At 66.8% G+C, this 112,809-nt stretch carries 110 protein-coding genes, 1 tRNA gene, 2 pseudogenes and 1 riboswitch (2 of these 114 only partly in view); of the genes and pseudogenes, 49 read left to right on the top strand and 64 right to left on the bottom strand.

Annotated elements, in window-relative coordinates; translation table 11 throughout:
* Positions 1–47, bottom strand: partial view of a type II 3-dehydroquinate dehydratase gene (locus tag ACP696_RS02130; protein WP_426011445.1) — the start only. It extends 397 nt beyond the left edge of the window; 47 of the gene's 444 nt are visible here — the first part of the coding sequence; it begins with the start codon at positions 45–47; its stop codon lies beyond the left edge, outside the window.
* Positions 48–127: 80 nt separating this feature from the next.
* On the opposite strand from ACP696_RS02130, the gene thiS reads away from it, so the two are divergent.
* Positions 128–328: a sulfur carrier protein ThiS gene (thiS, locus tag ACP696_RS02125; protein WP_426011446.1), complete on the top strand. Its 201-nt coding sequence runs from the start codon at positions 128–130 to the stop codon at positions 326–328.
* A 57-nt stretch (positions 329–385) separates the two neighbouring features.
* Positions 386–1,198: a thiazole synthase gene (locus tag ACP696_RS02120; RefSeq protein ID WP_426011447.1), complete on the top strand. Its 813-nt coding sequence runs from the start codon at positions 386–388 to the stop codon at positions 1,196–1,198.
* A gap of 99 nt (positions 1,199–1,297) precedes the next feature.
* Here ACP696_RS02120 and ACP696_RS02115 read toward each other — a convergent pair whose 3' ends face one another.
* From ACP696_RS02115 to ACP696_RS02100, 4 genes are all read right to left on the bottom strand, one after another.
* Positions 1,298–1,645, bottom strand: a complete 348-nt coding sequence (locus tag ACP696_RS02115; protein WP_426011448.1) for a hypothetical protein — start codon at positions 1,643–1,645, stop codon at positions 1,298–1,300.
* A gap of 828 nt (positions 1,646–2,473) precedes the next feature.
* A complete protein-coding gene (locus ACP696_RS02110) occupies positions 2,474–2,977 on the bottom strand; it encodes a hypothetical protein (RefSeq protein WP_426011449.1) in 504 nt (167 codons plus the stop codon).
* 81 nt (positions 2,978–3,058) lie between these two features.
* Complete coding sequence (locus ACP696_RS02105; RefSeq protein WP_426011450.1) at positions 3,059–3,703, bottom strand: DsbA family oxidoreductase; 645 nt, start codon at positions 3,701–3,703, stop codon at positions 3,059–3,061.
* A gap of 66 nt (positions 3,704–3,769) precedes the next feature.
* Complete coding sequence (locus ACP696_RS02100; RefSeq protein ID WP_426011451.1) at positions 3,770–5,095, bottom strand: diguanylate cyclase domain-containing protein; 1,326 nt, start codon at positions 5,093–5,095, stop codon at positions 3,770–3,772.
* A 208-nt stretch (positions 5,096–5,303) separates the two neighbouring features.
* Between ACP696_RS02100 and ACP696_RS02095 the strand changes: the two genes are divergently transcribed.
* Together ACP696_RS02095 and ACP696_RS02090 are read left to right on the top strand one after the other, a co-directional pair.
* The gene (locus ACP696_RS02095; protein ID WP_426011452.1) at positions 5,304–6,431 is read left to right on the top strand and encodes a CaiB/BaiF CoA transferase family protein; all 1,128 of its coding nucleotides are present in this window, start codon (positions 5,304–5,306) and stop codon (positions 6,429–6,431) included.
* Positions 6,432–6,663: 232 nt separating this feature from the next.
* Positions 6,664–7,614, top strand: coding sequence for a YihY/virulence factor BrkB family protein (locus ACP696_RS02090; RefSeq protein ID WP_426011453.1), 951 nt, complete (start codon positions 6,664–6,666; stop codon positions 7,612–7,614).
* Here ACP696_RS02090 and ACP696_RS02085 read toward each other — a convergent pair.
* From ACP696_RS02085 to ACP696_RS02070, 4 genes are all read right to left on the bottom strand, one after another.
* Positions 7,586–7,819 (bottom strand): sulfurtransferase TusA family protein, encoded by a 234-nt coding sequence (locus ACP696_RS02085; protein WP_426011454.1) that lies wholly within the window; start codon positions 7,817–7,819, stop codon positions 7,586–7,588. The two genes, ACP696_RS02090 and ACP696_RS02085, sit on opposite strands and share 29 nt — an antisense overlap.
* Entirely contained in the window at positions 7,812–8,549 is a 738-nt protein-coding gene (locus tag ACP696_RS02080) for a pseudouridine synthase (RefSeq protein WP_426011455.1), read from the bottom strand. The genes ACP696_RS02085 and ACP696_RS02080 overlap by 8 nt, the downstream gene beginning before the upstream one ends.
* The gene (locus tag ACP696_RS02075) at positions 8,546–9,463 is read right to left on the bottom strand and encodes a class I SAM-dependent methyltransferase (protein WP_426011456.1); all 918 of its coding nucleotides are present in this window, start codon (positions 9,461–9,463) and stop codon (positions 8,546–8,548) included. Before ACP696_RS02075 ends, ACP696_RS02080 begins: the two co-directional genes overlap by 4 nt.
* A 20-nt stretch (positions 9,464–9,483) precedes the next feature.
* Positions 9,484–9,573 (bottom strand) — tRNA-Ser (locus ACP696_RS02070).
* A 136-nt stretch (positions 9,574–9,709) separates the two neighbouring features.
* On the opposite strand from ACP696_RS02070, the gene ACP696_RS02065 reads away from it, so the two are divergent.
* Genes ACP696_RS02065 through ACP696_RS02045 form a run of 5 tightly spaced genes read left to right on the top strand, consistent with a single transcriptional unit; the run spans position 9,710 to position 13,983 of the window.
* Positions 9,710–10,720, top strand: a complete 1,011-nt coding sequence (locus ACP696_RS02065) for a septal ring lytic transglycosylase RlpA family protein (protein ID WP_426011457.1) — start codon at positions 9,710–9,712, stop codon at positions 10,718–10,720.
* 42 nt (positions 10,721–10,762) lie between these two features.
* The gene (gene tmk, locus ACP696_RS02060) at positions 10,763–11,389 is read left to right on the top strand and encodes a dTMP kinase (protein ID WP_426011458.1); all 627 of its coding nucleotides are present in this window, start codon (positions 10,763–10,765) and stop codon (positions 11,387–11,389) included.
* Positions 11,390–11,391: 2 nt separating this feature from the next.
* Complete coding sequence (locus ACP696_RS02055) at positions 11,392–12,396, top strand: DNA polymerase III subunit delta' (RefSeq protein ID WP_426011459.1); 1,005 nt, start codon at positions 11,392–11,394, stop codon at positions 12,394–12,396.
* Between the two features lie 4 nt (positions 12,397–12,400).
* Positions 12,401–13,180: a TatD family hydrolase gene (locus ACP696_RS02050; protein WP_426011460.1), complete on the top strand. Its 780-nt coding sequence runs from the start codon at positions 12,401–12,403 to the stop codon at positions 13,178–13,180.
* Positions 13,177–13,983 (top strand): MBL fold metallo-hydrolase, encoded by an 807-nt coding sequence (locus ACP696_RS02045; RefSeq protein WP_426011461.1) that lies wholly within the window; start codon positions 13,177–13,179, stop codon positions 13,981–13,983. Before ACP696_RS02050 ends, ACP696_RS02045 begins: the two co-directional genes overlap by 4 nt.
* A gap of 18 nt (positions 13,984–14,001) precedes the next feature.
* Here ACP696_RS02045 and ACP696_RS02040 read toward each other — a convergent pair whose 3' ends face one another.
* Positions 14,002–14,199: a hypothetical protein gene (locus ACP696_RS02040; protein WP_426011462.1), complete on the bottom strand. Its 198-nt coding sequence runs from the start codon at positions 14,197–14,199 to the stop codon at positions 14,002–14,004.
* Between the two features lie 25 nt (positions 14,200–14,224).
* On the opposite strand from ACP696_RS02040, the gene ACP696_RS02035 reads away from it, so the two are divergent.
* A complete protein-coding gene (locus ACP696_RS02035) occupies positions 14,225–14,653 on the top strand; it encodes a hypothetical protein (protein ID WP_426011463.1) in 429 nt (142 codons plus the stop codon).
* Positions 14,654–14,708: 55 nt separating this feature from the next.
* Here ACP696_RS02035 and ACP696_RS02030 read toward each other — a convergent pair whose 3' ends face one another.
* From ACP696_RS02030 to ACP696_RS01925, 22 genes and pseudogenes are all read right to left on the bottom strand, one after another.
* Positions 14,709–14,957 carry a hypothetical protein gene (locus tag ACP696_RS02030; RefSeq protein ID WP_426011464.1) on the bottom strand — a complete coding sequence of 83 codons (249 nt, stop codon included), beginning with the start codon at positions 14,955–14,957 and terminating at the stop codon, positions 14,709–14,711.
* Between the two features lie 568 nt (positions 14,958–15,525).
* Positions 15,526–16,194 carry a response regulator gene (locus ACP696_RS02025; protein ID WP_426011465.1) on the bottom strand — a complete coding sequence of 223 codons (669 nt, stop codon included), beginning with the start codon at positions 16,192–16,194 and terminating at the stop codon, positions 15,526–15,528.
* A gap of 329 nt (positions 16,195–16,523) precedes the next feature.
* On the bottom strand, positions 16,524–17,675 hold the full coding sequence (locus ACP696_RS02020) for a DSD1 family PLP-dependent enzyme (RefSeq protein WP_426011466.1): 1,152 nt from the start codon (positions 17,673–17,675) through the stop codon (positions 16,524–16,526).
* A gap of 13 nt (positions 17,676–17,688) precedes the next feature.
* On the bottom strand, positions 17,689–17,811 hold the full coding sequence (locus tag ACP696_RS02015) for a D-arabinono-1,4-lactone oxidase (protein ID WP_426011828.1): 123 nt from the start codon (positions 17,809–17,811) through the stop codon (positions 17,689–17,691).
* Positions 17,812–18,321: 510 nt separating this feature from the next.
* Positions 18,322–18,939, bottom strand: coding sequence for a hypothetical protein (locus tag ACP696_RS02010; RefSeq protein ID WP_426011469.1), 618 nt, complete (start codon positions 18,937–18,939; stop codon positions 18,322–18,324).
* A 308-nt stretch (positions 18,940–19,247) separates the two neighbouring features.
* Entirely contained in the window at positions 19,248–19,499 is a 252-nt protein-coding gene (locus tag ACP696_RS02005; RefSeq protein ID WP_426011470.1) for a hypothetical protein, read from the bottom strand.
* A 336-nt stretch (positions 19,500–19,835) separates the two neighbouring features.
* A pseudogene (locus ACP696_RS02000) lies at positions 19,836–19,925 on the bottom strand (winged helix-turn-helix domain-containing protein); the annotation flags it as partial.
* Positions 19,926–20,031: 106 nt separating this feature from the next.
* Entirely contained in the window at positions 20,032–21,300 is a 1,269-nt protein-coding gene (locus tag ACP696_RS01995) for a class I SAM-dependent methyltransferase (protein ID WP_426011471.1), read from the bottom strand.
* On the bottom strand, positions 21,297–22,418 hold the full coding sequence (locus tag ACP696_RS01990; RefSeq protein ID WP_426011472.1) for a glycosyltransferase family 4 protein: 1,122 nt from the start codon (positions 22,416–22,418) through the stop codon (positions 21,297–21,299). Before ACP696_RS01990 ends, ACP696_RS01995 begins: the two co-directional genes overlap by 4 nt.
* Positions 22,418–23,650: a hypothetical protein gene (locus tag ACP696_RS01985; protein ID WP_426011473.1), complete on the bottom strand. Its 1,233-nt coding sequence runs from the start codon at positions 23,648–23,650 to the stop codon at positions 22,418–22,420. Before ACP696_RS01985 ends, ACP696_RS01990 begins: the two co-directional genes overlap by 1 nt.
* Before the next feature lie 62 nt (positions 23,651–23,712).
* Positions 23,713–23,994: a hypothetical protein gene (locus ACP696_RS01980; RefSeq protein ID WP_426011474.1), complete on the bottom strand. Its 282-nt coding sequence runs from the start codon at positions 23,992–23,994 to the stop codon at positions 23,713–23,715.
* A 74-nt stretch (positions 23,995–24,068) separates the two neighbouring features.
* Positions 24,069–24,743 carry an ABC transporter ATP-binding protein gene (locus tag ACP696_RS01975; protein WP_426043419.1) on the bottom strand — a complete coding sequence of 225 codons (675 nt, stop codon included), beginning with the start codon at positions 24,741–24,743 and terminating at the stop codon, positions 24,069–24,071.
* Positions 24,740–26,062, bottom strand: coding sequence for a TolC family protein (locus ACP696_RS01970; RefSeq protein ID WP_426011475.1), 1,323 nt, complete (start codon positions 26,060–26,062; stop codon positions 24,740–24,742). The genes ACP696_RS01975 and ACP696_RS01970 overlap by 4 nt, the downstream gene beginning before the upstream one ends.
* The gene (locus ACP696_RS01965) at positions 26,059–26,964 is read right to left on the bottom strand and encodes an HlyD family secretion protein (RefSeq protein WP_426011476.1); all 906 of its coding nucleotides are present in this window, start codon (positions 26,962–26,964) and stop codon (positions 26,059–26,061) included. The genes ACP696_RS01970 and ACP696_RS01965 overlap by 4 nt, the downstream gene beginning before the upstream one ends.
* 8 nt (positions 26,965–26,972) lie before the next feature.
* Entirely contained in the window at positions 26,973–28,103 is a 1,131-nt protein-coding gene (locus ACP696_RS01960) for an ABC transporter permease (protein WP_426011477.1), read from the bottom strand.
* Entirely contained in the window at positions 28,100–28,525 is a 426-nt protein-coding gene (locus ACP696_RS01955) for a hypothetical protein (protein WP_426011478.1), read from the bottom strand. Before ACP696_RS01955 ends, ACP696_RS01960 begins: the two co-directional genes overlap by 4 nt.
* Positions 28,522–29,634 (bottom strand): GNAT family N-acetyltransferase, encoded by a 1,113-nt coding sequence (locus tag ACP696_RS01950; RefSeq protein WP_426011479.1) that lies wholly within the window; start codon positions 29,632–29,634, stop codon positions 28,522–28,524. Before ACP696_RS01950 ends, ACP696_RS01955 begins: the two co-directional genes overlap by 4 nt.
* Positions 29,627–30,463, bottom strand: coding sequence for an alpha/beta hydrolase (locus tag ACP696_RS01945; RefSeq protein WP_426011480.1), 837 nt, complete (start codon positions 30,461–30,463; stop codon positions 29,627–29,629). Before ACP696_RS01945 ends, ACP696_RS01950 begins: the two co-directional genes overlap by 8 nt.
* On the bottom strand, positions 30,460–30,828 hold the full coding sequence (locus tag ACP696_RS01940) for a permease (protein WP_426011481.1): 369 nt from the start codon (positions 30,826–30,828) through the stop codon (positions 30,460–30,462). The genes ACP696_RS01945 and ACP696_RS01940 overlap by 4 nt, the downstream gene beginning before the upstream one ends.
* Entirely contained in the window at positions 30,825–31,733 is a 909-nt protein-coding gene (locus tag ACP696_RS01935) for a hypothetical protein (protein WP_426011482.1), read from the bottom strand. The genes ACP696_RS01940 and ACP696_RS01935 overlap by 4 nt, the downstream gene beginning before the upstream one ends.
* A 7-nt stretch (positions 31,734–31,740) precedes the next feature.
* Positions 31,741–33,138, bottom strand: coding sequence for an aspartate aminotransferase family protein (locus ACP696_RS01930; RefSeq protein ID WP_426011483.1), 1,398 nt, complete (start codon positions 33,136–33,138; stop codon positions 31,741–31,743).
* 14 nt (positions 33,139–33,152) lie between these two features.
* Positions 33,153–33,830 carry an MtnX-like HAD-IB family phosphatase gene (locus tag ACP696_RS01925; protein WP_426011484.1) on the bottom strand — a complete coding sequence of 226 codons (678 nt, stop codon included), beginning with the start codon at positions 33,828–33,830 and terminating at the stop codon, positions 33,153–33,155.
* A 256-nt stretch (positions 33,831–34,086) separates the two neighbouring features.
* Here ACP696_RS01925 and ACP696_RS01920 point away from each other — a divergent pair, with 256 nt between their 5' ends.
* The 5 genes and pseudogenes from ACP696_RS01920 to ACP696_RS01900 all read left to right on the top strand — a co-directional run bounded on the left by ACP696_RS01920 (position 34,087) and on the right by ACP696_RS01900 (position 39,063).
* Positions 34,087–34,611 (top strand): RNA polymerase sigma factor, encoded by a 525-nt coding sequence (locus ACP696_RS01920; protein ID WP_426011485.1) that lies wholly within the window; start codon positions 34,087–34,089, stop codon positions 34,609–34,611.
* A 112-nt stretch (positions 34,612–34,723) separates the two neighbouring features.
* Complete coding sequence (locus tag ACP696_RS01915; RefSeq protein WP_426011486.1) at positions 34,724–35,719, top strand: FecR family protein; 996 nt, start codon at positions 34,724–34,726, stop codon at positions 35,717–35,719.
* A gap of 2 nt (positions 35,720–35,721) precedes the next feature.
* Positions 35,722–38,142, top strand: coding sequence for a TonB-dependent receptor (locus tag ACP696_RS01910; protein ID WP_426043418.1), 2,421 nt, complete (start codon positions 35,722–35,724; stop codon positions 38,140–38,142).
* A 105-nt stretch (positions 38,143–38,247) separates the two neighbouring features.
* Positions 38,248–38,367: pseudogene (locus ACP696_RS01905) on the top strand (IS5/IS1182 family transposase); the annotation flags it as partial.
* Between the two features lie 309 nt (positions 38,368–38,676).
* A complete protein-coding gene (locus tag ACP696_RS01900; protein WP_426043417.1) occupies positions 38,677–39,063 on the top strand; it encodes a hypothetical protein in 387 nt (128 codons plus the stop codon).
* Between the two features lie 135 nt (positions 39,064–39,198).
* On the opposite strand, the gene ACP696_RS01895 is transcribed toward ACP696_RS01900, so the two are convergent.
* The 3 genes from ACP696_RS01895 to ACP696_RS01885 form a co-directional block, all read right to left on the bottom strand.
* Complete coding sequence (locus tag ACP696_RS01895; protein ID WP_426043416.1) at positions 39,199–40,761, bottom strand: alpha-N-arabinofuranosidase; 1,563 nt, start codon at positions 40,759–40,761, stop codon at positions 39,199–39,201.
* 74 nt (positions 40,762–40,835) lie between these two features.
* A complete protein-coding gene (locus tag ACP696_RS01890; RefSeq protein ID WP_426043415.1) occupies positions 40,836–42,638 on the bottom strand; it encodes an IlvD/Edd family dehydratase in 1,803 nt (600 codons plus the stop codon).
* 271 nt (positions 42,639–42,909) lie between these two features.
* On the bottom strand, positions 42,910–43,638 hold the full coding sequence (locus ACP696_RS01885) for a FadR/GntR family transcriptional regulator (RefSeq protein WP_426029685.1): 729 nt from the start codon (positions 43,636–43,638) through the stop codon (positions 42,910–42,912).
* 343 nt (positions 43,639–43,981) lie between these two features.
* Here ACP696_RS01885 and araD1 point away from each other — a divergent pair, with 343 nt between their 5' ends.
* The 3 genes from araD1 to ACP696_RS01870 all read left to right on the top strand — a co-directional run bounded on the left by araD1 (position 43,982) and on the right by ACP696_RS01870 (position 48,074).
* Positions 43,982–44,974: an AraD1 family protein gene (gene araD1, locus ACP696_RS01880; RefSeq protein ID WP_426011491.1), complete on the top strand. Its 993-nt coding sequence runs from the start codon at positions 43,982–43,984 to the stop codon at positions 44,972–44,974.
* 260 nt (positions 44,975–45,234) lie between these two features.
* Positions 45,235–46,761 carry an aldehyde dehydrogenase (NADP(+)) gene (locus ACP696_RS01875; RefSeq protein ID WP_426011492.1) on the top strand — a complete coding sequence of 509 codons (1,527 nt, stop codon included), beginning with the start codon at positions 45,235–45,237 and terminating at the stop codon, positions 46,759–46,761.
* Between the two features lie 164 nt (positions 46,762–46,925).
* Positions 46,926–48,074, top strand: a complete 1,149-nt coding sequence (locus ACP696_RS01870) for an aldose epimerase family protein (RefSeq protein ID WP_426011493.1) — start codon at positions 46,926–46,928, stop codon at positions 48,072–48,074.
* A gap of 352 nt (positions 48,075–48,426) precedes the next feature.
* Here ACP696_RS01870 and ACP696_RS01865 read toward each other — a convergent pair whose 3' ends face one another.
* From ACP696_RS01865 to ACP696_RS01845, 5 genes are all read right to left on the bottom strand, one after another.
* Positions 48,427–49,221, bottom strand: coding sequence for a polysaccharide deacetylase family protein (locus ACP696_RS01865; protein WP_426011494.1), 795 nt, complete (start codon positions 49,219–49,221; stop codon positions 48,427–48,429).
* A gap of 9 nt (positions 49,222–49,230) precedes the next feature.
* Positions 49,231–50,076: a glycosyltransferase family 2 protein gene (locus ACP696_RS01860; protein WP_426011495.1), complete on the bottom strand. Its 846-nt coding sequence runs from the start codon at positions 50,074–50,076 to the stop codon at positions 49,231–49,233.
* 143 nt (positions 50,077–50,219) lie between these two features.
* Positions 50,220–52,571 carry a TonB-dependent receptor gene (locus ACP696_RS01855; protein ID WP_426011496.1) on the bottom strand — a complete coding sequence of 784 codons (2,352 nt, stop codon included), beginning with the start codon at positions 52,569–52,571 and terminating at the stop codon, positions 50,220–50,222.
* A gap of 187 nt (positions 52,572–52,758) precedes the next feature.
* Positions 52,759–53,727 (bottom strand): FecR family protein, encoded by a 969-nt coding sequence (locus ACP696_RS01850; protein ID WP_426011497.1) that lies wholly within the window; start codon positions 53,725–53,727, stop codon positions 52,759–52,761.
* A gap of 94 nt (positions 53,728–53,821) precedes the next feature.
* Positions 53,822–54,340, bottom strand: coding sequence for an RNA polymerase sigma factor (locus ACP696_RS01845; protein WP_426011498.1), 519 nt, complete (start codon positions 54,338–54,340; stop codon positions 53,822–53,824).
* Between the two features lie 178 nt (positions 54,341–54,518).
* Here ACP696_RS01845 and ACP696_RS01840 point away from each other — a divergent pair, with 178 nt between their 5' ends.
* On the top strand, positions 54,519–54,986 hold the full coding sequence (locus ACP696_RS01840; RefSeq protein WP_426011499.1) for a hypothetical protein: 468 nt from the start codon (positions 54,519–54,521) through the stop codon (positions 54,984–54,986).
* Positions 54,987–55,037: 51 nt separating this feature from the next.
* On the opposite strand, the gene ACP696_RS01835 is transcribed toward ACP696_RS01840, so the two are convergent.
* On the bottom strand, positions 55,038–55,826 hold the full coding sequence (locus ACP696_RS01835) for a TOBE domain-containing protein (protein ID WP_426011500.1): 789 nt from the start codon (positions 55,824–55,826) through the stop codon (positions 55,038–55,040).
* An 88-nt stretch (positions 55,827–55,914) separates the two neighbouring features.
* Here ACP696_RS01835 and modA point away from each other — a divergent pair, with 88 nt between their 5' ends.
* Both modA and modB read left to right on the top strand, forming a co-directional pair.
* Entirely contained in the window at positions 55,915–56,673 is a 759-nt protein-coding gene (gene modA, locus ACP696_RS01830; RefSeq protein WP_426011501.1) for a molybdate ABC transporter substrate-binding protein, read from the top strand.
* 2 nt (positions 56,674–56,675) lie between these two features.
* Positions 56,676–57,347 carry a molybdate ABC transporter permease subunit gene (gene modB / locus ACP696_RS01825; protein ID WP_426043414.1) on the top strand — a complete coding sequence of 224 codons (672 nt, stop codon included), beginning with the start codon at positions 56,676–56,678 and terminating at the stop codon, positions 57,345–57,347.
* 190 nt (positions 57,348–57,537) lie between these two features.
* On the opposite strand, the gene ACP696_RS01820 is transcribed toward modB, so the two are convergent.
* Both ACP696_RS01820 and cobU read right to left on the bottom strand, forming a co-directional pair.
* Positions 57,538–58,437 carry a TauD/TfdA dioxygenase family protein gene (locus ACP696_RS01820; RefSeq protein ID WP_426011503.1) on the bottom strand — a complete coding sequence of 300 codons (900 nt, stop codon included), beginning with the start codon at positions 58,435–58,437 and terminating at the stop codon, positions 57,538–57,540.
* 92 nt (positions 58,438–58,529) lie between these two features.
* Positions 58,530–59,045 (bottom strand): bifunctional adenosylcobinamide kinase/adenosylcobinamide-phosphate guanylyltransferase, encoded by a 516-nt coding sequence (cobU, locus tag ACP696_RS01815; protein ID WP_426011504.1) that lies wholly within the window; start codon positions 59,043–59,045, stop codon positions 58,530–58,532.
* 36 nt (positions 59,046–59,081) lie between these two features.
* Positions 59,082–59,281, top strand: a riboswitch (cobalamin riboswitch).
* 108 nt (positions 59,282–59,389) lie between these two features.
* On the opposite strand from cobU, the gene ACP696_RS01810 reads away from it, so the two are divergent.
* From ACP696_RS01810 to ACP696_RS01755, 12 genes are all read left to right on the top strand, one after another.
* Positions 59,390–61,342 (top strand): TonB-dependent receptor plug domain-containing protein, encoded by a 1,953-nt coding sequence (locus ACP696_RS01810; protein ID WP_426011505.1) that lies wholly within the window; start codon positions 59,390–59,392, stop codon positions 61,340–61,342.
* A gap of 2 nt (positions 61,343–61,344) precedes the next feature.
* Positions 61,345–62,331 (top strand): threonine-phosphate decarboxylase CobD, encoded by a 987-nt coding sequence (cobD, locus tag ACP696_RS01805; RefSeq protein WP_426011506.1) that lies wholly within the window; start codon positions 61,345–61,347, stop codon positions 62,329–62,331.
* Positions 62,328–62,933 (top strand): cob(I)yrinic acid a,c-diamide adenosyltransferase, encoded by a 606-nt coding sequence (gene cobO / locus ACP696_RS01800; protein WP_426011507.1) that lies wholly within the window; start codon positions 62,328–62,330, stop codon positions 62,931–62,933. The genes cobD and cobO overlap by 4 nt, the downstream gene beginning before the upstream one ends.
* On the top strand, positions 62,930–63,775 hold the full coding sequence (locus tag ACP696_RS01795) for an ABC transporter substrate-binding protein (RefSeq protein WP_426011508.1): 846 nt from the start codon (positions 62,930–62,932) through the stop codon (positions 63,773–63,775). The genes cobO and ACP696_RS01795 overlap by 4 nt, the downstream gene beginning before the upstream one ends.
* Positions 63,772–64,755 carry a FecCD family ABC transporter permease gene (locus ACP696_RS01790; protein WP_426011509.1) on the top strand — a complete coding sequence of 328 codons (984 nt, stop codon included), beginning with the start codon at positions 63,772–63,774 and terminating at the stop codon, positions 64,753–64,755. Before ACP696_RS01795 ends, ACP696_RS01790 begins: the two co-directional genes overlap by 4 nt.
* A gap of 5 nt (positions 64,756–64,760) precedes the next feature.
* Positions 64,761–65,546, top strand: coding sequence for an ABC transporter ATP-binding protein (locus ACP696_RS01785; protein ID WP_426043413.1), 786 nt, complete (start codon positions 64,761–64,763; stop codon positions 65,544–65,546).
* On the top strand, positions 65,539–66,495 hold the full coding sequence (gene cbiB, locus ACP696_RS01780; protein ID WP_426043412.1) for an adenosylcobinamide-phosphate synthase CbiB: 957 nt from the start codon (positions 65,539–65,541) through the stop codon (positions 66,493–66,495). The genes ACP696_RS01785 and cbiB overlap by 8 nt, the downstream gene beginning before the upstream one ends.
* 28 nt (positions 66,496–66,523) lie before the next feature.
* The gene (gene cobT / locus ACP696_RS01775; protein ID WP_426043411.1) at positions 66,524–67,558 is read left to right on the top strand and encodes a nicotinate-nucleotide--dimethylbenzimidazole phosphoribosyltransferase; all 1,035 of its coding nucleotides are present in this window, start codon (positions 66,524–66,526) and stop codon (positions 67,556–67,558) included.
* Positions 67,558–68,316: an adenosylcobinamide-GDP ribazoletransferase gene (cobS, locus tag ACP696_RS01770; protein WP_426043410.1), complete on the top strand. Its 759-nt coding sequence runs from the start codon at positions 67,558–67,560 to the stop codon at positions 68,314–68,316. Before cobT ends, cobS begins: the two co-directional genes overlap by 1 nt.
* Positions 68,313–68,825, top strand: a complete 513-nt coding sequence (locus ACP696_RS01765; protein ID WP_426043409.1) for a tyrosine phosphatase family protein — start codon at positions 68,313–68,315, stop codon at positions 68,823–68,825. Before cobS ends, ACP696_RS01765 begins: the two co-directional genes overlap by 4 nt.
* 79 nt (positions 68,826–68,904) lie before the next feature.
* On the top strand, positions 68,905–69,615 hold the full coding sequence (locus ACP696_RS01760; protein ID WP_426043408.1) for a DNA glycosylase AlkZ-like family protein: 711 nt from the start codon (positions 68,905–68,907) through the stop codon (positions 69,613–69,615).
* 109 nt (positions 69,616–69,724) lie between these two features.
* The gene (locus tag ACP696_RS01755; protein ID WP_426029521.1) at positions 69,725–71,824 is read left to right on the top strand and encodes a DEAD/DEAH box helicase; all 2,100 of its coding nucleotides are present in this window, start codon (positions 69,725–69,727) and stop codon (positions 71,822–71,824) included.
* 999 nt (positions 71,825–72,823) lie between these two features.
* On the opposite strand, the gene ACP696_RS01750 is transcribed toward ACP696_RS01755, so the two are convergent.
* Positions 72,824–74,281: a coniferyl aldehyde dehydrogenase gene (locus ACP696_RS01750; protein ID WP_426043407.1), complete on the bottom strand. Its 1,458-nt coding sequence runs from the start codon at positions 74,279–74,281 to the stop codon at positions 72,824–72,826.
* A gap of 177 nt (positions 74,282–74,458) precedes the next feature.
* Between ACP696_RS01750 and ACP696_RS01745 the strand changes: the two genes are divergently transcribed.
* Positions 74,459–75,520 (top strand): diguanylate cyclase domain-containing protein, encoded by a 1,062-nt coding sequence (locus ACP696_RS01745; RefSeq protein ID WP_426043406.1) that lies wholly within the window; start codon positions 74,459–74,461, stop codon positions 75,518–75,520.
* A gap of 71 nt (positions 75,521–75,591) precedes the next feature.
* Complete coding sequence (locus tag ACP696_RS01740) at positions 75,592–76,395, top strand: enoyl-CoA hydratase/isomerase (protein WP_426031488.1); 804 nt, start codon at positions 75,592–75,594, stop codon at positions 76,393–76,395.
* 5 nt (positions 76,396–76,400) lie between these two features.
* On the opposite strand, the gene ACP696_RS01735 is transcribed toward ACP696_RS01740, so the two are convergent.
* Complete coding sequence (locus tag ACP696_RS01735; protein WP_426043405.1) at positions 76,401–76,796, bottom strand: DUF6165 family protein; 396 nt, start codon at positions 76,794–76,796, stop codon at positions 76,401–76,403.
* Entirely contained in the window at positions 76,796–77,773 is a 978-nt protein-coding gene (locus ACP696_RS01730) for a glycosyltransferase family 9 protein (RefSeq protein ID WP_426043404.1), read from the bottom strand. The genes ACP696_RS01735 and ACP696_RS01730 overlap by 1 nt, the downstream gene beginning before the upstream one ends.
* Before the next feature lie 96 nt (positions 77,774–77,869).
* On the opposite strand from ACP696_RS01730, the gene ACP696_RS01725 reads away from it, so the two are divergent.
* The 3 genes from ACP696_RS01725 to ACP696_RS01715 are packed head-to-tail and all read left to right on the top strand — an operon-like array spanning position 77,870 to position 79,566.
* Positions 77,870–78,430 carry a TetR/AcrR family transcriptional regulator gene (locus tag ACP696_RS01725; protein ID WP_426011522.1) on the top strand — a complete coding sequence of 187 codons (561 nt, stop codon included), beginning with the start codon at positions 77,870–77,872 and terminating at the stop codon, positions 78,428–78,430.
* A 12-nt stretch (positions 78,431–78,442) separates the two neighbouring features.
* Entirely contained in the window at positions 78,443–79,219 is a 777-nt protein-coding gene (locus ACP696_RS01720) for a lysophospholipid acyltransferase family protein (RefSeq protein ID WP_426043403.1), read from the top strand.
* On the top strand, positions 79,216–79,566 hold the full coding sequence (locus ACP696_RS01715) for a hypothetical protein (protein WP_426043402.1): 351 nt from the start codon (positions 79,216–79,218) through the stop codon (positions 79,564–79,566). Before ACP696_RS01720 ends, ACP696_RS01715 begins: the two co-directional genes overlap by 4 nt.
* Before the next feature lie 12 nt (positions 79,567–79,578).
* Here the strand turns inward: ACP696_RS01715 and ACP696_RS01710 are convergent, their stop codons facing one another.
* From ACP696_RS01710 to ACP696_RS01665, 10 genes are all read right to left on the bottom strand, one after another.
* Positions 79,579–79,779 (bottom strand): hypothetical protein, encoded by a 201-nt coding sequence (locus ACP696_RS01710; RefSeq protein WP_426043401.1) that lies wholly within the window; start codon positions 79,777–79,779, stop codon positions 79,579–79,581.
* On the bottom strand, positions 79,779–80,186 hold the full coding sequence (locus ACP696_RS01705; RefSeq protein WP_426043400.1) for a HesB/IscA family protein: 408 nt from the start codon (positions 80,184–80,186) through the stop codon (positions 79,779–79,781). The genes ACP696_RS01710 and ACP696_RS01705 overlap by 1 nt, the downstream gene beginning before the upstream one ends.
* Before the next feature lie 15 nt (positions 80,187–80,201).
* On the bottom strand, positions 80,202–80,546 hold the full coding sequence (locus ACP696_RS01700) for an SUF system Fe-S cluster assembly protein (RefSeq protein ID WP_426043399.1): 345 nt from the start codon (positions 80,544–80,546) through the stop codon (positions 80,202–80,204).
* Between the two features lie 5 nt (positions 80,547–80,551).
* Positions 80,552–81,766, bottom strand: a complete 1,215-nt coding sequence (locus tag ACP696_RS01695) for an aminotransferase class V-fold PLP-dependent enzyme (protein WP_426043398.1) — start codon at positions 81,764–81,766, stop codon at positions 80,552–80,554.
* A 43-nt stretch (positions 81,767–81,809) separates the two neighbouring features.
* Entirely contained in the window at positions 81,810–82,838 is a 1,029-nt protein-coding gene (sufD, locus tag ACP696_RS01690; RefSeq protein ID WP_426043397.1) for a Fe-S cluster assembly protein SufD, read from the bottom strand.
* A 148-nt stretch (positions 82,839–82,986) separates the two neighbouring features.
* A complete protein-coding gene (sufC, locus tag ACP696_RS01685; protein WP_426011529.1) occupies positions 82,987–83,733 on the bottom strand; it encodes a Fe-S cluster assembly ATPase SufC in 747 nt (248 codons plus the stop codon).
* Positions 83,733–84,053, bottom strand: a complete 321-nt coding sequence (locus ACP696_RS01680; RefSeq protein WP_426011530.1) for a hypothetical protein — start codon at positions 84,051–84,053, stop codon at positions 83,733–83,735. Before ACP696_RS01680 ends, sufC begins: the two co-directional genes overlap by 1 nt.
* Positions 84,050–85,519: a Fe-S cluster assembly protein SufB gene (sufB, locus tag ACP696_RS01675; RefSeq protein WP_426011531.1), complete on the bottom strand. Its 1,470-nt coding sequence runs from the start codon at positions 85,517–85,519 to the stop codon at positions 84,050–84,052. The genes ACP696_RS01680 and sufB overlap by 4 nt, the downstream gene beginning before the upstream one ends.
* Positions 85,519–86,652, bottom strand: coding sequence for a cysteine desulfurase family protein (locus tag ACP696_RS01670; protein WP_426011532.1), 1,134 nt, complete (start codon positions 86,650–86,652; stop codon positions 85,519–85,521). The genes sufB and ACP696_RS01670 overlap by 1 nt, the downstream gene beginning before the upstream one ends.
* On the bottom strand, positions 86,649–87,149 hold the full coding sequence (locus ACP696_RS01665) for an Rrf2 family transcriptional regulator (RefSeq protein WP_426011533.1): 501 nt from the start codon (positions 87,147–87,149) through the stop codon (positions 86,649–86,651). Before ACP696_RS01665 ends, ACP696_RS01670 begins: the two co-directional genes overlap by 4 nt.
* Positions 87,150–87,350: 201 nt before the next feature.
* On the opposite strand from ACP696_RS01665, the gene ACP696_RS01660 reads away from it, so the two are divergent.
* Positions 87,351–88,004, top strand: a complete 654-nt coding sequence (locus tag ACP696_RS01660) for an alpha/beta hydrolase (protein WP_426011534.1) — start codon at positions 87,351–87,353, stop codon at positions 88,002–88,004.
* A 326-nt stretch (positions 88,005–88,330) separates the two neighbouring features.
* Positions 88,331–89,611 (top strand): NAD(P)/FAD-dependent oxidoreductase, encoded by a 1,281-nt coding sequence (locus tag ACP696_RS01655; protein WP_426011535.1) that lies wholly within the window; start codon positions 88,331–88,333, stop codon positions 89,609–89,611.
* Between the two features lie 298 nt (positions 89,612–89,909).
* Here ACP696_RS01655 and ACP696_RS01650 read toward each other — a convergent pair whose 3' ends face one another.
* Complete coding sequence (locus ACP696_RS01650) at positions 89,910–91,028, bottom strand: anhydro-N-acetylmuramic acid kinase (protein ID WP_426031511.1); 1,119 nt, start codon at positions 91,026–91,028, stop codon at positions 89,910–89,912.
* Between the two features lie 192 nt (positions 91,029–91,220).
* On the opposite strand from ACP696_RS01650, the gene tyrS reads away from it, so the two are divergent.
* From tyrS to ACP696_RS01630, 4 genes are all read left to right on the top strand, one after another.
* A complete protein-coding gene (tyrS, locus tag ACP696_RS01645) occupies positions 91,221–92,549 on the top strand; it encodes a tyrosine--tRNA ligase (RefSeq protein WP_426031513.1) in 1,329 nt (442 codons plus the stop codon).
* 54 nt (positions 92,550–92,603) lie between these two features.
* On the top strand, positions 92,604–93,065 hold the full coding sequence (locus ACP696_RS01640) for a peroxiredoxin (protein ID WP_426011538.1): 462 nt from the start codon (positions 92,604–92,606) through the stop codon (positions 93,063–93,065).
* A gap of 204 nt (positions 93,066–93,269) precedes the next feature.
* Positions 93,270–94,424 (top strand): peptidoglycan DD-metalloendopeptidase family protein, encoded by a 1,155-nt coding sequence (locus tag ACP696_RS01635; RefSeq protein ID WP_426031515.1) that lies wholly within the window; start codon positions 93,270–93,272, stop codon positions 94,422–94,424.
* The gene (locus ACP696_RS01630; protein ID WP_426011540.1) at positions 94,405–94,896 is read left to right on the top strand and encodes a bactofilin family protein; all 492 of its coding nucleotides are present in this window, start codon (positions 94,405–94,407) and stop codon (positions 94,894–94,896) included. Before ACP696_RS01635 ends, ACP696_RS01630 begins: the two co-directional genes overlap by 20 nt.
* Positions 94,897–95,000: 104 nt before the next feature.
* Here ACP696_RS01630 and ACP696_RS01625 read toward each other — a convergent pair whose 3' ends face one another.
* From ACP696_RS01625 to ACP696_RS01610, 4 genes are all read right to left on the bottom strand, one after another.
* Positions 95,001–95,321, bottom strand: coding sequence for a VOC family protein (locus ACP696_RS01625; protein WP_426043396.1), 321 nt, complete (start codon positions 95,319–95,321; stop codon positions 95,001–95,003).
* 73 nt (positions 95,322–95,394) lie between these two features.
* Positions 95,395–96,508 (bottom strand): peptide chain release factor 2 gene (prfB, locus tag ACP696_RS01620; RefSeq protein ID WP_426043395.1). Its coding sequence is split into 2 segments (ribosomal slippage): positions 95,395–96,438 and positions 96,440–96,508, totalling 1,113 coding nucleotides; the frame shifts between segments, so codons are not numbered across the junction.
* A 75-nt stretch (positions 96,509–96,583) separates the two neighbouring features.
* Positions 96,584–98,953, bottom strand: coding sequence for a penicillin-binding protein 1A (locus ACP696_RS01615; RefSeq protein ID WP_426043394.1), 2,370 nt, complete (start codon positions 98,951–98,953; stop codon positions 96,584–96,586).
* 182 nt (positions 98,954–99,135) lie between these two features.
* Positions 99,136–100,335, bottom strand: coding sequence for an N-acetylmuramoyl-L-alanine amidase family protein (locus ACP696_RS01610; protein ID WP_426011544.1), 1,200 nt, complete (start codon positions 100,333–100,335; stop codon positions 99,136–99,138).
* Between the two features lie 417 nt (positions 100,336–100,752).
* Between ACP696_RS01610 and ACP696_RS01605 the strand changes: the two genes are divergently transcribed.
* The 4 genes from ACP696_RS01605 to ACP696_RS01590 all read left to right on the top strand — a co-directional run bounded on the left by ACP696_RS01605 (position 100,753) and on the right by ACP696_RS01590 (position 105,955).
* A complete protein-coding gene (locus ACP696_RS01605) occupies positions 100,753–100,971 on the top strand; it encodes a hypothetical protein (RefSeq protein WP_426011545.1) in 219 nt (72 codons plus the stop codon).
* Positions 100,895–103,618 (top strand): Rne/Rng family ribonuclease, encoded by a 2,724-nt coding sequence (locus ACP696_RS01600; RefSeq protein ID WP_426043393.1) that lies wholly within the window; start codon positions 100,895–100,897, stop codon positions 103,616–103,618. Before ACP696_RS01605 ends, ACP696_RS01600 begins: the two co-directional genes overlap by 77 nt.
* A gap of 147 nt (positions 103,619–103,765) precedes the next feature.
* Positions 103,766–105,196, top strand: a complete 1,431-nt coding sequence (locus ACP696_RS01595) for a M48 family metalloprotease (RefSeq protein ID WP_426043392.1) — start codon at positions 103,766–103,768, stop codon at positions 105,194–105,196.
* A gap of 24 nt (positions 105,197–105,220) precedes the next feature.
* Positions 105,221–105,955, top strand: a complete 735-nt coding sequence (locus ACP696_RS01590; RefSeq protein ID WP_426031523.1) for a DsbA family protein — start codon at positions 105,221–105,223, stop codon at positions 105,953–105,955.
* Positions 105,956–106,601: 646 nt separating this feature from the next.
* Here ACP696_RS01590 and mfd read toward each other — a convergent pair.
* The 3 genes from mfd to ACP696_RS01575 form a co-directional block, all read right to left on the bottom strand.
* Positions 106,602–110,069, bottom strand: coding sequence for a transcription-repair coupling factor (gene mfd, locus ACP696_RS01585; RefSeq protein ID WP_426043391.1), 3,468 nt, complete (start codon positions 110,067–110,069; stop codon positions 106,602–106,604).
* A 164-nt stretch (positions 110,070–110,233) separates the two neighbouring features.
* Entirely contained in the window at positions 110,234–110,527 is a 294-nt protein-coding gene (locus tag ACP696_RS01580; protein ID WP_426011550.1) for a succinate dehydrogenase assembly factor 2, read from the bottom strand.
* A gap of 45 nt (positions 110,528–110,572) precedes the next feature.
* A complete protein-coding gene (locus tag ACP696_RS01575; protein ID WP_426011551.1) occupies positions 110,573–111,244 on the bottom strand; it encodes a hypothetical protein in 672 nt (223 codons plus the stop codon).
* Between the two features lie 122 nt (positions 111,245–111,366).
* Here ACP696_RS01575 and ACP696_RS01570 point away from each other — a divergent pair, with 122 nt between their 5' ends.
* Positions 111,367–112,809, top strand: partial view of a cobyric acid synthase gene (locus ACP696_RS01570; protein ID WP_426043390.1) — the 5' portion only. It continues 18 nt past the right edge of the window; only the first 1,443 of its 1,461 coding nucleotides appear in the window; its start codon is at positions 111,367–111,369; its stop codon lies off the right edge, out of view.

Genomic DNA, 112,809 nt, shown 5'->3' with positions numbered 1-112,809 from the left:
AACAGGTTGAGGTTGGGTCCGCTCAGCACATGGATCGGTTTTAGCATTCGGCTCCCGCCGTCGATTCCGGGAGGTCTTGTATAGCCGGTTCCGCCAGGTCACAAGCAGGGCTCGCTTCGGAGGTGATATGCGGCTGCTGTTGAATGGTGAGGACCGGGCGTTCGAGGGCGTCTCGACGCTCGCGGATCTGGTGTCGGTCCTGGGCCTGGACGCCCGCAAGGTGGCTGTCGAGCGTAATCTCGAGATCGCCCCGCGCTCGACCTATGCCGCCACGGCGCTGACGGACGGCGACCGGATCGAGATCGTGACGTTCATAGGGGGTGGGTAGACGGCAGGGGCGTCCTGCGCGTTTGAAACCCGAGCCCCACAGGCGTAAACCCACCCCATGAACGCGCACGTCCCCCCCGAATCCGCCGCCGCCGTCGCTGACGCCGATACCTGGACCGTCGCCGGCCGCACCTTCACCTCGCGGCTGATCGTCGGCACCGGCAAGTACAAGGACTACGCCACCAACGCCGCCGCGGCCAAGGCTGCGGGCGCCGAGATCGTGACGGTGGCCGTGCGCCGGGTGAACTTGACCGACCCCACCCAGCCGCTGCTGGTCGACTACGTCAAGCCGACCGAATTCACGTTCCTGCCGAATACAGCGGGCTGCTTTACCGGCGAGGACGCCGTGCGCACCCTGCGCCTAGCCCGCGAGGCCGGCGGCTGGGACCTGGTCAAGCTGGAGGTGCTGTCCGACCCCAAGACCTTGTATCCGGACATGGAAGAGACCCTGCGCTCGCTGAAGCTGCTGGTCTCCGAGGGCTTCCAGGTGATGGTCTATTGCTCGGACGACCCCGTTTATTGCCGCAAGCTGGAAGAGGCGGGCGCGGTCGCGATCATGCCTCTGGGCGCGCCGATCGGCTCGGGTCTGGGCATTCAGAACCGGGTCAACCTGCGGATCATCATCGAGAACGCTGGGGTGCCGGTGTTGGTCGACGCCGGGGTCGGCACGGCGTCGGATGCGGCCATCGGCATGGAGCTGGGCTGCGACGCCATCCTGATGAACACCGCCATCGCCGAGGCCAAGGATCCGATCCGCATGGCGCGGGCCATGAAGCACGCGGTGATCGCCGGTCGCGAGGCCTATCTGGCCGGCCGGATGCAGAAGCGGCTCTATGCCGATCCCAGCTCGCCGCTGGCGGGGCTGATCTAGAGCATTTTTCGAGCGAAGTGGTTCCGGTTCGCGTGAAGAAAAATGCGTCAAAACAAAGGTTAGAGCTCACGGCCTGACGCAGTCAGGTCGGGAAATGCTCTATGCCTTCACGTCGAGGAACGAGCCCTGCTTCATCTCGGGGTCGTTCTCAATCTGCGCCTTGATCTGGGCCTTCAACTGATCCTCAATCTTCTGGCGAGCCTTGGGGTCCATCGCCTTCAGCTGTTCCTCGGTGAGGCCCATCTTGCCCAGCATGGCCGTGCGCATCTTCTGGGCGGGTGTCAGCCTGGCGTAGTCGAGGAAGTCGTCCTTGGCGGTCTTCGCGGGCGCGGCGGCCATGCCGAGGGCCGAGGTCGCGTCGGCCGGCTTGGCCACTGTGACCTTGTTGATCTTCGCCAAGGTGGCGCTGGCCAGCGAGGCCAGAATGCTGGGACCGGAAATGAGCATGGGAACTCCCGCCTTGAACTCAGGCGGGGCGCGCGCTGCAAGCGCCGTGCGCGTGGACGGGGCCAGGCTTTTCAGGGGCTTAGCGTCGAGGGGCGACACTGGCGGCAAGGATCGCCTAGCAGAGTGTTCCCGGTGAGCAGAAAAGGGTCAAGCTTGGCGAATGCCGCCTTCTCCTAACGGAAAAGCGTGTCGACGCGGGCGGGTACGAAACAGAATCCATCAAAATCAACGCTCTAAACTTTCTCGATCTTTTTGACACCCACCCCCTTCTGGCGCCCGCATACTCTGCTCACCCCATCGCACGGGGAGGGACGTCGGCCGGCGACCTGACGGGCGGTGAGGCGTGGTCGAGCGGGAAGGCTTGGCCGCCGTGTCTTCTTCGGGAGACGCCCCAAGGTCGGTTCGGAGCAGGTTCGCCCCCGCGGCGACAAAACTTCGGCGCCCGGGTCGGCGGCCGTTGCCAACAGGTACGGGCTGAAATCGCCTGTACGGTCCGGAGGGTCAGCCAACCCTCCGCCCGCCGAGGGCCCACTTCGGAAGCGGGTTAAGACCCCGCGCGCCGATGGCTCTCGTCTGAAGGCCGCGCGAAGCGCTCGTCTTCGTCGAAACGGTATCAAATCTGCAAAACCTCCGGGCGGAGCCCGGGCGCTTCGCACCCTCCCCAAGCTCTTCCGCGGCGATCCGCGTGAAGTCCTCCCCCCGTGGGGGAGGTGTCGGCGCAGCCGACGGTGGGGGGCGTGATTGGATGCCGGCCAGACCTGCGATCGAAGACCCTAAACCTCCCCCACCGGTCGCTCCGCGACCACATCCCCCACGGGGGGAGAAGTTTCAGGCCCCCGCCCGCGCCGCCTTGGCCGCCCGGGCCTGTTTGAGCAGTCCCCACGCCCGCAGCGCCATCTCAACCCGCGACACCGCGAACAGGCCCACGCCCAGCACGATGAAGCCGTCATTGAGCAACACCAGATTGACATGCCAGGCCGAGGCCTCGCCCTGCAGCACGGCCCGCAACCCGAAGCGCACGACGAACAGGCCCAGCAGGAACAGGATGGCGGCGGGCGAGGGCTTGGTGTTGAGCAAATGGGTCTCGGGATCGATGGCGATCGGAATCAGCTTGCCGCGCCACCAGCCGATCGCCGCCCCGACCAAGAAGATCCCCGCCAGCCACAGCCAGTCGAGACCTTGTGGCGGAAACTGGGTGAGGGTGGCGGCCATGCCGACCAGCATGACGGCGGGCAGCACCCACATCCATTCCAGCTTCAGCCGGCGCTCGCGGTTCATGCTTCGAAAGCGCAGCGCGAAGACGACGGCCACGACGGCGATGGTCACCACCATCTGGGTGTTGGACTGGTTGATGAGACGCCCCGATATACCGGCCGCGAACGCCGCAGCTCCCCTGGCTCACACCTGTCCGCGTCAGGCCGCCGCTTCAAGCGCCCTGTCGATGGCCTGGGCGATGTTTTCGCGACTTTCGGCGCCGACGACCGCGAGGCGACCACCGAAGATCGCGAACGGCACACCGGTGATCCCACCTTGCACGGCCATGGCGTGTTCGCGAGCCACGGTGTCCTTGTCGGCGCCCTGGGCCAGCAATTGCAGGATCACCACCGGATCCATGCCAGCGGCCTCGCCGATATCCGCCAGAACCTGGGGATCGCCGATGTCGCGACCGTCGGTAAAATAGGCGGCGAACAGGCCCTCGACCACGTCGTCCTGCTTGCCCGCCCCGTGCGCCCAACGGATCAACCGATGGGCGGCGCTGGTGTTGGGCGACAGGGCGATGTCGGCGAAATTGAAGACGATGCCTTCCTCGGCTCCCGCCTCCGTCAGGGCGGCGTGCACGGCCTTCAGCTTGACCGGATCCTTGAACTTGCCGGCCATATAGTCCTTACGATCAACGCCTTGTTCCGGAAGCGTCGGGTCCAACTGGTAGGGGCGCCAGACGATCAGTGGCTCGACGTCGGGCCGCAGGGCCACGGCCGACTTTACCCGTCGCCAGCCCAGATAGCACCAGGGGCAGACAACGTCGGCGACAAGGTCGATCAGCAGGGGCTGGCCCATGGCGCGGCCTTTCGAATAACTGGCGTCGCAGGCCACGTAAGACTGCGGCCGGTCTTGGGCAAGCCTTCAGGCGCTGTCGCGTTGCAGGGCTCTAGCGGCGGCGCGTTCCAAGGCGTGGACGGCGCTTTCGCCGCTCTCGATCTGGGCCACGCCGATGTCGAACTCGCAGACGAACGGCGCGCGATCGTCGCCGGCGTCGAAGGCGGTGCAGCCGATCACCGCAGCGATCCGTTCGGCCGCCGCGCGTCCCGCCGCCTGGTTGGTGGCGGGCAGGGCCAGGGCGAAGACCTCCGGCGCCAGGCGGGCGGCGGTGTCCTCCACGCGGACCAACCGCCCAACCATCGAGCCGATCTGCGGGATGGCGCGGTCCAGCCAGCCGTTCTTGCGGGCCCAGACGGTGTCGGGCTTGTCGGCGACCCGCAGCACGCAGATCGACAGCGGTCGGACCCGTTCGCGCGCCGCCCCGGCCAGCCGCACCAGGTGGGCGGCGAACAGGTCGCGGGTGAACAGACCCGTGGCCGCGTCCATCAGGCCCGAGCTACGGGCCTTTTCCAGCGCGCCTCGGATCGACTCGCCACGCCGATAGTTGCGGGCCAACTCGATGACGCGCCGGGCGGTCTCGATTTCGGGGGTCTCGGGAGAAGCGACGTCGGACACGCCGCGATGGAAGGCCTCCGAGGTGGTCACATAGCTCTCGGCCTTCAAATAGAGCAGGGCCGGGATGTGGAACAGCCGGGTGTTGCGCCGCATGCCGGCCGCGATCGACAGGGCTTCCTGCTGGTTGTCTCCGGCCCACAGCACGACGGCGTCGAAGGCCCGCTCGTGAAGATAGTCGAAGGCGGTGTAGGCCGTGAAAGCGCCGACCACGTCGGCCCCACTACGGGTCAGGGCGTTGGACAGGGCCAGGAACTGCGGCGCGGGCTCGCCGATCGCCAGGATCCGGAAGGGCTCGGCATGGGGTTCCGGCAGGTCCAGGCGGCGGCCGCGGTCGCCGAAGGTGGCCAGGCGAAGCTCGAACTCCTCCTCGGCGATGGCGGTGCGGACCAGGGATTCCAGGCGCAGCACGGCCTGGGCCGGGTGCAGCGGCGGCGACAGGGTCAGGTCGAAGGCCTGGTGGTGGGCGTCGGTCCCGGGCTCGCCGATGGCGATGACCGGCAGGCGACGCGGGGCCACGGCGGCCTTCAGGCGACGCGACAGCGAATGGGCGTCAGGGCCGGCGCTCTCGAGATCGACGATCACGGCTTCGATGTTCAGGTCGCCGAGCGCGGCGAGGGCGGCATAGGGGCCACGGGCGGTGATGGTCCGCCAGCCGAGCTTGTCGAGCCCTTCCGACAGCGGCCCAGCCCGGGAATCGTCACGCGCAACGATCAGAATTCGGGCGTTCACCGTCAACTCAAGCCTCCGCCCCGGATACCGGTATCGCTCGACGACGCAGCGCCGTCGAGATTCGACGCCGCAACATAGCAGAGGCGGACGGCGCTCATAGGTACGCATCGCCGCAGGGGCCAAGCGAGATGGGGATCAAAACGGGACTTGCATGACGAAGGGTCAGGATCGTTCAAATGCCAGAGGAAGCCGCGAGATTCGGCAGGAGGAAGACATGGCCCAAGGACCGCTATCTGGCTTGAAGGTGCTAGAATTCGCAGGGATCGGTCCGGGACCGTTCTGCGGGATGCTGCTGTCGGACCTCGGCGCCGACGTGGTGCGCATCGACCGCAAGGGCTCGGGGCGCAGTTCGCCCGCCGACGTCACGGCCCGGGGACGCCGCTCCGTGGCCCTGGACCTGAAGTCGCCGGCCGCGGTCGAGACCTGCCTGAAGCTGATGGAAAGCGCCGACGGGATCATCGAGGGCTTCCGGCCCGGCGTGATGGAGCGGCTGGGCCTGGGGCCTGACGTCGCCTTGGCTCGCAATTCAAAGCTCGTCTATGGCCGGATGACCGGTTGGGGCCAGACCGGGCCCTACGCCAAGGCCGCCGGCCACGACATGAACTATATCGCCATCACCGGCGCCCTGGCGGCGATCGGCACGACGGACAAGCCGGTGCCGCCCCTGAACCTGGTCGGCGATTTCGGCGGCGGGGCGCTCTACCTGGCGTTTGGCCTGTTGGCCGGGGTGATCCATGCCCGCTCGACGGGTCAGGGCCAGGTGATCGACTGCGCGATGAGCGACGGCGCGGCCTCGCTGATGGCCATGTTCTACGGTTTCAAGGCCGGCGGGATGTGGGGCGAAGGGCGGCGGTCCAACCTGCTCGATGGCGGAGCGCACTTCTACGACACCTATCAATGCAGTGACGGCAAATGGATCTCGATCGGCTCGATCGAACCGCAGTTCTATCTGCTGCTGCTTGAAAAGACCGGCATTACCGACCCTCAGTTCCAGCACCAGATGAGCCGCGAGGAGTGGCCAGAGCTTCACGACAAGCTGGCCGCCGTCATCGCCACCAAGACCCGCGACGACTGGTGCGCCCTGATGGACGGAACCGACGTTTGCTTCGCTCCGGTATTGACCATGGACGAGGCTCCCTCCCACGCCCACAACGCCGCCCGCCAGACCTTCGTCGAGGTGGCCGGCGTCATCCAGCCCGCGCCGGCCCCGCGTTTTTCGGCCACACCCGGCGTCATCCAGGGTCCGCCGCCCAAGATCGGCGCCGACAACGACCAGGCGCTAAGCGACTGGGGCTTCTCCGCCGAGGCGATCGGGGCGCTGCGGGAGCAGGGGGCGCTCTAGGCGAGACCTGACAGTCAGGCGCCATTCCCGTTCAGCCGCCATTCAGCCGCCGAGCCCTAGAACACACCTGCAACCGGCCGTCGCGCCACCCGTCCCTCGATGCGGCGATCGGTTCAGGTTCGTCCTGCGGAGCCCCGTCGCTTTCCCTGAAGCGGCGGGGCTTTGTGCTCCAGAACTCCGGTATCTCAGGCTTGACTTGCTTCAGCGGGATGACGCGGGCAGTTTCCGCCGAATGAAGCCACCCGCAGACCGCCTTCGCTTTCGGGATCTCGACCTCGATCCGATCCACTGGGTGCGAGAAATCCTGCGCGTCATGGGATTGGCCCTGCAGCGGCTGTGGGGCCGCGATGTCATGCTCTATGTCGGCGGGGTTTCGTTCTTCGTCCTGCTGGCGGTGTTCCCCGGCCTGGCGATCCTGATCGGCCTCTACACCTTGCTGTTGACTCCCGAACAGGCCGCCGCCCAGGCCGACAAACTGTCCTATCTGATGCCGTCCGGCGCGCGACCGATCTTTCAGAGCGAACTGGGTCGGCTGGCCCATGCGCCGGAGCAGGCGATCTCGGCCCAGAGCGCCGTGGTGCTGGTCATCGGCCTGTATGCCGCCCACCGGGGCTTCAAGGCCTTGCTGGCCGGCCTGTCCTTTATCCACGACGAGGAGAACCAACGCGGCTTCCTGGGCTTCAACTTCATGGCCCTCGTCGTGCTGGTCTGCGCGTTCGCTCTGCTGTTCGTGATGTCGGGCGTCTTCCTGACCTTCCGCCTGCTGTCCAGCACCCTGGACCTTCGGCCGCTGGAAGGCGCCTCCTGGATCCAGAGCGAATGGACCTGGGCCAGCCTGGGCCTGATGGTCGGCATGACCCTGGTCTATCGCTACGCCATGTCGCGCGTCCCTGTCGGATGGCGCGCGTCGATCGCCGGGGGCGCGGCGGCGGCGGTGCTTTGCGTCTTCATGTCCTGGGCCAGCGCATTCTATGTCGAGCAGGTGGCCCATCTGGGCGCGACCTACGGCTCAATCTCGGCGGTGATCATTTTCCTGATCTGGCTGTCCTGGAGCGTCAATGCGGTGTTCTTTGGCGGGGCCCTGGCCACCGAGATGGAGATCGCCCTGGAAGAACGGCCAAGGGCCTTGCTCGAAGGCCCCAAGGCCGTGCTGCTTAAAGCGCCTTCGCCACCAGAAAGCTGATCGCCCCGTTCGGCGCGTCGACAACCTCAACGACTGTGGCCCCGGCGCTGGCGGCGAAGTGGGGCACGTCGATGCGCGCCAGCGGATCGTCGGAGATCAGGCGCACCTGAGCTCCAGGCGCGGCCTCTTCCAAAGCGCGGCGCAGGCGTAGGGTCGGCACCGGACAGCGGTGGCCCCGGGCGTCGACCAGGCGGGCCTCAGCCATCGAACACCGCCTCAGCCTGGGCCTGGGACAGGATGCGATACCCGCCTGGCGCCAGGTCAGTCGGCAGGGAAAGACCGCCGATTCGCTCGCGATGCAAACCCGTCACGTGATTGCCGACGGCGGCGAACATCCGGCGCACCTGGTGATAGCGGCCCTCGGTGATCGTCAGCCGCGCCCCGCGCTCGCCCAGCACTTCAAGCTCGGCCGCGAGCAACGGTTTTTCTTCGCCTTCCAGCATCAGGGTTCCGCTGGCGAAGGCCGCGACCTCGGTTCCGGTCAGGGGCCGATCCAGGGTGGCGTGATAGACCTTGGGCACGTGGCGCTTAGGTGAAATCACCCGATGCAGGAAGTCGCCGTCATCGGTGATCAGCAGCAGGCCGGAGGTATCCTTGTCCAGCCGCCCGACGCTCGACAGGGCCGGGTCGCGAATCTGCCAGCGCTTGGGCAGCAGGTCATAGATCCGCTCGCCGTCCTCGCGGTGCGAACAGACCAGGCCCAATGGCTTGTGCATCAGCAAGATCAGCGGCGCGGGGGGATCGACCGGGACGCCGCGAATCTTCATTTGGCTTGGCAGATCAGCAGTGACGGCGATCTTTTGACCGGCGTCCTTGATCGGAACGCCGTCGAGCGTGACCTTGCCGCCCGAGACCAGGGCCTGGACGTCGCGCCGGCTGCCGTAGCCAAGATTGGCCAGCAGACGATCCAGGCGCGCCATCAAGGCTTTTGTCACTTGCGGGCCTCGTAGACCTTGAAGCCGCCGGCGTCGGCCACCGGGCGAACGGTCTTGAAGTGCTCGTTCAACACCGCCTCATAGGGCAGGTGGCGATTGGCGACGATCCACAGCACGCCGCCCTTGCGCAACATGGCCGCCGACGCGGTGATGAAGGCTTGGCCCAGGCCCTTGTCCTCGCCGACTGCGTCGTGGAAGGGCGGGTTGGTGACCACGAAGTCCAGGCCGGTCAACAGTTCCGCGCCGCGGCGGGCGTCGGCCCAAAGCACTTCGACCCGCAGGTCGGCGACATTGCGCTTGGTGGCCTCGACTGCCCGGCGGTCAAGGTCGACCAGGCTCAGCTTGGTGACCTTGGGCGAGGTCAGGATGGCGTGCGCCAGCACGCCGACGCCGCAGCCCAGATCGACGCCGACGCCGCTCATCGGCGGCAGGGACTTCAGCAGCAGGGCCGAGCCGGGGTCCAGCCGATCCCAGCTGAACACGCCCGGCTGGGTCCAGAGGCCGTCGCCGTCCAGACGACGCGGCGCGCCCTCGGCGATCGCGGCGTCGATCCCTGTCAGGCTCGTGGGCTTCAGGGTCACGCAGATGCGCTGGTGGCGCTTGGCGCTTTCGCCGATCGAGCACCCGAACGCCGCCAGTTCCTTGTTCATCCGCAGGCCACCACGATCCTTCGGGGCCAGGGCGGTCAAGCGCCCCTCGACCTTCAGCACGCGCAGGGCCTGGGCCAGAACATAGCGCCGCTCGGCCACGCCGGGAGGGGCCTGGATAACGATCTCGTCCAGCGCGCCTTCGGCCAGGTCGGCCAGGTCGGTCGAGTCCGTCACCAGGGGCGAGACCTGAACCGCACCGCCGGGCACGTCGACTAGATCAAGAAGTGGAGAGCCATAGACGGCGACGCGAGGAATATCGGACATGAAACGGATCTCGGGAGATGTGGCGGGCAGGGTGGGATTCGAACCCACGGTGGACTTTCACCCACGGCGGTTTTCAAGACCGCTGCCTTAAACCACTCGGCCACCTGCCCGGAGCATGGGCCTATATCAGCGGTCGCGCGCCGGCTCTAGTCGATTTCCAGTCTGTTTGGTCGCACCCTGGATTAACCAGACCTCAAACCTCCTGCACGATCTTGTCACCTGAGATTGTATGGTTGGAGCGGTTTGTTGGACCTGCTGCGCGAAAGTCGAGGCGGAACGCGCGTGCTGCGCGGACTGGCCGTGGCCGCCCTGGGCTCGGCCGGGCTGGTGGCCTGCGCCACACCGCAACCGCGTCTGGCGATCCACCAGGCTCCGTCGGCGAGACCCTATTCCGGTCCACCGGCGCCCGGTTCGACCACCGGTTTGCGTGGCACCGAAAAGCCGTATCAGATCAAGGGCGTCTGGTACTATCCCAAGGCCGATCCGCGCTATGACGAGCAGGGGATCGGTTCCTGGTACGGTGAGCAGTTTCATAATCGCCGCACCGCCAATGGCGAGATTTTCGACATGGACATGCCGTCGGCGGCGCACAAGACGCTGCCGCTACCGAGCGTCGTCGAGGTCACCAATCTGGACAATGGCCGCAAGATGAAGCTGCGGGTTAATGACCGCGGGCCGTTCGTCGACGGCAGGATCATCGACCTGTCCAAAGCCGCCGCCGAACAGTTGGGTTATGGCCGAGCCGGCGTCGCTCACGTCCGGGTTCGGTACATAGGGCCAGCGGGCAAGACGCCTTTCGATGAGCGTCGAATCATCGCCGCCGCGCCGCCACAGTCTGAATCGCGTTACGCGCCGCCCACCAAGGCCCGGGTCTATGCTGGCGGTCTGCCACCAGCTCAGCCAGCCTACGGCGCGACGCCCCCGCCGAAGGCCCCCGATCGGGACTATGCCGCGTCTCTTCCCATGGTCGACGCGCCCCCTGCGCCATCCGCGTCGCCCGCGCCATCCGCGCCGATCGCGACGATCGCGACGAGCTATCGCATCCAGGCCGGCTCCTTCGCCAATCTCGACAACGCCGAGCGCGCCGCCGCGCAGCTGAGCGGAGCGGGGCGGGCCTCGATCGAGCCCGTAGAGCGCAGCCAAGGCGTCCTGTACCGCGTGGTTGTCACGGCCGGATCCGACGAGGGCGAGGCCTTCGGCATGCGCGATCGGGTCGCCGCCTTGGGCTTTTCAGACGCGACGGTTCTTCGACCTTAAAGGGGTCTGGACAAGAGGCGCGATCCGGCCGAATTGAAGCCGGTGACCAACGGTGTTTTCATCAGTTTCGAAGGCGGCGAGGGGGCTGGAAAGTCCACCCAGATCCGTCGTCTGGCCGAGCGCCTGAAGGCGGACGGCGCCGACGTGGTGCTGACCCGTGAGCCGGGCGGCAGCCCCGGGGCCGAGCAGATTCGCGACCTGATCCTGAACGGCGAGGTCGATCGCTGGTCGCCGATCACCGAGACCCTGCTGATGTACGCTTCGCGTCGTGATCATCTGGAACGGGTGATACGCCCCGCTTTGCAACGCGGAGCGATCGTGCTGTGCGATCGCTTCGCCGACAGCACCCAGGCCTATCAAGGCGCGGGGGGCGACGCGCCGCTCTCGCTGATCAAGGCGCTGGAGGACCATGTCCTGGGCGGCACGCTTCCCGACCTGACCCTGATCTTCGACCTGCCCGCCCAGGCGGGGCTGGAGCGCGCCATGGCGCGAGGCGGCGAGGCGAGGTTCGAGTCCAAGGGCATTGAATTCCATGAACGCCTGGGCGCGGCCTTCCTCGAGATCGCCCGGCGCGAACCGGAGCGCTGCGTGGTCATCGAGGCGGCCGGCGATATCGACGCGGTGTGGACCGATGTCTGGAACGCCGTTTCCACGCGATTGGGTCTCTGAACGTGGACGCGCCGCCGCATCCTCGCGACGTCTTTCGCATCGACGGCGTGGAGAGCGCCGAACTGGCCTTCCTCGACGCCCTGGATCGCGGCAGGCTCCACCATGCCTGGCTGCTGACGGGGCCGGAGGGCGTCGGCAAGGCGACCCTGGCCTATCGCATGGCCCGCCGTCTGTTGGGCGCCAGGCCCGATCCCGCCTTCGGGCCGCTGGGCGCCTCGCCCACCGACGTGGTCAGCCGCCAGGTCGCCGCCCGCTCTCACCCCGACCTGATGGTGCTGGAGCGCGAGACCGACGACGGCAAGGCCCGCAAGTCGATCCCCGTGGACGAGGCGCGCCAATTGCCGGCCTTCTTCGCTAATTCGCCGGCTGTTTCGCCCTACCGGGTGGCGATCATCGACGCGGCCGACGACCTGAACGTCAACGCCGCTAACGCTGTTCTGAAAACGCTCGAGGAACCGCCGGCCAAGGCCGTGATCCTGCTGGTCAGTCATTCGCCGGGTCGGCTGCTGCCCACCATCCGCTCGCGTTGCCGCCGCCTGGTGGTGCCCGCCCCCGACATGGCAAAAGCGGCCGCCATGGTCGAGGAACGGGCGGGGGTCTCGTCACATGACGCCGATCGCCTGGCCCGCATGGCCAAGGGCGCGCCGGGACGAGCCCTGCAGCTGGCCGCTGCGGGAGCCCTGGCCGCCGACGACGCGGCCGGTGAGATCCTGCGCAAGCTGCCGGACCTGGACGAGGGCGCGTTGCTGGCCCTGGCCGACACTTTCAAGGGAGCCGAGGGCGCGGGCCGCTTCGAGTTGCTGTTCGATCGGCTGGGCGACCAGATCCACGCCATGGCCACCGGCATGGCCGGCGAGGGCGTGCCTGCGGGCCTGGACCGCTGGGTGGCCGCTTGGGAGAAGATCATGCGCGCTCCGGGGGAGGCCGAGGCCATCAACCTCGACCGCGCCGACGTCTTTTGGACCGCGATCATGGACTTGCGCGCCGCCGCCCGAGCGGCGAACTAGCGCCATGCTGATCGACAGTCATGTAAACCTGCACGCCAAACAATACGACGAAGACCGCGACGCGGTGATCGATCGCGCTCGCCTCGCCGGCATCCAACTGATGGTGACGATCTGCGACAAGATCCCGTCCTTCGAAGCCGTTCACGCCATCGCCATGGCCCAGGACGACATCTGGTGCACGGTCGGGGCTCATCCGCACGAGGCCAAGGATCATATCGACCTGACGACCGAGCGCCTGGTCGAACTGGCGGGGCGGCCCAAGGTGATCGGCATCGGCGAGACCGGCCTCGACTTCCACTATGATTTCAGCCCGCGCGACGTGCAGGCCCTGGTGTTTCGCGCCCATGTGGCGGCGGCGCGCCAGACCGGCCTGCCGCTGGTGGTTCACACCCGCGAAGCCGACGAACTCATGGGCGACATCCTTGAGGAGGAACACGCTCGCGGACCGTTCAAGATCCTGATGCATTGCTATACCAGCGGGGCGGACCTCGCGAAACGGATGGCGGCCTTGGGAGCGTGGTTCTCGGTTTCGGGTATCGCCACCTTCAAGCAGGCCCAAGACGTGCGGGACATCGTCGCCGACATGCCGGAAGGCAAGATCATTCTTGAGACCGACTGTCCCTACCTGGCGCCCGTGCCGATGCGTGGTCGGCGCAATGAGCCCGCTTACCTGCCTCATGTCCTCGACAAGCTGGCCGAAATCCGTGGCTGGAGCCGGGCGGAAGCCGAGCAACGCACCGAGGACGCCTTCTTCGCATTGTTTGACCGGATTCCTCGCCCGTGACCGCAAGGCTGGAGTTCACGATCCTGGGCTCCGGCTCGTCCGGCGGCGTGCCGCGCGCGGACGGCAACTGGGGTGATTGCGATCCGGCCGAGCCTAAGAACCTGCGGACGCGTTGTTCGATGCTGGTCCGCCGGCCAGGCGGGCAGGGCGCGACCGAGGACACCACCGTGGTGGTCGATACCGCGCCGGATTTCCGGTTGCAGGCGGTGAGGGCGGGGGTCAAGCGGGTGGACGCTTGCCTGTTCACCCATGACCACGCCGACCAGGCCCATGGCATTGACGACCTGCGGCCCTTCTTCCTCAACCAGCGACGGCGAGTGCCGACGCATATGGACGAGGCCACCTCGATCAGCCTGCACAAACGCTTCGACTACATCTTCGAAAGTCGCGGAGGTTATCCCGCCATCTGCGAGGCGAGACCCGTGCCGTCTTTCGGTGAGGCCTGGTCCATTGAAGGTCCGAGCGGGGCGATCCCGGTGACGACCTTCGATGTCGATCATGGCGAGATACGGGCCGTTGGCTACCGGTTTGGCGGCGTGGCCTATACGCCCGACGTGCTCGACATCCCCGACGAAAGCTGGTGGGCGCTGGCGGATCTGGACGTCTGGATCGTCGACGCCCTACGCTGGACTCCGCATCCTACTCACGCCCACGTGGCCAAGGCGCTGGACTGGATCGCACGCGCCAAGCCGCGTCGCGCCATCCTGACCAATCTTCACATCGATCTGGATTTCAACGCCCTGGCGGCGAAACTTCCGCCTGGCGTTGAGCCGGCCTATGACGGGTTGCGGTTCGAGGTCTGAGAGCCGTCGGGTCCTGGATCAGTCCGAGCTCTTGTCACCCGCCGCGAGCGCTTGAATACCGGCCGGCGTGATCACCCATCCGGCCCCGGTCCGCTCGGCCAGGCCCAACTCGGTCAAGGCGCGCGCGTCGGCGATATTGATCCAGTCGACATGCTCCCCCGCCTTTTTGCGAGAAAGGTTCGCCAAGGCGGTGAATTGGCCTGAAGACAGCGTCATTCTACTCCCCGCCTGACAGTTGACCATGAGCGGCGACGACGCGGCGGCCGCTGACGCGTTCAAGCGCCTGATGCATTCGCAGGATCTGGCCGCCAAGGCTGGTGACGTCATCTTGGAGTTGGGCGTTGCGGCGTTTGAGGTCGTCGTTTTCTCGGCGGACGATCTGCGCGTCATCGTCGGTCATAGGTCAGCGCCGCTTGTGTCGATCATGGGGGTGTGTCGAATCACCGCGCGAAGCAGCATCGCCCGCCGCGGTGTCAGGTCCGCAGCTTTCAGCTCCAGCCGAGCGCCCTCGACGATCTGGCCCTTGTGGCGATTGCCCAGGAAGAACGCCTCCGCCCGGATTTCCCGCGCGGACACCTTCTGCCTTCCGATGGACTCCAGCAACGCGCTCCAGGGCGTCATCCGCAGACCACATGCTCTGTCGCTCGCGGCCGTGGAAGGTCGGACATGACGTCCTTTCAGGCCAGCGATCCCGCGAAACGCGGGGCGAACACTGACGTCACCTTCTATAACGCGATCCTACCCCAATAGCTTCCGACGGTTTCACCGGGTAGGCGCCGCGCCTCCTGAAGCCGCCCGCAGCCGGCCAGGAAATTCGTCGGGCTCGCCAGGTAGCGCACCGCCAGCGCCTTGACCGTGTCGTCCAACGTCCGGTCGCCATAGGCCGCAGCAACGGCCGTGAACAGCGGCAGGGCTTCGGGCGCGGCCTCTTCAGGTTTCAACTCGGGATAGGGAAAGCTGGCCTCGCGGCCCACTTGGGGCGCCCAGGAAACTGAACGCCGCGCGCGGGCCACAGCCGTCCTCGGTTTGATAGCGCCACAGATCAAGGTCCACGCAGCGGCCGAACTGCGCCGTGCCAACCAGCGCCTCCAGCGCGAAGCGAAGCCGGCCAACGGCGCGCCATAAGCAGGTTGCGGCCGTGAAAACGCAGGCCATTCCTCTGGCCTGAGCCCGGTCGACGATCGCAGGGATTTTATCGCGCCGGACCTAGGGTTTAACCCCATGGCGGCCAGTCTTGGTCAACGGCAATCTGGAATGGCTCGCGGTCGAGGCGTCACCCCCGATAGCCCTTGACGGCCGTGGTTTGCTCATCCCCCAAGAGCCGAGCCACGGTGGCGGGTCGAGAGCCGATCGGCGTGTCCCGACGCATGCCCGGTCGGCTCTCTCTACCGCTAATCATCGGTCACGCTGAAGATAAGGTGCTCGGACCCCATGGCCGGGCCCGGCTCGCTGTGCGCCGTTGCATCCAGGCATCTCGATGAAGCGAGGTTGGCCTTCGATGCATCGGGGGGGGGGGGGGGGGGGCCGCGGCGCAGCCAGTCGCTAGGCCTCGATCAGCCTGTTGCGAATGGCGTAGCGCACGATGTCGGCGAGCGAATGCGCGCCCAATTTGCGCATGATGTTTCCGCGGTGGCTCTCGACCGTCTTGACGCTGATGTCCAGCATCGAGGCGATAACCTTGTTGCTGCGGGATTCCGCGAGCAGCTGAACGATCAGCAGCTCGCGCGTCGTCAGCGCCTCCGAGCCCTCAATGACCCCGCCAAGGCCGTGTCCTCTAGGGGACGGATAGCTGCGCAGAACAGCGGCGGTTATGCCGGGACAGAAGTAGGGCTTGTGGTTCAACAGGGACGCCACGGCGGCGATGATGTTTTCCGTCGACGCCGACTTCAGTACGAACCCTCGCGCGCCGGCGCTCAGCACTTCGCGAACCAGTTGCTCGCTGTCATGCATCGTGAAGATGAGCAATTCGGTGTGGGTCTTCAGCTTCCGAACGTCTCGCGCAACGATGACGCCGCTCAGATCCGGCATGCTGATGTCCAGGATCATGACGTCGGGCGTTAGTTCCTTGGCCATCCGCACCGCGTCTCGGCCATTTGAGGCCTCACCGCAGATCGTCCACCCTGGCTGGGACTCGAGCGCCTCGCGCAAACCCGCCCTGACGATGGAATGATCGTCGGCCAGCAAGATTGTGGGCGAACTTGTCGATAGCATCGAAAACTCTCGGTGGAATAGTGAAGACGCGCGTTAATTCTCTACTTCCGTTTGAAATAGATGGTGAATTCGCCGCGCAAGGTTGCAACAAGCTGCAGCATTGAGATTAGGAATCGCTTGGGGGCACATATTGGTAGGTGCAAAAGGCGTTCGATCTGGCGGGTCTCGCGGGAGACCCTTCTGTTCACCGGCGGCTTGCTGCTGCTGATCGGCTCGTTTCAAGATCTTGTCGAGTGTCCTGGCGCCGAACGCAGCACTCGCGCCACCGCCCGCGCCGCTGGCCGAACGACCGGTCGGCATCGTGATTTCCCCCTTGCAGCGGCGACCGCCTATCGCGAGCGCCCCCGGGCCGAGACGGGCCACAAGGCCACAAGGGTGTCGCCATCCACCACATGATAGGTGTCGTAGAGGTTTACGGTGGGATCGCAGTGCGGCGCGCCCAGGATCACCCGGTCGCCCAAGGCGGGCGCCGCTTGGCCTGAGGGTGGCAGGATGGCCCCGTGCTCGTCGCCCATGAAAAAATAGCGCGAGCCTTCCGGCGCGCCGCCCAGCACTTTTGGCGGTTCGGCGTCGGTCGACATGGCCTTGAAGCCCGCATCGACAGTGGCCATGCCGGGGTTGTTGGCGCTGACCACTCGGGCGTCGATCAGCAGCGACGCCTCGTAGGGACTGGCGTCCGCGCCGTCGCCGGCGATGTCGCAGATCAGGTACTGGCCGTCCATGAACACGTAGGAGCCGACCTGGAACTCGGTGAAGATTCCAAGCTCGGCGTCGATGCGGTGTGAACCCGTACCCGAGCCGGATACGATGGGCGGCGGGCCTCCAGCTGCGGTCAAGGCTTCGATCACCGAGCGGATATAGTCGCCGCGGCCCTCCAGGTTGGCCTTGCGGTCGGCGAAACTCTCGATGTGCTGCTGCATGCCGCAATAGCATTGCAGCCCAGCATAGATCAGTCCGGGCTGGCCGCCGATGGCCTCCAACAGCGCGACCGCGGCCTCGGGCGAGGCGACGCCGGTGCGGTGGATGCCCGGATCCAGATCGATCATGACCTTCAGCGGCTTCCCGGCCGCGGCGGCGGCCAGGCCGAGCGCCGCGATATTGGCAGGGTGATCGGTAACGACCATCAGGTCGGTCGTCACGGCGTTGAGGGCGATCAGGCGCGCGATGGCCGGGGTTGAAACCACGGGCGAGGTGATCAGCAGGCCGTTCGTCACCCCGCCTTCGGCAAGGGCCTCGGCCTCGCCGATCTTGGCGCAGCACAGGCCCACGGCGCCGGCCGCAAGTTGCAGCTTGGCGATGTCGACGCTCTTGTGGGTCTTGGCGTGGGGACGCAGCTTCAGACCCTTGCCAGCGGCAAACTCGGCCATGCGGGCGATATTGCGTTCCAAGGCAGGCTTGTCGATCACCAGCACCGGCGTGTTGAGATCACGACGCGAGCCTTGGGCGCCGATCAGGTGGGCGTGCAGGTCGTGGTCGGTCATGGCGCGGTTCCGATCAGAGGCCGAAAAGTTCGGTCAGGTGTGTATTGGCGAACTTGCCGGTCGGGTCCCAGGTCTTGCGCGCGGCCAGGAAATCGGCGGCGCGCGGATAAAGCCTGTGGACGTCGGCGGCGGTCAGCGTGTGTCGCTTGGCCCAGTGTGGTCAGCCCGCGCCGTCGCGCAGACCCGACTCCATCTCGGCGAAGGCTGGCCGCCAGGGCAGCTTGGCGTATTGATGGAACGAGATCGAGGCGCAGGTCCAGCGTTGAACGGGCTTATCCAGATGTCGTCACCAGCCGCGAGGCGAAACTCGAACGGAAAGCTGATCGGCAATCTGCGCTTGCGGATGTGATCGATGGACGGCATCCACCACGACCTGCGAAGAAACCCAAGGGCGCTCGAGGGCGTAAGGGGAGGGTCGGCATGCCCCGTGGGCATAGTCAGGAATATATTCCTAACACCCTAGCGCGCCCGGGATTGTCCGCCTTGCCGACCAGTGAAGATAGGACAATATTCCTAACGATCCACTTTGCACACCTAGAATATAGTCTTATGGTCGGCACCGACAGTCTGGCGCTAGAAGAGATTAAAATTACTCCCGAGATGATCGAGGCGGGGGCTGACGTCGTATGGCGGGCTTTCGGCGACATCATGTCTTTCGGGAATGAGACTGGCGGAGCGACGGCAGTCGTGGTCTTTCTGGCCATGTTGCCTCTATCACCGTTAGAGCGGTGACCATGGCGTCAGCGTAGCGCGCCAGCGCTTGCGCGGTCTCTGCATACCAAGTGAACTCCTTGTGCAGGTTCTTTTGGCTTAGCTTTGAGGCGCGTGGGTTTCCTAAGAAATAGGCCGGACCTACCTCAATCGCCTGCGAAAGATTGCCGTCCCTATCCTCAAAAATACCCATCCCCAATTCGCATGGGGCATGCAGGGCGTCGTTGCGCCGTTCCGCAAGCGTTCCCGATACATAGTCGGTCAGCCATTTGATTTCGGCCTTGGCCTTAGGTCGTATCTCCCAAACGTCCTCTTTGTTGGCGCGCAGTGCAGCTAGCAGCATTCCGCGCTGCCCTCGGTCGCTTTGCACGGAGTACCAGACGGCCATTCCCACTTGATTGTTGATGGCGGCGGCTATGCTGAACAGGACGCCCAAGCGCTCATGCAGCAGATTCCAGTAGTAAGCGACCTCGCCTACGACGCTAGTGTGCCTAGCGAAGGCGCGCTCTATGGCCTCCTGGGCGCTCATCTTTTCGCCCGCGTCCGCACTCATGCTAGCCTCCTGACATGAAAGACGATCAGCACCTAGAAGACGAAACCGCGCGCCGCCGTGACAGGTGGTCAAGCGTATGCTCGACACCCCGCCACAGCCTAAGGTGAGTCCCAAGAAGCGGAAGCCTTCCGCCGACGCTTCCGCGCCTGCCGCAAAGCCTGAAACCTAAACGTAGGCTTCGTCAGCTTGTCGGTACGTCAGGCGCTTGCCGATCGTACCTTTGGTCGCAGCGTCCGTCCGTTCCCCATCGTTGAAGCCCAGCAGGGCGCCGGTGTTGTGGCGGAACCCAAACTCAGTGACGTAAAGGTTCAGGTGCTTCTCAGAGCAGCGCTGATACACGCGACCGCGACGTGAAAGACCTTGGCTCGACGCTGGCTGAGCATCCGCTTCAGGGCGTCGGTGCTGGGATGAGCCGCGTGCCAGCCCTGGACGATCCAGGCTCGGGGCCGCAGCGCTCGCACGACATCCGCCCCCGAGGCGTCGTACATGCCGTGATGCCCCGCGACGGCGACCTCGACCGGGCCCGCGACTTGGGCGGCGGGGGTCTCGGCGTCGCGCAAAGGCGGGGCGCCGTCGAAGGTGGCGAAAGCGTGAGAATCATTGTTTGTCTACGCGCCTAAGTAATATTATCAGCAATAATGTTATGACTCCTAGCCACCGAATTTGAGGTTTCCAAGATCCTTGCAAACCGCCGGCTTTCACGACGTTCCCGCTTGCGAATGTCCCAACGCACTGACGTGACTCCATAATCCATGAGAATCTCAGTCTCAGATTTTGGAGTCAGAACCCGGACCAATTGGAGTCAGTTGCGGAGTTTGGAGTCAGCCACCCCCGCGCCCCCAAAGGCTTTCGCATTCTCAGGGTTTGGAGTCTTTTGACACGCTCTCACTAACGGAATGAAAATCCCAGACGCTCTCCAGCAGCATGGTGCGGGTCACCAGCCGGCTGGCGTGGCGCATCAGATATTCCAGCAGCTGAAATTCCCGCTTCAGATAGGCGGCGGCTTCCTTGTCGTCCTCGACCAGCAACAGCTTCATGCGATCAACCTGCCTCTATTCGTGCGGAGAGGAAGGGCAAATCGCCCAGGAGGCGTCACCAATCGCCTAGCCGCTCGCCCCAGAAGACCGCGGCTTCGCGCGCTCGCAGCGTGGCCTCCGCGTCGTTCAAATAGTCACGAGTCATCGGAACGGCGTCTTGCCGGCGGGCGAGCTGCACCTGGAACACCACGACCTGTTCGTAGCGAAAGGCTGTCTCCGACATCGCCAGATAGTACTCCCACATCCGACAGAAGCGCTCGTCGAACATCGCCACCGCCTCGTCGCGGCGGGCCATGAAGGCCTGCCGCCAAGCCCGCAAAGTCTCGGCGTAGTGCAGCCGCAGCACCTCGATGTCGGTAACCACCAGGCCCGACCGCTCGACCGCCTTGAGGATATCCGACAGCGACGGCAGATGGCCGCCCGGGAAGATGTAGCGGGTGATCCATGGATTGGTGACGCTGGGCTCGTCCGAGCAACCGATGGTGTGCAGCAGCATCACGCCGTCATCGGTCAGGCGCTCGCGGCAGGTTCGGAAGAAGGTCTCGTAGTTTCCCAGGCCGACATGCTCGAACATCCCGACCGAGACGATGCGGTCGAACCGGCCCTCGACCGCGCGGTAGTCGGTCAGGGCGAAGCGGGCCCGGTCCGCCAGCCCTGACGCCCGGGCCCGAGCTTCGGCACGCGCGATCTGTTCCTCGGACAGGGTGACGCCCAACACCTCCGCCACACGCGCGACGCCGGACAGATAGAGCGCCAGGCCGCCCCAGCCGCACCCGATGTCCAGCACCCGATGGTCCGGTTTCAGCAGCAGCTTGGCGGCGATATGGCGCTTCTTGGCTCGCTGGGCGTCGGCCAGGCTCTGGCCCGGATGCTCGAAATAGGCGCAGGAATATTGCCAGTCCGGATCCAGGAACAGGGCGTAGAACGCGTCGCCCAGGTCGTAGTGATGAGCGACATTGCGGCGCGATCGACGCGGATCATTGCGCTGGCGCCAGAGCTGGGTCGCGATGCGAAGGCGGTCTAACGCCCGGACGATCGGCGATGGGTTTGGCGGGCCGTCATTGTCGAGGATCAGGCTGAGGAAGTCGTAGATCGAGCCGCGCTCCATCACCAGCCGACCATCGGTGAACAGCTCGCCGGTCCGCATGTCGGGGTCTAGCAGCAGGGTCCAGACAGCGGGGTTGTCGATCAGGCGGGCGATGATCGGCTCGCCTGCGCCATCGCCGAACACCAGGCGCTCGCCGGAAGGTGCGATCAGCGTCAGGGCGCCGCGCGGGACCAGCGGCGTCAGCGCCTTGCCCAGCGCCCAGGCCGCCAGGCTCACGAGGCCAGGCTCGTGAGCGCCGTGACAGCCCGATCCCGCCTGACCGGAAGGCGGGCGAAGATCTCAGCGCCCGTTGCCGCAAAGCGCGCCTGGCCAAACCGGTCCAGCACTCGTGAGCGCGCGACCTCGCCCATCGTCGCCAGCTTGTCCGGCGCAAGCAGCAACCGCTTCAAACCCTTGGCCAAGTCCTCGCTATCGCAGGGCGCGACGACCCGTCCCGTCAGCCCGTCCACGACGCTGTAGGGCATCTCGCCCACGGCGGTGACCAAGGCCGGCAGGCCGGCTTGCATCGCCTCGTGCACCGCGATGCACAGGCCCTCGCGCCGCGAGGGTTGCAGATAAAGATGCAGTCCGCTCAGGAACTCGCGCGGCGTGTCGCAAAAGCCGGTTAGGAACACATTGTCCAGGCCCGCCTGGTCAATCATGGCCTGCAGCCGTTCTCGCTGCGCGCCCTCCCCGGCGATGCGAACCTCGAACGGTGTCGGCGAGCGAAAGCCGGTCGCGCGCAGGTGCGCCAGGGCCTTGATCAGCACGTCGTAGCCCTTGGCGGGGTGCAAACGGCCGAGCGCGCCCAACTGGAGCGTCTCGCCTGGCCGCCAGGGCGTCGCCTGTGGCGCGCTCGCATCGGCGGCGAACAGCGGCCAGGTCGCGAGGCGATCGGCCTTCACATTCAATCGCGAGGCGGTCAGGGTCGTGACGCTCTGAGAGTCTCCGATCCACAATCCCGAAAGTCCCTGGGTCGCGCGCAGCAGCAGCCGATTAGCGGGCTTCAGGAAGGCGTTATGCTGCCAGCTGACGACGGGCACGCGGCGGCGCAGCCCGACGATCTGACCCAGCAAGGTGGCGCGGGTCAGCGAGGTCCAGATCAGGTCTGGCTGTTCCTCGGCGACGATGCGGTCGAGCCAAGCCAGGGCGTCGACCTGATCGCGCTCGCCGCCCTGCCTGACATGGACCTTGAGCCCCTGGCGGGTCATCGGCGGCAGAGCCCGGCCGTCACGTTGCGTCAGGGCGAGAATCTCAACGTCCGCGCCCTGGTCGGCCAAAACCTTGGCCACGGCCGGAACCGGGAGGGCCGCTCCGCCGCCCTCAAGGGAGTTGATCACGTAGAAGATGCGCATCAGAACGCCCCTGTTCCGATGCGCGCCGGCTCGTGTTCAACAACCGCCGATCCGATCGGCAGATCGAGCCAGGCCTGCCCCGCGAACCGCGCAACGGCGCGCGCCGCGCGCTCGGACGAGGGTTCGTCGGTCAGGTCGAAACTCTCGTCGAACAGGGCCTCCTGGACCGGCCGCCAGACGGTCTCATGCTCCTGACGGGACTGGGTTATGGCTGCGCCCAGATCGGCGACATCCTCGATCACCGGACCCGCGCGCCAATGACCGAAGTTGGGGTCGCCGGTCCAGGCGAAACGGTGGCTGTTGAGGAAGACGCACGGCCGGGGCTTGAGCAGGAACTCGTAGACCTGGCTGCTGGCGTCGCCGAGATAGAGATCGGCGCGCTGTGTGTAGGCCATGGTCGTCGAGGCCCGGCTGCCCAGGTCGATATGGATGTTGGGTGCGCGCAGGTAGCGCTCCTCGATCCGGCCGGCGCGGTCGAGCCGCAGCTTGTCGATCGTCGCCACGAACGGTCGCTCGAACAGCATGACGTGGGGCGCGAAGACCAGGTTGTGGTCATCGTGCTCGACGAACCAGTCCAGCACCTGGCGACCGGCCTCGTACCAGGACGACAGGTGTGGTGAGACGTGAGGGTTGTACAGCGCAACGGGCCGGCCGTCGTCGAGCAGCGGATGGGTCGACGCCTTCGCGGGCAGCAGGTCGAACTTGGGGTAGCCGACGATCGAGATCCTGGTCGGATCGACGCCGGTCTCATGGACCAACCGGTCGCGGATCTTGCGGCCGGAGACCAGCACATGGTCGAACCCGGCGCTGGCCTTGTCGAAACCGATGGCGCGATCGCCGGCCCCATGGCGGGTGTGAACGATCTTCAGGTCGCGAAGGCCATAGCGGGTCTTGAGGATCAGCGAGGTCTTCTCGGCGACCACCAGCACGTCGAGCGACCGAAAAAAGTCGAGGTTGTCGCTGTAGACCAGCAGTTTGGTCGCTGGCAGCACCGCCTCGGTCGTGGCGGCCAGCAGCCTGGACGTACGCCGGGTCAGGCCCAGCTCGACCAGGTCCACGCCGTGGCCGATCAGGCCCCCGCCCAACCGGATCACTTCGGCGGTTAGGCGGCGATTGGTGGTGGCCACCACGATGTCCAGGTCAGTGCCGCCGCGCGCCAAGGCCAAGGCGATCGGCAGGCTGTGGGCGACCTGATGGACCTGATCGTGGTTGAAGAGGAATCCAATGCGCATAATCCAACGACGCCAGGCCCAGGAAAACCCCTCACCGATTTTTCAACCGCAGCACGGGCTGGTCAGGCCGCTCGGCGTGGCAAGCTTGAGGGAGGCGAGACGCGGGCCTTGAGACGGTCCATCAGCGCGCCGAGCGTTGCGCAGTCGGCGCCGACGAGGTCGTCGATCTCGACATGGAAATGGTCCTCGATCTCGACCAGCACCGCCATATAGGCCTCCAGCGGCAGGCCCAGGTCGCAGATCCGGGTCGGGCGCTGCAGACCGTAGCGGCCAGTCTTGCTGGAGATCAGGTTGGCGATGTCGTCGTCTGTCAGGAAGGCGTGGGCGAAAAGGGCGTCGGTCATGGCGCGATACTCCCGTGGAGGTCTGGCCCAATGACGCCGCACGCCCTACCGCCCCTCACCGATTTACGCGTCGCTCACGCCAGCATCCTGCCGTCTTCCATGCACAGGACCTGATCGGCCAGGTCAGCGAGCCGAGAGTCGTGGGTCACGCACACCACCGTGGCGCCGCTGGCGTGCGCCTCGGCGCGGAGGAGAGCGGCGATCTGCCGTCCGTTCTCGGAGTCCAGGGCCGAAGTCGGCTCGTCGGCGAAGATCAAGGCGGGGCGCTTGGCCAAGGCGCGGGCGATGGCGACACGCTGCTTTTCGCCACCCGACATCTCGCCGGGTCGATTGGACATCCGCCGCTCCAGACCGACCGCCGCCAGGGCCTGGGCGGCCCGTGACCTCGCCTCCCGCGCCGGTACGCCCAGTCGCCGCAGCACAATCTCGACCTGTTCGCTGGCGGTCAGGGCGGGCAGCAGATGGAAGCCCTGAAAGATGAAACCGGAATGGGCCAACCGAAAGCGGTCGCGCTGGTCGCCGCTCATCGGCGTCAAGGCGCTGCCCAGGGCCTCGACCGATCCCGCATCGGGGCTCAGCAGTCCGGAAAGAATCGCCAGCAGGGTCGACTTCCCCGATCCCGATGGGCCGGTGATCATCACCATCTCGCCGGACCTCAGGCTCAGACTGACGGGGTGCAAGGCATCAACACGCTGGACACCTTGGCCGTAGTGTTTCCGCACCGCTCCGGCGCGCAGCGACACCGTCATGTCGCTTGGCCGCCCAAGGTCAACAGCAGATCGACATAGGCCCGGGCCCGGGCGGCCTGGGCGTTGGTCAGCGCCACGTCCGCGTCCACGGCGCGCGCCTCCAGCGTGGCCAGGGCGACCCCGTCCATGTCGCCGTCCTGATGCCGCGTCTGGCCCGCTCCGAACCCCGCGACCGCCTGGGTCCAGGCCTTCCTCGCCAGATGCTCGGCTGCGCTGGCGTCCTGCAGCGTGGCCAGATCCAATCGCGATTGGCCCCAGGCCTCGCCGACCGCCTTGCGATAGGCCAGTTCGGCCAACGCCGCTTCAGCCGCGGCGCCGCGCTTGCGAGCCTTGGCCGCGCCGCCGTCCAGCAACTCGTGAGACAGCCCACCGGCGACCGCCCAAGCCAAGGCTCGGACGTCCAGCAGATAGAGCAGGTCGGGATCGCCCGACCCGATCCCGGCAGTCAGCATGAAGCGGGGTCGCGACGCGGCGACGGCTTCGGCCCGACGCGCGTCGGCGGCTTGAAGTCGGGCGAACGCGGCCTGGATGTCAGGACGCGCCAGCACGGCCTCGGACGAGATCGTGTGAACTGACGGGGTGACCGGGATTTCGTCGCCCGCATAGGCCGGCTCGTCGATGGGAGCCTCTTGCCCGAGCAACAGCCCCAGTCGCAGACAATTGGCCTCGACGATGTGACCGGCGACTTGAACCTCGGCGCGCGCCTGGGCCTGAGCCGAGCGCGCGGTCGTCAGGTCTCCGTCCGTGGCTGAACCCTCCAACGTCCGGTGGCGGATCAGATCCGCAGTCCGTTGGACCAGGGTCGCCTTGAGCTCGGCGGCGATCCGGTGCTCCTGGTCGGCGCGCAGGGTCACATAGGACCTGGCCACTTCCGCCAGCACCAGCCGGCGCGCGGCTGCGGCGTCCTGCAGGGCGGCGGTCTCATCGGATCTGGCCGCATCCAGACCCCGCTTGAGCCGGTGGAAGAGGTCGACCTCGTAGCTGCCTAGCACCGGGGCGCCGACCCCGGAGGTGCTCGACGAGAAATCGGCGCCGCCGATCGCGGCCTCGGCGCCGATCGTCAGGTGCGGCCGACGCCCGGCCTGGGCCAGGTCGACATCGGCGCGGGCCTTCTCCAGCCGCGCCAGGGCCATGCGAATATCCAACGAGCCCAGTTCGGTGCGGATCAGCAGATCCGCCAGAACGGGATCGGCGAGATCTGGAGACCAGGGCCGCTCCAATTGTGCAGAGGCCACAGGCGCATCCATCCCACCCCTTGCCGCCGCGAACGCCATCGCGGGTGTTGCGACCAAGGCGGCGGCCAGAATATGCCCGATCATTGTCCTATCCTCGCCAGCACGCGCTGGCCCAGTCGCAAGGTGTTTGGCTCTTCGATGGACAGGATCAGGCGCAGCACCCGACCGTCGGCGCGTCCGCCCGGCTGGTCGTCCAGGGCCGCAGCCTCGAACGCTGGCGAAATCCTCACGACCCGCGCCTTGAAGACACGCCCGCCGCCGCTCGCATCGGTGACCCAGGCGCTGGCCCCGGGGCTGATCCGTCCGACGAAGGCTTCGTCGAGCTCGGCGCGGATGATCCGGGGGCCGTCTGGGGCCAGAACGAACAGCGGCGTACCGGAGGCGGCGACCGCAGCCGCGCCCACCGCTGCTGTTCGGCGCAGAACCAGGCCCGACATGGGCGCGCGGACGGTGCGGACGGTCCGTTCCAGCTCGGCCAGGCGCTGGCGGGTTCGCGCCACGTCCACGGCGCGGGCCGCCTCCTCGCTCTGGGCCAAGGTCAACGTCGCCGCCTGCCTGGCCTGCTTGGCCTCGTGCTCTGAAACGGCGTCCGCCGAGGCCAGGCGCGCAAGGCGCGCGGCTTCGGCCTGGGCGGCGGACGACCTGGCCTGGGCGCCGCGCCAAGCGGCTTCTCCCTGCGCGGTCTCCGCCGCGGCTTGGGCCGCCAGCAGGACGCTGCGGTCGGTGTCGAGCTGGGCCAGCACCGCCCCGCGATCGACGTGCGCGCCCTCCTCGACATTGACCTTGGCGATCAGGCCGTCACGCGGCGCGGCGATTGGGATCAAGCCCCCTTCGATGGCGACCACGCCGCGGGCCACGGCCGCAGCCGCTGGACGGTTTTGGGCGTGAGCGGCGTCAGGTCCCCGCTGGCAAGCGGTTAGCAACGCGCCTGTCGCCAGCAGGATCGGTAAAAGGACGCGGCCGGACGGCGCGTGGCGAAGGACCATGAAAAACCTCATAGAAGCAACGCGGCGGGATCGGCCCGCGCGACACGGCGCAGCGCCCAGAGACCGGAACCGAAGGCGACCAGCGCCACCAGACCGATCGCGCCCGCGACCATCGGCGCGGTCATCACCAGGGGCGTAGATGACGCAGTCGCCACCGCCGCCAGGATCGCGGCCAGGACGCCGGCCAGAAGCACGCCGGCCGCCGCGATCCAGGCGGTCTGGGCCAGGACGATGACGCGCAGGGCGCCGATGGTGAACCCCAGGGCCCGCAAGGCCGCGTAGTCCTTGAGAGAGGCGGCCACGGCGGCCGCCAAGGTCTGGCTGGTGACGATCACCGCCACCAGAATGGCCACGGCGCTGCCGAACACGAAGGCTACGCCGGCTCCTGACTCGCTCAGCCAGTAGCGGACGCTTCGATCGGCGAAGGCCTGGCGGGTCATCGGCTCGAAGCCCCGCTGGCGTCCCACCTCGCGCAGATCGGCGACAGCCGCGGCGGCCTGGGTAGGATCGTTGAGCCGGGCGGTGAAATAGGCCGCGCCCTCCCCGTCACCAAGGGCGGTATCCAGCCGATGGGCCGTGGCGGCCGAGGCGATGACATTGACACCGCCCAAGGCGCGCAGCCCCTCGGTGACCCCGACGATCCGCACCCGCCGGCCGTTGATCTCGGCGAGACCCCCGACGCTCGTCTCCAGCTTGCCCAGGTCGGCGCGATCCACCAGCACCGCGTCCGGCTCGGCCAGCGCGGCGCGCAGGTCGGTCGACAGGACGTCGGACAGCACCATCGCGCCAGGCATAGGGTCCAGGCCGACAATGTAGACATTGACCATGCCGTGCCGGCCGGTGCGCCATTCGCCCGTGCCCCAATAGAAGGGCTCGACCTGGGCGATGCGCGGGTCGGCGCGGAGGAAGAGCTCGGTGGCCCCGCCGATCGGCCGGCCCAGATCGATGCTCTGCACGCCCGGAAATCCAACCCACAGGTCAGCCGAGGACTTGGTCACGTAGACGCTGGCCAGAGAGAACACGCCCAGGATCAATCCGGCCTGCAGCAGCACCAGAAGGCCGGAAAAGCCCACCGCCACGGCCGCCGGCGCGAAACGACGCCACTCGAACAACAGGGTCTTGAGCGCGATGGAGGTCATGCGTCGGCTTCCGACGCGGCCAACTCGACCGTCTTGGCGCCGCGGCCGATCAGCAGGACGCCGAGCAGGATCGCCAGGCTGCCGACCACCTGCAGCCCGCTGATGGGCTCATGAAAGACCACCGCGCTGGCGGCGATGATCAGCACATAGCTGACAGCCGACAACGGGAACGCCGCGCTGAGCGGCATCTCCGCCAACACCGTCATCCAGGCCGCGAAGGCGGCGATCTCCAGCGCCACCAACAGCCGAACGCTGGGCATGCGCGCGGCGGCGGCCAACCACGCCAGATCGAACCGCGCGTGCGCCAGTTGGTTGGCCGAGGTCTTGGCGGTGATCTGGTAGGCCAGACTGATGATCGGCAGGATGGCGAACAGGATGGCCGGCGCGAAACGGCGGCGCGGCTTGTGGATCGCGATGTTCATGCGGCCAAGCCTTCGAGCGCGTCGCCCATGAGCAGCGGCGCCAGCAGGCGTAGCGCGCCGTTGACCAGCCCATTGCGATGCTTGAAATACATGGCCACGGGGGTCAGCCGACTGCCCAGTCGCAGCTTGTCGCCCAGATTGGCCTGGCCGCTTTGGTAGCGCTTCAAGCCAAGCTCGAGGCAGCGCTCCAGATTGAAGAACCAGCTGAGAAAATAGAGGTTGTGGGCGCGGCCGCGTGCGGCCTCCATGCAGAAGAACTTGTCGAGCAGGACCTCGCCGTCTTCGAGCAGCAGGTTGAAGGCCAACAGGTCATCCTCGACATAGTAGAGGGCGAACACCGCCCGGCCGGGCATGCGCTCGGCCACGGCCTTGAAGAAGCCCGGCGTCAGGGTCTCCAGCTGCGCGTCGGCCCGGGCAAGGGTCTGGCGATAGAGCGCCATGGCCCGAGGCAGGTCCGCGCCCAGCTCCACGCGCAGTTCGATCCGCACCTTGCCGCGCGACCTCAGCTTGCGGCGCATGTCGCGACGAGCGCCGCTGGACAGCCGCGCCAGATAGGTTTCGAGATCGGCGAAATCGATGGCGAGATCGGCGATCGCCTGCCCGGGCACGGCGCTGTAGCCTGCCCCGGCCATGGCGCTTGACCACAGGTCGGCCTGCGCAGGATCGGCGTCCTTGACGCCCATCAACGAACACCCGGCCCGCGCCGCGTCCTGCTCGAAGGCGAAGATCAGGGCCTCGAGGACGGCGAGACGATCGGCTTCAGATAGTCCTGCCGCGAAACCGACGGTCGCGGTCTCCGCGCAAGGTGATCCCAGGCAGGCCAGCCTTGGCGTCATTACGCCCGGCGCGAGCCGACGGATCTGTTCGGCCACCTTGCGACCGCCCCCTTCGAAGGTGGTCTCGAGCCGATAGTCGGTGATGAAGGCCGGCGCTGCGCCGACCAGACGTCCGTCGCGCTGAACCAGGACATAGCGCCAGCCAAACCCCTCCAGCGCCGCGCTCTCGACCGCCCGCAGATAGTCGAAGCCTTCCAGCGCGCCGCCGAACAGGGCGTCCCAGCTGGCGCGCGGTAGGTCGTCCAGGCTAGTGAGGACACGGGTCTCAAACATGCGATCGCCGTCCCAACACCGGGTCGCCCTGGGGCTCGACGGCGCCGAAGAAGCTGGCGGTCATGGCCGCGACCACGTCGCGCTCCTGGTCGACGTGGATCATGTGGTAGCTGTCTTCCAGCAGATGCAGCCGCGTGGGCCCGCCCAAGGCGCTCTGCAGCCGGTAGGCGTTGCGCGGATGGCTCATGTCGTCGTCGCGCGCGTGCAGGATCAGGGTCGGGGTCGTGATCGCCTTGCCCATCCGCTCCAGATGCCGGCCCAGGCGATACATCTGGAACAGCGCCCCGAGCGGCAGGCGGTCGATCGCGCCCTCGATCAGGCTGTCCGGCGCGCGTTGGGCCAGGCTGCGCAAGCGTTCGTCCTTCAGACCGAAGGGATGGGTCTCAGCCCAGGCCAACCGGCGCACGCCAGGGAGGTTGGCGGCCAGTTGGATCACTGGCGCGGCGACGGCGAAGCGCGGCATGTTCCAGCCGTCATATTCGAAGGTCATCGAATAGACCGCTGCGGCGCGGATCGCGGGGCGCTCGGCGGCCAGCATCAGGCCCAGGGCTCCGCCGACGCAGATACCGGCCACGTGCACCGTATCGACCTCTGCGGCGAAAGCGTCATAAGAGCGGCACAGGCCGTCCAGCCAGTCGCGCCATGTGGTCTTGAGCAGGGTGGCCTCGTCGACGCCGTGTCCGACCAGCAAGGGCGCGGCGACCTCGAAACCACGACGCGCCAAGCGCTTGGCCAGGGGTTTCATCTCGGCCGGCGCGCCGGTCAGGCCGTGGACCAGCAGGACGCCATGGCCGGACTTGCCCGCCAGTCTGAGCGGTTGAACGGTCATAGCCCCGACAGCCCCACGAAGGTGACGCCGACGGCGACCAGGGCGGCGCCCGCGATCTGCATCGGGGCCAGGCGCTCCTTGAGGATCAGGGTCCCGGCCAGGGGCACGCCGGCATAGGTCAGGGTCATGATCGGGAAGGCCAGACCCAGCGGCGTGTGCTCCAGCACCAGCAGCCAGGCGATCATCTCGACGAACCAGAAGACGATCCCCAGCCACAGCACCGGCTGCAGGGCCAGGGCGGCGAGGTAGGCCGGCTTGCCCTCGGCGCCGTCGGACGCGGCCTTGAAGCTGAGTTCGCGGCCGATCTCGGTGACGATACAAAAGGCGAGCAGGCCCGCGCTGGCGGCGGTCAGGGTCGAGCTCACGACGCGAGCTCCGAAAACAACGACAGCAGCCGCAGGTTCGCCGCCTCGTTGGTCCGCGCCAGGTCCCCCGGAACGCGCCCGCGCGGCTGGTCGAGGAAGGCCTCGCCGCGTTTGAGCAGGTTCGACAGCAGGTCCGGGCCATAGCGCGGCGCGGACCAGTCTCCGACCACGTCGGCCCCGATCACGCGCGCCCGGCCCGCCACCGCGCGGATCAGACGCTCCAAGCCATCCAGGCTCAACTCGCCTTGATCCCAGTTGGTGACGGCGTCATCGGCGCGCAGCACGTCCTTGTCGATGGTGATGTAGACGGCCTGGGTCGTGATCCTGGACACCAGCAGTTCGAGGAAACCGCCCTCGCCCATCGCCGCCATGGATGGCCAGCCCTGGTCGCCGATCCGCAGGACCGGGCCGCCATCCGGGGCGCGCCAGGGGTAGAGCTCGACCCGACCTTCGGCGACCAGATCAAGATCCGCGCGCTTGGTTTCGGGACGGTCGATGTCGCCACTGCAGACGCCCACGGTGACCACCTTGGTCACGCCCGGCAGCCGCGCCGCGCGTCCGACCCAAGACCCGCAGTGAAGGCCGTTCTCGAACCGCACCCAGTCGGGGTGGTTGTCGAAGTGAACGACGGTCACGGGCCCGGCCTGCGCCCTCTCAATGGCCCGCTCGATCAGCAGCGGCGTGACGTGATGGAAGTCCCCCGAGCCGGCGAACACCATCTCGGGTCCTGGCCCGATCGGTTGCTCGCGCAGGCGATCGGCGAGCGCCGCCAAGGCCCGGGGGCGGCTCCACAGGCGTAGAGCCGGCCCCAAATCACGCGCTTCAATCGCCCGCCCGCCCGCCTGGCCAAGCAAGGCGGGTTGCTCGCCCAAGGCGCCATCCAGGTTCAGGAATACGGGACGCATGCGTTGATCAGTCGACGCAGCGACGCAGGATTGCGTCGAGCAGCTTCAGGCCCAGGTCGATTTCGCCCTTGCTGATCTCCAGCGACGGGGCCAGCGTGATGACGTTCTTGTGGTAGCCGCCGACGTCGAGGATCAAGCCGTAGCGCTTGCCGTCGACCTCGATGTCGCCCTTCATCCCTTCGGCTTCCATGCGGTTAAGCAGGGCCTTGTTGGGGGTGAAGCCGTCGGCCTCGCAGATCTCAGCGCGCAAGGCCAGGCCCAGGCCGTCCACGTCGCCGATCTGCGGCCAGCGCTTTTGCAGGTCCTTCAGGCCCTCCAGGAAGTAGGCGCCCTTCTCCAGGACCTTGGCGCCGTAATCGACCTCCGAGGTCATCCGAAGGACTTCCAGCGCCACGGCCGTGCCCATTGGGTTGGAGTTGAACGTCGAATGGGTCGAGCCCGGAGGGAAGATTTCTGGATTGATCAGCTCTTCGCGAGCCCAGACGCCCGACAGCGGGTTGAGGCCGTTGGTCAAGGCCTTGCCGAACACCAGCACGTCGGGCTGCACGCCGAAGTGCTCGATCGACCACAGCTTGCCGGTCCTCCACATGCCCATCTGGATCTCATCGACCACCAGCAGGATGCCGTGCTGATCGAGAACCTTCTTCAGCTCGATGAAGAAGTTGGGCGGCGGGATCACATAGCCGCCGGCGCCCTGGATCGGCTCGATATAGAAGGCGGCGAATTCGGCCTGGCCGGTCTTGGTGTCGAGCACGCCGTTATATTCAGTCTCGAACAGGCGGGCGAACTTGGCCACGCAGGCCTCGCCGTACTCTTCCTTGCTCATGCCCTTGGGGCCACGGAAGTGATACGGAAATTCGATGAACTGGGCGCGGTCGCTGAAGTGACCGAAGCGCCGGCGATAGCGGTAGGACGAGGTGATCGCCGAGGCGCCCAGGGTGCGGCCGTGATAGCCGCCCTCGAAGGCGAACATCAACTGTTTGCCATTGCTGGCGTTGCGCACCAGCTTGAGCGAGTCCTCGACCGCCTGGGCGCCGCCGACATTGAAGTGGACCCGGCCCTTGCGGCCGAACTTCTTCTCGGCGTCCTGGGCGATCATCGCCGCCAGCTCGACCTTCTCGCGATGCAGGTACTGGCTGGCGACCTGCGGCAGGGTGTCGAGCTGACGGTGGGCGACGGCGTTCAAGCGCGGGTTGCGGTAGCCGAAATTGACGGCCGAGTACCACATCTGCAGATCAAGAAACTGGCGCCCCTGAGCGTCGTACATGAACGAGCCTTCGCATCCGTCGAAGAACTTCGGTTCCGGCAGATAGTGCACGGTGTCGCCGTAGGAGCAGTACTGGGCCTCAAGTTCGCGCAAGGCGGCTTCGTCTAGGACTTCGGGGGTCTGTTCAGCATCGTACATGGGATAAACTCCGGTCAGATGGCGGCGCGGCGCGCCAAGCGGCCGTGGGCGGCCGCGAGCGTCGTCGTGATGGTGTGGAAGTCGGAGAATTCGTGGTGCGGCATGGCCCGCGAGCGGGCGTAGGCGGCCAGCTTGTCGCGCGCGAACAGCAGGTCGGCGCGGCTTGAGACGCAGAAGTCGGAGCGCCCGTCGCCGATGAAGACCATCAGGTCCCCAGGATCGCTGGCCCGCTCGTCGGACTTGTCCGCGACCTGGCACTTACAGACGCCCGAGCCGGCGGCGCAGCCGGCGCGCGACCAAGGCTGCTCCAGCCGTCTACCCATCTCGGCGCTGCCGACCAGATGATTGGCGATCACCGGCAGATGACCCAGGCGGTGGCGGCCCAGGATGCGAGAAATGAAACGATCGACGCCGTCACTGACCACGGTCAGCGAAAGGGCGTTGGCCTGGCACCAGGCGACGAACTCCGAAAAGCCGTCGGCCAGTTCCACGGTGTCGAGCAGGGCGTCCAGCGCCGCATCGTCGCCACCGATCAGCGCGACCTGGCCTCGCATGCACTCGGCGGCGGTGATCTCGCCCCGGGTCCAGCGCTCTTCGAGCTCTTCCCAGGCCGGCTCGGCCAGACGGGTCAGGACAAGGTCGGTCGTGTCGACCTTGGCGATGGTCCCGTCGAAATCGCAAAATATCCGCATCGCACCGACTTGGCTCCAGACGCCCCCGCGCCGTTCGAGCCAATGACGCCGTGTGTACTGAGCCCCCTCATCGAATTTTCACCGGCGGCGGGGCAGCCGTTCCGAGCCTTGCCTTGAAGTCGCCGCCGCGCGATGTCTCTTGGCCCCGCCAACTCCCTCCAACCGGACCGATCGTCTTTGTGATGAACACCGACGCGTCCGTTTCGTTTTCCAGCGCCGCCTTGGCGCGGCGCCTGGCGCGGATGCGCGGCTGACCATGGAGGACCTGCAGGACCTTTCGCCGCTCGCGGCCGTCTATCTGGAGCGGCGCGAAGACACGCGGCGGTTCTTCCAGGCGCGCCTGGGCGGTCAAGCCGATGTCGAGGATCTGGTTCAGGAGCTGTATCTGAAGGTTCAGGCGGTCGCGGACGAGTTGATCGACAACCCGCCCGCCTATCTTTACCGCTTGGCCTCCAACCTGATGCTGGACCGACTGCGCCGCGCCAAGCGGGCCGGCGCGCGCGAAACCGAATGGCGGCGCGCCAACCACACCACGGTCGGCGCTCTGGATGTGGCTGAAGAGCCCGACGCCGAGAGCGCCGTCATCGCCCGCCAGCGTCTGGAGAAAATCTCCGAGGCGATGAAAACCCTGTCGCCCGTGACCCAGCAGGTGTTCCGCCTGCACAAGTTCGAGGGCCTGACACATGTCGAGACCGCGACGCGAATGGGCATTTCTCGAAGTTCGGTCGAGAAGCATGTCAGCCTGGCTCTGAGCCATCTGGTCAGCAGGGTCGGCCGATGACCGTGTCTTTTTGGCATCACCTCCTGAAGAACCGAGGAGGGACTTTTCCGGTCATGGCGTCATTGTGGCAAGCGCCCTCCCCAGCCCGGCGCCAAGGAAGCACGACCCGTCGATGACACAGTCCGTCACCACCGATTCCATCCAACAGGCGGCGAGCGACTGGTTCGCGCGCCTGCAGGGTGACGCCGGTCTGGAAGACTGGACCGCGTTCCAAGCCTGGCTCGAAGCCGACCCTGCCCACGCTGCGGCCTATGACGAGGTCGAGGCGCTGTGGATCGAAATGGAAGACTTGCCTGCCGGCGAGATCCCCGCCGCCGTTGCGCCCGAGGTCGTGGCCGGAAACGTCCTGCCGTTCACCCCCCGCCCCAAGCCGCCGGCGCGGCGCTGGGTCTGGGCCGGCCTGGCCACGGCCGCGGCGGCCGCCGCCGCCGTGGTATTGGCCGTGCTGCCGCAACTGAGCCGCTCGACCTTCACCGATTATGCGACCCAGCGCGGCGAGACCCGGGAGGTCGCCCTGGCCGACGGCACGCGCCTGACCCTGGGCGGTGCCACGACCTTGCGGGTAAGGCTGACGCACGCCGAGCGTGACGTGACCCTGGTCGACGGCGAGGCCAGCTTCGATGTCGCCCACCTGGAAAACCGACCCTTCGTGGTCGCGGTGGCTGGCCGGGAGATTCGTGTCCTAGGCACCGAATTCAACATCCTCAGCCATGATAACCGCCTGGCCGTCACCGTGCGGCGGGGTTTGGTCTCGGTATCGGGCGGGCAGCAGGGCGCTGTGCGCCTGGCCAAGGGCCAGCAATTGGTCCAATCGCCCGGCCAAGCCACCTCACTGATTCGCACCACGGATCCGAATGCAGCCTTCGCCTGGAAATCGGGCAATCTCGTCTATCGTGACGCCTCCTTGGCAGAGGTGGTCGCCGACCTGAACCGCTACGTCGCCACGCCGATACGGGTTGATCCGAACGCCGCTTCGGTCAAAGTCTCCTGTGTGCTGTTGGTTGACGAGGAAGCGGCGATGATCCGGCGTTTGGAATTGTTCGCACCGATCGTCAGCCAGCGCAGCGGCGGCGAGATCGTCCTCAAGGCCAAGGCGACCCGACGCTGACCATGCGACGCAAGTCGTTGATCCGCCGCCACGGAGCTTGGCCCTTCGTGTTGATGGCCGGCCTGGGCGCCGGGGCGGCGCACGCCGCGCCCGCCGAGAGGCCATCCGCTCCCGTGCGCCTGCAGATTCCAGCCAAACCCGTCCGTGCTTCCCTGATCGACTTCGCGCTGCAGGCGGACCTGTCCCTGGGCGGCGACCTGGAAGCCTGCGTCGGCGCCGCGCCGGCCCTCTACGGCCGGATGTCTTCTCAGACGGCGCTAGAACGGATCCTCGAACACAGCGGCTGCAACTATGTCATGCCCGACCCGCGCACGGTGGTGATCCGCAAAACCGCGCCGCCCCGGGCCCGCCCCGCTTCCGTCGTCGCTCCAACCACGAGCCTAGGCTGGGGCGAGGTCGTCGTCATGGCCCAACGCTACCCTAACCTGCCCGGCCGCACGCCGTACGCCATTTCCGTCGTATCGGGATCTACGATCGCTCGCGAGACCCTCACCAGCCTGGCCGATCTCACCGGGCAGGTCGCTGGCATGACCGTGACCAACCTGGGCCCCGGGCGCGACAAGATCCTGCTGCGCGGCCTCTCGGACGGCGCCTTCACAGGCCAGGCCCAGTCGATGGTGGCGCTCTATCTGGATGACGTGCCGATCACCTACAGCGCGCCGGACCCGGACCTGCGCCTGGCCGACATCGAGCGAGTCGAGGTCATGCGCGGCCCCCAGGGCACGCTCTATGGCGGTGGATCGTTGGGCGGGGTCCTGCGCATCGCCACGCGTAAGCCCGACCTCGACCGCTATCAAGCCAACGTCCTGGCGGGCCTGGCCTATATCTGGAACGGCGGGGTGGGCGACGAACTGGAGGCGACGGCTAACATTCCCCTCATCCCCGGTCGGGTTGCCCTGCGCGCGGTCGCTTATCGCGACAGCCAGACCGGTTACATCGCCAACCCGACCCTCGGCCTCAAGCACGTCAATGGCTCCAAGCGCGAGGGCGTGCGGGCTACCCTGCGGGCGGCGCTCTCGCCGCATTGGACGGCCACGCTGGGTCTGACCACCCAGTCGATCAACAACAGCGACACTCAATACGGCCTGCGTCGTCTGGGGCCGCGTCTGCGCGACAACGCCGTGCGCGAGCCGCACGACAACGATTTCGACGACGTCTCCCTGACCCTGGCGGGAAACGGCGGCTGGGGGCGGTTGACCGGATCGGTGTCGCGCCTGTCGCACCATTTCGACAGCCGTTATGACGCCACTTCGGTAGCGACACTATACGGGCTCCGCGGCGGCCCGGCGGCGTTCGACGAGGAAAAAGCCATTGACCTGACGGTTGGGGAGGTCACTTACGCCACGCCGAGCGAGCATCGGATTCATGGCCTGGTCGGCGCTTTCGGCTCGACCGGGGCGATCCACCTGCACAGCCTGCTACACGGGCTCACGGCGTCGGGTCTGACCGGCTACGACGAGCAGCGACGCGACAAGATCAACGAGACAGCGCTCTATGGCGAGGTCACGTTCGACGCCACCAAGCGTCTATCGGCGACCGCCGGCCTTCGCTGGTTCGACTTCCGGTTCGACACCGACTCCCGGATCCTCCAGACGACCGGCCAGCGCGTATTCAGTGGCTCGGACAACGCCACAGGCCTCTCACCCAAGATCCTGCTGAGCTACGCAGCACGGCCTGGTTTGCTGTTCTACGCCCAAACCGCCGAGGGCTACCGACCCGGCGGGTTCAATACCGCTGGCCGGATCAACCAGGCCTTCGACGTCGCCGGAGCGCCAGCGCGTCGATACCAGGCCGACGAGCTTTGGAACTATGAGCTCGGCGTCAAGCTGCGGGGCTGGGACGATCGCCTCCAGGCGCGGGTCGCCTTATTCTACGCGACTTGGGAAGCGGTGCAGAGTGACCAGTACCTGGCCGACGGCACGGCCTTCACGGCCAATATCGGCAACGGAGCCAACCGGGGTGTCGAGGCGGAGGCCGCCCTGCGCCTGAACGACCAGATCGACCTGCGCGCCGCCGCCCTGCTGAACGATCCGCAGATCACCCGCCAGAACCTCGACTTCAGTTCACGCCACGACGCCAGCCTTCCTGGCGTGGCTCGGACCTCGGCCAGCATCGCCGCCGACTATCATCGCCCCCTGCCCCATGAGCTGACCCTGCGCCTGCAAGGCCAAGCGACCTATGTCGGAGCTTCTTATGTGACCTTCGACGCCGACAACATGCATGAGATGGGCGAATATCTGGGCCTTCGCGGCGTCGCCAGCCTGGAGGCCGGGGCCTGGACCCTCGCCGCGACGGTGGACAATCCGTTGGGCGCGCACGCCAACAGCTTCTCGTTCGGCAACCCGTTCCTGATCACCCGCGACCAGATCATCACCCCGCCTCGGCCGAGGACCATCGCCCTGCGAATGTCCGCACACTTCTAGACCAGCCGATAGACCAGCCGAGGCTAGGGCCTGTGTTCAGTTACGGGATTCCCAAATATGAGGCTGAGTGGTTCATAGGAGGTCGGCTTCGAGGAAGGCTGGCTGATACGTCGCTATGGACTGCGGGACGACCAATGGGAGCGGATCAAGGAGAGTCTTCCGGGCCGTGAAGGTCATGTTGGCGGGACGGCGAAGGACAGCCGGCTGACGGTCGTGTGCGCATTATAGATTTGGAGACAGCCGGGTCGTCCGCCCACGACGTTTGCGAGATCGGCTGGCAGGACGTGGCGCTCGGAGGCGACGGGCGGCGGGTCGTCAACGATGAGCGCGGCGCGGTCTTCCTCGATCCTGGCCGCCCCATCTCGTCGGCGACCACGGCGGTTCATCACATCGTCGATGCGGACGTCGCCGGCGCGAAGTCCTGGAAGGACGCCGCACCACCCATCCTGAAGCCGGCGGGCGGCGTTCGAGCAACGGTATTGCACGCCGCGACTGGCGGACGGCGCGCGTTGGATCTGCACCTGGAAATGCGCCTTGCGCCTCTGGCCCGACCTGCCGGAATTTTCGAACCAGATGCTCCGCTACGAGCGGATGCCCGACGGCTTGAACCCCCAACTTAGCCTGCCCGCTCATCGCGCCATGCCCGACGCCTATGTCACCGCCCCTCACCTGCGAGACATGCTGAACATCATCTCGGCCGAGCAATTGCTGGCCTGGAACGACAAGCCGGGCCTGTTGCCGCGCATCCCAGAGGGGGCCAATCGCGGCAATCCCTGGTCGCGCCTGGGCGCCGATGCGCTCATCGGTTTCACAAAGGATCGTGACGTCGACATCCGATTCAGCGCGAAAATCGAGCTACCCCGCAGAGGCGAGCTTTCCGATCTTGCCTCGCCGGTCTCCGTGCAACAGAGCCTGCTCTGAGACGTCATTGGCGCCCTCGGCGGAATGAGCGCGACGCTTCCGAACCTCGATCCGAGACATTCAAGTCTCTGGGCGAGACCAGCCGGCGCCGCCTCCAGCACGGGGATGGCGGCGCCGGGCAGTCGTCGCCAGACCCTAGGTCAGGTCCAGCACGACCACGGCCTTTGCCGGCAGGGTGACGGTCAGCGTGGCGCCCTTGATCTGCGCGTCGTTGAAGGCGGCGGGCTTGACGACGTTTGGCGCGTCGAACGTGTTGTGAGCGCTCATGGTCGAGGCGGTCAGCACCCTGCCCTTCGCGCTCTTGCCGGCCACACCCGCGAGCTTGATCTTCACGGTGGCCGGCGTGTTCGGATTCAGGTTCACCAACGCCACGTGCACCACGCCAGCCGTATCGCGTCCCGCCGAGGCGCTGACGGAAGGCACGCTGTCCTTGCCCATCACATAGGCGGGGCCGTCAACCTCGAGCGGCAGCGACGTCGCGCCCTGGAACGGCTTGTACAGATCGTAGACCCAGTAGGTCGGGGTCAGGACCATCCTGTCCTTGTCGGTCAGGATCATCGCCTGCAGTACATTGACCATCTGGGCGATGGCGGTCAGCCGCACCCGGTCGGCGTGCTTGTGGAAGATGTTCAGGGTCGCGGCGGCCGCCACGGCGTCGCGCATGGTGTTCTGCTGATAGAGGAAACCCGGATTGGTGCCGGGCTCGACATCATGCCAGATCCCCCACTCGTCGACGGCCAGGCCGACGCGCTTCTGCGGGTCGTACTTGTCCATGATCGCGCTGTGTTTGGTGATCATCTCGTCCATGCGCAGCGCCTGCACCATGGTGTCGGCCCAGACCTGCTCGTCGAACTTCGTGGCCGAACCCTTGATCGACCACCGGCCGCTGGGGATGGTGTAATAGTGGACGCTGATCTGGTCCATGTTCTTGGCCGCGCCGGCCATCATGGTCTCGGTCCAGCTATAGTCGTCGCTATTGGCGCCGCCGGCGATCTTCTGGGTCTTGGTTCCCTGAGGCACACGGATGAATTCGGCGAAGTTGCGATAGAGGTCGGTATAGTGGGCCGCAGTCATCTGGCCGCCACAGCCCCAGTTCTCATTGCCAACGCCGAAATAGTCGAGCTTCCACGGCTGCTCGCGGCCGTTGGCGCGGCGCAGGTTGGCGATCGTCGATTTGGTGGGCGAGACCATGTATTCGACCCACTCGGCCATCTCCTGGGGCGAGCCGGTGCCGACGTTGCCGGCGACATAGGTCTTGGCGCCAATGAGTTCGGCGAATTCCATGAATTCGTTCGTGCCGAAGGCGTTGGTCTCTTCGACCCCGCCCCAGCTCACATTGACCTTGGTCGGGCGCTTGTCGCGCGGGCCCACCCCCTCGCGCCAGTGATAGTCGTCGGCGAAGCAACCGCCGGGCCAGCGCACCAGCGGCACCTTGATGGCTTTCAGCGCCGCGACGACGTCGTTGCGGTAGCCCTTGGTGTTGGGGATCTTGCTGTCCTCCCCAACCCAGACACCCTCGTAGATGCCCCGGCCCAGATGCTCGGCGAACTGGCCGTACACCTCGGGCTGGATGACCGCGCCGGGCTGGTCGGCGTGCAAGGTCGCGGTGACGGCGGTCTGGGCGCTCGCGACGCCGGTGGCCAGGATCGCGATGGCGGCGCCCGCGACGAGCGCGTGCTTCAGCGTGGTCAGCTTCACGTAGTTCCCTCCAGGTTTCCCCGCCGGTTGACCGGCTCGTTGGCGTTCGCGACCGGGGCGAGGCCCCCGTCGCCTTAGTGGTTGTCGCGCGGCAGGCCCTTGGTTTGGGCGATGCGCTGGTACTTGACCGCAGGCTCCAGCACCGCACCGGTTTCCATCTGGCCGACGATGGCCCGTTGGATCTCCTGCCAGGGCGTCTGGCTTTCGGGATAGGCGAAGCCCCCTGCCCGATTGAGCGCCGCGCGACGCGCGACGATCTCTTCCGGCGTCACCAGCACATCGACCCTCGACTTGCGCAGGTCGACTCGCACCCGGTCGCCGGACTTCAGCAAGGCCAGGCCTCCGCCAGCGGCGGCTTCGGGTGAGGCGTTGAGGATCGACGGCGAGCCCGAAGTGCCCGACTGACGCCCGTCGCCGATGCAGGGCAACTGATGGATGCCGCGCTTGATCAAGTAATCAGGGGCTCGCATGTTCACGACCTCGGCCGCGCCGGGATAGCCGATCGGTCCGGCGCCGCGCATGAACAGCACACTACGCTCGGTGATGCCCACCGATGGATCGTCGATCCGCCGGTGATAGTCCTCCGGCCCGTCGAACACGATCGCGTCGCCTTCGAAGGCGTCTGGATCGTCGGGGTCGGAAAGGTAGCGATCGCGGAATTCGGCGGTGATGACGCTGGTCTTCATGATCGCCGAATTGAACAGATTGCCGCGCATGACAACGAAGCCGGCCCGCTGGACCAGCGGCTTGTCGAAGGGCCGTATGACCGCCTCGTCTTCGATGATGGCGTCCCGGCAGGCGTCGCCCAGGCTTTGACCCGAGACCGTCAAGGCGTCCTCGCGGATCAGGCCTTGGCTCATCAGCTGATTGACCACGGCCGGCACGCCGCCGGCCCGGTAGTAGTCCTCCCCGAGATATTCGCCAGCCGGCTGCAGATTGACCAGCAGCGGCACCTCTTCACCATAGGTCTGCCAATCGTCGACGCTCAGCTCCACACCGATGTGGCGGGCCAGGGCGTTGAGATGGATCGGGGCGTTGGTCGAGCCGCCGATCGCTGAGTTGACAACCACGGCGTTGAGGAAGGCGTCGCGGGTTAGTATGTCGGACGGCTTGATGTCCTGGCTGACCAGATCGACGATCCGAAGGCCCGTCTCGTAGGCGTTCTGTTGCCTGTCGCGGTAGGGCGCGGGAATGGCCGCCGAACCGGTCAGCGACATGCCCAGCACCTCGGTCAGCGAATTCATGGTCGTGGCCGTGCCCATGGTGTTGCAGTAGCCTGTCGAGGGGGCCGAACTGGCGACCAGCTTGATGAAACCGGCGCGGTCGATCTCGCCGGCCGCCAGCAGCTCGCGGGCCTTCCAGACGATGGTGCCCGAGCCGGTGCGTTCGCCCTTGTACCAACCGTTCAGCATGGGGCCGACCGACAGGGCGATGGCGGGAATATTGACCGTGGCGGCGGCCATCAGACAGGCTGGGGTGGTCTTGTCGCAGCCGATCGTCAGTACGACGCCGTCGATCGGATAGCCGTAGAGCGTCTCGACCAAGCCCAAATAGGCCAGATTGCGGTCCAGGCCGGCGGTCGGTCGCTTGCCGGTTTCCTGGATGGGGTGGACCGGGAATTCCAGGGCGATGCCGCCTGCCGTGCGGATGCCCTCGCGGACACGCTCGGCCAAGACCAGATGGTGACGGTTGCAGGGCGAGAGGTCGCTGCCGGTCTGGGCGATGCCGATGATCGGCTTGCCCGACTGCAGCTCGTCCAGAGACAGGCCGAAATTCAGGTAGCGCTCAAGATAGAGCGCCGTCATGTCCGCGTTGTCCGGGTTGTCGAACCAGGCGCGCGAACGAAGGGCGCGGGGCGGAACAGCGTTAGAGCTCATGACGATCCTTGGCACGGCGACACCGGAAGGGTCCGTCGCGACGTACTGACTATTGATCCGCCACGTCAGCGGGTCAGCGACATCCGACCGTCTCATTCCAATTCATTTGTCTGACTATACCGAGCACTCCCATGCGTCAACGCGGAGCCACGCCGCTGACAACGGTCATGAGCCGCTTTCACAAAGGGAAGGCAGCGCTACCTATTTTCGGACGATGGGCAATCCACGGCAATTTACGCGGAAATCCGCCTGCGTAGCGCAGCTTGCGCGTCTACCTCTTCGGATCGATCGCCGCGCGGGTATCCTGCAGCGCCAGACTGACCAAACGCTCCATGGCTTCACGAGCCTGGTCGGGGCGAGCCGCGGCGATGGCGTCGAACACCATCCAGTGCTCGGGCATCGGATCGCGCGGCAGCTCGCGCTTGCGCTGCTTGAAGATCGTCGTCCAGCGGACGGCCGCTCCGATGCTGCTGCTCAGCGTGAACAGCGGCGCATTGCAGGTCGCTTCCAGCACGGTGTCATGGAAATCGCGGTCGGCGGCCTGGCCAGCCTCGGTGGCCAGGGTCTCGTGCTGCATCTGGATCAGGGCCTGGCGCATCCGCTCCAATTGCCGCGCGTCGCGGCGCTCCGCGGCCAGGGCGGCGGCCGCCGGCTCGACGATCATCCGCAATTCATAGAGGCCCTTGAGGAACTCCTCGCTTGGCTCCGACACGAAGAGCCAGGCCAAGACCTCCGGGTCCAGCAAGCTCCATCGGGCGCGGGGGGTGACCCGGGTGCCAGTCTTCGGCCGGCTCTCGACCAGGCCCTTGGCGGCCAGGATGCGGATAGCCTCACGGTAGGCGCTGCGGGAGACCTGCAGCTGTTCGCTGGAATCGATCTCATTGTTGAGAATGTCGCCCGGCGCATATTGCCCCGAGACGATGGCCACGCCGAGTGTGCGGGCGATCGAGCCGTGGATGCGCCCCCGATGCGGCTCGCGCCCCGGATCGCCGTCGCCCATCGTGTCTTTCGTCTTTCGCACGTGCCCTCTGCTCCGCCTCGGCCCCTCGGGCGGACGGCTATCGTCCATCGCTTCCGGCCATCTCGCGGCGACACTAGGAAGACAATTTGTCTGACGACAAGAAAATTTCAGCGTCGACCACGGCCCGGCCGCGATCCGGCCAGACTCGCGAGTAACACAATGATTACGACAGGCGACAGGTGGTGGTGTTTTACCAGGGTCGAAATTCTAAGCGTTTTTCTTTCCTGTTTTTGCGGCCTCCGCTACGGAAGCTAGTTTGACAGCTCATCTAAATTGCTATTTGTCAGACTTAATGGCGGACGGCGCGTGAGGCGGATAGAGCATGGTGTTTCGGTTCGTGCAGTTGAAGGAACCGGACCGGCGAACCCTCGCCGCGGTCAACGACGCCGGCCTGGCCCGCCGCGTGGAAGTGGCCGATACGCTTTATGATCTGGCTCAGATGGCGCTTGGTGTCGGCGCCACCCTAGTCGAGGCGGCGCAGTCGAGCCCGCTGGGCGAAGAGATCGACATCCCCTCGGCGCTCGCCGATGGCCGGGTCCTGGCTCCCATCGACCATGTTGACCCCGCCCACCTCATCCTGACCGGCACGGGCCTGACCCATCTGGGTTCGGCCGAAGGGCGTGACAAGATGCACAAGGCCGCCCAGGCCGGAGAACAGCTCACCGACTCCATGCGCATGTTCCTGATGGGCGTCGAGGGCGGAAAGCCCGCCCCAGGCGCCGTCGGGGCGCAGCCGGAATGGTTCTACAAGGGCGATGGCTCGCACGTGGTCGGGCCGGGCAGTCCCCTCACCTCGCCCGCCTTCGCCCAGGACGGCGGCGAGGAGCCCGAGATCGCGGGCGTCTATCTGATCGGATCGGACGGTTCGCCCCACCGCCTGGGCTTTTGCCTGGCCAACGAGTTTTCCGACCATATCGTCGAGCGTGGGAACTATCTGTGGCTGGCTCACTCCAAGCTGCGCCAAGCTGCCCTGGGTCCCGAGCTGCTGACCGGCGAACTGCCCGCCGACGTCCGCGGCGCCAGCCGCATCCTGCGCGGCAATGAGATCGTCTGGGAAAAGCCTTTCCTGTCGGGCGAGGTCAACATGTCCCACACCATCGCCAACCTCGAACATCACCATTTCAAGTACGACCTGTTTCGTCGCCCAGGCGATATTCACATCCACTTCTTCGGCGCCGCCACCCTGTCGTTCTCCGAGGGGTTCCAGACCAAGCTGGACGACATTTTCGAGATCAGCGCCGCGCCCTTCCTCTACCCCGCCCGAAACAGCCTGGCCCAGGCGCAGCCACGTCAGGTGACGGTGCGCAGTCTGTGACGGTCTGAAAGCTCGGCATCGCGATTGAAACGTGCAGGGCCAGTTGAAACTGTCACACGGCGCCGCCAAATTGTGGACCGATGTGACCCCGATCCTTGAGGCGCCTGGCGCCGAGCCTCCCGGTCGCTACAACGCCTTCGCCAATCTGATCGCCAACCGTCAAAAGCGACGTGGATATCAGCCCGTTGCGCCACGTCCGCCGCCCCCCTGTTGGGGCGAAGGGCGTTGCGCCAGCCCTTGTGGAACAAGCGAGTATCCAAATGTCAGACGCCGCGCTGCGAGCTCTCAATCCCGCCACCAACGAGGCCTTCGGGCCAAGCTTCGTCGAGCCGGACGCGGCGGCGATCGCCGCAGCCTGCGCCGCCGCAGCGGCCGCCTTTGACGTCTATCGCGAGACCGACCTGGAAACCCGCGCGGCGTTTCTGGAGGCGATCGCCAGCGAGATCGAGGCGATCGGCGACCCACTGATCGAGACCGCCATGGCCGAGACCGGCCTGCCGCAGGCCCGGCTGACTGGAGAGCGCGGTCGCACGACCGGTCAGCTCCGGCTGTTCGCGCAGGTGGTGCGGCGCGGCGACTGGATCGGCGCGCGCATCGACCCGGCCCAGCCCGACCGCCAGCCCATGCCGCGCTCGGACCTGCGCCAGCGTTTCATTCCGCTGGGTCCCGTGGTGGTGTTCGGCGCCAGCAACTTCCCACTGGCCTTCTCGACGGCGGGTGGTGACACCGCCTCGGCCCTGGCTGCGGGCTGCCCGGTGATCGTCAAGGGCCACCCCGCCCACCCCAATACCGGCGCCCTGGTCGGCGGGGCGATCGCGCGCGCTGTTGCGTCGGACGGACTGCCGAGCGGCGTCTTCGCTCTGCTGACGGGGCAGTCGCACGCGCTGGGCGGCGCCCTGGTGCGCGATCCGCGCGTAAAGGCTGTGGGCTTCACCGGCTCAAGGGCTGGCGGCGTGGCCCTGGTCAAGATCGCCGCCGAGCGACCCGAACCCATTCCGGTCTTCGCCGAGATGAGCAGCGTCAATCCCGTGGTCCTGTGTCCGAGCGCCCTGGCGGCGCGAGCCGAGGCCCTGGGGGCGGCGTTCATCGGCTCCCTCACCTTGGGCGCGGGCCAGTTCTGCACCAATCCCGGCCTGATCTTCGCGCTCGCGGGCCCCGACCTGGAGCGCTTCACGGCTTCCGCCAGCGCGGCGCTCAACGCCGCCGCGCCGCATCTCATGCTGACCCCCGGGATTTTCGGCGCCTATGAGCAGGGTGTCGATCGCCTCGCCGGCCGCGACGGCGTCCGCCTACTGGGGCGTGGTTGCGTCGGGGACGGCGTCAACCAGGCGGTCGGCGCGCTGTTCGAGGTCGACGCCAAGACCTTCCTGAGCGACGCGGTGCTAGGCCACGAAGTCTTTGGCTCTTCCTCGCTGATCGTCCGTGTTCGGGACCTTGAGCAGCTTCAGATGCTGCTCGAAAGCCTGGAAGGCCAGTTGACGGCCACTCTGCACATGGACGCCGCCGACTCCGATCTGGTGCGGAGCCTGCTGCCGATCCTGGAGCGCAAGGCCGGGCGAATCCTGGCCAATGGCTGGCCGACCGGCGTGGAGGTGTCGCACGCCATGGTCCATGGCGGCCCCTTCCCGGCCACCTCCGACCCGCGCGGAACGTCGGTCGGCACCCGAGCGCTCGAACGCTTCCTGCGGCCCGTTTGCTATCAGGACATTCCGGGTAATCTGCTGCCGGCCGCTCTGCAGGACGGCAATCCGCTGGGCGTCGCGCGCGCGACCGACGGCGTTTTTTAGAACAGCTCTGAAGATCAGGTCGCCGATGCGCGGCGACCTGGTTGCATCGGTCCATGGTCGACTGCCGACAAGCCGGATTGCGTCTGAATTATTTGTCTGAGTATATGACCTGAAGCGACCGTTCCGTCGGTTAGAGTCGCGCAGTCCGCTCTGGAGAGGAATTCATGAAAGCTCGGCGTCGCGCCTTCTATGGCGCCATCCTGCTGACCGCCGCTGTCTTGCCGACGACCGGTCTGGCGGGGGACTACGCCCGCAGGTCGTTCGGCCAGACACCGTCTGGCGAGGCCGTCGAAGCCATCACCTTGAGCAATGGTCACGGCGTAAGCGCCACGGTGATCACCTATGGCGCGACGCTGCAGGCCTTGATCGCTCCGGACCGGAGCGGAAAGTCCGCCGACATCGCGCTGGGCTTCGCCGACGCCGGCGCCTATGTCCGTAACGCCAGCTATTTTGGCGCCTCGGTCGGGCGCTTCGCCAATCGCCTTGGCAAGGGGCAGTTCAGCCTGGACGGCAAGACCTATCAGTTGGCCCTGAACAACAACGGCGTCGCGGCCCTGCACGGTGGGACCAAGGGGTTCGACAAGGTCGTGTGGAAGGTCCAAGAGGTCAAACGCGGCCCGGTGACCTCCGTGACCTTCAGCCATGTCAGTCCGGACGGCGACGAGGGCTATCCCGGAACCCTGACCGCCACGGCGACCTATGCGCTGAACGAGAACAACGAGCTGACGATCACCTATGCCGCGACGACCGACAAGCCGACCATCGTCAATCTAACCAATCACGCCCTGTTCAACCTCGCCGGTGAGGGCGCGGCCGAGGGGGCGATGGGCAATGTCCTGACCCTGACCGCCGATGCTTATACCCCCGTCGACGCGGAGCTCATTCCGACCGGCGTAATCACCCCCGTGGCGACGACGGCGTTCGACTTTCGCGCTCCAACGGCCGTCGGTGATCGGATCCGCGACGCTGGCGACCCCCAACTGGTCATCGGCCGAGGCTACGACCACAATTACGTCCTGACGGGAACCTCCGGCGCGGCGCCGCGCCTGGCCGCCCGCCTGTCCGATCCCAAGAGCGGCCGGGGGCTGGAAATCCTGACGGATCAGCCCGGCATTCAGTTCTACTCGGGGAACTTCATCGACGGCACGACGGTCGGCAAGAGCAGGCGGATCTATCGTCAAGGCGACGGTATCGCGCTGGAGCCGCAACGCTTTCCAGACGCCCCCAACAAGCCGAGCTTCGCTTCGGCGCGTCTGGATCCGGGCCAGACCTATCGGAACACAATGATTTTCAGGCTGACGATCGACAAATAGGTCCAGCCGCTTCATCCGCATCGACGGCGGCGGGGGCTATTCGACGGAATCCGGGCCGCCGCGGCATTTCCTTGGAATCGCCGGGAAAAGACATTTCGTCTGTCGGGGTTCTGGCGAGACCCGCCCAGGGAAATCCCCCGATATACCGCCGTGAGCGGCGGGGTCATTCTGCCAGCTCTTCAAACCATATTGGCTGGGAGGCAAGACGCCGTGAGCATTCTTCGAGGTTGCTCAACGGTGATCGTCAACGGCTTGAGCTACTCGCAGGTGCGGTAGCACCTGGTACGCGCCCTAATATTCGCGGACGACGGTCCAATATATCGTGGTCAATCCATCACGGTGACGCGGAGGCCTAGCCGACTTTCAGCGACGGCGTTGTCGCGGAGGCGAGCGCGCCCATGCCGACGGGGCCGCCGGCCAATGAACGGCGGCTGACCGGCTTGACCACGGGCAGCAGGGCCTCAAGGAAGTGCCATGCCGCTTCGTCATGGTCGAGATGATGGGTCAACAGGCCCACGGGCTCGTCCCATAGCGTCTTGAGGCGGCGTTCGGCGAGATGACGACGGGTTCTCAGAAGAAAGCGAACCGCGCCCCGAAAGCGGGCGCGAGGTTTCCAGCGCATGATATCCAAATGGGTGTCCAGGCGCGCCGTCGGTTCGTGCTCGTCGCGCATCTCGCCGTAGCAGGACAGCGTCAACCCCCGCAAGCGGAGCGCGGTCTTCAGGGTCGGATGGGCGTTGTTCCATGGCGGCACGAACAGGCTGGCCCTGACACCCGCGCGACGGAACACCTCGATCGCTTCGCCGAGCTCCTGGATGACGTCGGTCAGCAGGTCGAGTTCGTTGACCTCGCCCGAAGGCTGGCCAGGCGGAGCCCTGTTCTCGTGGCGGAACCCGTGGATGGCGAGTTCGACGCACGGCGTCTCGCGACAGGTCTTCGACAGGGCCGGTATGTCGCCGTCCGGCACTGCGGCCAAGGTGATGGGTGCATCGAAGCGGCGCGACAGGGCGAGTAGCCGGTCAAGGGCCGGGCCTGGCTGGCGGGCATCGTCATCCCGCCACCAGACCAACGGTCCATGGCCGCCAGCTTTCCAGCGGGCGAGCTCGGGACCGAGGATGACCGCGATCAGAAGACGATTTGGCAACATGGCGAAAGCCTAGGCCGAATGACCCAGTCTGGCGTCCTCGCTAGCGAGGCTTACCAGGGTTGAATGGCCCAATCGCACCGTGGTGAGGTCCCGGGCGTTCAAGAAGCGGATTTCGCGGGCCTTCAGGTTGGACAATAAGGGGTAGAGCGCCGCCATGACGGCGATCAGGAAGCCCAGATCGCCCTCCTTGTAACCCTTGCGCGAAACGTAGCATTTGTAGAAGCGGCGCACGCCACGGAACAGGTCGTCCCACAGGCTCTTGATCTTGCCGCTTTCCGCCAGATCCTGGCCGCGCAGCGCCGTGTAGCGATTGAGACGCTGGATCATGTCGGCGATATCATCATCGACCTTGTGCAGGATGGCGTTGCTCAAGCGCCCGCCGTAGACGCCCGTAAAAATGGTGCCGGGATGGACCCGCTCGCTCTTCCAGCTCTTCACGCCCTTGCGGAACAGTCGCGCTACCGACGAGGCGCCGAACGAGCCGCCCCAACCGTGCCGCACCAGTTGCTCGCCGACGAAATTGTCGACCGGGACTTGGTACCAATCGCCGGCGTCCGGACGGGCGACGGTCTCGCGGATCTCCTGGGCCAGCGCCGGCGGCACGGCCTCGTCGGCGTCCAACTCAACGATCCAGTCTCCTCGGCAAGCGGCTACGCCGGCTTCCTTGCGAAGGCCCTCGACGGGGAAGATGCCGGAGACGACCCGCGCGCCCATGCGGCGCGCGATGGCCTCAGTGCGGTCGGTGCAGCGATCGGCCACCACGACAATTTCATCGCAGAACGCCAGACGCGCCAGGCATTGCGCGATACGCGCTTCTTCATTGTGGGCGCAAACGAGCCCCGACAGCACAGGCATTGATCTTCCCCGACCTTGGGGATCGCGGTTCCTGTCGCAATCCCGTCATGGGGTAGACGCCGCCACGGCGGGGGAACCTCATAAGAACCATCGCGTTTGCGCGCGAGGAGCTGTCGAGATATGCCCAGGTCGAAGCCTCGCCTCTAAAACGCGCGTGAAATATCCAGGCTCCACGTGCGGGGCCGCAGTGGGGTGACCTGTCGGACCTGCCCAAAGCTGAACGGATTGCCATAGGCGAAGGTGTCGCTCGAGGCGTTGGCCGGATTGGTGACCGCCAGGGTCACACCCCAATCGGCCATCGCCATTTCCGCCGACAGTCGGCCCGTCATGTAGCCCCCCATCGACGGGGAAAGTCGGCGATCGAAGGTCAATCGCGATTGGCCGACGTACTCCATCTCGGCGGTCATGATGAGCCGTCGATCGGCGGACAGACTCTTCTCGTAGCGCGCCAGTCCGCCCGCCGAGACGTCGGGGACGCCGGGCAATTCGCTCTGCGCGGCCGAAGCGAAATTGCGGTCCACCTTGCTCAGGCGTGGCCGGTTGAACAAGGCGTTCACCTCGATGGTCAGGCCTGGTCGCGGGCGGACCGTACCCTCGATCTCCAGGCCGGTGTTGCGACCGTCACCGACATTGGCGGTGTAGGAGAGTCCGGAGGGGCTTAGGTACTGGTCGGTCTGGATGTCGGTCCAGACATCATGGAACAATGCCGCGCGCAGGACCACGCGGCCTGCCAACGGGCTGACGCTGGCGCCGACTTCATAGTTGCGCAGGTGGTCCGGCTTGAACGAGCCTCGGAGCGCCGAGGGCGCGGCAAGGCCGCCAGAGTTGAAACCGCCTGACCTGTATCCCTCCGAGGTCAGCACATAGACCATTGCCTGCTTTCCAAGGGTCCTTTGCAGGGAGAACTTGGGTGAAATGCCGCTGAAGCGAGCCTTGCGATCGAGCTTGCGTGTGAGGGCGGGGGGAGCCTTGACCGCCGAAGTGGTGTGAACTTCCGTCTGAAAGGCGCGACCGCCCAGGCTGACGGTCCAACCGCCGCCCAACAGGTAGAACGCTTCCCCGTAAGCCGCCAACTCGCGGCGCCGGTCGCGGCGGGCCTCCAGATAGATCAGCCGCGACGGGTTGAACGTGGTGCGCGCCCGGAGTTCGCCGTCGCTATCTTCCAAGCTTGCTAGCCCATAGAGGCCTATCAACCAGCGGAACCGATCATTGTCGGGCGATGACAGGACAGCGTCCTCGACCAGCAGCCGGACTTTGCTTGCCTCGTCGAACAGGCCGATGTCCACGCCCCCCGCGCCGGCTCCGTTCAGCGCCGCCGTGGCGTCGAACCGGCTAGCGAACCGGTGGCGGACATAGCCTGTCGAGGACTCGAACCGTCCCCAGTCGCCGGAACCGGCGACCGTCACCGCGCCTTGCAGAAGAACGTTGTCGTGGGTTTCACGCACCTGATTGGCGCGCTTTTGTCCGCCGAGGCTGGGCGTCGTATACTGGCTATCGGTGGCGTGCAGATCCTGGTGCGCGCCGGACACCATTGCGGTCCAGTTGTCGTCGAGCCGAACCGATAGCGCCGCACGCCCCCCGCTTCGGGTCGTCCGATCGACGTTGGATAGGCGCAGATTGACGTCATCGACATAACCGCCTTCCGCATCGCTATAGAGCGCCAGTCGCAGCGCCGCTCGATCGTTGACGACCGGCAGGTTGACCACCCCCTCCAGGCGGCTGCTGGGCGAGCCCGACTCGGTGAGCGCTCCGCCCACGAGCACCGAGCCGGACCATTCGTCCAGCACGGGCTTGCGTGACACGATCCGATAGACGCCGCTGAGCGATCCACCGCCGTACAACGCGCCCTGCGGCCCGCGCAGGATTTCCACCCGTTCGATGTCGATCAGACGCAGGTCGGGGTCCGGCGCGTTGTAGGTCAGAGGAATGTTGTCGAGATAGGTGCCGACCGTCTGCTGTGTGCGCCCGGTGAAGGCGCCGTCCGACAGTCCGCGTAGCATGATCTTGTTGCGGGCCGCGCCGAGGTTGGTGGTGATGAAGCCGGCCGTCTGCTGCGAGATGCCGCGGGTGTCGACCGCGCCCGTGTCGTTGAGCTGGCCCGCGCCAATCACGCTGACGCCCCCCGCCGCCGATCCCAGGCGGGTCGGCCGTTTGGTGGCGGTGACGATCACGCTTTCAAGCAGGGAAACCGGCTCCACCACGGTGGTGACCGACGACGCTCGCGCCGTCGGTCCGCCGCGCAGGATGCTGACCGTGGCGTCGTCGAGGATCTCAAACCGGCATGGCGCGCCTGCGGTGATCGCATCCAGGGCTTGCCGCAGGCTCATGGCGCCGACGACGGCAGGACTGCGTCCAGGACAGGACGACGCCCCGCCCAAGGTCACCCGGGCCTGGACGCCCAGGTCGATCAGCGCTTCCGAACGCGCCTTGGCGGGGATCGCGATGGCGTATCGCGCCTGCGCCGCACGGGCCGCATCGGCCGAGGCCCACGTCAAGGCCAATGCGAGGGGGAAAATTAAGCTGGAGGCCAGCGCGCGCGCGGCGACGCTCGCCCTCGGAGGACCGAGGTCGCTAAATCGGCGTCGAAACGGAATATCCGCTTTCGAGGTCATCGCGCTCCAGCTCTAGACCCCTAGAGCCCAAGCTTCGCGCTTCGAACGATTCCGTTCCCGTCAGCAAGGCCTAGCGCGCCCGGATCACGATAGCGTCTTTGGTCGTCGTCGTTCGGACGGGAAGCAGATGTGACAGTCGGCCGACCATCGCATCCTGCTCATCGACGATCAACACACCGGAAAGTCGCATATCCGCCGCCTTCGCGTCAGCCAGCTTCACCGGACGAGGGAAAAGACGGTTCAGATCGCCGACAACCTGCGACAAGGGCTGGTCCCGATAGATCAGTCGGCCCTGGCGCCACCCGGAGACCTCTTCGATCGCCACGGTCGCGAGGCGGGCGTCCGCCTGGCCCTCGGCGTGCGAAAGCCCCTGCCCCGGACGCAGCCGGAAGGGGTTCGCGTCGGCGGGACGCACCTCGACCTCGCCGCGCTGGACGGCCACGGCGACCTGGCCGTCGCGATGACGGACGTCGAACGCCGTGCCCACCACACGCACCTGGGTGTCGCCCGCTTCGATCAGGAACGGACGCTTGGGGTCCTTTGCGACGTCGAAGAACGCCTGGGCGTCACCCAGGGCGACGTGGCGGGTCTTGCGTTCGAACCGCACGGTCAGGCTTGAGGCGGCGTTCAGCTCGATCCGGGTGCCGTCGTCCAGCGCAATGGTCTTCCGCTCGCCAACGCCCGTGGAATAGGTGGTTTCTTGGCCGCTCATCACACCGCTGGCTGGAACCAGCACGGCGCCGGCGACCAAGGCCGCCGCGATCGCGGCGCCGGCCGACCAAGCCCAGGCGCGATGGCTTTGGCGCAGCGGCACAACATTGTCTGTCGCAGGGTCGTCGGCCGGCGCGTGCTCGGCCAGGCGAGCGTCGAGGTCCAGGCGCTGATCGAAGGCCTGGGCGGCGTCATAGGCTTCGGCATGGACCAGCGACGCCGTCAGCCAGGCGTCGAACGCATGCCAATCGCTTTCTGTGGCGGCTTCCCCCTGTAGGCGGACAAGCCAACCGATCGCGGTTTCGATATCTGCCTGAGACCGCGTCATCGTGCTCCGCCCCGGCGCCGTGTGGCGCCCTGTGGGTAAGACGCCACCGAAGGCCCGGAACCTCCGAATCTTGTTTCCGTGCGGTTAGAGTCCCTCATGGCAGTTTCGCTATCAGCGCCTTGAGGGCGGCGCTTACATGTTTCTCGATCGAGCTACGGCTGACACCCATCTGCGCGGCGGTCTCGGCGTGACTCAGGCCTTGCAGCTTGTGCAGGGTGAAGGCCCGCGCGATGGGAGCCGGCAGGGTTTCCAGCGTGGCCATCATCACCTTCAGCCGCTGGCGACTGGTCACCACGTCCTCGGCCGAGGGCGCATCGATCGCCTGCTGGTCGCCCAAGGTGGTGACCTGCAGACTGCGCCAGCCTTCATCGCGCGCTCCGGCTCGCGCCTGACTGCGCAGACGATCGAGCATCAGATTGTTGGCCATGCGAAACAGCAGCGCGGAGCCGTCGCCTTCGACCTCCAAGTCGCCCAGGGCCTGAACCTTGAGAAACAGGTCCTGGATCAGGTCCTCGGCCTCTGCGACCGACCGCAGGCGGGCGGCGAACACGCGCGCCAGATTGGCCCGCTTCTCGCCGTACAGCCGCATCATCGGCGTGATCGATCGCGGCACGGCGGACAGAAGAGAGCTCCGGAACGGGATCGGCGACAATCCGATCGTGGCGAACGGCCAGCCTAGGCCGTCAAGGATCGACGGTCCAGTGTCGCCCAGTTGCGATTGACTCGCAACTATGGGGGCCGTAACTATTGCGGACGGTTTTGAATTTGTCGCGGGACCGTTTGGAGGCCTGATGTCCCTTTCGCCCACCACATCTCACGAAATACTCGCTCCGGCCGTCGGGGAGAGGCTGCTGCTCGGGGCTATCCGCGATTGGGCTGGCGCGCGCTCGACCGACTCAACCCCCAATCGCCGCGTGGCTCAGGCCCTGGCTTGCCAGTCGTCAGACCGTGTCGCCGGCCTGTTCATCGCCTGGATGCAAACCGTGGAAGCCGCGTTGCGCAGACCGATCCAGATCCGCTGCCCAGTCTGCGGTGGGATTTTGACTGACGAGCAACGGCGGATCGTCTCCTGCGGTCTGGCTGGAACCGCCAGCGCGTTGGGCGAGGAACTCCTCAAGCCCCTGCTCACCGACGGACGGTCGGTCATGGTCCTGGCGCGGGCCCTGAACGCCGCGCTTCGCGCCGAGGGATATCCCCTGCCCGTCAGGCTGCAGAACAGGCCAGCCGAGCATCAGGTTTCCTACCCCACTGTCCATTAAGCGCGGAAGTTTCGCCAGACGAGTTCGGCAAACCGCACGCAAACGGCGTTCCTATTCAACGGCGAGTATGATGTTGGCGGGTTCGATGATCGCCACGACTCGCGCGCCAACCGAGGGTGTGGTGGCGTTCAGTGGCACGGTCGCGACCAGGGTCTTGCCGGTGGCCAGGGACAGGCGAATCTCGCTGGCGCTGGCGCCGTCTTCGCGGTCGGCGACGAGCCCCGACAATCGATTGCCGTCCGCGCTCGAGGCGGGCTCGGCCAGCACCACGAAGCTGGACTTGATCAAGGCCACGGCCGGCTTGCCGACCCTCAGGCCCAACTCGTCCAGGCTTCGCCGTGTGATCACCGAGACGATCTCGACGCCGTCACCGAGCGAGAGGGTCACACGGGCCGTCACCGCGCCGAGCTCGATCCCCATGACTGTTCCACGCACGGCGTTGCGAGCGCTGGTGCGCAGACCCAGACTCCAGAACAGCTCACCCAGGTTCTCGCTCGGCGCGGCGAGCCCGGTCTCGAGACGCGCGAGGGCGGCGCCGATCTCGCGCTCGACGTCGCGGAAGGCCTTGATCACCGCACGGCCCCTGGCCGTGACGCTCGCGGCCCCTCCGGCCTTCCCACCCGCATTGGCGACGATCAAGGGTGCGTCAAACAGGTTGTTGAGCGCCTGCACCCCGTCCCAGGCGCCCTTGTAGCTGAGGCCCAGCTTTTTGGCGGCGGCGCTGATCGAGCCCAACTCGGCCACAGCCTCGATCAGCGCCACACGCTCCAGTCCCACGCGGGCCAAGGCGCCGCGTCGCAGGATCAGGGAGGCGCTGAGATCGCCATCGATCGACATCATGCGCCCGAGCCCCGCAAAAAACCCTCAACGTCCGGCTAAACACCGTTATGTAGTCTTGCTACATATCCCCTTGATGAGGATGCCGTCCATGCGCAACCCCCACCCCTTCCTGATCGCCGCCCTGGCTGGCGCCGTGTCGCTTATGATGGTCGCCTCAGCGCTCGCCGCCGAGACCAAGGTCGCGGTCGCCGCCAACTTCACCGAGCCCGTCAAGGAGATCGCCGCCAAGTTCGAGGCGGCGACCGGCCACAAGGTGACGCTGAGCTTTGGCTCGTCCGGCCAGTTCTACACCCAGATCGCCAATGGTGCGCCGTTCGAGGTCTTCCTGTCGGCCGATAGCGAGCGCCCGATCAAGGCCGAGGCCGGCGGTCTGGCCGTACCTGGAACGCGCTTCACCTACGCCACCGGCCGGCTGGTGCTGTTCAGCAAGACCCCGGGCCTGGTCGACTCCAAGGGCGCGGTGCTGAGGAAGGGTGGCTTCGAGAAGCTGTCGATCGCCGATCCCAAGGCCGCGCCCTATGGTCAGGCGGCGGTCGAGACCCTGACCAAGCTCAGGCTCTACAATGTGCTGAAACAGAAGATCGTCACGGGCTCGTCGATCACCCAGGCCTATCAGTATGTGCAGACCGGCGCGGCCGAACTTGGCTTCGTGGCGCTGTCGCAGGTGATCAACGAGACGGGCGGCTCGCGATGGATCGTGCCGAGCGCCGACCATACGCCGATCGACCAACAGGCCGTCTTGCTGAAGACCGGCGTCGACAACCCCGCCGCCAAGGCCTTCCTGCAATATCTGAAGAGCAAGGACGCCAAGGCCATCATCAGGCGTTACGGCTACGAGGTGAAGTGACCATGGTCGAGGTGGCGTGGCTGACGATCAAGCTGGCGGGCATCACCACGATCCTGCTGCTGATCCTGGCCACGCCCCTGGCCTGGTGGCTGGCCCGCGGCCGCTCGCGCTGGAAGGCGCCAGTCGGGGCGCTGGTCGCCCTGCCGATCGTCCTGCCGCCGACCGTTCTGGGCTTCTACCTTTTGATCGCCCTGGGCCCCCATAGCCCCTTGATGATGCTGCTGCATCCCTTCGGGATCCGCACCCTGGCCTTCACCTTCGAGGGCCTGGTGATCGGTTCACTGATCTATTCCCTGCCCTTCGCGGTGCAGCCGCTGCGCAACGCCTTTATCGCGGTCGGGGACGAACCGCTGGAGGCCGCCGCGACCCTTGGCGCCTCGTCGTGGAGCACCTTTCGCCGGGTCGCCCTGCCGTTGGCGCTACCGGGCTACGCCGTCGCCGCCCTCCTCGCCTTCGCCCATACGGTCGGGGAGTTCGGAGTGGTCATGATGCTGGGAGGGGGCATTCCGGGTGAAACCCAGGTGCTGTCGATCGAGATCTACCGCCTGGTCGAGGCCCTGGAATGGGATAAGGCCCACCAACTGTCGGCCGCCCTACTGGCCTTCGCCTTCGTCGTGATGTTGACCCTGCTGCTGATGGAGCGTCGGGTGATAGAGCGGGATGGGCGGGGTTGAGGTTTCACTGTCAGGTGCGGTCCCGCCCATACCAATCATCCCGGCGAAAGCCTGGAGCCAAGCAGAGCCCAGTGGTTTCGCTCAGACAAGACAGCCCACTCGGCTTGGGTCCCGACTTGCGTCGGGATGAAGGAGGTCAAGAGAGTCAATGTGCTGTGATAATAATCTGAAAATGCTATCTATTTCGGCTCTAGCCTAACGTCAGAAACGGCGCATCCCCCTGGATGGTCACCCGTTCGACGATGCGGTCTTGAGGCCAATAGTCGAGGATGGCGTAGTGCTGGGTGGCGCGGTTGTCCCAGAACACGATGGCGTTGGCCGTCCAGCGGAAGCGGACCTGGTATTCCGGCGTCTTCACCCGGTCCAGCAAGTCGGCCAACAGGGTCTTGGCCTCATCGTCCGGCAAGCCCAGTATCCGCGTGGTGAAGACCTTGTTGACGAACAGATGTTGCTCGCCGGTCTCCGGATGGGTGCGGACCACGGGGTGGATCTGGGGTGGATAGGCCGCGCGCAATTCGGCGCGCTTGACCTCGTCGACGCGGTAGCCATAGCTTTGCAGAATGTCGTGCTCTGCGGTCAGGGTCAGCAACCTGGCCTTCAACGTCTCGGGCAGGTCGCGATAGATCGCGGCGGTGTCTGCGAACAGGGTGTCGCCGCCCAGCGGTGGCAAGTGGCGCGCCCGCAGCACGCCGCCCATGGACGGAGCAGGCCGGAAGGTGACGTCGGTGTGCCACTTGTTGGCCGCCCGAACCAGCGGCACGATTTCCTCGCGCAACTTCATGCCGTCGGCGGCCTCGATGTGCAGAATTTCGGGAAAACCCGGGACGTGGGCGGTGACAGGATGTCCTTCCAAGTCCCCGAAATAGCGACCAAAACGGACATGATCCTCGTGGCTGATATCCTGGTCGCGGAAGAACACCACCTTGTGGCGGAGCAAGGCCGCGCGGATCGCCGCGACACGCTGCGGCGTCAGGGGCTGACGCAGGTCAACGCCAGAGATTTCCGCGCCGAGCACCGTGCCGACGGGCGTGACGGTCAGGCCCGCATAGTCGGGGGCTTCGGCTGCGATGATGGGGGCGATGGCGTTCATGGCTTCCTCCCGGAGCGCCGCTCGTCCACGCGAGCCGCGTCTTCCTTAGCCCCACCTTAGTCGCGGGATATCGGCGCTCAACGGAGTTTTTCTCACTTCATTCGCAGCGTGAGGCCGGCCACGACCAGAGTTACGTTGTCCGCCGCCTGGGCCAGCACCTGGTGCAGCCGCCCGGCTTCGTCGCGGAAGCGTCGAGCCAGGGCGTTGTCGGGCACGATGCCGAAGCCGACTTCGTTGGCCACCAGCCACAGCGCGCCGTCGAAGCCCGCGGTCGCCTCGACCAACTCGGCGGCCGCCGCGGGGATATCCTGCTCGGTCAGGATCAGGTTCGAGAGCCACAGGGTCAGGCAGTCGACCACAACGATATCGGACGCGCTCAAGCCAGCCAACGCCGCGCTCAAGTCGATCGGCGCCTCTAGGGTGACCCAGGCCTCTCCGCGATCCAGACGGTGTCGGGCGATACGCTCGACCATCTCGTCGTCGAAGGCCTGGGCGGTCGCGATCATCACCAAGCGACCACCGACGAGCGCCGCTTGCGCCTCGGCCTCGCCTTGCGCGAAGGCGCTCTTGCCGGACCGGGCTCCGCCGAGGACGAGGGTGAACGACAAGATACGCTCCGATTGACCGTGTGCGACGCAGCATATAGTGCAGCCCCTGCGACAGGTTCCTCGAAAGAGGATGAAAAGGGAACTCGGGTGTGAAGCCCGGGCTGCCCCCGCAACTGTAAGCGGCGAGCCCGCGTGTCATATGCCACTGGACGTCTTCCTCGGAAGACAACTGGGAAGGCGACGCGCACCGGCATTGACCCGCAAGCCAGGAGACCTGCCCGTCGCAGTCGTCCTTCGTCCGGCCGGGGTGCGCCGAACGATGGGGTTCTTTCCCCCGAGGCGACATCGTCAGGCCGGTCCGAATCCTCGGGCCAGCCTTCGTTGCCGCGCACGGAGGATTTGAAATGCGCCACTATTCCGTCTTGGCCGTACTGGCCGCCACCACCGCCCTTACCCTGCCCCAGCTGGCTCACGCCGCTGACTCGACGGCCCCGGCTAATGAGGTCGACCAGATCGTGGTCACCGCCAGCCGCACGGCCGACAAGCTGTCTGAAGTACCCATCAGCATGACCATCATCGACGCCGAGCACCTGCGCTCGCACCAGGCCGTGGTGATCTCCGACCTGCTGTCACGCACCCCAGGCGTCACCGTCACTCGAAACGGCGGTGTCGGCGGCTCGACCCAGGTGCGTATCCGCGGCGCCGAGAGCGACCAGACCGCCGTGCTGATCGACGGCGTCAAGCTCAACGACCCCTCCTCCACCGGCGGCGGCTACGACTTTGCCACCCAGCTGGCCGGCAATCTCAGCCGCATCGAGGTGTTGCGCGGCCCGCAGTCCACCCTGTGGGGCAGCCAGGCGATCGGCGGCGTTGTCAACATGATCACCGAGACGCCCAAGGGGGCGCTCTCGACCTCCGTCGCGCTGGAAGGCGGTTCGCGCGCCACGGCCTATGGCCGTGTCGGGGTCGGGGCCGGCGGCGACTGGGGCGGCTGGCGACTGGCGGCCGGCTCCTACACCACGGCCGGGATCTCCAACTTCAACGAGACCCGCGGCGGCAAGGAGAAGGACGGCTACCACAACGCCTCGATCAGCGGGCGCCTGGATCTCAACGTCACCAGCGACCTGGCCCTGGACGCACGCGCGTCCTACGCCGCCGGTCGCAACGAGTACGACGGCTCCTCGCCTGCTCCGCCCTATGCCTTGGGCGACAGCGCCGAGTACGGCAGGACCAAGGAATTGGTGAGCTATCTGGGCGGCCGGCTGTCCAGCTTCGGCGGCGCGCTGAACAGCCGCCTGGGCTTCAGCTACACCCAGACCGACCGCGACAACTACGATCCCACCTACAGCCCGTCAAAAACCTTCGACGCCAAGGGCACCGACGGGACGCTGCAGTACCAGGGCACCTGGACCATCAACCCGATCTGGCGCGCGGTGGTCGGCGCCGAGACCGAACGCTCGTGGTTCCGCTCCATCTCGCCGCAATACGACACCGTCGCCGACCGTCACGCGACCGGTATGGACAGCGTCTACGGCCAAGTTCAGGCCAAGCCGATCGCCGGCCTGACCCTGACCGGCGGCGTGCGTCACGACGATCACGACACCTTCGGCGGCGCTACCACCTATCAGGCTGGCGCGGCCTATTCCCTCAATGCCGGCGCGACCGTGGTGCGGCTCAACTATGGCGAAGGCTTCAAGGCCCCGTCGCTGTACCAGCTGTTCAGCCCCTACGGCCCCGACGCGATCAACCGGCTGAAGATCATCCAGGTCGCCGACCTGATGCCCGAAGAGGCCAAGAGCTGGGACCTGGCCATAGAGCACACGCTGCTTGAGGGCCGCCTGCGCGGCTCGATCACCTACTTCGACCGCGACACCACCAACCAGATCGACTTCCTGTCCAACTACGACCTGCCGACCTACGGCTACTACGCCAATACCGCCAAGACGCGGGCCAAGGGGGTCGAGCTGGACGGCGCCTACGAGATCAATACGATGGTCACCGTCTCGGCCAACTACACCAACATGGATGCCACCAACCGCTCTCCGGGCGCCAACTACGGCAAAGACCTGGCGCGCCGCGCCGGCGAAACCGGTTCGGGCGACGTGACGGTCAACCTGCCGGGCGGCCTCAACGGCGGGGTGACGATGCAGTATGTCGGCCACAGCTTCGATAACGCCAGCAACAGCCGGCGGCTGAAGAGTTACGTGCTGACCGAGGTGCGTCTGTCGTATCCGATCAATGACATCTTCGAGGTCTACGGCCGGGTCGAGAACCTGTTCGATCAGCAATACGAGACGCTTTATCGCTATGGGACCCTGGGGCGCGGCGCCTTCGCCGGCGTGCGAGCCCGGTTCTAACCATGGCGACGCCGGCGGCCCTGTTGGGTCACGGCGGTCAGCTGGGCGCGGCGCGGACGGCTTTTCCGGCCGCACCGACGCCCTGGCTGGACCTGTCGACGGGAATAAACCCCTGGCCCTATCCCATGCCGAACCATGGGCCGGAAGCCTACTCGCGCCTGCCCGATCCGGAGACCTTGCGGTCCCTGGAGCGCGCAGCGGCCTCGGCGTTCGGCGTCGATGATCCGGCCCGGATCGTGGCGGCGGCCGGCAGCGAGGCTTTGATACGCCTCCTGCCGCGTCTGCTGCCAGCCCGGAGGATCGCCGTCTCTGCCCAGACCTATGGCGGGCACGCCCAGGCATGGCGGTTGGCGGACGCGGACCTGACGGATGAAGCAGACCCGTCGGCCCATCTGCGGGTGCTGGTCAATCCAAACAACCCGGATGGCCGCGTCCTGCCGCTCGCGCAGGTTCTCGCCCTGACCGACGGCCTGATGATCGTCGACGAGGCCTTCGCCGAAGCCGCGCCGGGTTCGTCTGCGGCGGCGCAGGCCGGTGCGCCTGGCCATGAGCGGCTGATCGTCCTGCGGTCGTTCGGCAAGTTCTATGGCCTGGCCGGCGTGCGGCTGGGTTTCCTGGTTGCCGAGCCTCGTCTCGCCGCGCGCGTCCGCCAGGCGCTGGGCGATTGGCCTGTGTCGGGGCCGGCGCTCGCGGTGGGGCTGGCGGCCTATGCCGATCCCGTCTGGGCCGCGCAGACCCGGGCTCGCCTCGCCGCGGACGCCGCTCGCCTCAACGCCCTACTGATCACAGCCCGGTTCGAGATCGTGGGCGGAACCGCGCTGTTCCGACTAGCCCGCGCCGCCGACGCGCCACGCCGTTTCGAGGCCCTGGCCCGCGCTGGAATCCTGACCCGACCCTTCCCCTGGGACGAGACGCTGATCCGCTTTGGCCTGCCTGGCCCGCAAGCCGACTGGCTCCGTCTGGCCCAAGCCCTGGAGACTTTCCGATGAGCGAAGATCTCAACGCCAAGCACGCCGAGGCCATGCGCGCCCTCAAGGCCGAGCGCGAGGCGATGATGGAGACCAAGACCCTCGAAAAGGGCCTGCTACTGGTTCACACCGGCGACGGCAAGGGCAAGTCCTCGGCGGGCTTCGGCATGGTGGCGCGCCACCTCGGCTGGGGCCTCCAGGTCGGGGTCGTCCAGTATATCAAGGGAAAGTGGAAGACCGGCGAGCGCCTGTTCTTCAAGAAGTTTCCCGACCAGGTCCGCTACGAGGTCATGGGCGAGGGCTTCACCTGGGACACCCAGGACCGCGCGCGCGACGTCGCCGCCGCCCAGGCCGCCTGGCTTGTTTCCCAAGAAATGATCGCCGATCCCAAGCTCGACTTCGTGCTGCTGGACGAGATCAACATCGCCCTGCGCTACGACTATCTCGACATCGACGAGGTGGTGGCGGCCTTGAAGGCCCGTCCCAACGACAAGCACGTGTGCCTGACCGGCCGCAACGCCAAACCGCAACTCATCGAGATCGCCGACCTGGTCACCGAGATGACCTTGGTCAAGCATCCGTTCGAGCAGGGCTTCAAGGCCCAGCGCGGGGTCGAGTTTTGACCGGCCTGACCCGAAGAGCCGCCGTCGGCGCCGGCCTGGCCGTCGGACTGACGGCCAGCGCGCGCGCCCTGCCGCGCGTCGTCTCGCTCAATCCCTGCATCGACGCGGTGCTGGTCAATGTCGCCGACCGAAGCCAGATTCTGGCGCTCAGCCACTATGCCCGCGACGGCCGGCAGTCGACGATCGCCGCAGTCGCCCGAACCTATCCAATGACCTACGAGAGCGCCGAGGAGGTGATCGCCCTGCGGCCCGACGTGGTGTTGACTGCGGCCCACTCCTCGCCCGCCACCCGCGCGGCGCTGAAACGGCTGGGCGTGCGCACCGAGCTCTTCAAGGTGCCCAACAGCTGGGTGGAGAACCAGGCTCAGATCCGCCGGATCGCGCAGGCGGTTGGGCACCCCCAGCGCGGCGAGACGCTGATCGCCCGGGTCGAGGCGGCGATGGCCCTGGGCGCGCCGCGTCCTGGGACCCGGCCGATCACCGCCCTGGTCTTCCAGCCGAACGGCTTCGCCGCAGGCCACGGCACGCTGGTCGACGAGATGATGCGCCGCGCCGGCTTCGTGAACGTCGCCGAGCGCTATGGCCTGAAGAAGTGGGGCAATGTCTCGCTTGAGCGACTGCTCGACGATCCGCCCGAGGTGCTGCTGGCCGGCCAGGCCTCGCCCCACGCCCCGACCTGGGCTGAACGCATTCTGAACCATCCGGCCCTGGCCAGCGTCGGGCCCCACATGAAGCGGGCGGTGTTTGCCGAGCGTCTGCTCTATTGCGGCGGGCCCGTGCTGATCGAGACCGCCGCCGTCCTGGCCACCGCCCGGCGACAGGTTCTCGGAGAGGCGGCATGATAGGCAAACGGCCTCTGCTGATTGGAGGGCTGTGCCTCCTCGTCATCTTGCTGAGCGGGTTATCCCTTATGGCCGGACGGGTCTGGGTGCCGTGGAGCGCCTGGTCCCCCGCCTCGCACGATCCGCGCTGGGCGATCATCTTCGAGCTTCGTGTGCCGCGCACGATCCTGGCCATCGCCGTTGGCGCCGCCTTGGGCCTGTCCGGTGCGGCCATGCAGGGCTATACGCGCAACCCCCTGGCCGATCCTGGGGTCATGGGCGTCTCTTCGGCTGCCGCCCTCGGCGCCGTGATGACCATGTACCTGGCCGCCAGCCTGGCCACGCCTTGGATGCTGTTCGCCGCCGCCATGGCCGGGGCGGGGATCGGTGTGGCGATGACGTTGCTATTGGCCGGTGGGACGGGTGGGACCATCACCTTCATCCTGGCGGGCATGATCCTCAACGCCGTCGCCAGCGCCGGGGTCGCCCTCGCCTTGAGCCTGGCCCCCAGCCCTTGGGCGGCGCAGGAGATCATCAACTGGCTACTGGGGTCGCTGGCCGATCGCAGCACGGACGACGTGTTCATGGCCCTGCCCTTCATCGGGGTCGGCTGCGGGATCATGCTGCTGCTGGGCCGGGCGCTCGATGCCCTGACCCTGGGTGAGACCGGAGCCAGGGCCCTGGGCGTGAACCTGACCCTGGCCCGCGTGTTGCTGGCGATCGGGGTGGGCATGGCGACCGGCGCCAGCGTCGCCGTCACCGGCATGATCGGCTTCGTCGGTCTGATCGTGCCGCACCTGATGCGACCCTTGGTCGGGAATCGACCTGGCGCGCTGCTGGCGCCCAGCGCTGTCGCCGGCGCGGTGCTGGTGCTGGTGGCCGACATCGTGGTGCGCCTGACGCCCTCGGTCGCGGAGGTTCGGCTGGGCGTGGCCATGGCCGCAGTGGGCGGGCCGTTCTTCCTGGCCCTGTTGATCTCGCTGCGCCGGAGGATGGCATGACCGGAATGAGCGAGAGTGACCTGGTCGCCGATAATGTCGCCGTCACCCTGGGCGGTCGATCGATCCTGGCCGGGATCAGCGCCCGGTTTCGGCCTGGCGAGGTCACCGCCATTGTCGGTCCCAACGGCGCGGGCAAGTCGACCCTGCTGGCCTGCCTGGCGGGCCTTCGAGCCCCGGACACTGGGCGGGTCACGCTCGGCCACGCGCCGCTCCTCGCCCTGGCTCACCGCGAGCGCGCCCGCCGTATCGGCTTTCTGCCTCAGACGCCGGAGGTGGCCTGGGCCGTGGATGTCGAGACCTTGGTGGGCCTGGGCCGCACCCCGCACAGCGGCGCGCGCGGCCTCACGGAGGCCGACCGTCTCGCCGTGCGGGCCGCCCTCGTTCGGACCCACACGACCGACCTGGCCCGCCGCGACGTCACCACCCTGTCGGGCGGTGAGCGGGCCCGAGCCCTGCTGGCGCGTGTCCTGGCCGGCGAGCCCGCGTGGCTGCTGGCCGACGAACCCCTCGCCGGTCTCGACCCCGGTCACCAGTTGGACGCCGTCGACCTGCTGCGGGGCTTCGCGGCCGAGAGCGGTCATGGCGTGGTCATGACCTTGCACGACCTGGGCGTGGCCTTGCGCCTGGCGGACCGCGTGATCGTGTTGCAGGGCGGGTCCGTGATCGCCGACGCCGCGCCGCTGGCCGCCCTGACGCCGGAGGTGCTGGCTCGGGCCTATGGCGTCGAAGCCGCCGTGGTGGCCGGAACCGCCGGTCCGCTGATCGAACTGATCGGGCGACGGGATGGCTGACGCCCCGCCCTGGCCCTGGGTGGTCGCCCTGGCCCTGGCGCTGGAGGCGGCGCTCGGCTATCCGGCCTGGCTGCTGCGCCTCGCGCCGCATCCGGTGGCCTGGCCGGCTGCCTTGATCGAGATATTGGAGCTAGGCTGGAACCGTCCGGCGTTCGGCGACCAGGGCCGTCGCTTCCTGGGCGTGGCGGTCATGGTCATCGTGGCCGGCCTCGCGATCGGTCTGGGCCTGGTCCTGCACCGCGCGCTCGCCGGGCACTGGCTCGGCGTCCTGGCGATCGCGCTGATCGCCACGGTCGGCCTGGCCCAGCGCAGCCTTCACCAACATGTCGCCGCAGTCCTGACGGCGCTGCGGGCCGACGACATTCCGACCGCCCGCGTGGCCTTGGCGATGATTGTCGGACGCGACACCGAGCGGCTCGGCGCTCACGAGATCGCGGCTGCGGCGCTGGAAAGCCTGGCCGAGAGCTTCAACGACGGCGTCGTCGCGCCGGCCTTCTGGTTGCTGGTCGGCGGTTTGCCAGGCCTTTTCGCCTACAAGGCCGTCAACACCGCCGACAGTCTGATAGGCCACCGCGAACCGCGCTGGCGGATGTTTGGTTGGGCCGCCGCCCGAGCCGACGATGTGATGAACCTGGTCCCGGCCCGCATAGCCGGCCCGCTGATCGCCCTGGCGGCCGGACGCGGCTGGGCGATCATGTTCCGCGACGCCCGGTTACATGCCTCGCCCAACGCCGGTTGGCCCGAGGCCGCCATGGCCGGCGGGCTGGCGGTCAGGGTGGGCGGCGAGGCGCGCTACGAAGGTGTGACCAAGCTTGGAGCCGCGCTCGGCGACGGACCCGCACCGACCACCCTCGACCTCGAGCGCGGCTTGTCATTGTATCGCCGGGCCTGCGTCCTGCTGTGGATGATCCTCCTGATGATCGGCCTGATCGCCAGGCTTGCGCGATGACACCGCCTCACCTCTCCTGGATATCGCCATGACCGCCCTGCCCGTCGTCGTCCCCGTCAACGCCGCGCTCGAGCCGCAGTTGCGCGCTTGCCTGGACGCGAAGGCCAAACCGCCCGGCTCGCTGGGCCGGATCGAGGATCTGGCGGTGCGGATCGGCCTGATCCAGAACCGCCTCGACCCGCGCATCGCCCGCACCGACCTCTATGTGTTTGCCGGCGACCATGGCCTGACCAACGAGGGGGTCTCGGCCTATCCGTCCAGCGTCACCGCCGCCATGGTCGAGCTCTTCCTGTCAGGTCGGTCCAGTGTCAGCGCCTTCGCCAAAGCGACCGGGGTTCGGGTTCGGGTCGTCGACGCCGGGGTCGACGCCGATCTGCCGGAGCATACTAAAATGATCTCCGCGAAGATCCGGCGCGGAGCCCGCAATGCGGCGCGCGCGAGCGCCCTGACACAGGACGAGGTCCTCGCCGCCATCGCCAAGGGCGGAGAGATCGCCCGTGCGGCCGCCGAGGACGGGGCGGACGTCATCGCTCTTGGCGAGATGGGCATCGGCAACAGCTCTTCGGCCGCCCTGATCATGCATCGTCTGGCCCCCGCCGCGCTCGACGACTGTGTCGGCCAGGGCACGGGTCACGACGCCGAGGGCATGGCGCGCAAGCGCGCTGGCATCGTTCGCGCCGCCCTGCGCTCCGACGCCAGTGCGCCGCTGGCCGTGCTGGCGGAATTCGGCGGTTGTGAGATCGCCATGATGGTCGGCGCCGTGCTGGGCGCGGCGGCCGCGCGGCGGGTGGTGCTGATCGACGGCTTCATCAGCACGGCGGCGGCCCTGGCGGCGGTGCGTCTGGTCCCGGCGGCATTGGACTACTGCGTCTTCGCCCATGGTTCGGCCGAACGCGGCCACCCGTTGATGCTTCGAGCCTTGGGGGTTCAACCGTTGCTGGACCTCGATCTTCGGCTGGGCGAGGGCACCGGCGCGGCCCTGGCGGCTCCGCTGTTGGTCGCCGCCGCAAACCTGCTGACGGAGGTGGCCGACCTGGCCGACGTGCTGGCGGGACCAGGCTGATGCTTCGCCAGATCAAGCTCTTTCTGTGCGCGGTGCAGTTCCTGACCCGTCTGCCCGCGCCGTCCTTCGCAGACTTCCAGGCGGACTGGATCACCCGTTCCGCGCGCTACTTCCCGCTGGTTGGCATCCTGGTCGGGGCCTTGAGCGCAGGGGTGCTGCTGGCGGCTGGGCAGCTGTGGAGTGGCGCCCTGCCCGCCCTGCTGGCCTTGGCGGCCGGCGTGCTGATCACCGGCGGCTTCCACGAGGACGGCCTGGCCGACACCGCCGATGGCCTGGGCGGCGGCCAGACGCCCGAGCGACGCCTGGAAATCATGAAGGACAGCCGGGTTGGAACCTACGGCGTGTTGGCGCTTGGCCTGGCCCTGGCCATCAAGGTCGCGGCCCTGGCGACCTTGCCCCTGACGACCGCCGCCCTGGCCCTTGTCGCCGCCCACGGGGCTGGTCGCACCGCCGCCGTCGCGGCGATGGTAATGCAACGGCATGTCAGCGATCCGTCCAGCGCCAAGTACAAGCCCGCGCCGGAGGGCGTCCGGCCGTCCGAGCTTTTGATCGCGGCCGTGCTAGGCCTGTGGCCCCTGGCCTTGCTGGGCGCCTCCGGACTGGTCGGCGCGGCCGTTGGCGTTAGCCTGGCCGCGCCGCTGGCTTGGGCGGCGAGACGGCTGATCGGCGGCTATACGGGCGACGTTCTGGGCGGCGTCGAACAGGTCTTCGAACTGGGCGTGCTGATGGGCGTATCGGCCATGGTGGTGGCGCGATGAGTCTGCTGGTCTGCCCGCTCAGCCAAGTCGAGACGGCGCGAGGCCTGCACCGGCCGTCTCACCTAATCAGCCTGCTGTCGCCGACCTCGCCTGCGGACCTATGGCCCGCCGACCACGTTGGGCCTCACCTGAAGCTCGCCTTCCACGACATCGCCGCACCGGCGCCCGACCTGGTCGCGCCCGACGCCGCGCTCGTCGATCAACTGCTCGCCTTCGCCGCGACCTGGGACGAGACCCGACCCATGCTCGTTCACTGCTGGGCGGGGGTGAGCCGCTCCACGGCGGCCGCCTTCATCGTCGCCTGCCAGCACGCGCCTGGGCGGTCCGAACATCAGATCGCCCATGCCCTGCGCGCGGCTGCCCCCTATGCCACGCCCAATCCGCTGATGGTCGCTCTGGCGGACGTCGCGCTGGAGCGAGACGGCGCGATGTCCGCCGCCATCGCCAGCATCGGCCGGGGCGCCGACACCTTCGAAGGCGTGCTGTTCGAGTTTTCCGACTTGTCATAGCGCGCAAGCACCAAGCCGTCGTCGCCTCGCCTCGCCTCGCCTCACCATCGGCCGTGAAGCGCAGCCTCGACGATCCTGAGTGGCGGGCGCCTTATTGTCTTGGACCCAAGCCTCGCCTCACGCCGCGCGGCCATGCTCACTCCGGGGATGGTCCAGACCCTGTCTCACAAGGAAGCCCGCCGCGACCCCGTCGCGCGACGAAGCCCACCGCGTGCTGCTGCGCCGCGCTGCCTGGGCCATGGGCGTGGCCACCGAACGCGACCTGCGCGACTATTTCCGCATGGGCCTGGCCGACGCCCAACGGGGCGTTGCGGAGCTGGTCGAGGCCGGTGAGCTGACGCCGGTCCAAGTCGACGGTTGGGACCAGGTCGCCTATCTGGCCCCGAACGCTCAGAGACCGCGCGCCGTCAAGGCCAACGCCCTGCTGTCGCCGTTCGACAACCTGATCTGGTTTCGCGAGCGGGCCGAGCGCCTGTTCAACATCCGCATAAGGCTCGAAATCTACACGCCCGCCCACAAGCGCACCCACGGCTATTATATGCTGCCGTTCCTGCAGAGCGAGGCGATCACCGCCCGGGTCGATCTGAAGGCCGACCGCAAGGCCGGCATCCTGCGTGTGCTCTCGGCCCACCGAGAGCCCGCCGCCGACGCCCTGACCTCCGCCATCCCGGCCGTCGAACTGAGATTGATGGCCCGCTGGCTCGGCCTTGCTGGGGTCGCGGTTGCGACCAGCGGCGACCTCGCCCCCAGCCTGGCCTTGGCCCTGGCCGACGAAATCGCCAGCGATTGACTTTGGCCGGCCAGAGCCTATTTATCCCAAACTTCTGGAGCAGGTCTGGCGAATCCGCGCCGCCCGTTCGCCCAAACACGGGCGGCTCTGGACTTCAGACCAGCGTGATATGACAGAATTTTCCGAACTCGGGCTTTCGCCCACGACCCTCCAGGCGGTCGCAGACACCGGCTACACCACGGCCACCCCAATCCAGGCCGCCGCCATTCCAGTGGCCCTGGCCGGTCAGGACGTGCTGGGCATCGCCCAGACCGGCACTGGCAAGACCGCCGCCTTCACCCTTCCCCTGATCGACAAGCTGATGACCGGCCGCGCCAAGGCCCGCATGCCGCGCGCCTTGGTCATCGCCCCGACCCGCGAACTAGCCGACCAGGTCGCCTCCAGCTTCGAGAAGTACGCCAAGGGCACCAAGCTCTCGTGGGCGCTGCTGATCGGCGGCGTGTCGTTCGGCGACCAGGAAAAGAAGCTGGATCGCGGCGTCGACGTGCTGATCGCCACCCCTGGCCGCCTGCTCGACCATTTCGAGCGTGGCAAGCTGCTGATGACCGGCGTGCAGTTCCTGGTCGTCGACGAAGCCGACCGCATGCTGGACATGGGCTTCATTCCGGACATCGAGCGCATCTTCAAGATGACGCCGCCGAAGAAGCAGACCCTGTTCTTCTCGGCGACCATGCCGCCGGAAATCACCCGCCTGACCAAGCAGTTCCTCAAGGATCCCGTGCGGATCGAGGCCACGCGCCCGGCGACGACCAATGTCAACATCACCCAGTTGATGGTCAAGGTGCCCTCCTCCGACCCCAAGGCCAAGCGCCTGGCGCTGCGGGCCCTGATCGAGAACGCCAAGATCGAGACCGGCATCGTGTTCTGCAATCGCAAGACCGAGGTCGATGTCGTCGCCAAGTCGCTGCGCTCGCATGGCTTCGACGCCGCCGCGATCCACGGCGACCTGGACCAGAGCCAGCGCATGAAGACCCTGGCGGCCTTCCGCGACGGCTCGCTGAAGATCCTGGTGGCCTCCGACGTCGCCGCGCGCGGCCTGGACATCCCGGCCGTCAGCCACGTGTTCAATTACGACGTCCCGCATCACGCCGACGACTATGTCCACCGCATCGGCCGCACCGGCCGGGCCGGGCGCTCAGGCGTGACCTACATGCTGGTCACTCCCGCCGACGACAAGGGCTTCGACAAGGTGGTCAAGCTGATCGGCTCGACCCCGGTCGAAGAGAAGCTGGACCTCGACTATTCCGGCGCCGTGACCGTCAAGCGCGAAGGCGACAAGCGCGGCGGCGGTCGCGACCGTGATCGTGCCCCCCGTGGCGGCGAACGGGGTGGCGGCGGTGGTGGCCGTGACCGTGACCGCAACCGCGCGCCCACCGAGCCCTCGGACGTCGCCGCCGCCAATCTGGAAGCCGCCATCACCGGCGTGCCCGCCGCGCCGGTCGCCTCGACCGTGACCAGCGACCCGGTCGTCAAGCGTCCTGCTCGCGTGCGCAAGCCGCGCGGCGGGAAGGCCGAAGCCGCCCCCGCTATCGACGCTGTCGCTGACGCGCCCGCGGTCCAGGCCGAAGCGCCCGTGGCCGTGGCGGCTCCCGCCGCGCCGGACACCGAAACCGGCCGTCGCGATCGCGGCGGTTCGTCGCGCGATCGGGGTCGCCAGCCGCAGGCAGAAGGCGCCGACGACGACCAGCCGCAGGTCGAGGCCGAACGCGCGCCGCGTCCCGATCGGACTGAAGGCGAGCGCTCCGGTCGTGGCCGCGATCGTGGCCGTGGCCGTGATCGCAACCGCGGCGCGGAACGCACCGAGCAGCCCAGCGTCGAGGCCGTCGAACAACCCTCGCCGCGGGTCGAGGCCGAGCGCGCGCCGCGTCCTGAACGCGCGCCCGAACGCCCCGCCGAACGCGTCGAAGGCGACCGTCCCCCCCGCGAACGCGGCCGAGACCGTGGCCGCGATCGTGATCGTCGTCCCGAGCGCGCCGAACAGCCGCGCCCGGAACAGCCCCGTGTCGAAGCCGAACGCGCCCCCGCTCCACGCAGTGAGCCCGACAGGGCTCCCGTTCGTGGCGCGCCGCTGCCGGTGCGCGGCGTCCAGCCGATCCGCGGCCGTGAAGACGACGACGACCGCCGCGTGGTCGGCTTCGGCAACGAAACCCCCGCCTTCCTGATGCGCGCCCCGCCGCGCCTGCCGCCGGCCAGCGACACGGAAGACTAGAGCATCGCGCGGAAAAGTGTCCACCGGTTTTCCGCAAAAGCGATGCGAAAACAATAGCCTAGAGCAAGCCGTGCGATTCCTATATCGCGCGGCTTGCTCTAGGCCCGGCCCAACCGCCCAAGATCACGCCCGCCGCTCCAGACCGGAGCGGCGGGCTTTTTCGTGTTGGGCGGACGCGCTTGACTAGCCCGCAAAAGGTCCGCTTTTCGAGCCGCTGCGCGTTTCTGCTTTCGAGCCGTTGTGGACCTTGCGGCGCCGCTGACCTTGACCCTCTACCCTCTGGGAGAGGGTCCAAGAAAAGCGGGCTCACGGGGATCGCCTGCGCTCCATTCCCATAAAAGGCCTCCCCAAACCTCAATAATTCCAACGCCCTATAAAATAATCAGCGTCACGACCGCTGGCGCACCCACCACGGCCTCATACTAACCCTGTCTCCGTCGCGGAGGAGGGCGCTTGGTACCGACCCGAAGCGGCGATGGAGGTGGAACCGAGCGGGGCCGTGCAGGGCCACGCGCGAGGCAGGTGTGGGTTGTCGGAGAAATCCGCCGCCCATCAAAACCTCGCCGGGATCTGCGCGAGTCGACGGGGCCGGGAGTCAAACCGGTCTGTTCCAGGATCTGTCGGAGTCGCTGACGGCCCCTCCCGGGCGACTTTGATCCTGCCCGTCCGAGGGGGAACGACGATCGGGATGAAACAAGCCCTCAATCGCCGTCCCTCGAGACAAACGGTTTCGCGGAGCGGTCGGTCCACGCCGAAACGCAAACTCTACCTCACGGTCATCCGGGCTTGGCCCGGCCGCTCCGCGCCTCCTCAACCCCCTTTCGGGCCATCCCGTCAGGCGACGAAGCCGTGTGTTCTAAGCCCCCCCGTGGGGGAGGTGTCGGCGAAGCCGACGGTGGGGGGAGTGATCGGATGACGGCCGGACCTGCGATCGACGATCCAAAACCTCCCCCCACCGATGGCTGCGCGATCGCCTCCCCCACAGGGGGAGGGCCTCTCTTACCGCTTGATCTGGCCCGCCAAATATTTCCGGATTGCCGCCCCGTAAGGCGGCCGAAGCGCCAGCATCGGGCCGATGTCCTTCTTCAGCTGCTGGAACACCGCCTTTTTGTGGCTGAACTCCATGAAGCCGTCGCGGCCGTGATAGCTGCCCATGCCGGCAGGGCCGACCCCGCCGAACGGCAGGTCTTCCTGGGCGACATGGAAGATCACGTCATTGATCGTCACCCCGCCGCTGGTGGTGCGGTTCAGCACCATGTCGCGTTCGGCGTCGTCGGTGCCGAACCAGTAGAGACCCAGCGGCCGGTCGTGGCTGTTGATATAGTCCACCGCCTCCTCAACCTTGCCATAGGTCTTGACCGGCAGCAGTGGGCCGAAGATTTCGTCCTGCATCACCGTCATGTCATCGGTCGGATTGAGGATCAGGGTCGGCGGAATCTTGCGATGCTCCTGCTGGCTGAGGTCTTCGCCGGCCGGGTTGATCTCGACGATCGTCGCCCCCTTGGCCCGGGCGTCGTCGACGTGGCCCTTGATGCGGTCATAGTGACGCTGGGCGACCACAGCGGTGTAGTCGGGATTGTCCTTCAGGGTGGGGAAGCTGCGGCCCACGGCGGCCTTGGCCTCGGCCACGAAGCTGTCGATCTGGTCGGCCGGGGCCAGCACATAGTCGGGCGCAAGGCAGATCTGGCCGGCGTTAAGGGTCTTGCCCGCCATGATGCGCCCGGCCGCCACGGCCATGTCGGCGCCGCGCGACAGGATCACCGGGCTCTTGCCGCCCAGTTCCAGGGTCACCGGCACCAGGTTCTCGGCCGCCGCCCGCATCACGTGGCGCGCCACCGAGGTGGCGCCGGTGAATATCAGGTGGTCAAACGGCAGGCTGGTAAAGGCCTGGCCGATGTCGGGTCCGCCGGTGATTACCGCAATCTCGTCTTCGCTGAACGCCTTGGCGAACATCGTCTTCATCAGCTCGGAGGTGATCGGCGTGAATTCCGAGGGCTTGATCATCGCCCGGTTGCCGGCCGCCAGCACCCCGGCCAGCGGCGCGAAGGTCAGGTTGATCGGGAAATTCCACGGGCTGATGATCCCCACCACGCCCTTGGGCTGGTACTGGACCTCCGCCTTGGCCCCAAACAGGCCGAGGATCGCTGGCGTGGTCTTGCGCTTTTCCGGGCGCATCCACTTGGTCAGGTTTTCCTTGGCGTGTTTGAGCGGGCCGATCGAGGCAGCGATGTCGGTCAGGCCCGTGGTGTCCTTCGAACGCGACCCGAAATCGGCGTTCAGCGCATCAGCGATCTCGCCCTGGTGATCGACCAGCAGTCCGATGCAACGGTCCAGCCATTCGATGCGACCTTGCGCCGTTGGGGCGCCTTGTCGCAGGTGCGCGGCCCTCTGCAAGTCCAGCGCCCGCGACAGCGTGGCTTTGTGAGATTCAAGGTCGAGGTTGGCGGGCGCATTCACGGTCAGGTTCCTCCAAGCGGCCGAACGGCTCATCTTATCAGCGTTCACCATGGCGGCGACACGAAGAACACGCAAGTGAACGTCGTTCGTTCTTAACGGCTCGTTTGAACTCTTCAGCTTAGATGGCTGCACCTGGCGCGCGTCCGGGGCGGACGCCGCGCTATTCGAGGATAAGAAATGTCCGACGTCGAGATCACACTGCGCGGCCCAGAGGCCTATAAGATCGCCGGCCGTGCGCTTGCCCTGATGGAACGTCACCAGGTTTGGCCGACCGCTCTGAATTTCGAACTGTGGACCCACTATGTCGCCGATCCCGATGGCGCCCTGGCCCGGGAATTGACCCGACTGATTTCGCTGGGCGAGCCGCTGACCGAACTGCTTAGCGAGGAACTGGCCGCCGCCTACCTGCCCAAGGCCAAGCTGAACGAACAGATCCGCGACGCCGGCGACCTGCTGAGCAAGGAACTGGAGTCGGTCTCCAAGGCCATCCAGAACGCCCAAAGCTCCAACACCGCCTACTCCAAGACCCTGGCCACCGCGACCAAGACCCTGGACGGCTCCGATGACCTCGACCGCATCAAGACCGTGGTCACCGACCTGTCGGAAGCCACGCGCCGGGTCCAGAAGGAAAACGAGTCGCTCGAGACCCGCCTGGCCGAATCGACCGCCGAGGTCGATCGCATGCGCGAGCATCTGGAACAGGTGCGCCGCGACGCCACGACCGACGGTTTGACCAATCTGGCCAACCGCAAGGCCTTCGACGAAGAGTTCGAACGCGCCTGTTCGGAGGCCGACGAAGCTGGCACCACCATCTGCCTGGCCGTGCTCGACATCGACCATTTCAAGCGCTTCAACGACACCTGGGGCCACCAGACTGGCGACCAGGTCATCCGCTATGTCGCCAGCGTCATCGGCCGCGTCGCCGCCCCGCCCCGCTTCGCCGCCCGCTACGGCGGCGAGGAGTTCGCGATGATCTTCCCTCGGGAATCAGCCTCGATCGTCGCCGGCACCCTGGAAGACATCCGCGTCGAGGTCTCCTCGCGCATGCTAAAGCGCCGCTCGACCAACGAGGACCTGGGCGCCATCACCATCTCGTCAGGCTTCTCCGAGCGTCGTCCGGGCGAGACCGGCCACTCGGTCATGGAGCGGGCCGATGCGGCGCTCTACACCTCCAAGCGCGGCGGCCGCAACCGCGTCACCGCCGCCGAGGCCAAGCAGGAATCCGCCAACGCGGCGTAATTCCGCTGGTGTTCCCCAAGGTTAGTCGCGCCTAGACTCAGGCCAACAAGCGACAGCCTTGGGAGGACGCCATGACCTACGAGAAGATCCGGCTTGAGGCTGCCGATGGCGTGGCCGTCGTCACCCTCGCCGATCCCTCCACCCTGAACGCCGCCAGCCTGGACATGGCCCGCGAGTTGGCCCACGCCTTCGGCTCAATCGCCGCAGGCAGGGTTTCGGCCCGCGCCGTGATCCTGACGGGCGAAGGCCGCGGCTTCTGTTCCGGCGCCAACCTGTCTGGCGGCGGCGCGGCGGGCCGCGAGGCCGACGTCGACGGCAAGCCCGACGCTGGCTCGGCGCTGGAAAGCACCTACAATCCGCTGGTCACCCTGCTTCGCGACTTCCCATTGCCGATCGTCACGGCGATCAATGGCCCAGCGGCCGGTGTCGGCTGCTCCATCGCCTTGCTCGGCGACATCGTCGTGGCGGCGCAGAGCGCCTATTTCCTGCAGGCCTTCCGCCGCATCGGCCTGGTGCCCGATGGCGGCTCGACCTACCTGCTGCCGCGCCTGGTGGGCAAGGCGCGCGCCATGGAGATGATGCTGCTGGGCGACAAGATCCCGGCCGCCAAGGCGCTGGACTGGGGTTTGATCAATCGCTGCGTCCCTGACGCCGAACTGATGCCGACCGCCGCCGCCATCGCCCAGGAACTGGCCGCCGGCCCGGCCGCCCTCTCGGCGATCCGCAAATTGGTTTGGGATAGTCTCGACGCAGACTGGGTGGGCCAACTCCACGCCGAGCGCCACGCGCAGAAGGCTGCGGGCAAGACCGATGACTTCCTGGAGGGGGTCGGCGCGTTCCTGCAAAAGCGCCCGGCGGCGTTCAGGGGGACGTAGGCGCCCTAATTCGCCAAATATGGCTTATGGCTCTTTTCCTCGACGATCTCGGACCCGGCCAGGGAGTTGATATCGCGCTTCACGGCGGCGCGGCGGTCGTTATCGATATAGACCCGGCGCGCCAGCTGGACGAAGTCCGGGCCGAAATCCTGGCGGCGCTCGCAGTCGCGCTTGCCATCCTCGATGTCCCACAAGGCGGCGTTTATCTCGGTCAACTCGGCGGTCAAACGCTTCAGTTCCGCCGAGGCCGGCAGTTCCCGCGTCGCGGTGGCTTCCAGCAGGCCCAACTCGGCCCTGACATTGGCCTCCTTGGCCGCGTCGCCGATCCGCGTCGCCTTGACGCGCAGGATCGTGATCTTGTCGATCAGTTCGCCGGCCGAGACGGGCGCGAGAATGGGCATCAAGAAACTCCGGCGATCAGGCGCTGCAGGGCCGCGTCCACAACATCGAGCGGCAAAGCGGCCATGCCCTGTCCGTAGTCTTCCGCGACGAGCAGCTCAAGCCGTCGAGCCGCGGGGCGGAATTTCACCGCCTTGCGGTGGTCCTGCTGCAGAGACAGGAGGGGTACGCCGCCAGCCGCCAGCATGTGACCTGGGCCCGCGTCATTGGCCACAGCGGCCGTGAGCCGTCCCGCTAACGCGATGGCCAACAATGGCCCCTTCACGGTCGGATAGTCGTCGGTGCGGTTCCATTCGGGCATCAGGGCTGTGGGTATGGCGTAACGAGCGACCTGGGCGTCGGCGGCCTCGTCGGGACCGAAGAACAACACCGCCTTGCGTCCCGAGGCCTCGAGGTTTCGCGCCAACTGCACATAGCGCTCCAGCGGCCAGCGTCGGTCCTTGCCGCCGGCGCCCGGCGCCAGGCCGATATAGGTCGGGCCCTCTGGCAGCAAGGCCTTGGCGGCGGCCAGAGGGTCGGGGTGGCTTAGGACCAAGGGGCGAGGCGCGCCGGAGCCGTCGGTGGCCAGGGCCAGCAGTCTCGCCAGACGATCAACCACGGCGACGGGCCAGCCGGCCTTGCGCGCCTGGACTGCGGCCGAGACGAAGCGTCCGCCGCGCGACGCCCGCCACGCCACGAGGCTGCGCCGCAAGTTTTCCTGGGTGTCGATCACCAGGTCAAAGGTTCGGCCGCTGAACGGCTTGGCCCAGGGCAGCAGGTCCGCCAGCTTCGCGCCGGTGCGACCCGTGGTCAGGATCTCGTCGATATAGCCATCGACCACAGCTTTTAGCGGGCCGGCATAGACCGTCTCGCCCTTGCCGGCGCACCAGGTGATCCGGGCGTCCGGAAAGGCCGCGCGCAGGCCGGCGATGAAAGGCAGCTTGATCAGCCCGTCGCCGATCACCTCGCCCATCGAATAGATCAGGACCGTTTGAACCATCGCCCGGCTTAGGCCGGGCCGCCCGCCCTGGTCAATGTCACGGCGGCAATGTGAGTAATCACTTGCGCCAAGTCGCTACCATGTTAGCTTCGGCCCATGAATGCCAAGCCCAAGATCGAACGCGCCGCCCTCGAGGTCTTCGTCGAGCGCGGTGTCGATGCGGCCACCACCAAGCTGATCGCCGCGAAGGCCGGGGTGTCGGAAGGTGCGATCTACCGCCACTGGAAGAGCAAGGACGAACTGGCCCTAGGCCTGTTCATGGCCACCCACCGCCGACTATCGGACCTGATCACCGTCAACGCCGACCTGGCCGTCGGCATTCAGGCCAAGGCGGCCGCCGTGGTCCGAGCCTATTGCACGGTGGCCGACGAGGACTGGCTGCTGTTTTCGTTCCACCTGCTGCAGCTTCACCATTTCCTGCCCTACTACCAGGAAGACGGTCGCGACCCGGTGACCATGGTCGAGGCCCTTATCAAGCGGGCGATGATGGACGCGCAACTTCCTCCGGCCGACCCGCGCGTCATCGCCGCCATGGCCATCGGCGTGATCACCCAGACCGCCCAGAACAAGGCCTATGGCCGGCTGGGTGACGACGCCCTCTCCGCCCACGCTCCCCTGATGACCGCGGCCGTCCAGGCCGTGCTGTCGGCTCGCTAAGGATCAAGACCCATGCGCAGCGCGCTGTTCAATATCTACTATTGGGTTCTGTCGATCTTCTACGGCCTGTCGGCCGCCCTCTCCGCCCTGCTCCCGGGCCGCAAGCCGGTCGCCTTCGCCCTGCGGCTCTACAGTCAGCGCATGATCTGGGCGCTGCGCGCGATCGCCGGCGTCAAGATCGACCTCAAGGGCCAGGAGAACCTGCCCCAAGGCGCCTTCATCATCGCCGCCAAGCACCACAGCTGGGGCGACGGCTTCGTGATGTTCGCCAATGTCGAGAACCTCAGCTTCGTCACCGGCGACCATCTGGAGAAGTTCCCGCTGGTCGGCGCGATCCTCAAGAAGCTGGGCGCCATCGTCGTCGACAGCTGCGGTGGGCCGGAAGCGCGCAAGGCCCTGTCGGACAGCGCCGCCCAGGTCGCCGCCGAGGGCCGCCGCATCCTGATCTATCCGGAAGGTCACCTGGCCGCGCCGGGCGAGCGGTTTCGCTACCGCACCGGCGTCTACCATATGAGCCAGGATTTCGGCCTGCCCGTCGTGCCGGTGGCGACCAATCTGGGCTGTTTCTGGAAGCAACAGGACAAGGCCAAGACCGCCGGCCAGGCCACGGTCGAGTTCCTGCCGCCGATCCTGCCCGGACTGTCGAAGTCGGAGTTTATGGCACGGATGGAGGACGTCATCGAGACTCGCACCAACCAGCTCATCGCCCAGGCGCGCGGCGAGGCGGTCAAGCCGTCGGTGCTGGTGGAGTGGAACGGGCGGAAGAACGTAGCCTCGGCGGCGACGTGAGCCTCGCCGGCGCCATGGCCGCCACACCGGAAGCGCCCACCAGGTTTGTCTCAGCCGCCCAAGGGCTGTGCGGTGTGCTGCTCCTGGTCAGCTGCCCCTTCGTGCTTTATTTCGACATGCTCTATGGCGTCGCCGCGAGCTATGCGGGCGGCTTGGACGACCCGCTGATCGTGAGCATCGCCTTTTTAGCGATGGGCTACCCCGCCCTCGCCATCGCCACGGTGGTCCTGGCCGCACTGAAGTTTCGAAGAGCCCGGCGATTCACTTGGGGCACCTACCTCGCGCCAGTGGCGCACCTGGCCGCGGTCGCCGGGCTGCTCGTCTGGTCTAACGGAGCCTATCTGTAGCCCGTCGGCAGCCTAGAGATCGACCGGGCATTCCGCCGGCACGGCCATGAACGTCCCGTCCGCCCGGCGCTTGTCGAAATGCTTCGTCGCGCAGCCCGTCGAGCGCAGGATCCCGGTATCGGACCAGTACAGCGGCGCCGCGTCCTCATGCCGGAAGGCCGGCGCGCCCCAGGGCAGGCCGCACTCGACGCAGGACGGCGTGCGGGTCAGCATCAGTCCAGGGCCTCGGCCGCCGGCTGGATCGTCACGCTCTCGCCGCAACCGCAGGCGTCGGTCTCATTCGGATTGTTGAACACGAACTTCGACGACAGCTTGGTGGTCTCGTAGTCGATCGTGGTGCCGATCAGGAACAGCACGGCCTTGGGGTCGATCAGGATGGTGACGCCCTGGTCCTCGACAACCTCGTCGATCGGCCCCTGCTCGGCGGCATATTCGAAGATATATTCCGAGCCGGCGCAGCCGCCGTTCTTCACGCCGACGCGCAAGCCGGCATAGGGCTTGCCCGGCTCTTCGACCGACTTCCGGTCCATGATCTCCTTGACCCGCGCGGCGGCGGCCGGGGTCAGGGTGACGACCTTGGGGCGGGGGCGACGGACGCGGGGGGTGACGGCGACTTCCATGGGATTCCAACCAGCCTAGAACATGTTGAGTTGCAGCTTGGCCTCGTCGCTCATCCGCGAGGGGTCCCACGGCGGCTCGAAGACCAGGTCGACATGGCACGACCTGATGCCTTCCAGCTCCATGACCGCGTCGCGCACCCAGCCCGGCATCTCGCCGGCCACCGGGCAGCCCGGCGCGGTCAGGGTCATGTCGATCGCCACGTCCTTCTCGTCGGACACGTCCACCTTGTAGATCAAGCCCAGCTCATAGATATCGACCGGGATTTCCGGGTCGAACACCGTCTTCAGCTTCTCGACGAGCTGGTCGGTCAGCCGATCGAGCTCGGCCTGGGGGATCTTGGAGACAGCTTGGTCGGTCATGTCGCTCAACTGAAGAAACTGCGGGCCTTGGCCAGAGCGTTCACGAACGCATCGGCCTCGGCCTCGGTGTTATATAGGGCGAAGGAGGCTCTGGCGCTCGAGGTGACGCCAAATCGCGTCATCAGCGGCTCGGCGCAGTGGGTTCCGGCCCGCACGGCGACGCCGTAGCGGTCGAGCACCTGGGCCACGTCATGGGCGTGGGCGCCCTCGACCACGAAACTCAGCACCGCGCCCTTGCTTGGCGCCGTGCCGAGGATCCGCACGCCGTTGACGCCGTCCAGCTGGTCGACGACCCGCTGATAGAGGGCGTGTTCGTGCGCGAAGGCCGCGTCGCGGTCGATGGCGTTGAGCCAGTCGATGGCCGCCCCCAGGCCGACGGCCTCGAGGATCGCCGGGGTACCGGCCTCGAAGCGGTGCGGCGGGTCGGCATATCTGATTTCGGTCAAGGACACCGAGGCGATCATCTCGCCGCCGCCCTGATACGGCGGCAAGGCGGCCAGCCGCTCGGCCTTGCCGTACAGCACGCCGATGCCGGTGGGGCCGTACAGCTTGTGGCCGGAAAACACGTAGAAGTCGGCGTCCAGCGCCTTCACGTCGACCTTGGTGTGGACCACGCCCTGGCAGCCGTCGATCAGGGTCAGCGCCCCGGCCGCGTGGGCCAGATCCACGATCCGTCGCACGTCATTGACCGTACCCAGCACGTTCGACATGTGGGTGACGGCGACCATCCGGGTGCGCTCGGACAGCAGGCCTTCATAGGCCGCTAGATCCAGCCGGCCGTCGTCGGTGACCGGGATGAACTTCAACACCACGCCGTAGCGTTCGCGCAGGAAGTGCCATGGCACGATGTTGGCGTGGTGCTCCATCTCGGAGAGCACGATCTCGTCGCCGGCCTTGAGCGAGCGGCCGAAAGTGTCGGCGACCAGGTTGACGGCCTCGGTGGCGCTCTTGGTCCAGACGATTTCCGACGGCTCGGCGTTGATGAACCTGGCCACGGTTTCCCGCGCGTTTTCATAGGCCTGCGTCGTTTCGTTCGCCAGGGTGTACAGGCCCCGATGGACATTGGCGTAGCTGGTGCGGGCCAGGCTCATCATGGCGTCCAGCACCGCGTCCGGCTTCTGGGCGCTGGCGGCGGTGTCCAGATAGATCAGCGGCTTGCCGTGCACCTGGCGTGCCAGAATCGGGAACTGGGCGCGGATGGCTTCGACGTCGAAGGCCATTATTCCTCCTCCCCTTGCGGGAGAAGGAAGGCGGAGGCGAACTTCATGCGCTTCTTCCCAGCTTTCTAGCGACCCAGGCCGCCGCCACGGCGCGCGCACCCTCATGCTCGATGCGCTCGACCACCTCGCCCAGGAAGGCCTCCGTCAGCATGGCCCGGGCCTCGGCCTCGGGGATGCCGCGCTGGCGGGCGTAGAAGATCGCCTCGTCATCCAGGGCGCCGATGGTGTTGCCGTGGGCGCAGGACACGTCGTCTGCGAAGATCAGCAGCTCGGGCTTAGCGTCGACCTCGGCCCTGTCCGACAGGATCAGGGCGTGGTGACCCATGCGGGCGTCGGTCTGGTCGGCGCCGGGCTGGACAACGATCCGGCCCTGGAAGACGCCGCGCGCCTGATCGGCGACGACGCCCTTGGTCAGTTGGTTGGTGACGCCGTCAGCGCCGCCGTGGGTAACCACGGTGGTCTGGTCAGCGTGGCGCTGGCCTGCGAGGACATAGACGCCGTCCAGCCGCACCTGGGCGTGGGCGCCGGGGTGGTTGATCCGGGTCTCGATCCGCTGGCGACGGGCGCCGGCGGTTAGAACGGTCTGGTGGAAGGTCGCGCCGGGGGCGAGGTCGACCTCGGTGGTGACGATGTTGATGGCCTCGGCATGGTCATCGACCATTATGATGCGCTCGACGCGAGCGCCCTCACCCACCGCGATATCGATCGTGACATCCGACATGTAGGCGTCGGCCCGACCTTCGTGGCTTTCCAGCAGGACGAGGGTGGTGTCGGGCTCGACGACGATGGCGTAGGCGGCCGCGTGGGCCGTGCCGTCGCTCGCCGAGACGAAACGCAGGGCGACCACTTCACCCGCGCCGGTCGCGGCGTGGCGCTTGCGTCCGTTGACGAAGAGGATCTCGCCAGTGGCCAGTCCCTCGAACGGACCGGCGGCGACGTCGCCGTCCACCGCCGGCGAGGCGGGCGGCAAGGCGCGGATCAGGCCGCGCAGGTCGGTCCAGCGCCAGTCCTCGTCGCGGCGCGACGGCAGCTGGGTCAGGTCGCCGGTCTTCAGGGCTGTGGCGAGCGTCATGCGCAGCTCCTCCCCCGGTGGGGGAGGTGTCGGCGCGCAGCGACGACGGTGGGGGGAGTGTTCGGCGGGGTCGGCAAACTCCCCCCACCGATCGCTTCGCGATCACCTCCCCCACGGGGGGAGGCTTGATGTCGCCCAGCGCCCAGCATCACGCCGCCACCGTGTACTTGTCATACCCCTCGGCCTCGAGCTCCAAGGCCAGCTCCGGCCCGCCCGACGCCACGATCCGCCCGGCGGCCAGCACGTGCACGCGGTCGGGTTTGATGTAGTCCAGCAGGCGCTGGTAGTGAGTGATGACCAGCATGCCGCGATCGGGGGCGCGCAGGGCGTTGACGCCCTCCGAGACGATCCTCAGGGCGTCGATGTCCAGGCCCGAATCCGTCTCGTCGAGGATCAAGAACTTCGGCGAAAGCATCGTCATTTGAAGGATTTCCATCCGCTTCTTCTCGCCGCCCGAAAAGCCCACATTGAGGCCGCGCTTTAGCATCTCGAAGTCGATCTTCAGCGAGGCGGCCTTCTCGCGGGCCAGCTTCAGGAAGGCCGGGGCGGCGATCTCGTCCTCGCCGCGCGCCCGGCGCTGGGCGTTCAGGGCGGTGCGGATGAAGGTCAGGGCCGGCACGCCGGGGATCTCCAGCGGATACTGGAACGACAGGAACACCCCCTTGGCGGCCCGCTCATTGGGCTCAAGGGCCAGCAGGTCCTCGCCGTTCAGGCTTGCCGTGCCTTCGGTGACCTCATAGCCGCCCCGGCCGGTCAGCACATAGGACAGCGTCGACTTCCCCGCCCCGTTCGGCCCCATGATGGCGTGCACCTGCCCGGCCGGCACGTCGAGCGTCAGCCCCTTGAGGATCGGCTTGTCGCCGACATTGGCGTGGAGGTTCTGGATGGAGAGCATCAGCGCGGGTACTTTTCTTCGTTCGTCATGTGCAGGCGGAGATGGCGTTGGTCCTCATAGCCGAGAACCACGGCGACCGGATCCCAGTCGAGTTCGAGTTGCGCGACACCGTCGGCGCGCTCGTTAAAGAACAGGATGGTGCCGGTGGTACCGGCGGGCACGATGTAGGGGGACTTTGGGTCGTTCTCAGGCACGATCTCGCGCAACAGAACGACGTCGTCATAAGCGCGCACTGGTTTGCCGTCAGCACCTCGGAACGAACCGTCCTGCGTCCAGCTGGTCGCTTCCTTTTCGATGTCGAAAACGCCCTGCAAGATCACCCGACTGAGCCTTCCAGCGAAATCGCCACCAGCTTCTGGGCTTCGACGGCGAATTCCATGGGGAGTTGCTGCAGCACGTCCTTGACGAAGCCGTTGACCAGCAGGGCCACGGCCTCTTCCTGCGACAGCCCGCGCTGCATCACGTAGAACAGTTGGTCGTCCGACAGCCGCGTCGTGGTGGCCTCGTGCTCGAACACCGATTGGCCGTTGCGGGCCTCGATGTACGGGACCGTGTGGGCCGCGCAGGTCTTGCCGATCAGCAGGCTGTCGCACTGGGTGAAGTTGCGGGCGCCCTTGGCCTTGGGGTGGGCCGAGACCAGGCCGCGATAGGTGCTGGTCGACTTGCCGGCGCTGATGCCCTTGGCGACGATCCGCGAGCGGGTATTTGCCCCCAGGTGGATCATCTTGGTGCCGGTGTCGGCCTGCTGATGGCCGTTGGTCACGGCGATCGAGTAGAACTCACCCGACGATCCCTCGCCGCGCAAGACGCAGGACGGGTATTTCCAGGTGATGGCCGAGCCGGTCTCGACCTGGGTCCATGACACCTTGGAGCGATCGCCGCGGCAGTCGGCGCGCTTGGTGACGAAGTTGTAGATGCCGCCCTTGCCGGTCACCGGATCGCCCGGATACCAGTTCTGGACGGTGGAATACTTGATCTCGGCGTCGTCGAGCAAAACCAGCTCGACCACGGCGGCGTGAAGCTGGTTCTCGTCGCGCATCGGGGCGGTGCAGCCCTCAAGATAGGAGCAATAGGCCCCCTTGTCGGCGATGATCAGGGTGCGCTCGAACTGGCCGCTGTCCTTGGCGTTGATGCGGAAATAGGTCGACAGCTCCATCGGGCAGCGCACGCCCGGCGGGATATAGACGAACGAACCGTCGCTGAAGACCGCGCTGTTGAGGCAGGCATAGTAGTTGTCGGAGGTCGGCACGACGGAGCCGAGATATTGCCTGACCAGTTCGGGATGCTCGCGGATCGCCTCGCTCATCGAGCAGAAGATCACCCCCACTGCCGCCAGCTCCTTCTTAAAGGTGGTGACGACCGACACGCTGTCGAACACCGCGTCCACGGCGTAGCGCGGCGCGCCGACCACGCCGGCCAAGACTTCCTGTTCCTTCAACGGGATACCGAGCTTGGCGTAGATGGCCAGGATCTCGGGATCCACCTCGTCGAGGCTGGCGATGCCGGCCTTCTGGGTCGGGGCGGCGTAGTAGTAGCTGTCTTGGTAATCGATCGCGGGGAAGTCGACCTTGGCCCAGGTCGGCGCTTCCAACTCTAGCCAGCGGCGGTAGGCTTCCAGCCGCCAGTCGAGCATCCACTGTGGCTCGTCCTTTTTGGCCGAAATGAAGCGCACGATGTCCTCGGAGAGGCCCTTGGGGGCGAACTCCTGGTCGATGTCCGAGGTGAAGCCGTGCTCGTATTTCTCAAGCGCGGCGACGGTTTCGACGGTTTCTCTAACTGCGGCCATCAAGCCACCTCCCGGCGACGGGCGCCGATACGCGAATAGGCGGCGAGCCAGGCGTCGCCGCAGGAAATCCAGTGTTGCTCGGTCGTGGCCCAGCCGCCGCTGACGCGCAGCGCGAAGGGGGCCAGGTCGGACCGGCCCATGGCTTCCACCACGCGGCTGGCCTTGACCTTGCCCGACGAGCAGGCGCTGCCGGCGCTGACCATCACGCCCGCCAGATCGAGGCCCATCACCTGAATCTGCGAGTCGAAGCCTTCGGCGGCGAGACAGAGAGTTTGGGGCAGGCGTTGCGCGCCCTCCCCGAGCATCACGCCGCCAGCCGCCTTGACCCGTTCGGCCAGGGCGTCACGCCATGTGCCTTGATCGGCCATCAGGGGCAAGTCCCGGGCAGCCGCGACCGCGGCGGCGGCGAACCCGGCGATCCCGGCGACGTTCTCGGTGCCGGCCCGGCGGCCGCGTTCCTGGCCGCCGCCGTGCTGCTGGCGCACCAGGGTGGCGCGCGTGCCGGCCACCAGCGCGCCGACGCCTTGCGGCCCACCCAGCTTGTGGGCCGACAGGGCCATCGTGTCGGCGCCCAGGGCGGTGAAGTCGATGGCGATCTTCCCGGCCGCCTGGACGGCGTCGACATGCAGCCAGCCGTCAGCGTCGCGCACCAGGGCCGACGCTTCAGCAACAGGCTGGATCACGCCGGTCTCGTTATTGGCCAACATCAGGCAGACGAGCGCGCGGCCGGGTTTGCACAGGGCCTCGCGCAGCCAGTCGAGGTCTGCGACGCCGTTGGTGTCGATCGGCATCACCTCGACCGGCAGGCCGGAGGCGGCGGCGGTCTGGGTGACGGCGTCGTGCTCGCCGGCGCTGACCAGGACTCGGTCGAACCCCGCGAAGGCGGCGCTGCCGATGGCCAGGGCGTTGGCCTCTGTGCCGCCGCTGACGAAGGTCAGCGAGCCCGGCACGACGTTGACCAGCGCCGAAACCTGGGCGCGGGCGGCCTCGACCAGATCCCGCGCGGTCCGCCCAACGGCGTGCACCGACGAGGGGTTACCGCCCAGATCGAAGGCGCGCTGCATCGCCTCGCGCGCCTCGGGGCGGAGCGGCGCGCTGGCGTTGTAGTCGAGATAGACGCTGGGCTTGCTCACGCGACCGCCATCTCCCGCGCCGACTTTTCCGGGTTGGGCGCCCTGTCCTTGAGCTTGCCGTTCAGCACGTCGGCGATCGACACGCTGGCAAGATAGCCGTGGATCTGGCGGCCCATCTCCTCCCACAGGTCATGGGTGAGGCACTGGGCGCCGCCGGCCATGCAGCCCTTTGGAGCGCCCTTGCTCGTCCCGCCAGTCTTTGACAGGCCGCAGCGGGTGGCCCGCAGGGGCTCGTCGACGGCCAGCACAATATCGGCGATGGCGGTGTCGCTGGCCTCGCGGGCCAGGCGATAGCCGCCGCCCGGTCCCCGGGCGCTGACCACCAGTCCCTTGCGGCGCAAGCGGGCGAAGAGTTGCTCCAGATAGGACAGCGAAATCTGCTGGCGGGCGGCGATCTCGGCCAGGGCCACGGCCCGGCCACCCTCGGCCTCCGCTTGGCGGCGCGCGAGGTCGGTCATGGCCATGACCGCGTATCGTCCCTTGGTGCTCAGGCGCATGCGCCTTATCTCCTTGCGGATTGACCGCGCATCGGCTTAGGCGTGTGCTACAAGCCGCGACTTCGCGCCCGGAGGTCTCGATCGAAGACCAAGGCGCGCGGTACGGATTTAGGAAGACCAAGCGCAGCGGTCAAGTATTCCTTCGCTCCTATGAGCGCGAGGAGCCGGACCTCGCGCCCCTTTTTGGATATGGATCTTAGTATGCCTGACGTGATCTTGACCGGAGCCTCCGGCCGTATCGAGGGCCGCTATTCGCCGGGCAAGACCGCCAACGCGCCGATCGCCCTGATCCTGCACCCCCACCCCAAGGCGGGCGGGCACATGAACCATCCGGTCTCGGTGCAGTTGTACCACCTGTTCATGAAGCGCGGTTTCGCGACCCTGCGCTTCAATTTCCGCGGCGTGGGCCGCAGCCAGGGCGAGTTCGACGCCGGCATCGGCGAGTTGGCCGACGCGGCCACGGCCCTGGATTGGCTGCAGTCCAACAACCCGGCCGCCGCCCAGACCTGGGTCGCGGGTTACAGCTTCGGCGCCTATATCGGCATGCAGCTGCTGATGCGCCGTCCCGAAACCGATGGCTTCATCTCCGTGTCGCCGCCAACCAACATGTACGATTTCAGCTTCCTGGCCCCCTGCCCGGCCTCGGGCCTGATCCTGACCGGCGCGGCCGACACCGTCGTGCCGCCGGTCGAGGTCGAGCGCGTGGTCTCCAAGCTGCGCACCCAGAAGGGCATCGTCATCGACTATGAGGTGGTCGACAAGGCGACCCACTTCTGGGCCGAGCACCTTCCCAGCGTCGAGCGGAGCGTCGGCGACTATCTCGACAAGCGCCTGGCGATGACCCCGATCCCTTAGGCCTTGCGCCAGGTAACCACAGGTTACCGGTACCACGGCGCTTGCGTCTCCGGACAACTCACCTTCATTCTTCGCCGAACGACGTTTGCGGAGAATGACGGTGAGCCTAACCATCCGACCGCTTTTGGGACTGCAGAACGGCGCGGCCGGACCGGCCGTGACCTCCCATGCCTGCCGCTTCCCAAGGAGCGAACCTCGACATCGCCCGCCACAGGGCCGCTGCTCGCGTGAGCCGCGTCAGGTTCGACGCCTCGTGCTGACCTGGCCTGACATCCGTCCAGCTTGACCTTATATTCACCAGCTAAGGAATTACTGGGATGGCGGGCATGCACTACGACATCGTCATCGTCGGCGGCGGGGCTGGCGGGCTGGAACTGGCGGCGCGTCTAGGACGCAAGCTCGGGCGCCAGGCCGGCAAGGAACGGGTGCTGCTGATCGACCGCTCCAGCTATCATATCTGGAAACCCACCCTGCACGAGGTGGCCGCCGGCACGCTCGACGCCCACCAAGAGGGCCTGTCCTATTCAATCCTCGGCCGCAGCAATCACTTCAGCTTCCTGCTCGGCGAACTGAACGACTTCGACCCCATCGCCAAGCGGCTGTCCCTGAAGCCCATTCTCGGCGAAGGCGGCAAGGTGCTGGTGGATGAGCGGAGCGTCACCTTCACCTGGGGCGTGCTGGCGATCGGCAGCGGCTCCAACCTGTTCGGCACGCCGGGCGCCGAGCAGGCCCATCTGTTGGAGCGCACCGAAGACGCCGAGGCCTTCCACACCCGCCTGCTGGCCGCCTTCATGAAGGCCTCGTTCTCGCCCGAGAAGATCATGAGCGTGGCCATCGTCGGCGGCGGCGCCACCGGGGTCGAGCTGTCGGCCGAGTTGATCGAGGCCCACCGTGAGCTGCTGGAAAGCATCGGCGCCGAGCAGCGCTTCCGATTGGACATCGCCATCGTCGAGGCCGCGCCGCGCATCCTGGGCGGCCTGCCCGAGAAGATCTCCGACCAAGCCACCATCGCCCTGGAGCGCAAGGGCGTGCGGGTGCTGACGGGGGCCAAGGTCCTGGCCGTTCATGCGGATCGATTGGAGACCAGCCTGGGCGAGACGTCGGCCGACCTGATCGTCTGGGCGGCCGGGGTCAAGGCGGCCGACACCAATACCGCCTACGGCCTGGAGACTAATCGCGGCAACCAGTTCGTGGTCAATGACCACTTGGAGACCTCGGTCGCCGACGTATGGGCGCTGGGCGACTGCGCCGCCGCGCCTTGGGTCGACGGAAAACTGATCCCCGCCCGCGCCCAGGCCGCGCACCAGCAGGCCAGCTACCTAGCCAAGGCCCTGATCGCCCGCCTCGGCCAGCGACGGATCGAGACGCCGTTCATCTACAGGGATTTCGGCTCGCTGGTGTCGCTGGGCGAGAACAGGGGGGTCGGCGCACTGATGGGCGGGCTGGGCGGCCCCAACTTCTTCGTCGAGGGCTTGATCGCCAAGTGGGCTTATATCTCGCTGCACCTGGATCATCATCGGGCGATCATGGGCACGCCCAAGACCGTTGTCTTGGCCATGGCCCGGTTGCTGCAGCAGCGGGTGGCGGGACGGTTGAAGCTGCATTAGGACGCTGCGAGCTTGACCTTCGCGACCGGCAGGCCGGGGGTGCGAGGCTCCAAGCCCCGCGCAGCGCTCGGGCTCGGGCTCGTCGAAACGGGACTAAACTCACACACTCCGGACGTCGTCCGGCGCTCCGCGACCCATTCCATCTCTTCAGCGGCAGCCCGCGTGAAGTTCTCCCCCGTGGGGGAGGTGTCGGCGAAGCCGACGGTGGGGGAGCGATCGGATGACGGCCAGACCTGCGATCAAAGACCCCAAACCTCCCCCACCGACCGCCTCCCCCACGGGGGGACAACCTTATGGGCTAAGGCCGAACGATCCGTCCGCCCGTCATCGGGCTTGCCACCCCGGTGGTCCCCGGAAAGCTGATCGGCAGGCCCCGCGCCGTCCGGGCCGCCAGGAAGGCGAAGGCTTCGGCCTCGATGGCGTCGCCGCGCCAGCCCAGGGCGTCGGCCGAGACCACCTCGGAGACGCCGGCGAGGGCTTCCGACAGGCCCAGCATCATGTGCGCGTTGTGACGTCCGCCGCCCGCCACGATCAACCGTCTCGGCCGCGCCTCGACCGGCAGCCAGTCATAGGCCCGCGCCACGCTGGCGACGGTGAAGGCGGTCAGGGTCGCGGCGGCGTCCTCCAAGGACAGGACATCGACGATCTCGACCGGGAAGTCGAAGCGGTCCAGCGACTTGGGCGGCCTGGAGGCGAAATAGGGTCGGGCCAGCAAGGCCGCGAGCACGTCCCGATGAACCGTCCCGGCCATGGCCAGCCGCCCACCCTCGTCGAACCGCCCTGCCCCACGGGCCTGGACCACCAGGTCGATCATGCCATTGGCCGGTCCGGTGTCGAACGCCAGCAAGTCGCCATCCGCCTTCACGAAGGTGACATTGGCCACCCCGCCCAGGTTCAGCGCCGCCACTGGCGCGGCCAGGCTCGAGGCCCGGGTCCGGGCGGCGTGATAGATCGGGGCCAGCGGAGCCCCCTCCCCGCCGGCCGCGACGTCGGCGGTGCGGAAGTCGAAGGCCACCGGCCGGCCGCTGACCTTGGCCATGTGCTCGGCGTCGAGCAGTTGCACCGTGCGGCCAATCCGTTCGGCTGTCGGCCGTTCGTGCAGCACGGTCTGGCCGTGGACGCCCAGCAGGTCGAAATTGGTCCAGGTGAGCCCGTGCTCGGCGAGAAAGCTCTCGGCGGCCTGCAGGTGCTCGTCGGCGACGGCCCGCCGGGCCTCCGCGAAGATCGAAGGCTCGGGCTCATCCCGCGCCCAGCCGCGAGCGATCGCCGTGGTCTCCAACAGCAGCTCGCGGGTCGCCTCGCGCAGCTTGCGCTCGCCGGCCGGGCCGAAGGCCTGGATGTCCTCGCCGTCGGTATCGAGCACCGCCATGTCGACGGCGTCGAGCGAGGTGCCGGTCATGAATCCCAGGATACGCATGGGCTGGTTGACTGCCACGGGTCGCGGCGGCTAGCTAGACCCCATGATCACCCCGCGCCTCACGACCCGCGCCTATTATCGCCCGCTGTCCTAGCGGGAACGCCGACCGATCACGTCGATGCGCCCGCCTCACCCGGCGACGCGTCAGCCCAAGGCGAACGTCTCCGGATCAAAATCCCAGGAGACCCGCCGATGAAACCCTCGCCACAGAACGCCGCGCCCGTGCTAGACGCGCGGTCACCAGAATTAGAGAGTCGAGCCATGTCCGCCGCCGCGTCCTTCAAGTCGGAATTCCTCCAGACACTGCAGGCGCGCGGCTACATTCACCAGATCACTCACCCGGACGAATTGGACGCCGCGGCCGCCGGCGGGATCATCACGGCCTATGTCGGTTTCGACGCCACGGCTTCGAGCCTGCACGTGGGCAATCTGATCTCGATCATGATGCTACGGCGCCTCCAGCAAACCGGCCACAAGCCGATCGTGCTGATGGGCGGCGGGACCACCAAGGTCGGCGACCCTTCGGGCAAGGACGAAAGCCGCAAGATGCTTAGCGATGACGGCATCCAGGCCAATATCGCCAGCATCAAGCGCGTCTTCGAGAAGTTCCTGACGTTCGGCGAGGGTCCGACCGATGCAGTGATGGTCGACAACGACGAATGGCTGAGCAAGCTGGGTTATATCGAGTTCCTGCGCGAATACGGCACGCACTTCACGGTCAACCGGATGCTGGCCTTCGACTCGGTCAAGCTGCGGCTGGATCGCGAACAACCGCTGACGTTCCTCGAATTCAACTACATGCTGATGCAAGCCACCGACTTCCTGGAACTCAACCGCAAGCGCGGCTGCGTGCTGCAGATGGGCGGCTCGGACCAGTGGGGCAACATCCTCAACGGGGTCGAGCTGATCCGTCGCGTTGATCAGCAACCGGCGTTCGGCCTCACCACGCCACTGCTGACCACGGCCTCCGGCGCGAAGATGGGCAAGACCGCCGCCGGCGCCGTCTGGTTGAACGCGGACGCCTTGAGCCCCTACGACTATTGGCAGTTCTGGCGCAACACCGAGGACGCGGACGTGGGCCGGTTTCTCAAGTTGTTCACCGACCTGCCGCTGGCCGAGATCACCAGGCTGGAAGCCCTGCCGGGCGCGCAGATCAACGAGGCCAAGAAGGTGCTGGCCGACGAGGCCACGCGAATGGCGCACGGCGAGGAAGAAGCCCGCAAGGCCCGCGACGCGGCCGAGAAGGCCTTCGAGCAAGGCGCGCTGTCGGTCGATTTGCCAACCTTCGAGGTGCCTGTCGCGGACCTCGAAGTCGGCATCGTCCTGGCCAACCTGTTCGCCGACGCCGGCCTGGCCGCCTCGCGCGGCGAAGCCCGCCGCCTGGCCCAAGGCGGCGGCGTCAAGCTCAACGACAAGGCCGAGCCCGACGCCAACCGCCTGGTCACTTCGGCCGACCTGATCGATGGGGTGGTCAAGCTGGCGGCGGGAAAGAAGAAGATCGTGCTGATAAAGCCGGTGTAACAACCCGGAAGCGGCGAGGCCGCTATCCGGGGTGACAGGATTGTGGAGAGACAGATGCTTGAACCCGGCGATAAGGCCCCCGACTTCGATCTGGCCACCGACACCGGCCGCGTCAGCCTGGCGGCCCTGAAGGGCAAGAACGTCGTGCTCTACTTCTATCCGAAGGATGACACGGCAGGCTGCACATCGGAGGCCCTGCAGTTCTCGTCCGAGGTCGAGGAGTTCGCCAAGGTTGGCGCTCTGATCGTCGGGATTTCCAAGGACAGCGCCGCCTCCCACGCCAAGTTCCGCAAGAAACATGACCTGACCGTCGATCTCGCCGCCGATACCACCGGCGAGATCGTCGAGGCCTACGGCGCCTGGGTGGAAAAAAGCATGTACGGCCGCAAGTATATGGGCATCGACCGATCGACCTTCCTGATCGACCGCGAGGGCGTGGTTCGCCAAACCTGGCGCAAGGTCAAGGTGCCCAACCACATCAAGGCCGTGCTGACGGCGGCGCGGGCCCTGAAATAACCGTGTGGCTTTGGCGCATCAACCGTGCGCTGATCGCAACACTGAGACGCTCAGACGATGACAAGATGTCTCTGACCGCGTTATCACTTGAATTGCATGAGGAATGTCACGCTGCGGGTTCACCCTGGGCGCGAAGTGTCTTGCACGCTTCGGCTTTCTCGTTGCATATCGCCGAGACCTTGAAAACGGGGGTTTCCTAGGGCGATGGCGATCACGCGCTTCAAGCGACTGCGACAATCCCTGGAAGATCTGTTTCCGGAACGCCACCTGTACGTGCGCTCCGGCGGCGAGATGCGCGGTTATGTCTTCTCCACCGGCAAGCAGCTTATGTGCGCCACGGTGATCGCCGGCGCGGCCCTCTGGATGGGCGTCTGCACCGCGGCCATGATGGTCAGCGCCCTCTCCGTCAGCTCGACCGACCAGATGGTCATCAAGCAGAAGGCCTATTACGAACGCCTCAACGCCGACCGCCAGGCCCGTTTGAACAGCGCGATGGTTCAGCTGTCGGCCAACAGCGGCTCGCTCGACGAGCTGGCTAATTCCGTTGAGAAGCGACATGCCGCCCTGGCCTTCCTGGTTAGTGATTTCCGAGGCGTGCCCGGCGCGTCCCAGGCGCTGCAGGTCGTCAAGCCGCACGTGCTCGGCGCCTCGCCGATCGAGCGCATCCAGGCAACGCGGATGGATCAGGAACGCTTGATCGACGCCGCCGAGACCTTCGCCAAGAGCCGCGCCGAGCGCCTGCGCCTGGCCATGCGGATGGCCGGCCTCGACGCGGGGTCGTTCACAGGCCGCAACGGCTCGTCGCTGGGTGGCCCGCTGATCGAGGCCAAGGACCCGCGGGCCCTGGCCGCCGTGCTCGATGTTGACGAAGACTTCGCCAGCCGCATCCAGCACGCCGCCACCGACATGTCGGACATGCGCCAGCTCAGCGCCGCCTCGCAGAAGCTGCCATTTTACCGCCCGACCAACAATCCGGCCTTGAGCAGCAGCTACGGCGTGCGGTTCGACCCTTTCACCCACCGTCCGGCCTTCCATTCGGGCCTGGACTTCCCGGGCGCCTTCTACACGCCGATCATGGCCACGGCCCCCGGCGTCGTGTCCTTCACCGGCGTGCGCTCGGGCTATGGCAATGTGGTCGAGATCGACCACGGCAACGGTTTCAAGACCCGTTACGCCCACCTCCAGGCCACTTCGGTCAAGGTCGGCCAGCGCGTGGCGATCGGTCAGCGCATCGCGGCCATGGGCTCGACGGGTCGATCGACCGGTCCGCATCTGCATTACGAAGTATGGGTCAATGGTCGGGCTCAGAACCCGAACCGTTTCTTGAAGGCTGGTGAGTATGTTCAGCAAGCAAGCTAAGGCGTCCAAGGGTCCGGCGCGCATCGAGCCGTTGCCCATGTCCATGGCTCCAGCCGCAGAGCCAGCGGCCCGCAAGGCCCCGCCCAAGGTCGCCTCGTTGATCTCTCCCGACATCACCATCGAAGGCGGCATCACCGGGGACGGCGAACTGCAGATTGACGGGATCGTGCGCGGCGACGTCAGGGTCGGTCGGTTGACCGTCGGCGAGACGGGCCACATCGAGGGCTCGATCTATGCCGAAGCGGTGGAAGTGCGCGGCCGGGTGGTCGGCGCCGTCACCGCCAAGCAGGTCCGCCTCTACGGCACCTCCTACATCGACGGCGACATCACCCACGAGCAACTGGCGATGGAAACCGGCGCCTTCTTCCAGGGCCGCAGCCTGAAATTCCAGCGTCCGGCCGCGCAGCCGCAGCCTGCTCCCACGCCCCAGGCGCTCGCCGCTCCTGCGCCGATCGCCAAGCCCGCCGGCTAGAGCATTTCCCGACCTGACTGCGTCAGGCCGTGAGCTCTAATCTTCTGTTTTGACGCATTTTTCTTCACGCGAACCGGAACCACTTCGCTCGAAAAATGCTCTCGTTAGAGCCTCAGCGGCTGGACAGCACGAAGGTGTTGCCGATTCGGACCGCGGAACTTGGCGAACGTTCCCCGAAGCTGCTTCTCGGGCGGCCCCTCGAAGACGACCCCCTTTTCGCTCATCTTGCGATAGGTTTGCTCGACGTCGTCGCAGGTGAACGAGCCGTTGAAGAACTTGCCGACGCGATCCTCTTGACCGTCCGGCGTGAACAGCGCGAGACCGGTCTCGGCCCCGGGAATTCTCAGCTTTATCCAGTGCTTGCCCGGCCCCACCGGCTGATCGGTGGCGACGCGCAGGCCCACCTTCTCGGTCCAGAAGGCCAAGGCCCGATCTTGGTCGCAGACTGCGACGCTGACAAATCCCGCTGACGCCATGGCGACGCCAGCAGGACTGAGATCAGGCGTCCCGCGTCGCCCCGACCCGCTGAGCCAGGGACGCGCCCATGAACTCGTCCAGATCGCCGTCGAGCACCCCCTGGGTGTCGGACGTCTCGACATTGGTCCGCAGGTCCTTAACCATCTGGTAGGGCTGCAGCACGTAGCTGCGGATCTGGTGACCCCAGCCGATGTCGGTCTTGAGGTCCTCCAACGCCTGCTGGGCGGCTTCCCGCTTCTGCAGCTCGGCCTCGTAGAGCCGGGCCCGCAGCATCTTCCAGGCTTCCTCGCGGTTCTGGTGCTGCGAGCGACCGGCCTGACAGGCCACAGCGATGCCTGTCGGAATGTGCGTCAGGCGAACCGCCGAGTCGGTCTTGTTGATATGCTGGCCGCCCGCGCCTGAGGCCCGGTAGGTGTCGGTGCGCACGTCGGACGGGTTGATGTCGATCTCGATGGTGTCGTCGACCACCGGATAGATCCAAGCCGAGGCGAAGCTGGTATGGCGCTTGGCGGCGGCGTCATAAGGGCTGATGCGCACCAAGCGGTGCACGCCGGCCTCGGTCTTCAGCCAGCCATAGGCGTTCGTGCCCTTGACCAGCAGGGTGGCCGACTTGATGCCGACCTGATCGCCTGAGGTCTCTTCCACCAGTTCGACCGTCATCTTGTGGGCGTTGGCCCAGCGGCTGTACATGCGCAGCAGCATGCCGGCCCAGTCGCAGGACTCGGTCCCACCGGCCCCGGAATTGATTTCGACATAGCAGTCGTTTCCGTCGGCCTCGCCCGACAGCAAGGCCTCGAGCTCGGCGCGGCCGGCCGTATCCTTCAGCGCCTTGAGTTGGGCGCGAGCGTCCTCCAGCAGGGCGTCGTCGCCCTCCATATCGGCTAGCTCGGCATATTCCAAGGCGTCCTTCAGTCCGGTCACCAGCACCTGAACGGCCTCGACGCGGGTGGCAAGGGCCGCGCGTTCACGCGACACCGCCTGGGCCTCGGAAGGCCGGTCCCACAGGGTCGGGTCTTCGACCCGGGCGTTCAGTTCATCGAGTTTGCGAAGCGCGACATCCCAGTCAAAGACGCCTCCTGAGCAGTCCAATGGACTGCTCGATGTCAGCCGCTGAGGCCTCGACATCCGGTCTCATCACGTAACTCCGTGACAGTGTTGAAGGGCGCGGGACATAGCCCGCGACAGGAGTCGGCGCAATGACCGACTGGATTTAGTAGAGGCCACCAATGTCTGGAGCCTGGCTCGGCGGCTTGCCGGGTCCCGGCGTCGGTGTCGGGCCGACCTTGCCGTCGGGCCAAGCCGCTCCGTAGGGCTGCGGTCCACTGGCGGCGGTGGGAGCCGTGAACTTCGGCTCGGTGCCGGGTCGAAACGCCTCGCGGACGCCGCGAACCATGGCGAACTTGGCGTTCTTGGGGGCCCTGAACTCGGTCTTCGGCTGGCCTTTCAACGCCTCGCGCATGAAGTCCATGAAGATCGGCACAGGGCCGGTCGCACCCGTCTCGCCCTCGCCCAGCGATCGGTTATCGTCGAAGCCAATGAACACTCCAACCACCAGGCTGGGCGAATAGCCCATGAACCAGGCGCTGCGATACTCATTGGTGGTGCCGGTTTTGCCGGCCAACGGATAACCCAGCGAACTGGCCTGGGCGGCAGTGCCGCGCTGGACCACCCCCTGCAGCATCGAGGTCACCTGGTAGGCGGTGATCGGATCCATGACCTGTTCGCCCAAGGCCGGGATGCGCGGGCTCTCGTCGCCGTTGAAGCCGGCGTCGCAGCGCACGCAGTCGCGCTTGTCGGCGCGGAAGATCACCTTGCCCTCGCGGTCCTGCACCAGTTCGATGAGGTGCGGCTCGACCCGACGGCCGCCGTTGACGAAGGGCGTGTAGGCCGTGGTCAGCTTGAAGGGCGTGGTCTCCCCCGCCCCCAGCGCCATGGCCAGCACCGGCGCCATGTCACGGGTGACGCCCGTGCGCTTGGCCATGTCGATGATCTTTCTCATGCCGACGCTCTGGGCCAGGCGCACGGTCATGGCGTTGATCGACTGCTCCAGCCCCTTGCGCAGCGGCAAGGCTCCGTAGAACTTCTTGTGATAGTTCTCCGGGCTCCAATCCTCGCCATTGGCGCCCTTGAAGGTGATGGCGCTATCCACCACGACGCTGGCCGGCGTGTAGCCGTTCTCAAGGGCCGTGGCATAGACGAACGGCTTGAAGGCCGAGCCGGGCTGGCGCATCGCCTGGGTGGCGCGGTTGAAATTGGACAGGGAGAAGCTGTAACCGCCGACCAAGGCGATTACCCGGCCGCTATAGGGTTCCATGGCGACCAAGGCGCCGTTGACGGCGGGGATCTGTCTCAAACGATAGCCCCCGGTGTCGGATCTCTCCACGAACACCAGATCGCCGGCCTTCAAGCCCTTGGTGGCGTTTGCCCAAGCCATGTCCTCACCAACGATCGCCCCCTCGCCGCCGTCCTTGGCCAAGCGCACGCCGCCTGCGGACGAGGTGACCAGCGCGGCGCGCCAGTTGGTCCGTTCGGACGGGGGCTTCAGCTTGATGGCCCTTTCCCAGTCGGTGTCGATCGTCTCGACGTGGCCCCAGGCCCCGCGCCAGCCATGGCGGCGGTCGTACTTTTCCAGGCCCTCCATCAAGGCCACCCGCGCTGCGGTCTGCAGCTTGGGATCCAGCGTAGTACGCATGTAGTAGCCGCCTTCGCTAAGGCGCGGGCCCAGCGTGGCGACGCCGCGTTGCCGGACCTCTTCGACGAAATAGTCGGCGTCGCGATACTTGGCTCGGCTGGGCGCGGCCTGGACGACCAGATCCTCGGCCATCGCCTTGCGAGCGTCGTCCTGGCTGACCCAACCGAGGTCGGCCATCTGCCCCAGGATCCAGTCGCGGCGGGCCTTGGCTTTGCCCTTGTTGCGGATGGGATGATAATTATCCGGTCCCTTGGGCAGGGCGGCCAGATAGGCGCATTCGGCCAGGCTCAGTTCGGGCAGCGACTTGCCGAAATAGTTGTAGGCCGCCGCGCCGACGCCGAACGAGCGGTAGCCCAGCCAGATTTCGTTGAGGTACAGCTCGAGGATCTGCTGCTTGTCGAGCGACTGCTCCAGACGATGCGCCAGGATCGCTTCCTTGAACTTGCGTCCCACCGTCGCATCGCTGGTCAGCAGGACATTCTTGGCCACCTGCTGGGTGATCGTCGAGCCGCCTTCAAGGCGTCGGCCCCGCGCGGCGTTGCCGACATTGTTGAGCATGGCGCGCGAGAAGCCGCTGACATCGACGCCGCCGTGCTTGAAGAAGTTATGATCCTCGGCCGCAAGAAAGGCCTGGGCCAGTTGCGGCGGAATCTGGTCGTAGGGGACAAAGATCCGGCGTTCCTTGGAATATTCGCCGATCAGCGTGCCGTCCCAGGCGTAAACGCGGGTCGCGGTCGGCGGACGATAGTCCTGCAGTTCACCGGCGTCGGGCATGTCGTGGAACAGCCAGGCCGCGTAGATAGCGATAGCGAAGCCGGCCACGGCGATCGCGGACAGCACCGTGACGCCGGCGATGGCGATCCATCGGTCTCTGGGCTTCAGATCCACGCAGCCTCCGTCGGGCGACGCACTTTCGCCCGCTCCGTTCGAATCCTCTAGAGCGCGATCGGCAAAAACGTAAGCGGTTTTGCGGTCGCAGGGCCGGGCCAGGTCCGACGCGTCTTCCCTACCAAGGCTCTAGCGCGCATCGGGCGAGGCGCCAACGGCTCTCGCCATCCTCGCGAACCTGGCTAGCGCGCGGCCAGCCGGGTCTGGGCGGCGAAATAGGACTCGATCGAGCTGGCCACGGCGTCCATCAGTCTGCCACGACCGGCTGGGGTCTGAAGCAACTGCTCATCATCGATATTGGTGATGAAGCCCATTTCGAGCAGGACGGCGGGAATGTCCGGCGCCAGCAGCACGATGAAGCCCGCGTCACGGTGGCTGCGACGCAGCAAGGTCGTCTCTTCCCCGACCGATTGCAGCAGGGTCTCGGCGAAGGCGGCGGAGCGGTTCTTGGTGGCGCGTTGCGACAGGTCCAGCAGGATCTGGCTGACCGCGCGGTCGCGCCCAGGCAGGTTGGCCTTCATCAGCCAGTCGTCCTTCTCGAGCACCCGCGCCACGCGCTCGGTGCCCTTTTCCGACAGGGTGTAGACGCTGGCCCCGCGGGTCGTGGCGTCGGGTCCCGAATCGGCGTGCAGCGAGATGAACAGGTCGGCGTCGGCGCGACGGGCGATCTGCACTCGCGATTCCAAGGGAACGAAGGTGTCGGACTGACGGGTCAGGACCACGGTGTAGCGGCCCGATTTTTCCAGCCGGGATTTCAGCGCCTTGGCGGCGGCCAGGGTGACGTCCTTTTCGGCGGTGGTGGCGCCCGACGAGCCAGGGTCCTTGCCGCCGTGGCCGGCGTCGATGACGATCACCTTCTTCAGGCGGAGGGCTGAGGCCTTGACCGATGCTGACACGAGGGTTGGTCGAAGCGCCGGCGACTGGGCCGCGCCCACTGAATCGGTCGCTTTGAGATCGATGACATAGCGATAGGCCGACGTCCCGTCGCCGGGGGGCAACAGGAAACGGCGGCGAACCTCGGCATTGGCCTTGAGGTCGAGGCGAAGGCGCGCGCCGCCCGCGGCCTCGTCGATCGACCAGCGCTCGACAAGCCCCTGCCCCGTACCCTGCAGATCACCGGCGATGGTGACGTTGGGCAGGCCGATCACCACGCGGCGATCTCCAGTTCCGTCGGCCAGCAGCTTGCCGGAGGCCGCGCGATCCAGATCGATGACGATGCGGGTCTCGTTGCGGTCGCCGCCGAAGCGGACCTTTTGCACGCCTGCGGCCGGCGCGGGCCCCTGGGCCATGGCCACCGCGACGCCAGCCAGCGCCAAGCCGCCGACGATCATCGCCGCGCGCGCCCAACCCGTTCTTGCCGCCGAGATCAAAACCCTAGCCATGCCCGCCCGTTCGCCCCGCGGCGTTCAACCTAACCAAACCACGATATCTGCATCTTCGAGTAGAGAAACCGTTAACCCACGATGCGACATGGCCGCGCGAACGGCTTCAGTCGAGTGCTTTTCTTTTGTGATGCGTTGTTGCTACACTATGGTCCGCGCGCTGAACGCCCTGATCGTCATGGCGGTAAGCGCGAGTGGTTCCTATCTCGCGGACACTTGCATCCCCTTAGGGTGCAAATCACGTCCGTGGCCGGAATCGCCGGACTGAATTGAGTTTGGGCGCGATTACCAGCGTGAGGCACGAAGCCTTCGTCTGGATCGTCCCGCAGGGCCCGCGTCGGACCCTTAAGCCAACCCTGGCGTCGACGCTCCCTCCGATCCGCGCCCCCCGGCGCGTTTAAGGAACACAGAAACCTTATGGGCTGCGCCGCACCCGACCGCCTCTGGCGACCGACCTTCCGCAACCGCCTTGGCGGTGCGACGGGCGGTGACGTGCGCGCCCTTCATTCATATCGGCGCCCGAGCCCAGCGCTCGCCGTGCGCCGTGGAGATACCCTTTATGTCGAAAAAGATGTTGATCGACGCCGCCCACGCCGAAGAGACGCGTGTGGTGGTCGTGGATGGTACCCGGGTTGAAGAATTCGATTTTGAAAGCCGGACCCGCAAACAGCTCCGAGGAAATATCTATCTCGCCAAGGTGACCCGCGTTGAGCCCAGCCTGCAGGCTGCGTTCATCGAGTATGGCGGCAACCGTCACGGTTTCCTGGCCTTCAACGAGATTCACCCAGACTATTACCAGATCCCGGTCGCCGACCGCGAAGCGCTGATGCGCGACGATTCTCACGACGATGAGGATGACCATCACCATGGCCGTGATGGCGGCAACGAAGGCGACGCCGTCGATGACGAGGACGACGCCGTCGAGGAAGAACTGGCGCGCCGCAAACGCCGCCTGATGCGCAAGTACAAGATCCAGGACGTGATCCGCCGCCGGCAGATCATGCTGGTTCAGGTCGTCAAGGAAGAGCGCGGCAACAAGGGCGCGGCCCTGACCACCTATCTGTCGCTGGCCGGCCGCTACGGCGTCCTGATGCCCAACACCGCCCGCGGCGGCGGCATCAGTCGCAAGATCACCACGGTCACCGACCGCAAGCGTCTCAAGAGCGTCGTGCAGGGGCTGGACGTCCCGCAGGGCATGGGCCTGATCGTCCGCACGGCCGGCGCCAAGCGCACCAAGGCCGAGATCAAGCGCGACTACGAATATCTGCTGCGTCTGTGGGAAAACATCCGCGACAACACGCTGCACTCGATCGCCCCGGCGCTGATCTACGAGGAAGAAGACCTCGTCAAACGCGCCATTCGCGACATGTATGACAAGGAGCTGGAAGGCATCTGGGTCGAGGGCGAGGCTGGCTACAAGGAAGCGCGCGAGTTCATGCGCATGCTGATGCCCAGCCAGGCCAAGAAGGTGTTCCCGTATCGGGAGCCGGCGCCGCTGTTCGTCAAGCACAAGATCGAGGACCATCTGGCCCAGATCTATTCGCCAACCGTGCCCCTGCGGTCGGGCGGCTATCTGGTGATCAACCAGACCGAAGCCCTGGTGGCCATCGACGTCAACTCGGGCAAGGCGACCCGCGAGCGCAACATTGAAGCCACCGCGCTGAAGACCAACCTGGAAGCGGCGGAAGAAGCCGCCCGCCAGCTGCGTCTGCGCGACCTGGCCGGCCTGATCGTCATCGACTTCATCGACATGGATGAAGGCAAGAACAACCGCGCCGTTGAAAAGGTCCTGAAGGACTCGCTCAAGGACGATCGCGCCCGCATCCAGATGGGCAAGATCAGTGGTTTTGGCCTGATGGAAATCAGCCGCCAGCGCCGCCGCACCGGCGTGCTGGAAGGCACCACCCACGTCTGCGAACATTGCGACGGCACCGGCCGCGTCCGCTCGGTCGAGTCCAGCGCCCTGGCGGCGCTTCGCGCTGTCGAGGTCGAGGCCCTGAAGGGCGGCGGCGCCGTCACCCTGAAGGTCAGCCGCCCGGTCGGGATCTACATCCTGAACGAAAAGCGCGCCTATCTGCTGCGCCTGCAACAGACCCACGCGCTGTTCGTCACCGTGCTGGTCGATGACGCCCTGCACCAGGCCGAGCACGATATCGACCGCACCGAGCTGGGCGAACGCCCGGCCCCGCAGATCTTCGCCCCGATCGAGCCGGACCCCGTCTATGAGGACGAGGCGTTCGACGACGAGGAGGACGAGGACGAAGAAGAGATCGAAGCCGAGGTCGAGCCCTCGGATGAGGAGAGCGCCGAGCCGCGCCCTGCCCGTCCGGCCCGCGCCGAGCCGGCTGAGGATGACGCCAACGGCCGTCGCGGTCGTAAGCGCCGGCGTCGCGGCGGTCGTCGAGACGACGCTGAAGAGGCCCCGGCCGAAGCGGCCGGCGTCGAGGACGAGGAAGACGCCGACGGTGTCGAACGCGCCGAGGGCGACATCGAGGGCGAGGACGAGGAGTCCCGCCGCCGTCGTCGCCGTCGCGGTCGCCGTGGCGGTCGTCGTGGCGGCCGCGAGGACGGCGATCGTCCGGCCGACGCCTTCACCTGGGCCCGACCGCGGGTGCCGTTCGGCGAGAACGCCTTTGTCTGGCACGATCCCGAAACCCTGGATGGCGGCCGCGGCGAGCGTCGCCCTGAGCGAGCCGATCGTCCCGAGCGCGTAGAGGCGGCGGAAGCGGTCGCCGCGCCTGTCGCGGAAACCGCCGCGCGTCCCGAACGCGCCGAACGCGCCGAACGCGGTGGTCGCCGTGGGCGAGGCCGTGGCGAACGCACCGAACAGGTGGCCGACGCCTCGAGCGTCGAACGGGCTCCCGCTCAACGGGTCGATGTCGCCGATCTGGAGCCGGCGCCGCTGGCCCCGGCGGTGATCGAAGGTCCGCCGGCCGATATCTGGGTCGAACTGCCGCCGCAGGAAGACGCGCCGAAGAAGGCGCGCCGTCCGCGCAGCCGGGGTCGCAAGACCACCGACGAGGTCGTTGAAACCGTGGAGGCCGAAACCGTGGAGGTCGAAGCCGTGGCGGAAACGCCGGTCGCCGAAGCCACCCCGATCGCCCCTCCGGTGATCGAGGACACGCCGATGGTGGCCGCCGACGTCGAGGTCGTCGCTCCAACCCCAGAGCCCGAGCCGGTCGCTATCGAGCCCGCTGAGACGCCTGTCGCGGTCGAGCCCGATCCGTCCGAGATCCTGACCCCGCCTGAAAAGCCCAAGCGCGGCTGGTGGCGTCGCGGCTGATAAGCCGTGATGAAGGCCGGCGGGGCCCTGGTCCCGCCGGCCTTCATCACTATCTCCGTGGGGAACTCGATCGACCGCTGTTTCCAGGTCGCCGAGAACCGCGTTAGACTGCTGTTTGAGCGCGGGGGCGCGATCAGGAGAGCTTCGATGACCTCCCGCAGTTGGGCGGCTTCCGGCAAGAACGGTCTGCGAACCGGCTCGGCGCTTTCGGCGCTGATCCTGCTCGCGGCCACGCTGACGCCGGCCACGCCGGCTAGCGCCCAGAACGGCGCCTCCCTGATCCGCGACACCGAGATCGAGGAAATCCTGCACCGCGACGCCGACCCGATCTATGCGGCGGCGGGCCTGGACCCAAAGACGGTGCGTATCTTGCTGGTCGGCGACAAGGAACTGAACGCCTTCGCCACCCAGGGCCTGATGATGGGTCTCAACACCGGCCTGATCCTTCAGACCGAGACGCCCAACCAGTTGAAGGGCGTCATTGCCCACGAAACCGGCCACCTGGCCGGCGCTCACCCGCTGCGCTCCGACGAGATGATGAAGGCCGGCCTCAAGCCGATGATCCTGACCATGGGCCTGGGCGTGCTGGCCGCCTTGGCCGGCGCCCCCGACGCCGGGGCCGTGCTGATGGGCAACGCCCAGTATTTCGGCGCCCTGGGGGCCCTGGGCTACAGCCGCGACCAGGAGTCCCGGGCCGACCAGGCCGGCGCGGGCTTTCTGGAGGCCACCGGCCAGTCGGGTCGCGGCCTGGTCGAGTTCTTCGACAATTTCCGCTATCAGGAGGTCTTCGACCAGTCGCGGCGTTTCGCCTATTTCCGCAGCCACCCGCTGTCGGGCGACCGGATCGACGCCCTGCGCGGCCGGGTCGAGAAGCAAGCGCATTACAACGCCGTCGATGATCCGGAGTCCCTGGCCGAACACGAGATCATGAAGGCCAAGCTGGAGGGCTTCATCAATCCCGGCGTGGCGATCGTCAAGTACAAGGAAAGCGATCGCGGCTTTCCAGCTCGCTATGCCCGGGCCATCGCCTATTACCAGATGAAGGAGCCCGACCGGGCCCTGAAGATTCTGGAAGGCCTGATCGCCGAGAACCCGAACAATCCCTATCTCTGGGAGCTCAAGGGCCAGATCCTGTTCGAGTTTAACCGTGTCAAGGAGGCCGAAGAGCCCCAGCGCCGCTCGGTGGCGCTGAAGCCTGACGCCGCCTTGCTGCGGGTCAATCTGGGCCAGACCCTGATCGGCCAGAGCGACCCCAAGAAGGTCGAGGAGGGCATCGCCGAACTGAAGCGCTCGCTGATCGACGAGAGCGACAATTCGGTGGCCTGGCGCCTGCTGGCCCAGGCCTATGACCAGCGCGGCGAGGACGGCGAGGCCCGCCTGGCCACCGCCGAGCAGTATTTCAACATGGGCGCCACCCAGGAGGCCCGCGTCTTCGCCATGCGAGCCCGGGAACTGCTCAAGAAGGACAGCGTCGAATGGCGTCGCGCCACCGACATCGTCCTGACCTCCAACCCTTCCAACCAGGACCTCAAGGATCTGGCCAAGGAAGGCGCCGTCACCTCGGGCCTGCGCCGCTAGTCGCCGCCCTTTCCAGAGACCTCCATGCCCTTTCAACGTCCGCTGGCGCTGGCCGCCGCGTCCCTCGCCGCCCTTTCCCTGATCGCCTGCGGCCCGGCCAAGCCGGACAAGGCTTTCGGCGAGAAGGTCCATGCCTATCTCCTGGCCAATCCCGAAGTGCTGATGGAGGTCAGCGCCAAGCTGCAGGAAAAGCAGGCCGGCCAGGCCGCCGAGAAGGCCAAGGACGTCATCGGCAAGTATCGCCAGGCGCTGGAGCGCGATCCACGTGACTTCGTGGCCAATCCGAATGGCTCGATCACCGTGGTCGAGTTCTTCGACTACCGCTGCGGCTACTGCAAGCTGGCCGCGCCGCAGGTGGTGGCGCTGATCCAGCAAAACCCCGACGTGCGGTTCGTGTTCAAGGACTTCGTGATCTTCGGCCATGATTCCGAGGTCGCCGCCCGCATGGTCCTGGGGGCCAAGGACCAGGGCAAGACCATCGCTCTGCATCAGCGCCTGATGGCCGAGAAGAGCCTGGACGCCGCCGCCGTGATTCGCATCGCCGGCGAGGTCGGCATTGATGTCGCCAAGGCCCAGGCCGTGGCGACCAACGCCACCACCACCCAGCACCTGGCCGACACCCACGCCCTGGCCGAGGCCCTGGCCATCGAAGGCACGCCGGCCTTCTTTGTCGGCGACAAGATGATCGCCGGAGCCGACATGGAAGCGCTGAAACTGGCCATCGACAATGTCCGGGCGGGACGGGCGAAGAAGGTTTAGGGGCTCACCCACTTGCCCCCACCTGACCGCTTTGCGGTCTTTCCGCCCCCTCGCCGCGACAGGCGACGAAGTCGCCAGGTGGGGGCAAGTCGGTGTGATCTCACGCCAATCTGGCTGTGAGGCGAATTGGGAAGGGTGCGAAGCGCCCGGGCCTCGCCCGGAATAGCTTTGAGTAGATGTACCGTTTCGACAAGGTCGGACGCTTCGCGTGGCCTTCAGACGGGAGCCATCGAAGCGCGGGGTCTTAACCCGCTTCCGAAGTTGGCCCCCGGCGGGCGGAAGGGCGGCTAACCCCTCCGGACCGTGCGGGCGATTTCAGCCCGCACCTGCCAGCCTGTCCGCCGACCCTGAGCGCCGGGGCTTCGTCACCTGAATGAACCTGCCCCAACTCCAACCCAAGGCGTCTCCTTGACGGAGACACGGCGGACAAGCCTTCCCGCTCGACCACCCCTGAAAGCCGCCTCGGTCGCCGTACGTGCGCCCTCCCCGTGCTTTCAGGTGAGACCAGTATGCGGGCGGTCTGACAGGGGGAGCATCAAATCAGGTCGAGAAAATTCAACGCGTTGAAATCGCGAGACTTTGCTTCCTATCCACCGAGCATTGACGTCTGCTGACGGGGGACATGCGCATGTCCCCAATCGCCGGCTCAGGCGTCCTTGGCCAGCTTGACCAACTGCACGAGGATTTTCTCCGCCGCGTCGAGCCGGCTGGCGGGCGTGTCCCACTCGCCCTTGATCACCACCTTCTGGTCGGGACGCACCTTCCAGACGATGTTGTTCTTGGCCACGAACTGCATCAGCGCCATCGGATTGGCGTAGATGTCGTTGCGGAAGCTGGCGACCGCGCCCTTGGGGCCGACGTCGATCTTGGCGACATTGGCCTCGCGGCACAGGCCCTTGATGGCGACGACCTTGAGCAAGCTATCCGTCTCGGGCGGCAGCGGACCGAAGCGGTCGATCAGCTCGGCGGCTAGGGCCTCGCGGTCGGCGGACTTCTCGGCTTCCGAAAGGCGGCGATACAGCGACAGCCGCACGTTCAGGTCGGGCACATATTCGTCGGGGATCATCACCGCAGCGCCGGTGTTGATCTGCGGCGACCAGCCGCGATCCTCGCTGAGGGCCTCGGCCCCCTGGCGCTGGCGCAGCTCGGCGACGGCGTCCTCCAGCATCTGCTGGTACAGCTCGACGCCGATCTCCTTGATGTGGCCGCTCTGCTCGTCGCCCAGCAGGTTGCCGCCGCCGCGCTGGTCCAGGTCGTGGCTGGCCAGCTGGAAGCCGGCGCCCAGGCTGTCCAGCGACTGCAGCACCTTCAGCCGCTTCTCGGCCGACAGGGTGATGGTCTTCTCGTTGGGCGTGGTCAGATAGGCGTAGGCCCGCGCCTTGGACCGGCCGACCCGGCCGCGGATCTGGTAGAGCTGAGCCAGGCCGAACATGTCGGCGCGGTGGACGATCAGGGTGTTGGCCGAGGGAATATCGAGCCCACTCTCGACGATCGTCGTCGCAAGCAGCACGTCGTACTGGCCCTCGTAGAAGGCGGTCATCACGTCTTCCAGCTGGGTCGGGGCCATCTGGCCGTGGCCCACCACATATTTGACCTCGGGCACCTGGACGCGGAGGAACTTCTCGATCTCCTCCAGGTCCTTGATGCGCGGCACCACATAATAGGCCTGGCCGCCGCGATACTTTTCGCGCAGCAGGGCCTCGCGCAGGGTCACCGGATCGAAGGGGCTGATATAGGTGCGCACCGCCAGGCGGTCGACCGGCGGGGTGGCGATGATCGACATTTCCCGGATGCCGCTGAGCGCCATCTGCAGGGTGCGCGGGATGGGCGTGGCGGTCAGGGTCAGCATGTGGACGTCGGCCCGCAGCTCCTTGAGCTTCTCCTTGGCCTTGACCCCGAAATGCTGCTCCTCGTCGACGATGACCAAACCCAGGTCCTTGAACGACACCTGCTTGGACAGGATGGCGTGGGTGCCGACCACGATCTCCAGCTGGCCATTGGCGAGGCCCTCGCGGGTCTCGGCGGCCTCCTTGCCGGTGACCAGGCGCGACAGGCGGGTGATCTTGACCGGCCAGCCCTGGAAGCGGTCCTTGAAGGTCTTGTAGTGCTGGCGGGCCAGAAGCGTCGTCGGGCAGACGATGGCCACCTGCTTGCCGCTCATCGCCACCACGAAAGCCGCGCGCAGGGCGACCTCGGTCTTGCCAAAGCCCACGTCGCCGCAGATCAGCCGGTCCATCGGCTTGCCCGAGCCGAGGTCCTCCAGAACGTCGGCGATGGCCGACAACTGGTCGTCGGTCTCCTCATAGGGGAAGCGGGCGCAGAACTCGTCGAACACCCCGTGCGGCGGCTCAGTCTCTTCCACCGACTTCAGCTGGCGGGCGGCGGCGATCTGGATCAGGCCCTCGGCCATGATCCGCAGCCGTTCCTTGGCCTTGGACTTACGCCCCTGCCAGGCTGCGCCGCCCAGCTTGTCCAGCTGGACGTTCTCGCCGTCGGCCCCGTAGCGGGTCAGCAGGTCGATGTTCTCGACCGGCAGATAGAGCTTGCTCTCGCCGCCATACAGCAGGTCCAGGCAGTCGTGCGGCGCGCCCTGCACATCGAGGGTCTTGAGGCCTTCGTAGCGGCCGATGCCGTGGTCGATATGGACGACCAGGTCGCCAGGGGTCAGGGCGCTGGCCTCGGCCAGGAAATTGGCGGCGCGACGCTTCTTGCGCGGCCGGGCCAGGCGGTCGCCGAGGATGTCGGTCTCGGAGATCACGACAAGCGTGTCGGTCTCGAAACCGTTGTCGAGCGGCAGGACCACGCGCTGCGGGACCTTGGGATCGGCGGCCTTGGCGGCCTGCCAATAGGCGGCGAAGTGGATCCTGGTCAGGCCATGATCGGCCAGCATCATGCCAAGGCGCTCGGACGAGCCTTCCGACCACGACGCGAACAGCACGCGTTTCCCCTGCCCGGCCAGGGTGGTGGCGTGTTCGGCTGTGGCCTGGAAGAGGTTGACGCTGTCCTGGGCCCGCTCGGCGGCGAAGGTGCGACCGAGCTTTGCGCCCATGTCGATGACGTCGAGCCCTTGAGGCTGGAAGGGCGTGAACTTGCGGTTGGGGCGGTTGTCGAGCGCCTGATCCCACTCGGCGGCGGTCAGGTAGAGGGCGTCGGGCTTCAGCGGGCGATAGGCCGACTTGCGGTCGGCCGAGGCGCGGGCGTCATAGGCGTCGGCGATCATCGCCAGGCGCTCGTCGCGGCTCTCGGTGACCTGGTGGTCGACCCCGACCAGGGCCCCCTCCGGCAGATAGTCGAACAGGGTCGCCATCCGCTCATAGAACAGCGGCAGCCAGTGCTCGAGGCCGGCCCGGCGGCCGCCTTCGCTGACCGTTGCGTAGAGGGCGTCGTCGCCCGGCGCGCCGAACTCGCGGATATATCCGCCGCGGAACCGCGAAATGCCCGCCTTGTCGAGCAGGGCCTCGCTGACCGGCAGCAGCTCGACGGTCTTCAGCGACTTGGTCGAGCGCTGAGTCTCGGGATCGAAGGCCCGGATGCTTTCCAGCGTGTCGCCGAACAGGTCCAGTCGCACCGGCTCCTCGGCGGCCGGTGGATAGACGTCGATCACCCCGCCGCGGATCGCGAACTCGCCGCGCTCCGAGACGGTCGAGGCCCGCACATAACCGTTGATCGCGAAATAGCGCTCCAGGTCGGCCACATCGACCACGCCCCCGACCTTGGCCCCGTAGCTGGCCCGTTGCAGCACGGCCTTCTCCGGCACGCGTTGCAGCAGGGCCGGCGCGGCGGTGACCAGGATGGCCGGCTTGTCCTTGCCCAGGCCCTGGGCCAGGCGGTGCAGGGTGGCCATCCGCGTGGCGGCCACGCCGGCCGAGGGGCCGATGCGGTCATAGGGCAGGCAGTCCCAGGACGGGAACAGCACGGCCTCGATCTCGGGGGAGAAGAACTTCAGGGCGTCGATGAAGGCGCTGGCCCGCGCGGTGTCGCGGGCCACGAAGACGGTCAGCCCGCCGCGCGCCCGGGCGATGTCGGCCATCACCAGGGCGTCAAACCCCTCTGGCGCCCCGGCCAGGGTCAGGCCCCCGGCGGCCTTGGCGATCTGTTTGGCGTCGTAGGCCATGCAACTCTTCAAAGATTGATCAGCGACAACGCCGCCGGTGTGACTGCTGTTACTCAAATTCCGCTCATCCCGGCGAATGCCGGGACCCAGATTCGTCCGGGTCGGCATGTGGGTTTCACCTGGGTCCCGGCATTCGCCGGGATGAGCGGTTTAAAAAACTAGGTTCAGGCCCCGTCCCCAACCGGCCGCACGGCGTGGGCTTCATACCGGAAGGTCTTGATAAGGGTGAGGACATCGGTGTCGAACCTGGCCGGCGTCGCTTCCTGACCGACGATCCAGGCGTAGATCTCGCGATCCGACTCCTCCATCAGGGTTTCGAAGGTGTCGAGCTGCTCAGGCGTCAGGTTCGGCCCATGAATATCCGCGAACGGCCCCAGAATGAGGTCCGCTTCCCGAAATCCGCGGTGCCAGGCCCGGAACTTCAGCCGCCGGAGGCGGGAGTCGTGATCGATGGTCATGTGACCGGGGATATAGAGGGGTCCAGGCGTTGGCGCCAGCTATGGTCAGCGATAGATGCCGGTATAACTGAGGCTGCCGCCGCATTGGCATTCGCCAATTTGCGTGACTGTCCACAACCCATTCTTCTGGATCTGGATATCGAAGCCGTTCCCCTCGGAACCCCGATAGCGTGTCTTACCATCCACCATCTCGGCGACGAACATTTCAAGACCCTCATAGAATCCTGGGACGACCCCGCTATCCGGCGGTGATTCAGGAAGAGGTCCGTTGTCGATGTCGAACTTGAAGACCCTCCAGCCACCGCCTAAATCCCGGCTCCAGATCGTCGCACGCGGATAATGGCCGACGCGATGCAGAGACCTGCCGTGGGATAAGGGGAACGGCGCGCCTTGCACCACCTCGTCAAGGCGGTCCTGGTAGCGATAGCGAACGCACTTTGCGTCCTGACACTTCATGAGCTCTATTCGTAGGTCATTCTCGCTCGCGATCGAGACCCATTCATCCACGCGCCGCTGATCGACAAAGGTCTTGAAGACAGCGCGTTCGAGGCCTGCGAGGGCGGAATCGGCGCAAACCCAACCTTCGACCTGCTTCGGGATAGCTCGGCCCGCCAGATAGCGATCGTGACAGCTGGTCGGCGTGACCGCCCCCGCTGGCCGCGCCCCAAGGCTCGCTGACGCCAGCATGGCCAGCGCCAACAACAGATATCGCTTCAACGAGCTCTTCCCAGCAGGCTAGCAACGGAAGCTTCACTAGGCATGGGATGTACGCCCGTCGCAACCCTTGATACGTCCTGCCAGCCGCCATACCGGCCGAGTCACGAAGGTAGCCGACAGCCATGGCGTCGCTGATGATCCAGGGCTGTGGTTCGGACGTGGGCAAGTCGACCCTGGTGGCGGGGCTGTGCCGGTTGTTCGCCAATCGCGGGCTGATCGTGCGGCCGTTCAAGCCGCAGAACATGTCCAACAACGCCGCAGTGACCAGCGACGGCGGCGAGATCGGCAGGGCCCAGGCGCTGCAGGCCCTGGCCTGCCGCACGCCCGCGACCGTGCACATGAACCCGGTGCTGCTGAAGCCGCAGAGCGATGTCGGCGCCCAGGTCATCGTTCGCGGCCGGATGGCCGGGACCTATAAGGCCCGCGACTTCCAGGGCCTCAAGCCCGACCTGCTGGCCACCACGGTCGACAGCTACCGCCTGCTCGCCGCCGAGGCCGACCTCGTGCTGGTCGAGGGTGCCGGTAGTCCGGCCGAAACCAACCTGCGGGCCGGCGACATCGCCAATATGGGGTTCGCCCACGCCGCCGACGTGCCGGTGGCCCTGGTGGGAGACATCGACCGGGGCCACGTGATCGCCGCCTTGGCTGGGGCGCACCTGGTGCTCGACGCCGCCGACCGCGACCGCATCAAGGGCTTCATCATCAACAAGTTCCGGGGTGATCCTTCGCTGTTCGACGAGGGCCGGCGGGAGATCGTGGCGCGCACCGGCTGGCCGGACCTGGGCATGGTTCCCTGGGTCCACCCCGCTCGGGCCCTGCCCGCCGAGGACGCCGTGGTGCTGGAGCGCCGGGCCCGCGCCGACGGCGACAGGCGCGCGCGGATCGTCGTGCCGATGCTGTCGCGGATCGCTAATTTCGACGAGTTCGACCCGCTTCGCGCCGATCCTGACATCGACTTTTCCTTCCTGCCGCCCGGAACACCCGTGCCCGGCGACGCCGATCTGGTGATCCTGCCCGGCGCCAAGGCCACCCTGGCCGACCTGGCCTTCCTTCGCGCCCAGGGTTGGGACATCGACATCCTGGCCCACGTCCGGCGCGGCGGCCGGGTGCTGGGCGTCTGTGGCGGATACCAGATGCTGGGGCGGACCGTGTCCGACCCCGAGGGTATCGAGGGCCCGCCCGGCGCGGCGGCGGGTCTTGGCCTGCTCGACGTCGAGACCGTGCTGCTCGGCGACAAGGTGCTGCGGGCGGCTTCGGGACGGTTGCTGGACGGCGACGCGGCCTTCTCCGGCTATGAGATGCACATCGGTCGCACGACCGGTCCGGGCGTGGCGCGGCCGATGCTGGTGTTCGACGGCGGGGTGGCGGACGGCGCGGTGTCGGCCGACGGCCGGGTGGCGGGGGCCTATGTCCACGGCCTGTTCGAACGCGGCGACGCCCGCGCGGCCCTGCTGGCGCCGCTGGGCGTGGCGGTATCGCCAGGCGACCATGCGTGCAAGGTCGACGCGGCCTTGGACGAGATCGCGGAGGTGCTGGAGCGATCGCTGGATATCGACGCGATTGGG

It is taken from the genome of Caulobacter sp. DWR3-1-2, assembly GCF_049896225.1.
Lineage (GTDB): Bacteria > Pseudomonadota > Alphaproteobacteria > Caulobacterales > Caulobacteraceae > Caulobacter.
Note: the sequence above shows the minus strand (reverse complement) of the source record. Positions and strands in the feature narration are given on the sequence as shown.

Coding starts and splice junctions, on each gene's coding strand:
- thiS (WP_426011446.1), top strand. CDS start 128: ATGCGGCTGCTGTTGAATGGTGAGGACCGGGCGTTCGAGGGCGTCTCG.
- ACP696_RS02120 (WP_426011447.1), top strand. CDS start 386: ATGAACGCGCACGTCCCCCCCGAATCCGCCGCCGCCGTCGCTGACGCC.
- ACP696_RS02115 (WP_426011448.1), bottom strand. CDS start 1,645: ATGCTCATTTCCGGTCCCAGCATTCTGGCCTCGCTGGCCAGCGCCACC.
- ACP696_RS02110 (WP_426011449.1), bottom strand. CDS start 2,977: ATGGTGGTGACCATCGCCGTCGTGGCCGTCGTCTTCGCGCTGCGCTTT.
- ACP696_RS02105 (WP_426011450.1), bottom strand. CDS start 3,703: ATGGGCCAGCCCCTGCTGATCGACCTTGTCGCCGACGTTGTCTGCCCC.
- ACP696_RS02095 (WP_426011452.1), top strand. CDS start 5,304: ATGGCCCAAGGACCGCTATCTGGCTTGAAGGTGCTAGAATTCGCAGGG.
- ACP696_RS02090 (WP_426011453.1), top strand. CDS start 6,664: ATGAAGCCACCCGCAGACCGCCTTCGCTTTCGGGATCTCGACCTCGAT.
- ACP696_RS02085 (WP_426011454.1), bottom strand. CDS start 7,819: ATGGCTGAGGCCCGCCTGGTCGACGCCCGGGGCCACCGCTGTCCGGTG.
- ACP696_RS02075 (WP_426011456.1), bottom strand. CDS start 9,463: ATGTCCGATATTCCTCGCGTCGCCGTCTATGGCTCTCCACTTCTTGAT.
- ACP696_RS02050 (WP_426011460.1), top strand. CDS start 12,401: ATGCTGATCGACAGTCATGTAAACCTGCACGCCAAACAATACGACGAA.
- ACP696_RS02040 (WP_426011462.1), bottom strand. CDS start 14,199: ATGACGCTGTCTTCAGGCCAATTCACCGCCTTGGCGAACCTTTCTCGC.
- ACP696_RS02035 (WP_426011463.1), top strand. CDS start 14,225: ATGAGCGGCGACGACGCGGCGGCCGCTGACGCGTTCAAGCGCCTGATG.
- ACP696_RS02025 (WP_426011465.1), bottom strand. CDS start 16,194: ATGCTATCGACAAGTTCGCCCACAATCTTGCTGGCCGACGATCATTCC.
- ACP696_RS02020 (WP_426011466.1), bottom strand. CDS start 17,675: ATGACCGACCACGACCTGCACGCCCACCTGATCGGCGCCCAAGGCTCG.
- ACP696_RS02010 (WP_426011469.1), bottom strand. CDS start 18,939: ATGAGTGCGGACGCGGGCGAAAAGATGAGCGCCCAGGAGGCCATAGAG.
- ACP696_RS01990 (WP_426011472.1), bottom strand. CDS start 22,418: ATGCGCATCTTCTACGTGATCAACTCCCTTGAGGGCGGCGGAGCGGCC.
- ACP696_RS01985 (WP_426011473.1), bottom strand. CDS start 23,650: ATGCGCATTGGATTCCTCTTCAACCACGATCAGGTCCATCAGGTCGCC.
- ACP696_RS01980 (WP_426011474.1), bottom strand. CDS start 23,994: ATGACCGACGCCCTTTTCGCCCACGCCTTCCTGACAGACGACGACATC.
- ACP696_RS01975 (WP_426043419.1), bottom strand. CDS start 24,743: ATGACGGTGTCGCTGCGCGCCGGAGCGGTGCGGAAACACTACGGCCAA.
- ACP696_RS01970 (WP_426011475.1), bottom strand. CDS start 26,062: ATGATCGGGCATATTCTGGCCGCCGCCTTGGTCGCAACACCCGCGATG.
- ACP696_RS01965 (WP_426011476.1), bottom strand. CDS start 26,964: ATGGTCCTTCGCCACGCGCCGTCCGGCCGCGTCCTTTTACCGATCCTG.
- ACP696_RS01960 (WP_426011477.1), bottom strand. CDS start 28,103: ATGACCTCCATCGCGCTCAAGACCCTGTTGTTCGAGTGGCGTCGTTTC.
- ACP696_RS01955 (WP_426011478.1), bottom strand. CDS start 28,525: ATGAACATCGCGATCCACAAGCCGCGCCGCCGTTTCGCGCCGGCCATC.
- ACP696_RS01950 (WP_426011479.1), bottom strand. CDS start 29,634: ATGTTTGAGACCCGTGTCCTCACTAGCCTGGACGACCTACCGCGCGCC.
- ACP696_RS01945 (WP_426011480.1), bottom strand. CDS start 30,463: ATGACCGTTCAACCGCTCAGACTGGCGGGCAAGTCCGGCCATGGCGTC.
- ACP696_RS01935 (WP_426011482.1), bottom strand. CDS start 31,733: ATGCGTCCCGTATTCCTGAACCTGGATGGCGCCTTGGGCGAGCAACCC.
- ACP696_RS01930 (WP_426011483.1), bottom strand. CDS start 33,138: ATGTACGATGCTGAACAGACCCCCGAAGTCCTAGACGAAGCCGCCTTG.
- ACP696_RS01925 (WP_426011484.1), bottom strand. CDS start 33,830: ATGCGGATATTTTGCGATTTCGACGGGACCATCGCCAAGGTCGACACG.
- ACP696_RS01920 (WP_426011485.1), top strand. CDS start 34,087: ATGGAGGACCTGCAGGACCTTTCGCCGCTCGCGGCCGTCTATCTGGAG.
- ACP696_RS01915 (WP_426011486.1), top strand. CDS start 34,724: ATGACACAGTCCGTCACCACCGATTCCATCCAACAGGCGGCGAGCGAC.
- ACP696_RS01910 (WP_426043418.1), top strand. CDS start 35,722: ATGCGACGCAAGTCGTTGATCCGCCGCCACGGAGCTTGGCCCTTCGTG.
- ACP696_RS01890 (WP_426043415.1), bottom strand. CDS start 42,638: ATGAGCTCTAACGCTGTTCCGCCCCGCGCCCTTCGTTCGCGCGCCTGG.
- ACP696_RS01885 (WP_426029685.1), bottom strand. CDS start 43,638: ATGGGCGACGGCGATCCGGGGCGCGAGCCGCATCGGGGGCGCATCCAC.
- araD1 (WP_426011491.1), top strand. CDS start 43,982: ATGGTGTTTCGGTTCGTGCAGTTGAAGGAACCGGACCGGCGAACCCTC.
- ACP696_RS01875 (WP_426011492.1), top strand. CDS start 45,235: ATGTCAGACGCCGCGCTGCGAGCTCTCAATCCCGCCACCAACGAGGCC.
- ACP696_RS01870 (WP_426011493.1), top strand. CDS start 46,926: ATGAAAGCTCGGCGTCGCGCCTTCTATGGCGCCATCCTGCTGACCGCC.
- ACP696_RS01865 (WP_426011494.1), bottom strand. CDS start 49,221: ATGTTGCCAAATCGTCTTCTGATCGCGGTCATCCTCGGTCCCGAGCTC.
- ACP696_RS01860 (WP_426011495.1), bottom strand. CDS start 50,076: ATGCCTGTGCTGTCGGGGCTCGTTTGCGCCCACAATGAAGAAGCGCGT.
- ACP696_RS01850 (WP_426011497.1), bottom strand. CDS start 53,727: ATGACGCGGTCTCAGGCAGATATCGAAACCGCGATCGGTTGGCTTGTC.
- ACP696_RS01840 (WP_426011499.1), top strand. CDS start 54,519: ATGTCCCTTTCGCCCACCACATCTCACGAAATACTCGCTCCGGCCGTC.
- ACP696_RS01835 (WP_426011500.1), bottom strand. CDS start 55,826: ATGATGTCGATCGATGGCGATCTCAGCGCCTCCCTGATCCTGCGACGC.
- modA (WP_426011501.1), top strand. CDS start 55,915: ATGCGCAACCCCCACCCCTTCCTGATCGCCGCCCTGGCTGGCGCCGTG.
- modB (WP_426043414.1), top strand. CDS start 56,676: ATGGTCGAGGTGGCGTGGCTGACGATCAAGCTGGCGGGCATCACCACG.
- ACP696_RS01820 (WP_426011503.1), bottom strand. CDS start 58,437: ATGAACGCCATCGCCCCCATCATCGCAGCCGAAGCCCCCGACTATGCG.
- ACP696_RS01810 (WP_426011505.1), top strand. CDS start 59,390: ATGCGCCACTATTCCGTCTTGGCCGTACTGGCCGCCACCACCGCCCTT.
- cobD (WP_426011506.1), top strand. CDS start 61,345: ATGGCGACGCCGGCGGCCCTGTTGGGTCACGGCGGTCAGCTGGGCGCG.
- cobO (WP_426011507.1), top strand. CDS start 62,328: ATGAGCGAAGATCTCAACGCCAAGCACGCCGAGGCCATGCGCGCCCTC.
- ACP696_RS01790 (WP_426011509.1), top strand. CDS start 63,772: ATGATAGGCAAACGGCCTCTGCTGATTGGAGGGCTGTGCCTCCTCGTC.
- ACP696_RS01785 (WP_426043413.1), top strand. CDS start 64,761: ATGAGCGAGAGTGACCTGGTCGCCGATAATGTCGCCGTCACCCTGGGC.
- cbiB (WP_426043412.1), top strand. CDS start 65,539: ATGGCTGACGCCCCGCCCTGGCCCTGGGTGGTCGCCCTGGCCCTGGCG.
- cobT (WP_426043411.1), top strand. CDS start 66,524: ATGACCGCCCTGCCCGTCGTCGTCCCCGTCAACGCCGCGCTCGAGCCG.
- cobS (WP_426043410.1), top strand. CDS start 67,558: ATGCTTCGCCAGATCAAGCTCTTTCTGTGCGCGGTGCAGTTCCTGACC.
- ACP696_RS01765 (WP_426043409.1), top strand. CDS start 68,313: ATGAGTCTGCTGGTCTGCCCGCTCAGCCAAGTCGAGACGGCGCGAGGC.
- ACP696_RS01755 (WP_426029521.1), top strand. CDS start 69,725: ATGACAGAATTTTCCGAACTCGGGCTTTCGCCCACGACCCTCCAGGCG.
- ACP696_RS01745 (WP_426043406.1), top strand. CDS start 74,459: ATGTCCGACGTCGAGATCACACTGCGCGGCCCAGAGGCCTATAAGATC.
- ACP696_RS01740 (WP_426031488.1), top strand. CDS start 75,592: ATGACCTACGAGAAGATCCGGCTTGAGGCTGCCGATGGCGTGGCCGTC.
- ACP696_RS01735 (WP_426043405.1), bottom strand. CDS start 76,796: ATGCCCATTCTCGCGCCCGTCTCGGCCGGCGAACTGATCGACAAGATC.
- ACP696_RS01730 (WP_426043404.1), bottom strand. CDS start 77,773: ATGGTTCAAACGGTCCTGATCTATTCGATGGGCGAGGTGATCGGCGAC.
- ACP696_RS01725 (WP_426011522.1), top strand. CDS start 77,870: ATGAATGCCAAGCCCAAGATCGAACGCGCCGCCCTCGAGGTCTTCGTC.
- ACP696_RS01720 (WP_426043403.1), top strand. CDS start 78,443: ATGCGCAGCGCGCTGTTCAATATCTACTATTGGGTTCTGTCGATCTTC.
- ACP696_RS01710 (WP_426043401.1), bottom strand. CDS start 79,779: ATGCTGACCCGCACGCCGTCCTGCGTCGAGTGCGGCCTGCCCTGGGGC.
- ACP696_RS01705 (WP_426043400.1), bottom strand. CDS start 80,186: ATGGAAGTCGCCGTCACCCCCCGCGTCCGTCGCCCCCGCCCCAAGGTC.
- ACP696_RS01700 (WP_426043399.1), bottom strand. CDS start 80,546: ATGACCGACCAAGCTGTCTCCAAGATCCCCCAGGCCGAGCTCGATCGG.
- ACP696_RS01695 (WP_426043398.1), bottom strand. CDS start 81,766: ATGGCCTTCGACGTCGAAGCCATCCGCGCCCAGTTCCCGATTCTGGCA.
- sufD (WP_426043397.1), bottom strand. CDS start 82,838: ATGACGCTCGCCACAGCCCTGAAGACCGGCGACCTGACCCAGCTGCCG.
- sufC (WP_426011529.1), bottom strand. CDS start 83,733: ATGCTCTCCATCCAGAACCTCCACGCCAATGTCGGCGACAAGCCGATC.
- sufB (WP_426011531.1), bottom strand. CDS start 85,519: ATGGCCGCAGTTAGAGAAACCGTCGAAACCGTCGCCGCGCTTGAGAAA.
- ACP696_RS01665 (WP_426011533.1), bottom strand. CDS start 87,149: ATGCGCCTGAGCACCAAGGGACGATACGCGGTCATGGCCATGACCGAC.
- ACP696_RS01660 (WP_426011534.1), top strand. CDS start 87,351: ATGCCTGACGTGATCTTGACCGGAGCCTCCGGCCGTATCGAGGGCCGC.
- ACP696_RS01655 (WP_426011535.1), top strand. CDS start 88,331: ATGCACTACGACATCGTCATCGTCGGCGGCGGGGCTGGCGGGCTGGAA.
- ACP696_RS01650 (WP_426031511.1), bottom strand. CDS start 91,028: ATGCGTATCCTGGGATTCATGACCGGCACCTCGCTCGACGCCGTCGAC.
- tyrS (WP_426031513.1), top strand. CDS start 91,221: ATGAAACCCTCGCCACAGAACGCCGCGCCCGTGCTAGACGCGCGGTCA.
- ACP696_RS01640 (WP_426011538.1), top strand. CDS start 92,604: ATGCTTGAACCCGGCGATAAGGCCCCCGACTTCGATCTGGCCACCGAC.
- ACP696_RS01635 (WP_426031515.1), top strand. CDS start 93,270: ATGGCGATCACGCGCTTCAAGCGACTGCGACAATCCCTGGAAGATCTG.
- ACP696_RS01630 (WP_426011540.1), top strand. CDS start 94,405: ATGTTCAGCAAGCAAGCTAAGGCGTCCAAGGGTCCGGCGCGCATCGAG.
- ACP696_RS01610 (WP_426011544.1), bottom strand. CDS start 100,335: ATGGCTAGGGTTTTGATCTCGGCGGCAAGAACGGGTTGGGCGCGCGCG.
- ACP696_RS01605 (WP_426011545.1), top strand. CDS start 100,753: ATGGGCTGCGCCGCACCCGACCGCCTCTGGCGACCGACCTTCCGCAAC.
- ACP696_RS01600 (WP_426043393.1), top strand. CDS start 100,895: ATGTCGAAAAAGATGTTGATCGACGCCGCCCACGCCGAAGAGACGCGT.
- ACP696_RS01595 (WP_426043392.1), top strand. CDS start 103,766: ATGACCTCCCGCAGTTGGGCGGCTTCCGGCAAGAACGGTCTGCGAACC.
- ACP696_RS01590 (WP_426031523.1), top strand. CDS start 105,221: ATGCCCTTTCAACGTCCGCTGGCGCTGGCCGCCGCGTCCCTCGCCGCC.
- mfd (WP_426043391.1), bottom strand. CDS start 110,069: ATGGCCTACGACGCCAAACAGATCGCCAAGGCCGCCGGGGGCCTGACC.
- ACP696_RS01580 (WP_426011550.1), bottom strand. CDS start 110,527: ATGACCATCGATCACGACTCCCGCCTCCGGCGGCTGAAGTTCCGGGCC.